At 60.2% G+C, this 84,775-nt stretch carries 68 protein-coding genes, 1 tRNA gene and 1 pseudogene; 42 read left to right on the top strand and 28 right to left on the bottom strand.

Features of this window, described 5'->3' with window-relative positions:
* Window positions 1-132: 132 nt before the first annotated feature.
* From EV688_RS13835 to EV688_RS13820, 3 genes are read left to right on the top strand one after another with little or no spacing between them, the layout of a single operon-like run.
* Window positions 133-390, top strand: a complete 258-nt coding sequence (locus tag EV688_RS13835) for a type II toxin-antitoxin system Phd/YefM family antitoxin (RefSeq protein WP_117319109.1) — start codon at window positions 133-135, stop codon at window positions 388-390.
* Window positions 380-706 (top strand): type II toxin-antitoxin system RelE/ParE family toxin, encoded by a 327-nt coding sequence (locus EV688_RS13830; RefSeq protein ID WP_205686699.1) that lies wholly within the window; start codon window positions 380-382, stop codon window positions 704-706. The genes EV688_RS13835 and EV688_RS13830 overlap by 11 nt, the downstream gene beginning before the upstream one ends.
* A 26-nt stretch (window positions 707-732) precedes the next feature.
* Window positions 733-1,002, top strand: coding sequence for a HigA family addiction module antitoxin (locus EV688_RS13820; RefSeq protein WP_117319110.1), 270 nt, complete (start codon window positions 733-735; stop codon window positions 1,000-1,002).
* A 123-nt stretch (window positions 1,003-1,125) separates the two neighbouring features.
* On the opposite strand, the gene EV688_RS13815 is transcribed toward EV688_RS13820, so the two are convergent.
* From EV688_RS13815 to EV688_RS13785, 7 genes are all read right to left on the bottom strand, one after another.
* Complete coding sequence (locus EV688_RS13815) at window positions 1,126-1,437, bottom strand: type II toxin-antitoxin system RelE/ParE family toxin (protein WP_117319036.1); 312 nt, start codon at window positions 1,435-1,437, stop codon at window positions 1,126-1,128.
* Between the two features lie 4 nt (window positions 1,438-1,441).
* Window positions 1,442-1,726, bottom strand: coding sequence for a CopG family ribbon-helix-helix protein (locus EV688_RS13810; protein WP_117319038.1), 285 nt, complete (start codon window positions 1,724-1,726; stop codon window positions 1,442-1,444).
* 246 nt (window positions 1,727-1,972) lie between these two features.
* A tRNA-Met gene (locus EV688_RS13805) sits at window positions 1,973-2,049 on the bottom strand.
* An 88-nt stretch (window positions 2,050-2,137) separates the two neighbouring features.
* A complete protein-coding gene (locus EV688_RS13800) occupies window positions 2,138-2,407 on the bottom strand; it encodes a hypothetical protein (protein WP_131917673.1) in 270 nt (89 codons plus the stop codon).
* Window positions 2,408-2,614: 207 nt separating this feature from the next.
* On the bottom strand, window positions 2,615-4,039 hold the full coding sequence (locus EV688_RS13795; RefSeq protein ID WP_240624414.1) for a TIGR03013 family XrtA/PEP-CTERM system glycosyltransferase: 1,425 nt from the start codon (window positions 4,037-4,039) through the stop codon (window positions 2,615-2,617).
* A gap of 372 nt (window positions 4,040-4,411) precedes the next feature.
* On the bottom strand, window positions 4,412-5,650 hold the full coding sequence (locus EV688_RS13790) for a pyridoxal-dependent decarboxylase, exosortase A system-associated (RefSeq protein ID WP_205686700.1): 1,239 nt from the start codon (window positions 5,648-5,650) through the stop codon (window positions 4,412-4,414).
* A complete protein-coding gene (locus EV688_RS13785) occupies window positions 5,647-7,242 on the bottom strand; it encodes an acyl-CoA ligase (AMP-forming), exosortase A system-associated (RefSeq protein ID WP_117319042.1) in 1,596 nt (531 codons plus the stop codon). The genes EV688_RS13790 and EV688_RS13785 overlap by 4 nt, the downstream gene beginning before the upstream one ends.
* 165 nt (window positions 7,243-7,407) lie before the next feature.
* Between EV688_RS13785 and EV688_RS13780 the strand changes: the two genes are divergently transcribed.
* The 7 genes from EV688_RS13780 (at window position 7,408) to EV688_RS13745 (ending at window position 16,027) form a co-directional block, all read left to right on the top strand.
* Complete coding sequence (locus tag EV688_RS13780; RefSeq protein WP_117319043.1) at window positions 7,408-8,187, top strand: S1C family serine protease; 780 nt, start codon at window positions 7,408-7,410, stop codon at window positions 8,185-8,187.
* 1 nt (window position 8,188) lies between these two features.
* Window positions 8,189-8,707, top strand: a complete 519-nt coding sequence (locus EV688_RS13775; protein WP_117319044.1) for a hypothetical protein — start codon at window positions 8,189-8,191, stop codon at window positions 8,705-8,707.
* Window positions 8,707-10,998, top strand: a complete 2,292-nt coding sequence (locus tag EV688_RS13770) for a hypothetical protein (protein WP_117319045.1) — start codon at window positions 8,707-8,709, stop codon at window positions 10,996-10,998. The genes EV688_RS13775 and EV688_RS13770 overlap by 1 nt, the downstream gene beginning before the upstream one ends.
* Window positions 10,998-11,495, top strand: a complete 498-nt coding sequence (locus EV688_RS13765; protein WP_117319047.1) for a low molecular weight protein-tyrosine-phosphatase — start codon at window positions 10,998-11,000, stop codon at window positions 11,493-11,495. The genes EV688_RS13770 and EV688_RS13765 overlap by 1 nt, the downstream gene beginning before the upstream one ends.
* An 84-nt stretch (window positions 11,496-11,579) precedes the next feature.
* Window positions 11,580-11,804, top strand: a complete 225-nt coding sequence (locus EV688_RS13760) for an addiction module protein (protein ID WP_117319049.1) — start codon at window positions 11,580-11,582, stop codon at window positions 11,802-11,804.
* Between the two features lie 447 nt (window positions 11,805-12,251).
* Window positions 12,252-15,002 (top strand): XrtA/PEP-CTERM system TPR-repeat protein PrsT, encoded by a 2,751-nt coding sequence (prsT, locus tag EV688_RS13750; protein WP_117319052.1) that lies wholly within the window; start codon window positions 12,252-12,254, stop codon window positions 15,000-15,002.
* Between the two features lie 128 nt (window positions 15,003-15,130).
* Window positions 15,131-16,027 carry a ThiF family adenylyltransferase gene (locus tag EV688_RS13745; RefSeq protein ID WP_117319053.1) on the top strand — a complete coding sequence of 299 codons (897 nt, stop codon included), beginning with the start codon at window positions 15,131-15,133 and terminating at the stop codon, window positions 16,025-16,027.
* Window positions 16,028-16,060: 33 nt separating this feature from the next.
* Here the strand turns inward: EV688_RS13745 and EV688_RS13740 are convergent, their stop codons facing one another.
* The 4 genes from EV688_RS13740 to EV688_RS13725 all read right to left on the bottom strand — a co-directional run bounded on the left by EV688_RS13740 (window position 16,061) and on the right by EV688_RS13725 (window position 21,962).
* The gene (locus EV688_RS13740) at window positions 16,061-18,331 is read right to left on the bottom strand and encodes an efflux RND transporter permease subunit (RefSeq protein WP_240624415.1); all 2,271 of its coding nucleotides are present in this window, start codon (window positions 18,329-18,331) and stop codon (window positions 16,061-16,063) included.
* 8 nt (window positions 18,332-18,339) lie between these two features.
* Window positions 18,340-20,247: an AMIN domain-containing protein gene (locus EV688_RS13735; RefSeq protein ID WP_162883964.1), complete on the bottom strand. Its 1,908-nt coding sequence runs from the start codon at window positions 20,245-20,247 to the stop codon at window positions 18,340-18,342.
* A 7-nt stretch (window positions 20,248-20,254) separates the two neighbouring features.
* Complete coding sequence (locus EV688_RS13730) at window positions 20,255-21,085, bottom strand: outer membrane lipoprotein-sorting protein (protein WP_117319056.1); 831 nt, start codon at window positions 21,083-21,085, stop codon at window positions 20,255-20,257.
* Window positions 21,086-21,206: 121 nt separating this feature from the next.
* On the bottom strand, window positions 21,207-21,962 hold the full coding sequence (locus EV688_RS13725; RefSeq protein WP_162883965.1) for a PEP-CTERM/exosortase system-associated acyltransferase: 756 nt from the start codon (window positions 21,960-21,962) through the stop codon (window positions 21,207-21,209).
* Between the two features lie 294 nt (window positions 21,963-22,256).
* Between EV688_RS13725 and EV688_RS13720 the strand changes: the two genes are divergently transcribed.
* Window positions 22,257-23,090 (top strand): PEP-CTERM/exosortase system-associated acyltransferase, encoded by an 834-nt coding sequence (locus tag EV688_RS13720; RefSeq protein ID WP_117319059.1) that lies wholly within the window; start codon window positions 22,257-22,259, stop codon window positions 23,088-23,090.
* A 98-nt stretch (window positions 23,091-23,188) separates the two neighbouring features.
* On the top strand, window positions 23,189-25,957 hold the full coding sequence (prsT, locus tag EV688_RS13715) for an XrtA/PEP-CTERM system TPR-repeat protein PrsT (RefSeq protein ID WP_117319060.1): 2,769 nt from the start codon (window positions 23,189-23,191) through the stop codon (window positions 25,955-25,957).
* A 66-nt stretch (window positions 25,958-26,023) separates the two neighbouring features.
* Here the strand turns inward: prsT (EV688_RS13715) and prsR are convergent, their stop codons facing one another.
* Window positions 26,024-27,403: a PEP-CTERM-box response regulator transcription factor gene (prsR, locus tag EV688_RS13710; RefSeq protein ID WP_117319062.1), complete on the bottom strand. Its 1,380-nt coding sequence runs from the start codon at window positions 27,401-27,403 to the stop codon at window positions 26,024-26,026.
* Window positions 27,403-29,490, bottom strand: a complete 2,088-nt coding sequence (gene prsK, locus EV688_RS13705) for an XrtA/PEP-CTERM system histidine kinase PrsK (RefSeq protein WP_240624416.1) — start codon at window positions 29,488-29,490, stop codon at window positions 27,403-27,405. The genes prsR and prsK overlap by 1 nt, the downstream gene beginning before the upstream one ends.
* Before the next feature lie 343 nt (window positions 29,491-29,833).
* On the opposite strand from prsK, the gene EV688_RS13700 reads away from it, so the two are divergent.
* From EV688_RS13700 to EV688_RS13595, 22 genes are all read left to right on the top strand, one after another.
* On the top strand, window positions 29,834-30,922 hold the full coding sequence (locus EV688_RS13700) for an NAD-dependent epimerase/dehydratase family protein (RefSeq protein WP_117319064.1): 1,089 nt from the start codon (window positions 29,834-29,836) through the stop codon (window positions 30,920-30,922).
* Window positions 30,919-32,229, top strand: a complete 1,311-nt coding sequence (locus EV688_RS13695) for a nucleotide sugar dehydrogenase (RefSeq protein ID WP_117319066.1) — start codon at window positions 30,919-30,921, stop codon at window positions 32,227-32,229. The genes EV688_RS13700 and EV688_RS13695 overlap by 4 nt, the downstream gene beginning before the upstream one ends.
* A 127-nt stretch (window positions 32,230-32,356) precedes the next feature.
* On the top strand, window positions 32,357-33,520 hold the full coding sequence (locus tag EV688_RS13690; RefSeq protein ID WP_117319067.1) for an AAA family ATPase: 1,164 nt from the start codon (window positions 32,357-32,359) through the stop codon (window positions 33,518-33,520).
* A 40-nt stretch (window positions 33,521-33,560) separates the two neighbouring features.
* A complete protein-coding gene (locus EV688_RS13685) occupies window positions 33,561-34,223 on the top strand; it encodes an XrtA/PEP-CTERM system exopolysaccharide export protein (protein WP_117319068.1) in 663 nt (220 codons plus the stop codon).
* A gap of 27 nt (window positions 34,224-34,250) precedes the next feature.
* Window positions 34,251-35,792 carry an XrtA system polysaccharide chain length determinant gene (locus tag EV688_RS13680; RefSeq protein ID WP_117319069.1) on the top strand — a complete coding sequence of 514 codons (1,542 nt, stop codon included), beginning with the start codon at window positions 34,251-34,253 and terminating at the stop codon, window positions 35,790-35,792.
* A 49-nt stretch (window positions 35,793-35,841) separates the two neighbouring features.
* On the top strand, window positions 35,842-36,903 hold the full coding sequence (locus EV688_RS13675; RefSeq protein ID WP_117319070.1) for an XrtA-associated tyrosine autokinase: 1,062 nt from the start codon (window positions 35,842-35,844) through the stop codon (window positions 36,901-36,903).
* Window positions 36,900-38,390: a TIGR03016 family PEP-CTERM system-associated outer membrane protein gene (locus EV688_RS13670; RefSeq protein ID WP_117319072.1), complete on the top strand. Its 1,491-nt coding sequence runs from the start codon at window positions 36,900-36,902 to the stop codon at window positions 38,388-38,390. Before EV688_RS13675 ends, EV688_RS13670 begins: the two co-directional genes overlap by 4 nt.
* A gap of 9 nt (window positions 38,391-38,399) precedes the next feature.
* A complete protein-coding gene (gene wecB, locus EV688_RS13665; protein WP_117319073.1) occupies window positions 38,400-39,515 on the top strand; it encodes a non-hydrolyzing UDP-N-acetylglucosamine 2-epimerase in 1,116 nt (371 codons plus the stop codon).
* A 26-nt stretch (window positions 39,516-39,541) separates the two neighbouring features.
* Complete coding sequence (locus EV688_RS13660) at window positions 39,542-40,447, top strand: XrtA system polysaccharide deacetylase (RefSeq protein WP_117319113.1); 906 nt, start codon at window positions 39,542-39,544, stop codon at window positions 40,445-40,447.
* A complete protein-coding gene (locus EV688_RS17595; RefSeq protein WP_117319075.1) occupies window positions 40,444-41,550 on the top strand; it encodes a GNAT family N-acetyltransferase in 1,107 nt (368 codons plus the stop codon). Before EV688_RS13660 ends, EV688_RS17595 begins: the two co-directional genes overlap by 4 nt.
* On the top strand, window positions 41,502-42,872 hold the full coding sequence (locus EV688_RS13650; protein WP_207895409.1) for a TIGR03087 family PEP-CTERM/XrtA system glycosyltransferase: 1,371 nt from the start codon (window positions 41,502-41,504) through the stop codon (window positions 42,870-42,872). The genes EV688_RS17595 and EV688_RS13650 overlap by 49 nt, the downstream gene beginning before the upstream one ends.
* Entirely contained in the window at window positions 42,869-44,470 is a 1,602-nt protein-coding gene (xrtA, locus tag EV688_RS13645; protein ID WP_117319076.1) for an exosortase A, read from the top strand. The genes EV688_RS13650 and xrtA overlap by 4 nt, the downstream gene beginning before the upstream one ends.
* The gene (locus tag EV688_RS13640; RefSeq protein WP_117319077.1) at window positions 44,467-45,669 is read left to right on the top strand and encodes a TIGR03088 family PEP-CTERM/XrtA system glycosyltransferase; all 1,203 of its coding nucleotides are present in this window, start codon (window positions 44,467-44,469) and stop codon (window positions 45,667-45,669) included. Before xrtA ends, EV688_RS13640 begins: the two co-directional genes overlap by 4 nt.
* Before the next feature lie 10 nt (window positions 45,670-45,679).
* Window positions 45,680-47,581, top strand: coding sequence for an XrtA/PEP-CTERM system amidotransferase (locus EV688_RS13635; protein WP_117319078.1), 1,902 nt, complete (start codon window positions 45,680-45,682; stop codon window positions 47,579-47,581).
* A 12-nt stretch (window positions 47,582-47,593) separates the two neighbouring features.
* On the top strand, window positions 47,594-48,493 hold the full coding sequence (locus EV688_RS13630) for a hypothetical protein (protein WP_131917671.1): 900 nt from the start codon (window positions 47,594-47,596) through the stop codon (window positions 48,491-48,493).
* Window positions 48,490-49,524, top strand: a complete 1,035-nt coding sequence (locus EV688_RS13625) for a polysaccharide deacetylase family protein (RefSeq protein WP_117319081.1) — start codon at window positions 48,490-48,492, stop codon at window positions 49,522-49,524. The genes EV688_RS13630 and EV688_RS13625 overlap by 4 nt, the downstream gene beginning before the upstream one ends.
* Before the next feature lie 3 nt (window positions 49,525-49,527).
* Window positions 49,528-50,754, top strand: a complete 1,227-nt coding sequence (locus tag EV688_RS13620; RefSeq protein ID WP_341539183.1) for a TIGR04063 family PEP-CTERM/XrtA system glycosyltransferase — start codon at window positions 49,528-49,530, stop codon at window positions 50,752-50,754.
* Window positions 50,751-51,878 (top strand): glycosyltransferase family 4 protein, encoded by a 1,128-nt coding sequence (locus EV688_RS13615; RefSeq protein ID WP_117319083.1) that lies wholly within the window; start codon window positions 50,751-50,753, stop codon window positions 51,876-51,878. The genes EV688_RS13620 and EV688_RS13615 overlap by 4 nt, the downstream gene beginning before the upstream one ends.
* Window positions 51,869-53,224 carry a phenylacetate--CoA ligase family protein gene (locus tag EV688_RS13610; RefSeq protein WP_117319084.1) on the top strand — a complete coding sequence of 452 codons (1,356 nt, stop codon included), beginning with the start codon at window positions 51,869-51,871 and terminating at the stop codon, window positions 53,222-53,224. The genes EV688_RS13615 and EV688_RS13610 overlap by 10 nt, the downstream gene beginning before the upstream one ends.
* Before the next feature lie 79 nt (window positions 53,225-53,303).
* Window positions 53,304-54,638, top strand: coding sequence for a putative O-glycosylation ligase, exosortase A system-associated (locus EV688_RS13605; protein ID WP_117319085.1), 1,335 nt, complete (start codon window positions 53,304-53,306; stop codon window positions 54,636-54,638).
* Window positions 54,631-55,611 carry a polysaccharide deacetylase family protein gene (locus EV688_RS13600; RefSeq protein WP_117319086.1) on the top strand — a complete coding sequence of 327 codons (981 nt, stop codon included), beginning with the start codon at window positions 54,631-54,633 and terminating at the stop codon, window positions 55,609-55,611. The genes EV688_RS13605 and EV688_RS13600 overlap by 8 nt, the downstream gene beginning before the upstream one ends.
* 53 nt (window positions 55,612-55,664) lie before the next feature.
* Window positions 55,665-56,300 (top strand): tetratricopeptide repeat protein, encoded by a 636-nt coding sequence (locus EV688_RS13595; protein WP_162883967.1) that lies wholly within the window; start codon window positions 55,665-55,667, stop codon window positions 56,298-56,300.
* A gap of 41 nt (window positions 56,301-56,341) precedes the next feature.
* On the opposite strand, the gene EV688_RS13590 is transcribed toward EV688_RS13595, so the two are convergent.
* The 7 genes from EV688_RS13590 to EV688_RS13560 form a co-directional block, all read right to left on the bottom strand.
* Entirely contained in the window at window positions 56,342-57,106 is a 765-nt protein-coding gene (locus tag EV688_RS13590) for a class I SAM-dependent methyltransferase (RefSeq protein WP_131917669.1), read from the bottom strand.
* A gap of 11 nt (window positions 57,107-57,117) precedes the next feature.
* Entirely contained in the window at window positions 57,118-58,578 is a 1,461-nt protein-coding gene (locus EV688_RS13585; protein WP_117319089.1) for a lipopolysaccharide biosynthesis protein, read from the bottom strand.
* Between the two features lie 22 nt (window positions 58,579-58,600).
* Window positions 58,601-59,566 (bottom strand): glycosyltransferase family 2 protein, encoded by a 966-nt coding sequence (locus EV688_RS13580; RefSeq protein ID WP_162883968.1) that lies wholly within the window; start codon window positions 59,564-59,566, stop codon window positions 58,601-58,603.
* Between the two features lies 1 nt (window position 59,567).
* A complete protein-coding gene (locus EV688_RS13575; RefSeq protein WP_162883969.1) occupies window positions 59,568-60,515 on the bottom strand; it encodes a glycosyltransferase family 2 protein in 948 nt (315 codons plus the stop codon).
* A 406-nt stretch (window positions 60,516-60,921) separates the two neighbouring features.
* Window positions 60,922-61,998, bottom strand: a complete 1,077-nt coding sequence (locus EV688_RS13570; RefSeq protein WP_117319092.1) for a glycosyltransferase — start codon at window positions 61,996-61,998, stop codon at window positions 60,922-60,924.
* 168 nt (window positions 61,999-62,166) lie between these two features.
* A complete protein-coding gene (locus EV688_RS13565) occupies window positions 62,167-63,402 on the bottom strand; it encodes a glycosyltransferase (protein ID WP_162883970.1) in 1,236 nt (411 codons plus the stop codon).
* A gap of 41 nt (window positions 63,403-63,443) precedes the next feature.
* Window positions 63,444-63,716 (bottom strand): hypothetical protein, encoded by a 273-nt coding sequence (locus EV688_RS13560; protein WP_131917667.1) that lies wholly within the window; start codon window positions 63,714-63,716, stop codon window positions 63,444-63,446.
* Window positions 63,717-64,322: 606 nt separating this feature from the next.
* On the opposite strand from EV688_RS13560, the gene EV688_RS13555 reads away from it, so the two are divergent.
* Window positions 64,323-64,997 carry a GNAT family N-acetyltransferase gene (locus EV688_RS13555; protein ID WP_117319095.1) on the top strand — a complete coding sequence of 225 codons (675 nt, stop codon included), beginning with the start codon at window positions 64,323-64,325 and terminating at the stop codon, window positions 64,995-64,997.
* 189 nt (window positions 64,998-65,186) lie between these two features.
* On the opposite strand, the gene EV688_RS13550 is transcribed toward EV688_RS13555, so the two are convergent.
* From EV688_RS13550 to EV688_RS13540, 3 genes are all read right to left on the bottom strand, one after another.
* Window positions 65,187-66,962, bottom strand: a complete 1,776-nt coding sequence (locus EV688_RS13550) for an asparagine synthetase B family protein (protein ID WP_205686702.1) — start codon at window positions 66,960-66,962, stop codon at window positions 65,187-65,189.
* 244 nt (window positions 66,963-67,206) lie between these two features.
* Window positions 67,207-67,527 carry a hypothetical protein gene (locus EV688_RS13545; RefSeq protein ID WP_117319096.1) on the bottom strand — a complete coding sequence of 107 codons (321 nt, stop codon included), beginning with the start codon at window positions 67,525-67,527 and terminating at the stop codon, window positions 67,207-67,209.
* Between the two features lie 33 nt (window positions 67,528-67,560).
* Window positions 67,561-68,205, bottom strand: a complete 645-nt coding sequence (locus EV688_RS13540; RefSeq protein WP_117319097.1) for a sulfotransferase — start codon at window positions 68,203-68,205, stop codon at window positions 67,561-67,563.
* 200 nt (window positions 68,206-68,405) lie between these two features.
* On the opposite strand from EV688_RS13540, the gene EV688_RS13535 reads away from it, so the two are divergent.
* The 4 genes from EV688_RS13535 to EV688_RS13520 all read left to right on the top strand — a co-directional run bounded on the left by EV688_RS13535 (window position 68,406) and on the right by EV688_RS13520 (window position 73,325).
* A complete protein-coding gene (locus tag EV688_RS13535; RefSeq protein ID WP_117319098.1) occupies window positions 68,406-68,651 on the top strand; it encodes an acyl carrier protein in 246 nt (81 codons plus the stop codon).
* On the top strand, window positions 68,581-70,428 hold the full coding sequence (locus EV688_RS13530; RefSeq protein WP_117319099.1) for a hydrolase 1, exosortase A system-associated: 1,848 nt from the start codon (window positions 68,581-68,583) through the stop codon (window positions 70,426-70,428). Before EV688_RS13535 ends, EV688_RS13530 begins: the two co-directional genes overlap by 71 nt.
* Before the next feature lie 110 nt (window positions 70,429-70,538).
* Entirely contained in the window at window positions 70,539-72,104 is a 1,566-nt protein-coding gene (locus EV688_RS13525; RefSeq protein WP_117319100.1) for an MBOAT family O-acyltransferase, read from the top strand.
* 9 nt (window positions 72,105-72,113) lie between these two features.
* On the top strand, window positions 72,114-73,325 hold the full coding sequence (locus tag EV688_RS13520; RefSeq protein ID WP_117319101.1) for a hypothetical protein: 1,212 nt from the start codon (window positions 72,114-72,116) through the stop codon (window positions 73,323-73,325).
* Between the two features lie 150 nt (window positions 73,326-73,475).
* Here the strand turns inward: EV688_RS13520 and EV688_RS13515 are convergent, their stop codons facing one another.
* Complete coding sequence (locus EV688_RS13515; protein ID WP_205686703.1) at window positions 73,476-74,633, bottom strand: ISNCY family transposase; 1,158 nt, start codon at window positions 74,631-74,633, stop codon at window positions 73,476-73,478.
* A 389-nt stretch (window positions 74,634-75,022) separates the two neighbouring features.
* Between EV688_RS13515 and EV688_RS13510 the strand changes: the two genes are divergently transcribed.
* Window positions 75,023-77,425 carry a VanZ family protein gene (locus EV688_RS13510; protein ID WP_117319102.1) on the top strand — a complete coding sequence of 801 codons (2,403 nt, stop codon included), beginning with the start codon at window positions 75,023-75,025 and terminating at the stop codon, window positions 77,423-77,425.
* Between the two features lie 69 nt (window positions 77,426-77,494).
* Here EV688_RS13510 and EV688_RS13505 read toward each other — a convergent pair whose 3' ends face one another.
* From EV688_RS13505 to istA, 4 genes and pseudogenes are all read right to left on the bottom strand, one after another.
* Window positions 77,495-79,258, bottom strand: a complete 1,764-nt coding sequence (locus EV688_RS13505; protein WP_131917665.1) for a polysaccharide lyase domain-containing protein — start codon at window positions 79,256-79,258, stop codon at window positions 77,495-77,497.
* 153 nt (window positions 79,259-79,411) lie between these two features.
* Window positions 79,412-80,341: a hypothetical protein gene (locus EV688_RS13500; protein ID WP_117319104.1), complete on the bottom strand. Its 930-nt coding sequence runs from the start codon at window positions 80,339-80,341 to the stop codon at window positions 79,412-79,414.
* A gap of 643 nt (window positions 80,342-80,984) precedes the next feature.
* Window positions 80,985-81,738: pseudogene (istB, locus tag EV688_RS13490) on the bottom strand (IS21-like element helper ATPase IstB).
* Window positions 81,739-81,750: 12 nt separating this feature from the next.
* On the bottom strand, window positions 81,751-83,292 hold the full coding sequence (gene istA, locus EV688_RS13485) for an IS21 family transposase (RefSeq protein ID WP_117319106.1): 1,542 nt from the start codon (window positions 83,290-83,292) through the stop codon (window positions 81,751-81,753).
* A gap of 104 nt (window positions 83,293-83,396) precedes the next feature.
* Between istA and EV688_RS13475 the strand changes: the two genes are divergently transcribed.
* Both EV688_RS13475 and EV688_RS17910 read left to right on the top strand, forming a co-directional pair.
* The gene (locus EV688_RS13475) at window positions 83,397-84,332 is read left to right on the top strand and encodes a hypothetical protein (protein ID WP_162883972.1); all 936 of its coding nucleotides are present in this window, start codon (window positions 83,397-83,399) and stop codon (window positions 84,330-84,332) included.
* Between the two features lie 169 nt (window positions 84,333-84,501).
* Entirely contained in the window at window positions 84,502-84,735 is a 234-nt protein-coding gene (locus EV688_RS17910; RefSeq protein ID WP_117319108.1) for a pilus assembly FimT family protein, read from the top strand.
* Window positions 84,736-84,775: the final 40 nt, after the last annotated feature.

Genomic DNA, 84,775 nt, shown 5'->3' with positions numbered 1-84,775 from the left:
GACCGGTCAGTGTAAAACTACGGTCGCCAGCGAGCACTGGTGTGCAAGTCGGTCACGATGCCCGGAACGGGCGGTCACGTTCGCCGGAATACGCAGCGTACGTTAAATAGAGCGTTTAACAGGGTGATACTCATGCATGCACTCACTGCCAATGACCTGAAAACCCGCGGGGTCACCGCCGTCGAAGAAGGCATGGAGCAAAATGAAGAGGTGCTGATCTCCGTGCGCGGCAGGGATCGCTATGTGGTCATGGTGATTGAAACCTACAACCGCTTGCGCGAGCTGGAGCTGGCTGCTGCCGTTACCGAAGCCAAAGCCGATTACGCAGCGGGGCGTTACAGCAGGGACAGCGTGGAAGACCACATCCAGCGAATCAGCGATGATCTATAGGCTGGTTTACACTGACAGCTATGTCCGCCGCGCGAAGAAATTCCCCAGGCGTCACCCGCGGATATTGGGGCAATACGAAAAAACGCTGCAGTTGCTGGAACTGAATCCCCGTCGTCCTTCCCCGCGGCTGCGTAGCCTGGAAGGCGCTCTCAGCGGCTTGTCGTCGGTGTCGATCAACCTGAGCTATCGCATTGTGCTGGAATTATTGATTCAGGATCGCGACATTATTCTGGGCGGTTTCACTCGATTCGGATCAACGACCAATGGCGGCTGGTTTTCCGCTGGAGCGGTGGACAGTCACATGATGTACAGATAGTGGACTAACACAGATAGGTGAAGGCCTTGGACAGGCAACCAAAGAATCCATTCCATCCCGGCGAAATATTGCTTGAGGAGTTTCTCGAACCCCAGGGCATGAGCCAGGCTGCGTTCGCCCGGAAGATTGGCTGGACCAAGGCGCGACTCAACGAATTGATTTGCGGAAAGCGCGGCGTCACGGCAGAGGCTGCATTGGACCTCGCGGATGCGCTGGGGACGTCGCCAAAACTCTGGATGAACCTTCAGGCGACCTATGATCTCTATCGGGCGGCTGCGGCCAGAAAGGTAGCGTAGCAGGATATGGGTATAGGACAGATAAAGGTCCTATCGGGATTAAGCGCCCTCGCTAATTGAGTCGACTGGACCTGTAGGCCTGTCAAACATTTCCATCCAAAAGCCACGGATCTGAACGATTCTTCAGGAATCCACGTCGTCACGATTACCATAGCCGGCCTCACGCTGGCTTCGTACCGCCAGCACGAACGCGGTGTCGATTTCCGGAACGTATTTGTAGAGGATGACGTAGCCTTCTGCGGCGCGCCCGATGATCAGCTCCCGCAGACCGTGACGCACTGGGCGCCCCATCAGGGGGCTGTGCGTCAAAACGTCAATGGCGTCGATCAGTCCGGCGATTCGCTCATCGATGCGCGACGCATCGTGCTGAGTCAAGTGATCGACGATCCGGTCTAGATCGTAAGCGACCTCGGACGCGAACTCGATCTTCGCCAAAGTCTCACTCCGCTAGTGGACGGGCCGCCGGTGGATCGATGGCCTCGCCGGCGACCCGGCGATCGAGGTAACGGCGCATCTCTGACCAGGGAACGGTCTGCCCCGTTTCGGCGATCGCAGCGTAGCGCCGATCTGCCTCGTCGAGTAGGCGGTTATGTGCCTCATCGGCCTCAACGCGGTCCGAAATTGCCTGGAGGATCAACGCGTGAGAAGTCATTCCCACCCGCTCGGCGACATCGGCAAGGCGTTTTTTCAGGTCGCTGGGCAGGCGAACGGTCGTCGTGGACATGGTGGTGCACTCCGCATTCAAGTCTATGCGCCAATGTAGCACAATTGTGCTATGTCGCTGAAATCGGGGAACTGATCGACGCGGTGGAAAAAGTGAGCTGGTCCGGTAGCTCTGCGCCACCCCTGACCTTGATCAACAATGAACACTCCCGCAAATCTCCCGCTATCGGAAGGAGGGAGAACCGGTGCATCCCCCGTTAAGTGGGTAGAGCCAGTTTTTGTAAGCTGCTGAATTAAAAAGGGAAGGTGGTAGCTACGGCTGGACTTGAACCAGCGACCCCAGCATTATGAATGCTGTGCTCTAACCAGCTGAGCTACGTAGCCACGGAACTGCGGTTCGCCTTGCGACGAGAGGCGCGAATTTTGTCCATTTCCTGACGGCAAGTCAAGCGTGCAGCGGCATTTCAGCGCCTCATGCGGCCCGCCGATCTCCCTTGCGACGGTCGTGCAGCACCAGCTCACCATTCACCCGCAGCGGGAACTGCACCTTGGCGCGGTTCTGGCGACGATCCTCTCGATTTCGCGGAATCCAGCTGTCATTGCTGGCACTGGCAGCGCTGAAGGGTGGCGTTTTCCTTTCATCGTCCGAGACAAACTTGCGCGCGGCGACGGCGAACACATAGATCGAGATGAGCAGTGCGCCCAACCCCAATATACCCACTAAGGTAAGAATGGCTTCCATTATCTGTGTGTTCTCCCGGCCATCGTTGCCCCGATGTTGTGCGTTTCCCAGATATGCACAGCAATAAACAGGCCAGCGAAATTTCTACTTGTGGCTCAGAAGGTTACAGAACTGTGACAAACGCCACAATCCGAACGGCGGGGGGGGGTGTAAAAAAACCTGACAGGAAAAACCCGCCCCTGAAGGGCGGGAAGCGAGAGGCTAGCGCTAGCGAGCTCCCTTACCGAAAAGGATGACTTCCACGGTTTGCAGCAGAATCGTGAGGTCGAGAAACAGGCTCTGGTTCTTGACGTAATACAGGTCAAACTCCAGCTTGGCCTTCGCGTCTTTTTCACTCGCCCCGTAAGGATAGTTAAGCTGGGCCCAGCCGGTAATACCCGGCTTCACGCAATGGCGCTTTTCGAAGTGAGGAATCTTTTCCGCCAGGTCGCGCACGAACTCCGGTCGCTCCGGGCGTGGCCCCACAAAGGCCATGTCACCTTTCAGGACATTGAGGATTTGCGGCAGCTCGTCAATGCGCAGCTTGCGGATAATCTTGCCGACCCGGGTAACGCGCTGATCATCCGGCGTCGCCCAGCGCGCCTTGCCGTCGCCCTCGGCATCCACCGTCATGCTGCGAAACTTCATCACGTCGAATATCTGGCCCTGCAGTCCCACCCGGCGCTGCCGAAAAATCACCGGCGCACCGATGCCGTCCTCGAGCCAGATAGCCAGAACCGCCAGCAGCATGAAAGGCCAGGTGACGGTGAGCAGCGCGAAGGACGCCGCAATATCGAACAGGCGTCGCAGGCCGAAGGTTGACGAGTCGCACTTGAAGCCGTTGGAAAAAATGAACCACTCGGGATGCGCTTCGTCGGTCAGCACCTTGCTGGCCTCGCTCTCGAAGAAATCGAGAATATCGACCACGGCGACACCCTGCATGCGGCAGCGCATCAGTTCGTCTGCCTGCATGTACTTCTCGCGGTCGTCCACGGCGACAACAATTTTTTCAATGCCGTGGCTGCGCACGTATTCCGAGAGCGGGATATCCAGGGTGATCACGTTGCCGGTATCGAGCTGCGTGTCTTCCCCCTGCTGGCGCACATAGCCGTAAATGCGGAATCCGCGACGGTCGGACTTGCGACGCATCTTGCTGGCGATGTTGGCGGCGGTGCGGCCGGAGCCGAGCACGAGCACCCGACGCTTGAGCTGCTCCAGCTCCACGGTTCGCGAGAAAATCAGTCGAGTCGTCAGGCTGCCGACAAAGGCCAGTAGGGCAGCGTACACGAAGATCCCGCGCCACAGGTGCAGCGAGGGCAGGAAGTAGAAGATGGCCGTCATGCCCAGGGTCATGATGGCGATGGCGCCCGCCACACGCAGCAGGACGCCGTTCGGCCCCTCACGCAGGCGCGGCTGGTAGAGCCCGAGACTGAACATGGCGAGCACCGTGATGGCCGAAAAGACCATCGCTCTCGCGGGTAGCTGGGCCAGGTGCACTTCCAGGCCAGCGGGCTGGTTCAGGAAATACAGCCAGGTGGCGGCGTAGCAGGCCCCGAAAAACAGCAGGGCGTCCACCAGTGCCAGCCAGTAATAGGCCACGTGAACGTGGTGATTGAAAATGCGTGTGGTACCCAAAAGACTGCCCGCCATCATGCCCATAACTCCCGCACTGCGCCCGTGCATTGGCTCGCCGGGCGTGTGACTTCCGGTTGATCGAATCGGATTACGAGTCTGGAGAATAGCAGGGGAATGTGACATGTCATGTTGCGGGTAAGATTCTGTGACAGAGGTCGCAGGGGCCGTCAGTGCAGCATTTTTCGTGGGCAAAGGTACGGCGGAAAGTCGTGGTGAGCTGTCCACCTCCGGGTCTTTTGCGGTTGACAATTCGGGGGCCAGGGCCGGGTCAGGCGTGTCTGGCGGGCTTGTGGGTAGTGTTATTAGCGTTTTCACAACGCAAGACTGTGGTAAAGCGCCGACTCCTGTCTGTTAGCTAGCACACATAGGGGGCGATTTCGCCCGGCGGCGTCAGAGCAGGAGCTCTTCGGGCGCCGGGTGGCTCAGGAACAGATGCGGGCTGGCAGTAAAGCCGTAGGCGCCGGACTGGAACACCACGATCAGGTCGTCGATGCCGGCGACCGGCAGCGACATGCGCTGCCCGAGGATGTCCAGCGGCGTGCACAGCGGCCCCACAATGTTGACCACTTCCTCTGTGTCGCCGTGCACGCGGTTGCCGATGCACACCGGGTAGTTCTTGCGGATCACCTGGCCGAAATTGCCCGACAGGGCGAGGTGGTGGTGCAGGCCGCCATTCGTGATCAGGTACACCTGGCCACGCGAGGTCTTGCGGTCGCTCACGCGACAGACATACACGCCCGCTTCCGCTACCAGGTAGCGGCCGAGTTCCATGACCACCGTACAGTCCGGGTGGGCCGCCTGCCAGGCAGAAAACCGCTGGCGCAGATTGTCGCAGACGGGTTCCAGCGCCAGAGGCTGGTCGCCGGGAAAATAGGGAATGCCCAGCCCGCCGCCGATGTTCAGCCACTGGATGGGCATCGGGCTTTCCGCCGCCAGGCGCTGCGCCAGTGCAAAGGTCTGGTCGTGGGCTTCGATAAGCGCCTCGTGGCGCAGATTCTGCGATCCCGTGAAAATATGCAGACCCATGAAACGCAACGGCTCCCTGGCAATCCGCTGAAGGAGTTCCGGTACGTCTTCCGCATCCACGCCGAAGGGCCTCGGGCCGCCGCCCATCTTCATGCCGGAGCTCTTGAGTTCGAAATCCGGGTTCACGCGCACCGCCACTGGCGGCTGGCAATGGTGCTTCGCCGCCAGTGCGGCAACCCGCTCCATCTCGTTGAAGGACTCAAGAATGATGATCACACCGGCTGACACCGCGTCTTCAAGATCCCGCGCAGACTTGCCCGGCCCCGCGAAGCTGATGTCCAGGGGATCGACCCCCGTGCTCAGTGCCACGCCGAGCTCTGCCGCCGACGCCACATCCAGACCTTCCGTGAGGCCGGACATGTGCTGCACCACGGCCGGCATGGGGTTGGCCTTGATGGCGTAGTGCAGATCAATCTCTGCCGGCAGGTGTGTTCTGAGAAAGCGCACGCGCTCGCTCATCAGCGCGCTGTCGTAGGCATAGAAGGGGCGATCGCCGACCCGAGCCGCGAGCTCGCTCACGGGCGTCCCCGCCACGCACAACTCGTTGCCTCGGATGTCGAAGCCGGGCGGCATGCCGGCGGGCAGGGGGGCTTCATGACTCATGCGCTCTCCTCGAAGTGATCCTTGTGCTGGTCCGACAGGCTGCGGCGGTCGAACTTGCCGTTCTGGTTCTGGGGCAGGCTCTCGACCAGAAGAATCGCCTGCGGCTGCATGAAGTTCGGCAGCTCGCGCCGGAAGTGCGTCTGCAGCGCGAGCACAGGGTCATCCTCCGCCAGCGTCGCTGCCCGGGTGACGAGCAGCAGAATGGCCTGGCCCAGCATGGCATGGGCAACGCCGAGCGCCACCGCGCCTGCTACAAGGCCGCTGGCATAGGCCACTTCCTCAACTTCAGAAGGACTTACGCGGTAGCCTGACGTCTTGATCATATCGTCCTGCCGCGCCACGAAATAAAGAAATCCGTCCTCGTCGCGCACCACCTGGTCGCCGGACCACACGGCCATCTCTGGCAGGGGCAGGGCGGGGTCCTGGCCGGGGCAGGGGCGGAAGCGCTCGGCGGTTTTTTCCGGGTCGTTCCAGTAGCCGCGGGCGACCAGGGCGCCGCGATGCACCAGTTCGCCGGGTTCGCCGGGCGCGCAGAGCTCGCCGTCGCCGTTCACCACCAGTATCTCGGCGTTGGGTATGGCCTTGCCGATGGACTCGGGACGGTGCTCCAGCTCGGCCGGGTCGAGATAGGTGGAGCGAAAGGCCTCGGTGAGTCCGTACATGAGAAAGATGCGGGTGTCGGGCAGCAGTCGTTGCAGCGTGCGGGTGGTCGCCACCGGCATCTTGCCCCCGGTGTTGGTGATGTAGCGCAGGCTGCGCGTGGCCTCCTCGGGCCACTCGCACTGCACCAGCTGGTTCCACAGCGGCGGCACGCCGGCCAGCCCGGTCACGCCGTAGCGGGCAACGGCGCGAATCACATCCCGCGGCAGCAGATAGTCGAGCAGCACGCAGGAGGCGCCGCGGCTGAAGGCAGTCGTCAGCTGACTCAGCCCGGCATCGAAGCTAAGCGGTAGCACCGCCAGAATGCGGTCCGCGGCCGTGTTCTCAAGATAGGTTGCCACGCTGTCGGCCCCGACCAGCATATTGCGATGGCTGAGGACTACCCCCTTGGGGTTGCCGGTACTGCCCGAGGTGTAAAGAATAGCGGCCATGTCCTGGTCGATGCGGCGGTGGCCCTGCGGCTCGCTGCGATCGGCCAAGAAGTCCTGCCAGTGCATGAGCCCGCCACCGGCCTCGTCCGCTGTCAATGCGGCGGACCCATCCAGCAGCACCGTCAGCTGCACGCCGGAGAGATCGGCATCGGCATCGCGCAGCTGCTGCCAGCGCTGCGCGGAGGTAATCAGCGTCCGCACCTGGCAGTGATTGGCGATGTAGGCAACCTGTCGCGGCTTCAGCACCGGGTTGATCGGCACGAAGGTGGCGCCGGCGTGGGCGCTGCCAAAAATGGCGGCCACCGCCTCGGGCTGCTTGGGCAGGTAAATGCCTACCCGCTCGCCGGCCTTGATGCCATGCTGTAAAAGGCCATTGGCGACGCCGCGGGTCAGGGCGTGCAGCTCGCCGTAGGTCAGGGTGTCGTTTTTGTGAAGCAGGGCAGGCGCGTCCGCTTGCTGTTCTGCCTGCGCCCTGATTAACTCGTGCAGTTGGTCGGCCATGTGTCCTGCGTGCTCGTGTACTGTCACCGTGGAAAGGGATTGAGTGTGTCTGCTGCCAGCGTCAGCGGCAAGCGTGCCGTGAGAATCTGTGACAGATATCCCGCCGCTGTCCCGCCACTACCCTGCTGCGAGGGCCGTTCTGTCGATAAATCCCGGAGTAATCCCATGCAAGCTGTCCTGAAAATTGTGTGCCTGCTGCTGTTGGCGGCAGGCGTCGCGTCGGCGCGGGAGCTGCCCGACGTGATCGATGAGGTGCGTCCGGCCATCGTTGGCGTGGGTACGGCCTATCCGCCGCGCCAGCCGATTGCCGGCCAGCGTCCCAATCAACTGATGGGCACCGGGTTCTCGGTAGGCGATGGGCAGCTCATTGTGACCAACGACCACGTACTGCCAGAGGAGCTCGACTACGAAAACCGCCAGTCGCTCGCCGTATTTGCCGGCCGCGGTCGCGATGCCAGAGTGCACGTGGCGCGGGTTGTCGCGCGTGACAAGGAGCATGATCTGGCAATCCTTCGCATTGAGGGCACGCGCCTGCCCACGCTCTCCCTGGGCGACTCAGGCACGGTACGTGAAGGGGAGACCATGGCCTTTACCGGTTTTCCCATCGGCGCGGTGCTCGGTCTGTACCCGGTCACGCATCTGGGGATTGTCTCGTCGATCACGCCGGTTGTGCGCACGGCGGGTGACTCCAGCGAACTCACGGCGCTGCAGCTGCAGCGAATGCGCAACCGCTATGATGTCTTTCAGCTCGACGCCATCGCCTATCCCGGCAACAGCGGCAGCCCCGTGTTCCGGCCAGAATCTGGCGAGGTGATCGGTGTGGTCAACAGCGTGTTCGTGAAGGAAACCCGTGAGGCGGTGCTCGAGCGACCGTCTGGCATCAGCTATGCCATCCCCGTCGAGTATGTGCATGCCCTGATGGAGAGTATTGGCGGCGGCGACTGATATGTCGGCAACCCAGTACACCTCTGGCGGCATGATTGGCGGGCTGCGGTTTCTGCGCCTGCTGGCGGTGGTACCCGCAGCGGGCGCAGGCGTGCTGCTGGCTACCCTGCCGGTCTTTGCGCTGCCCGTGGCGACTCTGGGCGCGTGTTATGCCGTGCTGCTTTTCTGGCAGCCGCTCGCCTGGCTCTGGGTGCTGCCGGCGCTGACCGTGCTCCTCGACCTGACCTCCTGGACCGGAAGGCCGCTGGTCAACGAGTTTGATGCCCTGTTCCTGGTGACCTTTGCCGTTGCGCTGGCGCGGGGGGAATTTCGGGGTGCCGGCGGTCTGCAGCTTTTTCAGCTGCTGTCTGCCTGGCGGGCGCCAGAGGCGGATCCGGCACCCGCCCTCGGCATTGCGCTGCTGGGGCTTGCCTTGCTGGGTCTGTTCGGCACGCCGCTGGATTCACCGCGGGTGGCCTGGCTGTTCTATTTCTTTCTGTTTGCCCTGGTGCTGCGTCCGCGGGCGGGTGGCCTGTCCTGATGCGGGCAACGCGTATCGCGAGTCGCGCTGTGCCTGCACTGGCAGGGGCGGTCCTCCTTGCGCTGACGGTGCCAGTGGTGGCCGGCGTGCCTATCTGGGGGACTGGGCTGCTGCTTGCCGGCATCGCCTATCTGGCGCTGCTGTGGTGGTTGCCCTGGCTGTGGCTGTGGGTCCTGCCACTGGTTACCGTCGCGCTGGACCTGACCCCCTGGACGGGCTGGTTCCTGTTCAGCGAGCTGGACTGGTTTTTCCTGCTGACACTCTGCGGCAGCGCCATGTTCGGGCGCTATGCCAAAATCCGCGAGAGCGCCGTGTGGATGACGCCGGATCGCTGGCTGCTGCTCGCCTACCTGCTACTGCTGTTCGTTGCCGGCCCCGCATTGCCTTCACTCTGGCAGGCGCCGGCCGTGCCTGCCGAGGATCCCTACCTCACGGCAGGCTATGGCTACAAGGTACTGCGCGGTGTTGCCTGGGGCGTGCTGCTGGCGCCGCTGTGGCTGTCGCTGGCAAGCGCCGGGCACGAGACTGCGCGTCGGCATCTTCTGGGCGGCCTCTGCACTGCCGGGCTGGTGCTGCTGCTGATTGTGCTGTGGGAGCGGGGTGTGCTGCTGCAGCTGTCGCAGGCAAAGCCCGGGCTGGCCGGGACCGCGCTGCTCGACTTCAGCAGCAGTTACCGGGTGACCGGTCTGTTCTCGGACATGCACACTGGTGGCGAGGTGATCGATGCGGTGATCGTGCTGTTGCTGGCGGCTGCGCTGCACGCGGTTATCACGGTGCGTAGCCCCTTGATGCGGACCGCTGGCATCGCCGCCACCGCCGGACTACTGTACGTCACGCTGGTGGGCTTCACGCGCAGCACCTACGCCAGCGTCGCCCTGTTGCTGGCTGCGTACCCGGCCTGGCTGTTGCTCGCGCAGCGACAGCGGCTGGGCCTGTCTCTCGCCTCGGTGATGCTGGCGTCAGCCGCGGTGCCCTGCGCCCTGCTGGCGGCGTACCGTCTGCTCGGCTTTCTCGACGCTCCGGGCGGTCTCGACGCTCCCAGCGTTCTCGGTGCTCCGGGCTTGTGGGTATTTCTGGTCTTGCCGGTGCTCGCTCTGCTCGCGGGGCCGGTGCGCAGCTGGCCTGCCGGTCCGTGGGTACTGGCGCTATTGGTGCTGCTCGTGATGCCGGCGCTGCTGCAGGTGGCGGGTGTCATTGATGACGTTGGCACCGCGGGTACGCTGGCGGCGATTGCTGCCGCCGTCGCCGCATTGCTGTCCATGCAGCGCCTGTTCGTTGCCGCTGCCGGCGCTCCCTTCGTTGATCGTGCGCTGGTGCTGCTGGCCTTGCTGCTGGTCCCTGCGAGCATGGCGACCGCGCTGGTAGCCTCGCAGATGGATGCACGCATGGCGTCCGTGGACCGCGATTACGGCACGCGCCTGCAGCACTGGCGCGATGTGGTGTCTGCCTCGGATGCCCCGCTTGGCAACATCGCGGGTAATGGTGTTGGCCGCTTTCCCCTGCATTACGCCGAGGCATGGCCGCTGCGACGCGCAAAGCTGGCAACCTTTACTGTCGTTGCAGCGGAAGATCGCCACGTCCTGCGGCTGCAGGGTGGACGCGATCTCACCGTCGGGCAGCGCATTGCCGTTGACAGCGACGCGCTGGTCCTCGGCCTGACCCTGCGTGGTGAGCCGGGATCACGGTTGCTGGTGTCCCTGTGCCAGCGCAACATTCTGGACACCGGTCGCCGCGACCGCGCCTGCAGTTTTGCCGCGGTGCGGCCATCCACAGGCGAGGGCAACTCGCGCCGTGTTCTGCGGCTACCGGTGCCCGAGGGACGACTGGATGCTGCGGGCAGGCCCCTGCTGCTGGGCCTGCGCAACATGGGCGCAGGGTCGGAGCTCGATGTGTGGGGCCTGCAGGCACTCTCCGGCAGCGGTGCCAGCGTACGCAATGGCAATTTCGCGCAGGGCATGCAGCACTGGTTTTTCTACACGGATCTTGCGCACCTGCCGTATCACGTCAAGAACCTCTGGCTGCAGGCCTGGTTCGACACCGGCTGGCTCGGCCTGCTGTTGCTGACGGGCCTGGTCGGCGTCGGGCTGTGGCGGGCCCATGGCGCCGCCAGCCGGCGTCCCGAAGAGCAGTTCTTCATGCTCGGCGTGCTCGTGGTGGGCATACTCGGTCTGTTCGGCTCGCCGCTGGATTCCGCCCGGGTGAGCTGGCTGTTCTACTTCTTTCTGGCCGCGGTGCTGCTCGCGCCGCCAGCGGCGGGGAAGGACATTCAGACGGCGGGAGACCGGGAGTGATGTTCGCCAGACCATCCCGCCGCGTGCTTTTCCTGTGCACCGCCAACGTCTGTCGTTCACCCCTGGCAGAGGCGCTGCTGCGCCATCGGCTGCGCGAATGCGGCATGCACCGTCACGTTGCCGTCGCCTCGGCAGGGACACGGGTCGGGCAGCCCGGACGGCGACCGGATCCGCGCACGCTGCAGCTGTGCGCGCAGGCCGGCGTCTCCCTGCGCGGTATTCGTGCGCGGGCCGTCAACCTGAAGCTGCTGGAGCGCAGCGATACCATTCTGGTCATGGAGCAGCAGCACCTGGACGATCTTGCCGGGCAGAAGGTGCCCGACCGGCTCCTCGACCGGGTTCAGCTGCTGGGAGGCTATTTGCCGCCGGCCTATCCCGCGGAGGCGGGCAATGCCATCCCCGATCCCTACTTTGCCGACGGCGAGGGCTTCCGCGCGGTGTATGCACGCATCGATGCGGCGGTGCTGGGGCTGCTGCAGGACATTGCCGGTTTTTGACGTTTACCCGCTTGAAGGCCCTGATACAATCAAACAGTTGAGAAATCTATCGGGTTTTGCGGTACCTCTTCGGGAGTTTTTACGATGGATCTGGAAAATCTGCAGGATGCGGCGTTGAATCTTTCTAAAGCTGATCGGTTGAGACTGCTGCAGGGTCTGATCTTGAGCCTTGACTCACCCTCCCCGGAGGAGCTGAGGACCGAATGGCTTGATGAGGCCGAGCGCAGGATGAGACAGCTGGATAGCGGAGCAGTAAAAGCTATTCCGGGCGAGGATGTGCTGGAAAGGGCCAGAGCCCTTGTCCGTTGACCTATGAGTTCCATCCGTGGGCAGAGGCCGAATTCCTTGAGGCGGTCGCCTATTACGAGTCAAGGGTGTCCGAACTCGGCACTCAGCTCATTCAGGAATTCGAAGCACTCTCCAGCTTGATCAGCGAGGAGCCCACCGGCTGGCGCATTGTCCGGCAACCCGATATTCGCAGGGCGCCTCTCCGTCGCTTTCCATTCTGTATCATTTACCGAGCGAAGCCCGGGCTCCTGGATATCCTTGCTTTTGCCCATAATAGCCGCAGGCCCCAGTACTGGATCGACAGACGCTGATGGCCTTATGCTTCTGCGGTAGTTTTATCGGCTCGTATTTCGATGGATTGCGACCCACGTACCGTTTCTGGCGTTCTCTCACCGACGGATTTTGTACGATCTTGCCGCCTCGGGTTAATCTCCCCAGCAAATTCGAGACGTTCCCGGAGCAGTAGGTATGGCAGTCAGAACCTGGATAACCGGTTTGGCAGTGGCACTCACCCTGGCGGCGTGTTCCGCGCAGGAGTCCCCGGAAGAACTGCTGGAGCGGGCGCGGGGAGCACTGGCCGAGGGCAATACCAATGCTGCGGTCATCGATATCAAGACAGCCCTGCAGCAGGCATCAGACAACCCGGAGGCGCGACTGCTGTTCGGTCGCGCCTACATGATGCAGAACGATCCCGCCTCGGCGGTGGATGAGTTCCGCCGCGCCGCCGACAGTGGCAATGCCGAAGCGCAGGCGCTCTTCGCCCGCGCCCTGGTGGCCGCCGGGCGGGCGGATGAACTGGTTGAATTCCACGAGCAGTCTGAGCCCGCGCCCGCCGGTGATGCGGTTTACCTGGCGGCACTGGCGCGCGCCTACAGCGATCTCGGCAGTGTCGATGCCGCCGCCGAGGCACTGCAGAAGGCCCGGGAGGCGGGTTCCGAGGATGCCTACCTGCTGGTGACGCAGGCGCTGGTGTCGCTGCGCAATACCCGGGAAGTGGAGGCGGCAGCGGCGCTGCTTGAACGTGCGACAGACGAATACCCGGAGGACGCGGAGGCCTGGAGTGCTCGCGCCGACGTCGCCCGTCTCGGCCGCGATCTCGCCGCGGCGGCGGATTACTATGCCCGCGCGGCAAAGCTGAACCCGGCGCGGCTGGCCGACCGGCTGAGCCTGGTCGATGTGTCGCTGCAGCTCGGTCGCAGTGCCGAGGCCGAGGCTGAGCTCGCCCGACTGGAAAAGGTCATCCCCGATCATCCCGGCGTGAACTTTGCCCGCGGGCGCATGCTGGTGGAATCCGGCGATTACGCCGCGGGCCTGCAGGAGCTGTCGCGGGTGCTCGGCAGTATGCCCCAGCATGCCGGCAGCCTGTACCTCGCCGGCGCCGCGAATGCCCGGGAGGGGAATCTGGCCACCGCGCAGAGCCAGCTCACGCAGTTTCTGGAGGCGCAGCCCGGACATCTGCCGGCAGGGCTTGAGCTGGCCAATGTCTTCCTGCAGAGGGAAGAGCCCGCCGCGGCGGAAAGGGTCGTCAAGCGGGTGCTGGACGCGGATCCCGAAAATACCCTGGCGATGCGGCTGCTGGCCACGGCCCTCGGCGCTCAGGGGCTGTTTGCGGAGAGTGCCGAGGTTTACGCGGACCTCGCCGACATCGAGCCCGACGCCGTGGACGCCAGGGTGGGGCTTGGCACTACGCGGCTGCTCGCGGGCGACAGCGCCGGTGGGTTGTCTGAACTGCGCGCCGCACTGGCGGCCGACCCGGACAACAGCGAGCTGCGCGAGCGATTGATTGCCACGGGAATGGCGCTGGGCAACGTCGATGAGGCCATGGCAGACATACAGGCCTACCGTGAGCGCAGCGGTGACAGCCCGCGCGCGCTGATTTTCGCCGGGCGCGCTGCCCTGCAGTCCGGCGATGGCGAGGAAGCCCGCGAGCTTTTCGAGCAGGTGCTGGCAGAAGAGCCGCACAGCCGTGACGCCAACGGCGGTCTTGCCGCCCTGGCGCTGATGAATAGCGATATTGCCGCCGCACGGACCTATTTCCAGGATTCGCTGGAGGGCCATCCGGGCGATCTGTCGACCCTGATGAACCTTGCCGTCCTGGCGGAGCGTTCCGGGGACACGGACGCCATGGAGCAGTCGCTGCTGGCGGCGATCGAGGCGAATGACGATGCCCTGCGGCCCCGGGTGGCGCTGGCGCGCTACCGCACGGGGCAGGGCGATCCCGAGGCAGCCATCCGCCTGCTCTCGCCGCTTGAGCGCGACAACGCCGGATCCTTCTCCCTGCAGCACGCCCTGGCGACGGCGCACCTGGCGAACGCGTCGCCGGCGTTTGCCCTGGACAACGCCCGGCGGGCGCTGGAGCTGCAGCCCCGGCAGCCGGCGGCCCTGGTTCTCGCGGCGCGGGCAGAGCAGGCGAATGGTCGCTTCGAGCCTGCCCAGGCGCATATCGAGCAAGCTTTGGCGCTGCGCGACGATGTTCAGGTGCGCAAGCTGCTGGTGGAGAACCTGCTGCAGCAGAACAAACTGGATGCCGCCCGCGAGCAGATCGAGGCGCTCCCCGACGATGAGCGCAGGGCCCCCGCCGCACAGCTGCTGCTCGGCCGTATTGCCATGGCGCAGGAGCGTTATCGCGAGGCCGAGGCGTTGTTTCAGGCACTGTTCGACTCGCAGGCCGACAGCGTCAGTCTTAACTACCTCACCGGGGCGCTCTGGGCCCAGGGGCAGCAGGATGCGGTGATTGCACATCTGGAGTCCTGGCTGGCGGACAACCCGGAGGATATGGAGTTGCGCAACCAGCTGGCGACCTATCACCTGTCCATGAATAACGAGGACGCCGCCCGCGCGGAGTATCGGCGCCTGGTGGAGGCCGCCCCGAACAGTCCGCTGGTGCTCAACAACCTGGCCTGGCTGGAGCGCGACAGCAACCCGGAGCTGGCTCTCGAGTACGTCCAGCGCGCGCTGGAGCTGGCGCCGGAAAGCATCAACATCATCGACACCTACGCCATGGTCGAGCGGGCCCGCGGCAATCACGAGGCGGCGCTCGAGTTGAGCGCACAGGCACTGGCGGCAGCGCCAGAGGCACCGGCGCTTCTGCTCAACCGGGCCCGGGTGCTGCTCAGCGCCGGTCGTGCTGATGAGGCGCGCAGCGTGCTTGAAAGCCTGCTCGACGGCCCCGCGTCCCCATTGCAGGAGGAGGCCCGCGCGCTGCTGGCGACGCTGTAAGCCTGGCGATGGCGTCAGTGTCGCCCTGGCGCTGACGCCATCGGACCCCGCTTCCGTTCCCAGCGGTGCAACGCCCGTGGCTTCTGTGGTCAAATGGCGCAGGCGTGTCGCCACGGTGGGGAGTCGGTATGGATACAGCATTTGATTACTTCGAGGCCTTTTCCAGGAACATCGGCTGGGTAAGCCGGGAAGAGCAGGCGCTGCTGCGCACAAAGCGCGTTGCCGTTGCGGGCATGGGCGGCGTTGGCGGCCCGCACCTCATGACGCTGGCGCGGGCTGGCGTCGGCAATTTCACCATTGCCGATCTCGACAGCTTTGAGCTGGCCAACTTCAACCGGCAGTATGGCGCCAACATGGGCACTATTGGCCTGGAAAAAGTCGATGTCATGCGGGACTACTGCCAGGCCATCAATCCCGAGGCCGACGTCCGCATCTTCGGGCAGGGCGTCTCGGCGGAGAATCTGGATGACTTTCTCGACGGCGTCGACCTGTACATGGACAGCCTCGACTTCTTTGCACTGGATATCCGGCGCAAGGTGTTTGCGCGCTGCTATGAGCTGGGCATTCCGGCGATTACCGCGGCGCCCATGGGCATGGGGACCGCCATGCTGGTGTTCATGCCCGGCGAGATGAGCTTTGAGGACTACTTCTGCTTCGAGGATGTGAGCAGCGAAGAGGACAAGCTGATCAAGTTCATGATCGGTGTCTCACCCTCCATGCAGCAGCGGCACTACCTCACGCCGGATTCTGCAGTGGACTTCAACAGCAGAAAGGTGCCCTCCATCGTCATGGGCATTGAGCTCGCCGCCGGGGTGGCCTGCGCCAATGCCCTGAAGGTTATGCTGGGTCGGGGGGATGTGGTAACCGCGCCGCATGGCCTGCACTTTGATGCCTACCGCAATCGCCTCATCAGGACCTGGCGCCCCATGGGCAACCGCAATCCCCTGCAGTGGGTGATGTTCCGGATAGTGAGGATGATGCTGCGCAAGCAGAAGCGCGAGGCGGAGGCCCGCAAAGCGACCTGACGGCGGGCGGGCGCCCGTCGTGATCACGCCAGGTCAGCCCACCGCCGCTTTCCCGGCGACTGGCCGCGCGGGCAGATAGTTGCGGGCTGCCATCAGAATTGCCGGCAGCACGAGCAGATCGAACACCAGCGCGACCAGCAGGCCGAAGGCGGTCAGCCAGCCGAAAACGCTGGTGGGCTGAAAGCCCGACGCCGCCAGCAGCATGAACTGCGCGACCAGGATCATCGTGGTGCCGATAACCGCGCGCCCGCGCTGTCGCAGGGTGCGCGCAATGGCCCAGGTGTTGGATGCGCCTACGCGCCGCCGCTCCACGTAGCCGTGAAGAATATGAATGGTGTCGTCAAGGGCGATACCCACGGCCACGCTTGCCACCATCGCCGTTGCCATGTCGAGCCAGATGCCGAAGGTCGCCATCAGGGCAAAGATAAGAACCACCGGCGCGAGGTTGGGGATCATGCTCACCACCGCGAGGCTGACGGAACGCCACATCACCAGCATGAGAATCAGCACCAGCACCCCAACCACCTTGACGCTGTCGATCTGGCCCTGAATCAGCAGGCGTTCCTGGTCGGCAAACAGCCGGCCCATGCCGGCGTAGTTCCAGGTCATGTCCACCGGGGGGTTGGCCGCAAGCTCGGCATTGAGATCCCGCATGAGCGCGTTGAGTTCGCCGGCACCGTGGGCGTTCAGGTTCAGCACCAGCCGCGTCCGGGTGAAGTCCCGGTTCACCAGCTCATACAGGTCGTGGCCGTCGTAGATCAGCAGGTATTGGGCGATCAGGTTGGCGTTGTCCGGCACCGTGCGGAAGGCCGGCTCCTCGCCATTGAAGGCCCAGTGCATTTCACCGATCAGGTCTGGCAGCGACAGGCTGTAATCCACCTCCGGGCGTTCATCCAGCCAGGTCTGTACCCGCTCCAGTGCCCGTAAGCGCTCGGGATCCATCAGGCTGTCAAAGTCGGGTCCGTCAAACACCACTTCCAGCGCCATCACGCCGGACAGACTGTCCTCCACCATGCGCGTGGCGCGGGTAATGTCGTGATCTTCCGAAAAGAAGCTGTAGAGGTCGGTTTCCACCTGCAGTTTCGGAATCTGCGGGATGGCCACTGCCATCAGCAATACGGCAGCAGCGATCACCCCCAGTGGATGGCGCAGCGCGAGGCGCGTGGAGCCTGTGGTGAAGCGGTCCAGCCAGCGCATGCCGTGCTGGCGCGTGGTCCAGGGCTTGTTGTCCCAGCGCAGGATGATGGCGGGCAGCAGCAAGACAACAATCACGGCGCCAAGCAGTACCCCGAGGGCCGCTACCAGGCCAAAGGTCTCGATGGGCCGGATGGGGCTCACCATCAGTGACGCGAGTCCCGCAGCGGTGGTGAGGGCAGTAAACAGAATCGGATAGGCGACGGCAGCCAGGGCGATCCGCATTCGCTCCGGGCCATCCAGGCCGCGGTAGGCGGCGTGCAGAATGGCATTGAACAGATGCATCAGCATGGCCACGGTGAGGGCCGTCAGCAGGGGCGGAATAATGGCGGAAATCAGGGTGAAGGGCTTGCCCATCAGAATCAGCAGGCCCATGGCAAGGCCGGTCACCGCACTGATAGTGGCGGTGGCCACCACCAGCACCAGCACGCGCCGGAACAGCCACCAGAGCAGCAGCAGGCTGACCCCCAGCGTGCCGGGAATCAGCGTTGCCAGGTCTTTTATCATCGCTCGCAGCTGCGCCACGTCCAGCGCAATATGCCCGGCCACCGCCACCAGCTGCGGTGTGAGTCCTTCCTGTGCAACGCTGTCGCGCAACAAGCCTTCCAGCTGCAGGCGCTGCAGGCTGGTCTCCATGGGGTGGGGCCGAATGATCAGCGCCACTGTGTCGCCGCTGTCAGACACCAGCAAGCCCGGTGCGAAGCGATCCCCGAGCACGCGGTCGCGAAGGGTATCGGCGGCGGGCAGGGGCTGCTCTTGCAGGTCGATCAGCGGTTCAACGCGAAAGCCATCGGCGGTGCCGCGTATCTGGTCGACGGTGGTGACCGCGAGAACCCGGTCGATGGCGGTGTTGGCCTCCAGGCCCTGCACCAGGCGGTCGAGTGGTTCAAGGAACGCCGCGCTGTATAGATTTTCGCCCCGGAACAGGGCCACCAGCACCTGATCCTGTGGAAACTCCTCCCGCAGCTCCCTATCGAGGAGCACAGCGGGGGCATCTTCGGGAAAATAGGCCTCGGGTGCATTGTCCAGCTTTACCTGTAAAAGCAGCGGTCCGGGCAGCAGAATGAGCAGGGCGAGAAGGGCGAGTGCGAGCCGGGGTCTGTGCAGCATCCAGCCCATCAGAAGCGACCGCGCCAGCCGAGAACAATCATGTCGCGCGCCTCGTAAAAGCCGCCGATGGTTCGGCTCTTGCCGTCAAAGAGGTGCATGCCCAGGTAGAATTCATGTGGCTCCATGGCGGTCCAGACAAGTTCGGGGTTGAGGTAGGTCTCCTTCTGCTCAACGCCAATCCAGTAGCGCAGGTTGGCGCGCCAGCGGTTGGCGGCGAAGGGCGCGGTGACCTCACCCAGCAGGGTGAGTGTGGAATCCTGGTCCAGAATGGCGCCGGCATCCTGCATCTGCATGCCGGCGATCTGTACCGTGAGTCGAAGGTCGCCATCGCCGGGAAAGGTCTCGGCGCCCAACAGCCAGTGCCAGGCAGACACCGTATCGAAGGCCAGGTTTTCCCGCGTGACCGGCATGTCGCTGGACCAGGACGCCTCGACGCGGAAGGTCCAGGCATCCAGCGCAAAGCCGGCATCGCCGCCGACCACCCAGGAGCGCGGATATACTGCATCGAAGGCCAGGGGCGGCGAGGCCGCACCCGGCATCGGGCCGGTACCCGCCAGCAGCGCCTGGCGCAGGGACTCGTCGAGGCGGAAATAGGGCTGGGAGTTGCGCACCCGCTGCAGGGAAAACGCGTAGTCGACGCCGCGCCCGAAGCGGTTCATGCGAATGCCACCACCGCCGTCTCCGGATGCGCCCTCGTTAAACGTGGCGTTGCCGACCAGCGCCGAGAGCTGCGGGGCATCGGGCAGGCCGAGAATGCTGCCGGAGTCGGCATCCACCGGGTACCACAGGCTGTCGCGCTGTGGCAGCTCGCCTTCACGAAAAATAGGCAGCCAGACAAAATCGGCATTCCAGCCCTCCCCGAACCACTCCAGGCGTACCGCCGGATTCGCGCGACGCCGGTCTGCGCGCTGGTCGAGAAGAAGCCGGGTAAAGTCCTGGGTGCTGAGACGATCTGTTGGCGCAATCTCGTCGCTGCGGCCCCAGATGATTTTCTGCGTGCCCACGGTAAATCGCCAATCGTCGGCGCGATAGCGCAGCCAGCTTTCATCGTATTCCACTTCCAGGTGCTGCAGGCTGTCGCTGCCGCCGGTTTCGTACTGCCCGTCGATGCGGGCACCGAGGCGGATTTCGAGACCGTTCTGCAGCGTCCGGGTGGCGCTGGTAATGAACTGGAGGTTGGCGACGGCATCTGCCGGCCGCGCGTCGTCGTACAGAAATCCGCTTTCCACCAGGCCGCGATGCAGCTGCAGATCCCATTCGCCCGGGGAGGCGGCGCCGGCGGCCGGGCCGGCGGGGCTAGTTTCAGGGGTGCCGCCGAAGACAAAGGTGGTTGCCGGGGCCGTCCCGGACGCGTCGTCGTCAATGACATCGGTACTCAGGGTACCGCTATCAGCGGGTCCGGCCCTGCCATCGCCATCGCCATTATCTGCAACCGGCTCATTCTTGTCCTGCGTGGCGGCAGCAGGTGCCGTTTTCTCGGGTGCAGCCCGCGCAGCCACATCCAGTGTGGCGTCTGTGGCAAGAATCTGGAAAGACAGCCTCTGCGCATTGTCGGCGAGCGGCTGATCGGCCAGTCTCTTCATCACGACAGGTTCGCTCAGGTCCAGAACCAGCCGCAGGCGGCCATCGGCCTGGCGGCCATGCCGGAATCCCTGCACCGGTCCCTGGTTTGCCGCGGGGTAGAACACGTCCGAGGCGCTGAGTGAGGCATCCGACAGGTCAATTACTGCGCGCAGCGGTTCGGACAGCATGAAAGTGCGGACGGGCGTTTCCGCGGAGACGGTAAAGCGGAAAACGGCTTCGTTTCCGGTTCCCGATATAGCCACCTGGCTTACCGTGGTACTGGCGGCCATCGCAGCGGACGTGAACAGGAAGGCCAGAGGCGCAAACAGTGCCGTGTTGCGCAGAAGGGTCATGGCGCTGCTACTCCCGGAACTCGCGCTCGTAGAACACGTCCGAGAGGGCACGAATGCTGAACAGATCCTCCGGCAGGGCCTGATCGTAGGTGATGGCATCCACCTGCATGAGCGTCTGGTGGCCCGATCGCAGCGTGGTCATCCTGCTCGCCATCACTGTCCAGTAGCCCTGTATGTTCTCGATGCGCAGCACCTCGAAGCGCTTGATGGGAGTCTCGCTGCCCTTGAAAAAATCGATGCGCACCGGAACCAGGGTCTGGGGATGTATCCAGCTGATGCGGCGGGTGTAGGCTGAACTCGAGGCGTCAACGGGGATGCTTTCCAGCTTGTGGACCTGCGAGCCAGCCATCTCCTCCGTGCCCAGGTAAATGTGGGTGTCCTCTTCCGGCCTGCGGTCCTGCAGATCCTCGAAGTACAGGTCGGACTGCACGAAGCTGCCACCGAGATTGTCGCTGCTGATCCGCCGCACCCGTTTCGCCGCCGGCAGATAGAGCCACTGATCGCTGTCGCCATCCGCGTGGTTGTGGACCAGCAGCCCCGTCTCGGCAATATTGCCGGGCTCGGTAAAGCGAATCAGGGCCCTGTTATTGCCGTTTTCACCCTCAAGCTGATAGGTGTAGGTCCGGCGTACCCGCATCCGGCTGTTTTCGCCCTGCAGCGTCATACTGCCGGCGATAACGGCATCCTGCCCATCCGCCCGCTCGTAGACATTGCGTGCGAGCTCGTCTCCCGTGAGGTCGCTGCCCGTCACTGGCAGGCAAAAAAGACAGACCGATAAAAACAGCCACGTGCTGCGGCACGCGGTGTCATGGGACGGGCGGCTTTCCGCTCTGGTCATGCTGTCATCGCCTTTTTCCGTGTATCGCCGAGTATACGGAGGTCAAGGCGCATTGCGAACACCGCCGCTTACCCGTCTGCGGTATGTTCACTCGCGCTGAGCGCTGACGCCCGGGCCATCGTCAGGCGACGGCGGCGGTGCCGGAGACGACCGGGTTTGCGGATACCGCATCGTGGATGCGCTCATATAGCTGTCGCACCTCTGGGCGCATCCCGGAAACGGCCTCCTCCACGGTGACAAAATGTGGCGCGCGACGCCCGTGGTAGTCCATGAAGTCCCCTGCGGGTTGCACAGCGATCCCTGCGCGGCGCAGGAGGCGGGGCAGGGACGCCTCCATCATCCCGAAAACGTTCGAGCGGCCAACGGTATCAGCAGTGGCAAACGCGGCGAGAAAGGTGGCCGTGGTGACCAGTGGGTAACAGGCGCGTTCGTCGTCGAGGCACTCCGCGGGAACCCCGGTCTGTACCGCGCTGTCGCCCAGGCGTCTGCGGATGCGGAAACCGGGCGCCACGGCAAGTCGGGAGAATTCGCACAGTGCGTGCCTGCGCTCACTGAGGGCGCTCATGTGATCCAGGTGCATCGCAGGCAGGCAGTAATCCTCCAGCGCGAGAGTGTGCTCTTCGGAGGCGCATATCAACCTCACGCAGCCCGCAGGCGTGCCGCTGCGGTTATGCCTCACCAGGCAGTGCAGTGAGTGTCCATCATGCTGGTCAGCCTCGATACCGCTGGGTCGTGGCGGCTCATAAGCGAATTCCTCACAGTAAACGTGGTGGCGAAGGCGGCCAACCTCGCGCATTTGCGCGCGCGATACGACCGGCTCCACGGTGAATTGATGAAAAAAGTCATCGAAAATATCGTTGGATAAGGACACTGTCACTGGCAGGCACTCCGGGGTTGGGTGCAGAATGTGAAGTACACGCATGGGTTGCGCTGAAATTGTGTGATGTGCGTCACAGTTTATGCGATTTAAAACTCAGTGCAATGCATGATTGGCACAAAAAATCCACGAACTTGCTGCTAAACCTGTAGTAGTTGGGGGCATGTCGCTAGCTGGCACTTGCGCTGAGACTATGGCGCCAAACCACCGCTGTCCCTGGTTTACTCACCGGGAGCGCCGGAGTAAGCTCTACATTGAAGGTTAAAATGCCGTAATCCGGCGTAGGGGCAAAGCATGGGCAGCGAAACAGAGTCGGCGGGAACGTCCTCATTGTTCATGGAGTTTGCGCGGTATTTTGAGCTGTCCCTGGCACTCACGCCGGCTGAGAAAGAGGCAGTCTATGCGGTGCGCTACCGCGTCTACTGCGAGGAATTCGGCTACGAGCCAATAGAAGCGTTTCTAGACCGGCAGGAAACGGATGAGTTCGATAACCAGTCGGCCCATTGCCTTGTCACGCACAAGGAGACAGGCCGCCCGGCGGGTTGTGTGCGGCTGGTGTTCGTGGAAGGCGATAACCGCCTGCCGATGGAACTGCATAGCGGGGGGGCGATCGATGCGGACTTCATGCGCCGTTTCGACCAGACGCGCGGCGAAATCTGCGAGATATCGCGGCTCGCGGTCGACGGGGCATTTCGGCGTCGTCGCGGGGAAGACGCAAGCCAGTTCGGTGCCCACGACTCTTTTCTGTTCAACGACGAAGAGCGCCGCACCTTCCCGCTGATCGCCGTCGCGCTGTTCCTGGCCTCGGCGGCAGTGGCCGACATTCAGTCTCGGCCCAACCTGTTTGCCATTATGGAGCCGTTTCTGCCAAAAATTCTCGGGCGTATCGGCGTTCAGTTTCAACGTGTCGGTGAGGATTTCCAGTTTCGGGGCGTGCGGGCACCTTACTACGCAAATATCAATGACCTGGTTCGGGATATCCCTGATGACCTCCGGCTTTGCTACGATGCCGTGAAGGCGCAGTTCATTGATGTTCTCTATCCTGGTGAGTCCATGACCCGTCAGACGGCGGAAGCGGGTTCGCGGGGCGTTAGCGCCACACAGGGCGCCGTCTCACGCGTCGCGTGACCGCCCTCACGTCCTGGCAGATGGGGCGAGTATTGCGTTGGAACGCTATGTCGGATGATTTAGTCTCATGATAACAGCCTCTCCGTAAAGGAAGTCCTATGCGTCCGCGCATCACCGCCGTTCTGCTCGCCTGCCTCACGGTCGCATTTCTAGGTGCCTGCTCTTCACCCGAGACAGAACAGGAGCTACTTGCCCGTGCCAGCACCGCCCTGGAAGCTGGCAACATCAATGCGGCCACGGTGGATATCAAAACCGCGCTGCAGAAAAATCCGGACAGTGGCGCGGCACGGCTGCTGCTCGGAGAAGCCTACATGCGCCAGCGCGATCCGGCAGCCGCCGTCACTGAGTTCCGTCGTGCTGTCGAAAATCAGGGGGGTATTGAAAGCCACGTGCGTTACGCACAGGCCCGTGCGGAACTGGGCGAAACCGGATCGCTGCTTGCGGCACAGGCCGGCGAAAGTCCTCCGGGATCAGAAGATGCACGCTACCAGGCAGCGGTGGCCCGTGCCCACTCTTTGAATGGGGATTTCGACGCCGCGCGCGAGGCCCTGGATCGGGCGCTCAGCATAGACGGCGATAATCCCTACGTGCAGGTCACTGAGGCATTGCTTCTGCTGCGTGAGGGATCGGGCACCTTCGACGGTGCTGAAATTCTGGCGCGCGTGACGGAAGCGTTTCCGGAGAATGATGAAGCCTGGAGCCTTCGGGCCGATGTCGCGCGTTTCGAGAAAGACTTTGCCAGCGCTGCGCAGTGGTATGCAAAAGCCGCTGACATTAACCCATTCCGCATGACGGAGCGGCTTCGTTTAGTCCTTTCTCTCATCGAGCTCGGCGATACTGATGCAGCGAGTAAAAGGCTTGCCGAGCTTGAGAAGGTGATGCCGGACCATCCGGGCGTAAACTTTTCCCGAGGTCGTATGCTTGTCGAGGCGGGTAGGTACGAGGAGGGACTGCAGGCCTTGTCTCAGGTGCTGAGCGTTCTGCCAAATCACGCCGCTACGCTTTACATTGCGGCCACCGCTAATATTCAACAAGGTAATCTTGCAACAGGCCAGCGTCAGCTGACGAAGCTTGTGAGAGATCAGCCAGGCAACGTGCCTGCGCGCCTGCAACTCGCCAGCCTCACCCTGCGTCAGGATGACCCGCGCTCTGCTGAGCGAATGGCGCGCGAAGTGCTCAAGGAGAATAGTATGAATATAGCGGCAATGCGTATTTTAGCGATGGCGCTGGCCTCTCAGGGCCAGTATGCGGAAAGTGCACAGGTATATCAGGAGGTTGCAGCCTTGTTGCCAGACTCCGCACAGGATCGTGCGGGGCTCGGTGCGGCCCAGCTGATGTCGGGTGAAGCTGAAGTCGGAACCCAGGGCCTGAAGCAGGCGGTGGCAATGGATCCCGGGAATATGTCGCTTCGGGAGCGGCTTATCGAACTGTATCTCGCTCAGGGCGACGGGAGGTCTGCGCGCGATGCAGTCGCTGAATATCTCACTGTTGCCAAAGATCAAGATCGATCACGAGCTTTCGCTGCAGGCGTGGCGTTACAGCTGGGCGATGAGGCGAAGGCGAAAAAGCTTTTTGAAGCGGTCACCGCCAATGATTCTGGAAATATTGCCGCAAATAGCGGGCTCGCGATCCTTGCATTACGTGCCGGCCGGTTCGATGAGGGCCGGGCGTATTTTAACGCGGCGCTCAAGGCCCATCCTGGAGACGCGAGAACCCTGATGAATCTTGCGGTGCTTGAGGAGCAGGCGGGAGATATGGCCGCAATGGTTGCCGCGCTGGAACAGGCAGTGACAGCGGATGGCTCAGCTCTGGAACCACGTCTCGCACTGGCTCGCTATCGGTTGGGCCAGGAACGGCCGCAGGAAGCAACGCGGCTGCTGGAAGCCGTTCGCGCGGAGTACCCCGACGAGTTTGATCTGCACCAGCTGCTGGCCAGAAGCTATCTGGCACAGGAGGAAACCAGCTCCGCCGCATCCAGTGGCAGGCAGATGCTCAGGTTACGTCCAGAAGACCCTGCTACGCTGGCGCAGGTCGCGCGCATCGAGCAACTCGATGGTCGTCCGCAGAAGGCAGCGGAACTGGTCGAAAAAGCCCTGGTGTCAGCGCCCGATAACGTGGCGCTGCGTAAGCTTTTCGTGGAGATTCTGCTGGCCGAAGAAGAACTCGATAGAGCACTCAGCGAACTTCAGAAGCTCCCCTCGGCCGTTCGTGAAGAGCCCATGGTAATGGCCATCGAGGGGCGGCTCGCGCTCGCGCAGGGACGACCGGCTGATGCAGAGCGCTTATTTCAGCGATTGTTCGACACCAATCCGGGGAGAGCGAGTTTGCTTCTCCTGTCATCGGCCAAGTGGGCGAAGGGTGAGCCGAGGGAGGGGAAGGCAGTTCTGGAAAACTGGTTGCAGGACAACCCGGATGACAATGTCATACGAAACGAATTGGCTGCCAGAGAACTCGTGCTTGGCAATAACGACGCGGCTCGCAAGCACTATGAGATTCTTCTTGCTGCCGCACCGGAAAACCCCACGGTGCTGAATAACCTTGCGTGGTTGAGCAGGGAAACAGCGCCGGAAAAAGCCCTTGATTATGCGCAGAAAGCCGTCGAACATTCATCGGGCGATATCCAGATGCTGGACACTCTTGCCATGGTTCAGCGCTCGCTCGGGAACGTTGAAGAGGCGCTTATGCTGAGTGACCGGATATTGGGTAGCGGTGAGCGGATGGGGCCCGAGCTTGAATACCATCGTGCGTTGATCTTGCTTGACGCAGGTCTAACCCCAGATGCGGTACGTGTCCTCGAAAGCCTGGCCGGGGGAGCGGCCTTTCCCCAGCAAGCAGAGGCGCGTGAATTGCTGGACAGTCTGCGCTAGTTGCGACGCTTGAGTTTATTGGTTTCGGGGGGCACGCGCGAATACCGCGCCCCTGATTCCATTACCTTAGTTGCCATTGCGGCCCTTCATGCCATATTTATCCAGCATTGAGTAAAGCGTTGGCCGCGTGATTCCCAGTAAATTGGCCGCGTCCGACACGTTGTCATCGGCATGGGTCATGGCGCGCTGAATGGTTTCCCGCTCGACGGTCTCGCGTACCTGACGCAGGTTCAGAGGCAGATCTTTTGCGCTGTTTATCGCAACATCTTCCAGCTCCAGGTCCTCGGCACACACCTGGCTGCCGTCGGCCATGATCACCGCACGCTTGATGCGGCTCTCCAACTCGCGCACGTTGCCCGGCCAGGCGTAGGCCTCAATGGCTGCAGTGGCGGATGCATCAAAGCCTTTCACACCGGTGCCGTGCTCGGCCGCAAAGCGCGACAGGAAGGACTTCGCCAGCACGAGGGCGTCACCGGTGCGATCCTTCAGCGCCGGGATCTTGATGGTCATTTCGCTCACGCGGTAATACAGATCCTCGCGGAAGCGGCCATCGGTAATGTGCTCCTCCAGATTCTGGTGCGTGGCGCAGATAATGCGCACGTCCACCGGAATTTCCTTGCGTCCGCCGACGCGCTCCACCACTCGCTCCTGCAGGAAGCGTAGCAGCTTGGACTGCAGTTCCTGGGGCAGGTCGCCGATTTCGTCCAGGAATAGGGTGCCGCCATCGGCATACTCAATCTTGCCGGGGGTGGTCTGACTGGCACCGGTGAATGCACCCTTCTCGTAACCGAAGAGCTCGCTCTCCAGCAGGTTTTCCGGGATGGCAGCGCAGTTGATGGCGATCATTTTCTTGCCGGCGCGGGGGCTCAGCTCGTGCAGGGCGCGGGCAAATCGCTCCTTACCCGTGCCTGAGGCACCGAGGAGGAGGGTGGTAATGTCGGTGGGCGCGATCTTCTCCACCGTGCGGCAGACCTTGAGCATTTCCGGGCTGGTGGCGATGATGCCCGACAGGGGCTCTTTCTGGTCGGCCTTCTGCAGGCGCCGGTTCTCGATTTCGAGCTCGTAGACGTGCTGGGCGCGATTTACCAGCATGGCCAGCAGTTCGGCATCGGCAGGCTTCTGGTGAAAGTCATAGGCGCCGCCGGCAATGGCCTTGACGGCATTCTTGCGGTCATTGTCGCCCGTTACCACGATGACTTTGGTTTCCGGCGCCAGGGACAGTATCTCGCCGAGGGTGGCGAGGCCTTCAGTCACGCCGCCCGGGTCCGGTGGCAGGCCGAGGTCGAGCAGGACGACGCCGGGCTCGTGGCGGCGCAGCAGGGCAATAGCTTCACTGCGGTCGCCGGCGGCGACGACGTCGTAGCCGTCGAAAGCCCATCGGAGCTGGCTTTGCAGGCCTTTATCGTCTTCCACAACCAGTAGTGGCTTGTTGCTGTCTTTTCCCATTATGTGTCCTTTAGCGCGTTTGGTTGGCCAACCGGGAGCTGCACGGTAAAACAGGTGCCTTTGCCGGGTGTACTTTCAACGTCTATGTCGCCGCCGAGTTGCCGGATATATTCGCGGCTCTCGAAGACGCCGATACCCATGCCGGTGAGGCCTTTGGTGGATTCAAAGGGGCGGAACAATCGGGTGCGAAGAAAGTCTTCATCCATGCCCCGGCCGGTGTCGATGATGTCGATGCTGACACGTTGCTCGTCGCAGTCGTCGAGTCGCACGCGTACCTCACCCTCGGAGTCGGTCGCTTCCTGGGCATTCTGCACCAGGTGGGTGAAAACGGTCGCCAGGCGCTCGCGGTCGGCTTCCACAATGCAGCTGGCAGCTGGATTCAGCTCGGCGATGGGGGCGGGTTGTGTGCTGGCGCGCTGTGCTATCACCTCTGCAAGTAGCGGTGCCACGCTGACCAGTTCGGCACTACCGCTGCGCACACCGGAACGCATCTGTTCCATCAGTCGCTGCATGCGGGTGACGGAGTTCTCCACAGTCGCAATCATGTCATCAATGAAGGCGGGGTTGTCGCGGTGTCTGGCGGCATTGGACACGATCAGTGACTGCTGGGCGAGAATATTTTTCAGGTCGTGCACCACATAGGCGGAGAGTCGATTGAAGGCATCGAACTGCCTGGCTTCCACCAGGGCCTGGCTGGCGAGGTGCTGGGCGAGGTGGCTGGCGGCCTGGCGCCCGGCAGTTTTGAGAAGGTCGCGGTCTTCCCAGTTCAGGCTGTGCTTAAAGTCGGACCCCTTGAGCATCAACAGGCCCTCCAGACGTTCACCGAACACCAGCGGAATAATCAGCCAGAGATCGCCAGTTCTTTCGAGCCACTCGGGTAGCACGAGTCCCTCGTAGAGGTCGGGGCTCTGACGTCGCTCGCGCAGGTCCACCACCCAGTCGCTTTTTGCCACCCAGGCAGGCAGGTTGCCCAGACCCTCGCGGCAGCCTTGCGGGGGCGGCATTTGCCAGTGTGCGAGCAGTCGCGGTGTGTCGCCGGGCGGGGTGCTGAACAGCAGACCGGCGCGGCCGCTCACCAGCGGCGCCATGGTGCGGATAATGCCCTCCGCCACATCGCCAGACAGGCTGGCCAGGGCGCGGGTGAACTTGAGCCATTCGTCGCGGTAATCGTAGCGGTAGCTGAAAAAATGTTTGGACAGAAACACGCGCAGGCGTGCGCGCAGCTTGCCGGAAAACAGCAGGCTGACCAGCAGCGCGCCGCTGGCAGCGAGAAAGCCCACCTGCAGCACGCCGCTCCAGGTGCCCCCGAGATACTTGATAAAATAGCCTATTACGGCCATGCCCAGCAGATAGAGGCCCGTGCCCATGAGCGTCACCGTGTGGAACACCACGTGGCGGGACACGTGCAGATCCATGCGCCACTGGGTATTGCGCGCGATACCGATGGCCAGCCAGGGCGTCACCAGGGCCGCGACCAGCCCCCGGGCCTGCCAAAGCTGGGCGTCCAGCTGGCGGAACAGCAGCGCCTCGGCATACATGAAAAAATCGTAGGTATACAGCGCGCCAAGACCCAGACAGAGAAACTTCAGGGACCAGCGCTCGCCGCTGGCCGCGTTGCGGTACAGCTGCTCGATCAGCACCAGTCCGGCAATGGCCAGCACCAGCCAGACCGAGAGCATGAGGTCGTGGTGCTGTGCCAGTAGTGCACGGGAAAGCAGTCCCGGAGGCAGGGTGGGCGCCAGCTGCAGCGCCAGCACGAGCAGCATCAAGGGCAGAAAAGGCCGCAGCCATTGGCGGCCATGCCAGCGCCAGGAACTGTCACCATGCTGCAGGCTTAGCAGCTGCAGCAAAAAGAACAGCCAGGCGCCGTTGCGCAACAGTTCCATCACGCGAATCAGGCGTAGCGGCGGGTAATCGGGGAGCGTGCCAAGGGCAATGCTCAGCGCCCAGGCCGCGGTAGTGCCGCAGGCAAGCGTGAGGCTGGGGCCCAGCGGCTTGATCCGCCAACGGAACAGCAGCAGCACGCTGATCAGTGCGAAGGCGAGTCCGGCAAGGCCGTAAGTCAGCAGACTGATGTTGCTAGGCACTGGGTGGCTGTCCCGATGTCGGTTGTCGCACGATAAATGAAGTGATGCCGGATTGTACCGCCATCGGGGGCTGGCAGTGCCGGGTATGGGGGGCGGTAGGGTGAAGTTGTGGGGGATGTCACGGTTTCGGGTCAGAGACTTCGAAGCCGGTCCCGCGCCGGCGGCGGGGCTCGGTTGTAGGGCCGACAGCGGAGTCCCCAATAACGCGCTGACCCGACAAAAACATGATCCCGTTCCCATCCTCGCCAAAACGCCCCTATGACTCGCTACCGGGCCTGTCTATACTCCCTGCGCAACAGAAACAACTGCTCCGGCAGCAAGTCCACCCAGCCCTGGATGACAGATGACCCGCTACAGCGATGTACAACAGGCCCTGAGGGACAGCCCGAAAACCTGGTTGGTGACCGGTGTCGCCGGCTTTATCGGGTCGCACCTTGCCATTGCCCTGCTGCAGCTGGGGCAGCGGGTGGTGGGCCTGGACAATTACGCCACCGGTCATCGGTACAACGTTGATGCGGTGCGCGATGTTGCCGCCGCCACCAACACGCGCTTTTCCTTTATCAAGGGCGATATCCGCGATCTGGTGGACTGCAAGCGCGCGGCGGAGGGCGTCGATTACGTGCTGCACGAGGCGGCCCTGGGCAGCGTGCCGCGCTCGCTGGCGGACCCTATCACCACCAACGCCGCGAATATCGATGGTTTTGTCAACATGCTGGTGGCGGCGCGCGATGCCGGCGTCAGCCGTTTCGTCTACGCCGCCTCCTCATCCACCTACGGCGATCACGAGGCGCTGCCCAAGGTGGAAGAAACGATTGGCCGGCCGCTGTCACCTTATGCGGTAACCAAGTACGTGAATGAGCTGTATGCCGACGTCTTTGCCCGGTCGTACGGCATGCAGTGCATCGGTCTGCGCTATTTCAACGTGTTCGGGCCGCGGCAGGACCCCCAGGGGGCGTACGCGGCGGTCATTCCGCGCTGGTTCCATGCCCTGCTGGCGGGTGAGGCCTGCGCCATTAACGGCGATGGCAGCACGTCGCGGGATTTCTGCTTCATCGATAACGTGGTGCAGGCCAACCTGCTCGCCGCGGCAGCAGAGCGCGCCGATGCCGTGAACGAGGTGTATAACGTCGCGGTCGGCGATCGCACCACGCTGAAAGAACTGTATGTGCTCATGCGCGACAACCTGGTTAGCGAGTACCCGGACATCGCCGGCCGTGAACCGGAGTACCGCGATTTTCGCGACGGCGATGTGCGCCATTCCCAGGCCAGTATCGACAAGGCGCGCAAGCAGTTGGGCTATGAGCCTGCCGTGAAGATTGCCCAGGGACTCAAGAAAACCGCGGACTGGTTCCTCGCGCAGCACGCCGCCGCCGGCGGACCGCGCAGCGCAAACAGGTCACCTTCCACCTCAGCGAAAACGGAAACGCCATGAACACTACCGTCGCCATTGTCGGCCTGGGCTATGTCGGCCTGCCCTTGGCTATTGCCTTCGGGCGCACGCGCCCGACCATCGGCTTCGACCTCAACGAGCGCAAGCTGGCGCACTATCGCCAGCACCACGACCCCAGCGGCGAGGTGCCGGGGGAGGACTTTGACAGGGCCACACAGCTGGAGCTGACTAGCGACCCGGCGCGGCTGGCAGAGGCCGCTACCATCATCGTGGTGGTCCCTACGCCCATTGACGACGCCCACCGGCCCGACCTGTCGCCGCTCACCGGCGCCTCGCGCACCGTGGGCCAGCACATGCGCGCCGGCACCACGGTCATCTTCGAGTCCACCGTGTACCCGGGCTGCAGCGAGGAAGTCTGTGTGCCCATTCTGGAAAAGGCGTCCGGCCTGCCCTGGGCGGGTCGCGATGGCAGCGACAGCGGCGCCCAAGGCTTTTACATTGGCTATTCCCCGGAGCGCATCAATCCGGGTGACAAGGTGCACCGGCTGGAAACCATCACCAAGGTGGTGTCGGGCGATACGCCACAAACCCTGGACCGGGTGGCGGATCTTTACGGCAGCATTATCGAGGCCGGCGTGCACCGCGCGGCCAGCGTCAAGGTGGCCGAGGCGGCGAAAGTCATCGAGAACACCCAGCGCGATCTCAACATTGCCCTCATGAACGAGCTGGCGCTGATCTTCAACAAGCTGGGCATCGATACCCTGGATGTGCTTGAGGCGGCCGGCACCAAGTGGAATTTTTTGCCTTTCCGCCCCGGACTGGTCGGCGGCCATTGCATCGGCGTTGATCCCTACTATCTTACCTATAAGGCCGAGAGCGTCGGCTATCATCCGCAGGTGGTTCTGGGGGGGCGCCAGACCAACGATGGCATGGGCAAGTTCATCGCCGAGCAGACCGTCAAGCAGCTGGTCAGCCGCGGTCACCCGGTGGCCGGCGCCAAGGTCACGGTGCTGGGCCTGACCTTCAAGGAAAACTGCCCCGACCTGCGCAATTCCCGGGTGCCGGACATTATTCGCGAACTGCAGGATTACTGCTGTGATGTCAGCGTGCACGATCCGCTGGCGGATTCGGAGGAGGCCGTGGAGGAGTACGGCCTGCCGCTGGTGGACTGGGACGCACTGCCCGCTGCCCATGCTGTTGTGCTGGCGGTGGCGCATGACAGCTACCGCAGCGAGGGTTTTGCCACTATCGCCTCACGCCTTGCGCCTGAGGGCGTTGTCATGGACATCAAGGGCATGATTGATCGCGACGAGGCCGCCGCGGCAGGAGTGTGTCTGTGGCGCCTGTGAGCACAGTCACAAATGCAGTCCACGCGGCAAGGGAAAGCTTGTGATTGACGCCAGACAGACGCAGCATGGTCGGAAATGCTATAAGCGTTGGAAGATATATACGGCATGACAGTGGACACCACATCCCATGTATGACCTGTACTACCGGTTCACGGCAGAACCGTTCCGGCTAAGCCCGGATCACCATTTTGCCTTCCAGCATCGCGGCTACAAGAAAGCGCGGGCCTACATGGCCTACGCCTTCATGCGCGCCGAGGGCTTCGTGATGGTGACCGGTCGCCCGGGTACCGGCAAGACGACCCTGGTTGGGGCGCTGGTCGACGACCTGTCCAACGAAAAGGTCACCACCGCGAACATTGTCTGCTCCCAGCTTGAGGCCAATGACCTGCTGCAGATGGTGGCCTACGAGTTCGGGGTCGATCTGGCCATCCGCGACAAGGGCGCGCTCGTGCAGCACCTGTCGCGAATGCTCCTGAAGTGGCACAGGGAGGGCCGCCGTGCACTGCTGATCGTGGATGAGGCCCAGGACCTGTCCGTGTCCGCCATGGAAGAGCTGCGCCTTCTCACCAACATACAGGCGGCGGGCAAGCCGCTGCTGCAGATTTTCCTGCTCGGACAGCCCGAACTGCGTGAGCTGATTCTCTCGCCGCAGATGGAGCAGGTACACCAGCGCATTGTGGCCGCAAGCCACCTCGAAGCGCTGGAACTGGACGAGACCGAAGCCTACGTTCGCCATCGACTGAGCCTGGTGGGCTGGCGAGGCGATCCCGACATCAGCCGCTCGGTATACCCGCTAATCTACAAGTTCAGCGAAGGCGTGCCGCGGCGCATCAACCTCATCTGCAGTCGCCTGCTGCTGCACGGCAGCGTGGAGCAGCTGCACCGGCTGGGCGTCAGCGACATGAAGGAAGTGCTGGGCGAGCTGCAGGGCGAGAGCCTGGCGGCGGGCAACCAGCTGGTGGACAATGACTTTCAGGTCGACGACGTGTTTGAGCCGATGGCTGCCAGGTCGCCGGCGCAGGGCGGTGATTCGGAAACCACCACGTTCTCGCCCGCACGCCATTTGCGCGATGTTGCTACCGCCCGCACGGTCAATGACGGCACTGAAGATTCCACGGAGCCCGCCGACGATCCCGAGCCTGGCCTGCCGGCAGAGGCGCCGCGTGCCACGGGCACGAGCGATGCGACGCCTCCGGCGCCGGCCCCTGAAGGGAGCCGTGATAACAAAGGCCCAGACGACAGCGGCAGCGCCTGGCGCCGCCGCATGCGCCGCAATAACCGGATTTTCTGATCGCCGACAGGCACCAACAAAAAACCACAGGGGAGCGGTCATGCTTCACAACACCCGACATACAGCAACATTCCCAGCGTCCAGTACTGTCCTCTGGCAGTGGTGCCAGCGAGCCCTTCTGCTCGGCGCGCTTGGCCTTCTCGCCGCCTGCGGTGGCAACCCGACGGTGCCCTACGACGAGCGTGGCAGTGGCCCGGATTACAACTACGTGATTGGCCCAGGCGATACCATGGAGATTTTTGTCTGGGGCAACGAGGAGCTGAGCACCACCGGCATTGTACGGCCCGACGGCAAGTTCACCACGCGCCTGGTCGAGGACCTGCCGGCCAGCGGCAAGACCTCCACCGAGCTGGCGCGGGATATCGAGAAGGCCTACGCGGAGTATGTCCGCCAGCCAGTCGTGAGCGTTATCGTCAATGGCTTTGTCGGGGTGCCCGAGCAGCAGGTGCGCGTGGTGGGCGAGGCAACCACGCCTTCCAGCGTGCCCTATAGCCAGCACATGACGCTGCTGGATCTCATGATCGCCGTTGGCGGCATGACCGAGTTTGCCGCAGGCAACAAGTCCGTTCTGGTAAGAACCTTCGGCGGCGAGCAGCGCTCGTACAGCCTGCGTCTGGATGACCTTCTCAAGGACGGTGATATCTCGGCCAATATGGCCATGATGCCCGGCGATATCGTCATCATTTCGGAATCCTGGTTCTAGGCCGGCACGGGCGGGCGAGCGCACATCATGCAAGAAGCACTGTCGCAAATTCTGAGTTACGTCTGGGGTGTCTGGCGTTTCCGCTGGCTGGCACTCATTGTGGCGTGGGTGATCGCGCTTGCTGGCTGGGCGTACGTCTGGCAGATGCCCGAGTCCTATGTGGCGACCGCCCGTGTCTACGTCGATACGAACTCGGTACTGCGACCGCTGCTGCGCGGCCTCGCGATTACCCCGAACATCGATCAGCGCATCTCCATGCTCAGCCGCACCCTGCTGAGCCGCCCTAACCTGGAAAAGCTCTCGCGCATGACCGATCTCGACCTCATCGCGACGACCGAGTCACAGAAAGCCGCGCTGATCGAGCGTCTGCGCAGCTCCATCAGCCTGAGCGGCAGCCGGGCCAATGCGTCGCTGTACGAGATTGCCGTGCGCGACCGCGATCGCGACGTGGCGCGACGCGTGACACAATCGCTGATAACGGTGTTTATCGAATCCTCGCTGAACGAAAAGCGTGCGGATAGCACCGGCGCCCAGGCGTTCCTGGACGAGCAGATTGCCGAGTACGAAGCCCGCCTGATTGAGGCCGAAAGTCGGCTGGCGCGCTTCAAGCAGAAGAATGCGGACGTGGTGCCGGGCTCCAGCGGCGATTATTACAGCCGACTTCAGGCGGCGCGCTCCAATCTCGCCACCGCCCGCCTGGAGCTGGACGAGCTGCAGAACCGCCGCTCCGAGCTGCAGCGCCAGCTGGATGGGGAAGAGCCGGTTTTCCTCGGCGGCGGATCCGGCAACGCGATGCAGAACTCGCCGCTGGACCAGCGCATTCAGACATTGAACGTGCGCCGCGACGAGCTGCTGGCCCGCTACACCGATCAGCATCCCCAGGTGCGACAGATCAGTGGGCTGATCGATGAGCTCCAGGCAAAAAAGCAGGAAGAGATGGCGGCAATGTCGCCGGGCATGGGCAGCGGTTTCGGTAACTTGAACGCGAGTCCAGTGTACCAGGGCATGCGTGCCATGCTGGCAGAAACCGAGGCGCGGGTGGCGGAACTGCGCGTGCGCGTTGAGGAGTACCAGCGCCGCGTGGATGACCTGAACGGCAAGGTGGTGCAGATTCCCGAGGTCGAGGCGCAGCTGCAGCAGCTGAATCGCGATTACGAGGTGGTCTCGCGCCAGCATCAGGAGCTGCTGCAGCGCCGGGAATCGGCGCGATTGGGGCAGGACGTGGAGAGCAACGCCTCCGACGTCACCTTCCGCGTGATTGATCCCCCCTATGTCCCGTTGGTGCCCAACGAACCGAACAAGCTGCTGCTGAATGTCGGTGTTGTTGTCGTTGCCCTCGGTGCCGGCGTGGCGCTGGCGCTCCTGCTGGCCCTGCTCAAGCCACTGATTGCCGATGCGCGCATGCTTGCCAATACCACCGGGCTGCCGCTGCTGGGTACGGTCACTCTGAACAGCAAGGTTCACGAACGCCGCAGCGAGAACTGGCGCCTGGCGGGCTTTGCGGCCTGCACGCTGCTATTGCTGGTGACCGCGGCCGGCGTGGCTGTCGGCCCGGCCCTGCTCGCATGAAGCGCCACCGCTGGCATTGTGACGGCGCACGCGCCATAGGGATTTCGCAATGAGTATTATCGAAAAGGCCCTGGGCAGACTCGGCCCGGAGGAAAAGGAAAAACAGGCGCAGGCACGTGCGAGGGAAGGGGAAGTGCCGCGCAGTGTGCAGGCGACGCCGGCGGCGGCACCGAAGGGGCCTGAGCCCAGGGTCCAGGCCTCCGTGGGAGGTCAGGTCCACAACGCGGACCTGACCCCGAAAGACCGTATCGTGCACATTCCCTTCGATGAACTGCACGAGCGCGGCTACCTCACCCCGGCAGTGCCGCGCAGCACCATCGCGGAGGAGTTCCGGGTGGTCAAGCGGCCACTGCTGCGCAACATTGCCGGTCGTTCACCGACGCCGATAGAAACGCCCAACCTGGTCATGGTGACCAGCGCCCTGCAGGGGGACGGCAAGACTTTCTGCTCCGTCAACCTGGCCATGAGCATTGCCATGGAGCAGGACAAGACCGTGTTGTTTGTGGACGCCGACGTGGTCAAGGGCACCGCCGGCCGATTGCTCGGCGTGCCCGAGGGTGCGCCGGGGCTGATCGACCTGCTTATGGATACCGAGCATGTGCAGCCGCGTGACGTGATCCTGCACACCAATGTGCCAAAGCTGCGCATTCTGCCCGCCGGCAACAGCAGCGAGCACGCCACCGAGCTGCTGGCCGGTGAAACCATGCATCAGTTCATGCTCGAGCTGGCCAACCGCTATCCGGATCGGGTGATCGTGTTCGATTCACCGCCGCTGCTGCTGACTACCGAGGCGGCGGTGCTGGCCAGTTTCATGGGGCAGATTGTCTTTGTCGCTGCAGCGGATATCACGCCCCAGCAGGCGGTGAAAGAGGCGCTCGAGCGCCTCGGTGATGACAAATTTGTTGGCGTCATGCTTAACCGCATGTCCCGGCGCCGGGCGCGGCTGTTCGGCCTTGGTTATAGCTATGGCTATGGGTATGGCTACGGTTACGGCTACGGGGCTGACGAACAGAAGGTGGGTGCCGCCCGCGCGGCAGCCAAGGGCGCTCGCGATACCCAGGATGCCGAGGATGAACGCGAGGCCACAAAGACAGAGAGACCACCTGCGTGAAGCGGCTCGCACTGGCAACCGCGCTGGCGGCGACTCTGCCAGCGATATTGTCCGGAATGCCGGCACAGGCGGGGGAGTGGACCCGGGAAGCCGGGCTCGCCGTCGGCACCTACTACACCGACAACATCTGCCTGTCGGACCTCGACAAGAAAGGGCAGTGGGTAGGTACCGCTCGCCCGGACGTTGCCGTGAACGGCAGCGGTGGCCGCTTCAACATGAATCTTCGTGCCGGGGTGGAGCTCAACAGCATCGGCGAGAGCAATATCGACTGTGCTGCCGGTCAGGGCCAGTTCCTGACCAACCGGGAATCGGTGGTGCCCAGCATTAACCTCAACAGCGACCTGGAGCTGATACGCGACTGGCTGACGGTGGAGGCCACGGGCTTTGCCGGACAGAACCCCATCAATCCCTTCGCCGGGGGCGGCGAAAACGCCATCAACGCCCGCGAGAATACCAACATCACCTATCGCTATGGCGTTGGCGCGCGCAGCCAGAGGCGCATTGGAGACAGCGGTCGCTTCAGTGCCCGCTACAACTACAACGAGCAGTACAACGCGATTGGGCAGATCGGTGACAGCACGCAGAACAGCGCCCAGGCCAGCCTGGGTACCGACCCCGCCGCAGCGCGTCTGGCGCTGGGAGTGGACGGCAGCTACAGCAAGGTCGAGTTTGACGATAGTAATCTGCAGCCGGGCTTTGACGTCGAGTTCGCCACGGTTGCCGCCACCGCCACGCTGCGCATCAACAGCGTGCTCTCCCTCGACGCCCGCGGCGGCGAGGAATTCAACGAGTTTGTCAGTCTTGATGACGATATCGACGGCACCTTCTGGGACGCCGGCTTCACCTGGACACCGAATGCCCGGGTAAGCGTGGCCGCCGGCTATGGTGAGCGTTTTTTCGGCACCACGCCGCGGGTGAATATCAGCTATCGGCACAAACGCTCGGAGTTCAGCGCGAGCTATCTTCGCGCTATTAATCTGCCGCGAGATCTTCGCGGCCAGGCCGTCGACCGCGGTGATCGTCTTTCGGATATCGAGGATCTGCCCGGTCAGCCCCTCGGCAGAGCCGGCCGCAATACCTTTATCGGCCAGGGCCCAATAGAGAACGAAACCCTGGCCCTGAACTGGGGATTCCAGGCGCGGCGCACCGGCATTGGCCTTGACGTGAGAGAGTCGAGGCAGACCCAGTTCGAGACTGGCGCCGGCCTGACCTTCCGCAGTGCGGCCATCACGTTGACCCGCCAGCTCGGCCCGCAGACGTCGACCGATCTGCGGGTTGGCTGGCGGGAAAACGAGGGCGATGACCAGAGCATCGGCCTGTTCGGCCAGGAGCTGACGGCCTGGACCGGAAGCCTGGGCCTGTCCCGCACCCTGGGCAATGACACCACCCTGACCCTGCGTTACCAGTACACCAACCAGGATGCGAACACCGATGTCTTTACCTTTACTGAAAATCGCATCGATCTGAACCTGCGCTACCGCTTTTAAGGATTCTGGATGACGTTGAAAGCAACACAGCGGCACATTGTGTGTGTGGTCGGTGCCCGGCCCAATTTCATGAAGATTGCCCCCATCATGCGTGCAGTCGCAGCCACCGAGGGCCTGCGTGCCACGCTGGTTCACACGGGCCAGCATTATGATGCGGCCATGAAGGCCTCGTTTTTCGAGCAGCTGCACATTCCCGAGCCGGACGTGGACCTGGGCGTGGGCTCCGGCAGCCATACCGAGCAGACGGCCAACATCATGCTGCGCTTTGAGTCGGTGCTGAACGCGCATCAGCCGGACGCCGTACTGGTGGTGGGCGACGTCAATTCCACCATTGCCTGCGCGCTGGTGGCGGTGAAGAAGGGCATTCCCATTGTGCATGTGGAGGCGGGCCTGCGCAGCGGCGATCGCGCCATGCCGGAAGAGATCAACCGCATTCTCACCGACCAGATTTCCGACCTGCTGTTTACCACCGAACGTACAGCGCTTACCAACCTCACCGGCGAGGGCATCGCCGCGGAGAAGGTGGTTTTCGCGGGCAATGTGATGATTGATACGTTGATGTACAACCTGTCCGAGGCCGTGCCTGCAGCCAGCACCCGTGCGGCGGCGGGGAATAACGCGACGGGCGATTATGGCCTACTCACCCTGCATCGCCCGTCCAATGTCGATGAGCCTGAGACTCTCGCGCGCCTGGTGCAGGTGCTGATCGAGATCAGCACCGAACTGCCGCTGGTGTTCCCGGTGCATCCACGCACCCGATCGCGTCTGGCGGATGCAGGGTTGGAGGCGCGGCTTGTCGACGCCGGGATCACGCTGCTGCCACCCCAGGGCTATCGCGAAATGCTCGGTTTGATGCGCGAGGCGCGGGTGGTGTTCACGGACTCTGGCGGCATTCAGGAAGAGACCACGGCCCTGGGCGTGCCCTGCATCACCCTGCGTGAGAGCACGGAGCGACCGATTACTGTGGAATGCGGCACCAACAGCGTGGTGGGCACGGACCCGGCGGCGATTCGCGAGGCCTGGGCGGCGGTGCGCGACGGTCATGACAAGGCCGGACGCCAGCCCGAGGGCTGGGATGGTCACGCCGCCGAGCGCATTGTGCGGGCGCTGCTGGAGCGGCTGTGAAACGTATGAACCCCATGGACCACCCCATGAAGACAAGCGCGCCGCGCCTGAACGCCATGACCGTGGACGTGGAGGATTACTTCCAGGTCTCGGCCTTCGAGCAGCACGTGGGCCGCGCCGAGTGGGACACGCGCCCGCGGCGGGTGGCGGCGAACATGGATCGTATTCTGGAACTGTTTGACCAGCATGGCGTCAATGCGACCTTTTTTACCCTGGGCTGGGTGGCGGAGCGCGAGCCGACCATGGTGCGGCGCATCGTTGATGCCGGTCACGAACTGGCCAGCCACGGCTGGCAGCATACCCGGGCCAACACCCAATCACCGCAGGACTTTGCCGACGACATTCGCCGTACCCGCACGCTGCTGGAGGACCTCGGGGGTTGCGCGGTGCTGGGCTACCGAGCTGCCAGCTACTCCATTGGCGCCGACAACCTCTGGGCCCACGATGCCCTGGCCGACGCCGGCTATCACTACAGTTCGAGCATCGTCCCCATCAGTCACGATCTTTACGGCATGCCCGAGGCGCCGCGCTTTGCCTTCTCCGCGGCTGATGGGCGACTCACCGAAATTCCCGTGACCACGCTGGCCCTGCCGGGTCGCAACATCAACTGCGGCGGTGGCGGCTGGTTCCGGCTCTACCCCTATGTCGTCTCGCGCTGGGCGCTGCGCCATATCAACAACGTCGAAGGACAGAGTGGGCTGTTCTATTTCCACCCCTGGGAAATCGATCCGGAGCAGCCGCGGCCGCAGGGACTGCCGCTGAAAACCCGCTTCCGCCATTACCTCAACCTGTCGCGCATGCATTCGCGTATCGAATCCCTGTTGACCGATTTCGCGTGGGACAGGATGGATCGGGTGTTCGCCACCCAGATCAGGGGTTCCCAACGGGGTCAGGTCCCACTGGGACCTGACCCCACAGGGGCGAACCCGTGAGCCTCACCGTCCGCGAAGCCCAACCCGAGGACGAAGCTGCCTGGGACGCCTTCGTGCACAGCTGCCCGCAGACCACCTTCTTCCACCGCTTCGCCTGGCAGCGCGTGCTGCGTCGGGGTTTTGGCCACACGGCCTATTTCCTCATCGCCGAAAGTGATGCCGGCATCGAGGGCATACTTCCCCTGGCGGCCGTGCGCAGTGTGCTCACCGGCAATCGCCTGTGCAGCCTGCCGTTCTGTGTGTACGGGGGCATCGCCGCCAACTCTGACCAGGCCGCCCAGGCGCTGCGCGACAGGGCCATGGCGCTGGCCGAAGCGCAGAAAGTGGACGCCCTGGAACTGCGCTGCCGCGAACCCTCGGGCAGCGACTGGCCGACAAAAGAGCTCTACTACACCTTCCGCAAGTCCCTGGAAGCAGACAACGCTGCCAACCTCAAGGCAATCCCCAATCGGCAGCGCGCCATGCTGCGCAAGGCCCTGGGCGAGGGACTGTACAGCGAGGAGGACGCCACTGGCGTTGACCGTCTGTACCGCGTCTACGCCGAGAGCGTGCGTAACCTGGGTACCCCGGTGTTCTCACGCCGCTACCTGCAGATACTGCGCGAGGAGTTCGCCGGTGACTGCCGGGTGCTGATGATCCGCCAGGCCGCTGACGGCGCGCCCAAAGGCAAGCCGGACGATGCCATGCTGCTGGACCCGCCGAATCGCTCAGGAGAGGCGGGCGAAGACGTCGCTGCGGTGATGAGCTTCTACTTCAAGGGCGAAGTACTGCCCTACTACGGCGGCAGCATCACCCGGGCCCGGGATATCCGTGGCTGCAATCACTTCCTGTACTGGGAACTGATGCGCGAGAGCGCCAGCGAGGGGCTCACCGGCTTCGACTTCGGGCGCAGCAAGGCCGACACCGGTCCCTTCGCCTTCAAGAAGAATATGGGCTTCACCCCCGAGCCGCTTCCCTACGAATACCACCTGGTGTCCGCCGAGTCGCCGCCGGACCTCAACCCCAACAGCCCGCGCTACCGCCTGTTGGTGAACACCTGGCAGAAGCTGCCCCTGTGGCTGGCCAACCTGATGGGGCCGCCGCTGGCGCGGCACCTCGGCTGAGCGGGCATCCGGTGAAGCCGCCGCTGCTGTTCCTGTGCCATCGGATCCCCTATCCGCCGAACAAGGGCGACAAGATCCGCGCCTGGCACCTGCTGCGCCACCTGGCGGCGGAGTTCGACGTGCACCTGGCGACCTTCGTCGATGATCCGGCGGACTGGCAGCATATCGAGACGCTAAGAGAGCTGTGCGCGACCACTTTTTTTGCCCCCCTGATTCCCTGGCGCGCCACGGTGGCCAGCGTGACCGGATTCGCCACCGGCGAGGCCCTGAGCCTGCCCTACTACCGCAGCGCCGGCGCCGGCCTGGCAGACTGGGTGGCGCGCTGCGCGGAGCGCGAGAACGTACGCCACGCCATGGTCTATTCCTCGGCCATGGCCCAGTTCCTGCCCAGTACCGGTGGCAAGCCGGGCGATGCCATTGCACGCAAGGTGATTGACTTCGTGGACGTGGATTCCGACAAGTGGCTGCAGTACTCGGTGCACAAGCCCTGGCCCCTGAGCTGGGTGTATCGACGCGAGGGCCAGCGCCTGCTTGACTGCGAGCGTGCCCTGGCGGTCCAGTTCGATTACGGTCTGTTCGTGTCCTCCGCCGAGGCCGCGCTGTTTCGCCGCCTGGCGCCGGAGAGCGCGCACAAGGTAGGTCACTATAACAACGGCGTGGATACCGACTATTTCCGGCCTGACCCAACCCTGGCCGATCCCTTCGATGGTGCGCCGACTCTGGTGTTCACCGGCGCCATGGACTACTGGCCCAATGTCGACGCGGTGGTGGATTTCGCCGAGAAGATTCTGCCCACCCTGCAGAAGGCGCAGCCGCTGCGCCTGTGCATCGTCGGCGGCAACCCCTCGGACAGGGTACAGGCCCTGGGAAAAAGCCCCGGCATCTGCGTGACCGGCAGGGTGCCCGACGTACGCCCCTACCTGCAGCACGCCCTCGCGGCGATAGCGCCCATGCGCGTCGCCCGCGGGGTGCAGAACAAGGTGCTGGAAGGCATGGCGATGGCGAAACCGATACTAGTCAGCGCGCTCGGGCTGGAAGGCATCGACGCGACCGATGGCGAGCACCTGTTACTGGCGGAGACCGCGGACGACTACGCCCGCCACCTGGATGCCCTGCAGCGCGGCGAGCACGCCGGCCTCGGCGAGCGGGCGCGGGCGTATGTCAGCTGCGCGTTCAATTGGGACGACAACTTGCCAGAGGTGGCCTTATTGCTGCGAGGTGAGCAAGCGGCGTCTCAGAAGAACAGTACGTGTGCATTCGCCGCATCTGGCTTAACAAGCAACCCGCCCGCCGCTGCAACGTCGCTCAGGGGCCTGTCATGACCCTCGCCACCGCTGCACCGCAGGAGGTGCCTGGCACCCGTGGCTTGACTGTTCCCGTACTCGCTGCGGGACTGTGCCTGGCGGTGCTGGCAATCTACCTGCCGACCTTTGCCTCCATGGTCGCCATCTGGATGGCATCGGAAACCTTTACCCACGGTTTCCTGATTGCCCCTATAAGTCTGTGGTTGGTGTGGCGGGATCGTGCTCGGCTGGCGCAGATTCCGGTTGCGCCGTGCTATCCCGCGCTGGTGATGGTGCTGGGTGCCGCTGCGCTCTGGCTGATTGCGCACCTGGTGAGCGTACAGGTGGTTCAGCAGATTGCCGTGGTATCGGTGCTGATAGCCGCGCTCTGGACGCTTCTGGGGACTGCGATGGTGCGGGCGCTGATGTTCCCGCTGGGCTTCCTGTTCCTCGCCGTGCCCATGGGCAAGGGGCTGGAACCGCCGATGATGGACCTGACCGCGGAGTACACCGTCTGGCTGATCCGCCTGAGTAACGTTCCGGTGTACCGCGAGAACCTGTTCTTCATGCTGCCTTCGGGCAACTGGTCGGTAGTGGAAGCCTGCAGCGGCGTTCGCTACCTGATTGCGTCTTTCACGCTGGGCCTGTTGTACGCCTATCTCAGCTATCGGAGTCCCTGGCGGCGCCTGCTGTTCGTGCTGGCGTCCATCATTGTCCCGATTGTGGCGAACGTCCTTCGGGCCTACGGCATTGTCATGATCGGTCATCTCAGTGACATGCAGCTGGCGACCGGGGTGGACCACCTCATTTATGGCTGGGTGTTTTTCGGCATAGTGATGCTGCTGCTGTTCTGGATCGGGGGGTTCTGGCAGGAATCCGATCAGGATACAGGTCTGTCGGGTGCGCCCGCTGCGGACCAGGAAGGGCATGGTCCACAGCGGGCGCACCCGACAGACGCCGGGCCGTCAGTTGCCGCCGGGAAACTCGCAATCGCTGCAGTGCTGGCGATGCTTGCCGCCGCTTCCGGTCCGCTTGCGGCATCCTGGAGTGCGGCGGGGGCGAAGGCAGCGGTGGCGCCCCTGGCGGCGCCGGCGCCGCCGCCAGGGTGGACAGTGACAGAGACGGCGGATATGCCGTGGGAACCGCTGGCTACCGGGGCGCAGAGAGAAAGCCATGTGAGCTACGTTCGGGATGACGTAACGGTGTCCCTGTGGCTGCAGCAGTTTCTGCAGCAGGCGCAGGGGACGGAGCTCGTGGACTCGAAGGATCGCTGGGCGGCGGCGGAGGGCGAATGGCGTGTGCTTTCGCGGCAGCGTCTGGGAAATCCGTCACCAGAGCTCGCCCAGGTAGAGCAGGTGACGCTGCGGCACCTGGCGTCAGGAAGAGAGTTTCTCGGCTGGTTCTGGTATCGGGTGAATGAGCGCGAGAGTGCCGATCCGTATGTCACGAAGATTTACGAGGCACTCGAACAACTCACGCCGGGTGGCGTTTTCGGTGCTCGTATTAACCTGCTGACGCCAATCGCGCAAGGGGATGTCGCGGCAGCCGCCTCGCGTCTGCGCGACTTCGCCGCCGCCCAGCGCGAGGGTATCGACAGGGTATTGGCGGATGGGCTGGCAGCAGCGGAGCGGCAGTGACAAACGCTCAGCCACTGATTGTCCATATCATCTATTCACTGGGTACGGGTGGCCTTGAAAACGGGCTAGTGAACATTATCAACCGCTGCCCGCCGGAGCGCTATCGGCACGCCATTGTCTGTCTCACGGAATCCGGTCCCTTCGCCGGTCGTATTACGGCGCCGGATGTAAGCATCCATGAATTGCGTAAGCGGCCGGGGCACGACTGGGGCATGTACTGGCGGCTGTGGCGACTGCTGCGGCGGCTGCGCCCGGCGGTGGTGCACACCCGCAACCTGGCGGCGCTGGAGACACACATCCTCGGGCTGGTGATGCCCGGGGTGAAGCGGGTGCACGGTGAGCACGGTCGGGATGTGAACGATATCGACGGTACCAATCGCACCTACCGACGCTTGCGCCGGGGGCTGAGCCCGCTGATACACCGCTTCATTACGGTGAGTCAGGATCTGCGGGGGTGGCTGATCGGCGACGTGAGGATTCCCGAACGCAAGGTGGTGCAGATTTATAACGGGGTGGATTTGGCGCGATTTGATCTTAGGGGTCAGGCCCGCATGGGACCTGACCCCTCAATTGGAGTCAGGTCCCATTCGGACCTGACCGCACCATCAACGCCATTAGTCATAGGCACCGTAGGCCGCCTCGCCACCGTCAAGAATCAGCACCAGATAATCCGTGCGCTCGCGCACATTATTTCCGTCCGCCCTCGGCTACGCTCGCAGCTTCGCTGTATAGTCGTCGGCGACGGGCCGGAACGCGCCGCGCTGGAGGCCGAGGCCTTCTCCCGCGGCGTTGCCGAGCAGATCGAATTTACCGGGGATCGCGGCGACATCCCGGACCAGCTGGCACGGATGGACGTGTTTCTGTTGCCCTCTCTGAACGAGGGCATCTCGAACACGGTGCTGGAGGCCATGGCCAGCGGACTGCCGGTGATAGCGACCGACATCGGCGGCAACCCGGAGCTGGTGCAGCCCGGGGTCAGCGGCACCCTCGTACCGGTAGGCGACGCGGAGGCGCTGGGCGAGGCTATACTGGAATTACTGGACCACCCGGCAAGACGCCAGCAATACGGCGCGGCGGCAAAAGACCGGATTCAACGCGAATTCGACTGGAGCACGACGGTTCGGGCCTACCTTGGCGTCTACGACGCCGTGCTGGGCCGGAGAACGGCAGAACAAGGGGCAGCCCCCCACAAGGAGTGACAGCGGGCACATGTGCGGCATAGCGGGCATCTTCGATTTCAGCGCCGAGCGCGACATCCCGAGCGACGTGCTGCACGCCATGAACCAGGCGCAGTTCCACCGCGGGCCGGACGAGGGCGACCTGTTCCTCGAGCCGGGCATCGGCCTGGGCCACCGCCGGCTGTCCATCATTGATCTGGCCAGCGGCCAGCAGCCCATGCACAGCGCCGATGGCAACCTGTGCGTGGTGTACAACGGAGAGATCTACAACTTCCGCGAATTGGCGGCAGAATTGCGCGAGCTGGGACATCAGTTTCGCACTCACTGTGATACCGAGGTGATTCTCTACGCGTGGCAGGAATGGGGCGAGCGCTGCGTGGAGCGCTTCCGCGGCATGTTCGCCTTTGCCCTGTACGACCGCCGTGCCCGCAGCCTGTTCCTGGCCCGGGACCGCTTCGGTATCAAGCCCCTGTTCTACAGTGTCCTGCCCGACGGTCAGCTGCTCTTCGGCTCCGAGCTCAAGGTGCTCAAGGCGCACCCGGCTCTGCCGCGCAAGCTGGAGCCGCAGGCTGTGGAGGATTACTTTGCCCTGGGCTACGTGCCCGAGCCCAAGACCATTTACCAGGGCGTGCACAAGCTGTGTCCCGGATACACGCTGACCTTCACCCGCGGGGCCCCGGTGCCGGCGCAGCGCCAGTACTGGGACATCCCGTTCAGCCCGATTGCGGTGGCGAGTGAGGCGGACCTGCAGGACGAACTGGTCGCGCGGCTGCGCGAGGCGGTAAAAGTGCGGCTGGTGAGCGAGGTGCCCCTGGGGGCCTTCCTCTCCGGCGGGGTGGATTCCAGCGCGGTGGTGGCGATGATGGCCCAGGCTCAGAGCGAGCCCGTAAATACCTGCGCCATCGGCTTTGACGTACCGCAGTTCAACGAGACCGATTTCGCCAGAAGCGTCGCCGAGCGCTATCACACCAACCACTTCGAGCAGACCGTCAGCAGCGAGGATTTCGACCTGCTGGACGGCCTCGCAGCCCTGTACGACGAGCCCTACGCCGACAGCTCGGCCATTCCCACCTACCGCGTCTGCCAGCTTGCCCGGCAGCGGGTGACCGTGGCGCTCTCCGGCGACGGCGGCGACGAGCACTTCGCCGGCTACCGTCGCTACCGGCTGCACCGCAACGAGGACCGGCTGCGCCGGGCCATGCCGCTGGGCCTTCGTCGGCCGCTGTTCGGTGCCCTGGGGCGGCTGTACCCCAAGGCCGACTGGGCGCCGCGGGTGTTTCGCGCCAAGACCACCTTCCAGGCCCTGGCCCGCACCAGCGTGGAGGCCTACCTGCACTCGGTATCCATCTGCCGCCGGGAACAGCGCGCCCAGCTGTTTTCGCCGGCCCTGAAAAGCCGGTTGCAGGGCTATACGGTGGACAGCGTGTTCAACGCGCACGCGGCCAAGAGCCCCACGGACGACCCGCTGTCCCTGATTCAGTACCTCGACATGAAAACCTACCTGGTGGGCGACATCCTGACCAAGGTGGACCGGGCCAGCATGGCGCACTCACTGGAAGTGCGCGTGCCGCTGCTGGACCATCCGCTCACCGAGTGGGTAAGTGGCCTGCCCGTAGGCATCAAGCTGCGCGGCAGCGAGGGCAAGTACCTGCTGAAAAAGTCCCTGGAGCCGCATCTGCCTCACGATGTGCTCTATCGCCCCAAGATGGGCTTTGGCGTACCCCTGGCGGACTGGTTCCGCGGACCGCTGAAGCAGCGCCTGCGCGACGACCTGCTGGGCGGCGGCCTGGCGGATACCGGGCTGTTCAACGCGGCCTATCTGGAAAAACTGGTGGATGAACACCAGCGCGGGTTGCGCGACCACAGTGCGCCGCTGTGGACGCTGCTGATGTTCCAGGGTGCCACCCGTGATGACGACCTGGCGCTGGGTTGAGTGGCCTGTTTCTTGAAAGTCTTACGCGATGTAAAGGAGGAAGCGGGGGCCAAAGTCGCCGCGACAGCGAATGTGGTCGCGAGATATGTAGATGGGGGCTGGCTGTCCCGTATTGAGGATGAACTTCAGCCTCGCTTTGATTTCGGTCATTATCATGCGGTACCGGGCGTCGATGTTGTCCTGCGATCGGTGCGCAAGCGCTATGACGCAAAAGCTATGCAACTCGTGATGCATCATTTGTTATGTCGACTTGTTGCGAGCTTTGACGTGGATCGACTGCCTTTTTCGCTGGTGGACGAGGTTGTCCACGGCTACGCTAGGAGTTTTTCCAGAATCTTGCAGCTTGAGCCACAGCAGCTGCAGTTGAACGATCGCTTTATGAAGGATTTGGCGTTGGCGAGTGGGCGACTTTACCCGGCGGCTGAGCGTGTCGTTGAGCCTTTTTCGGTTATACAGCGGTCGCTATTGTATTCAGGCGGGTGGCGTCAGGCGTGCCGGTTCGCCCGGGCTCTGGTAGAAGCTGGCGGTAACAAGCCGGTATTTCGTCTGCACGTGCATCTGTCGGAGGTATCTCGCTTTAGTCAGCAGAGCTGGTACCAAACTTGTGTTATCACTGCGAAAATGGCGGAAGCGAATCCTGCTATCCGGGGCGTCGTCGGCGGTAGCTGGTTCTATGATCCAGACATTTCCGCCGTGAGCCCGCGTCTCGCGTTCATAGCGAATACGATTGCAGACGGCGGTGCAGGTTTTTATTTTTCTCATGCTGAGGATTACCAAAGCGGAGCACTCTCTATGTCAAAGAGGCGTCGCGAAGCCTTTGAGAATGGTCTTTATATACCGAGAAATTTTGCGCTTTTCTGGCCTCGCAGATCATTAATTAATTGGTCAAGGCGTCAGCCGGAGTACAGTTGAAGAAGGTATTCCTCAAAATCTGCAAAGCTTTGGGGCTGTTTGCTATCGCCCGTCTGCTGACGGCACACCGACCGCGGATTCTGTGCTATCACGGTATATCACTCGATGATGAGTGGCGTTTTCGTCCTGGTCTTTTTATGCGTGCCCATGTATTTCGCCGAAGAATGACTATCCTTCGCCGCAGCGGATTCGAATGTGTCGATCTTGATGAGATCGCGCGTCAATATAACGTCGGCAGATTCAAGAAAGATCAGGTGGTGGTAACTGTCGATGATGGATGGGCTGGAGTCCGCTCAGGCATGTTTTCTGTGACACAGGCACATGGATTTCCCGCTACGTTATATTTGTCAACATATTACGTGGAGGATCAACGTCCCGTATTTAACGTCGCGCTGGACTATCTATTCTGGAAATATGGTGGCCTGTATCAGGTATTACCCTCGAGCTGTCTGTATGCGCGTGCAGGGGACGAAAAGGTGACCGCGGAGCGAATAAAAGAAATCGTGTCTGACCTGGGGACCGAGCTAGAATCAATTGTTATTCGTGAGCTCTGTCAATATTTCGGTGAGTCGTATGAAGAATGGCTGGCACGCGGAAAGCTGATGTTCCTCTCGGAAAGCGATGTGAAAAAACTCGGCCAACAGGGCGTTAACCTGGAACTACATACACATCGGCATAGATTCGCTGGTATTGAAAACGGAGGTGCAGAGCGCGAGGTGAATGAAAATCTTGCTGCAATTCACCGAATCTGCGGCGGGCGACCCAGGCACTTCTGCTACCCCAGCGGTGAGTATCACCACGAGCAGGTGCGACTGCTCAAAGACGCTGGCGTGAGTACGGCAACAACGACTCGCAATGAACTGGTTTCGTTATCCGATCCACTCCTGGAACTGCCTCGAATTATGGATAGTGAACACGTAAGCGAAGTTGAGTTTGAGGCAGAACTCAGTGGCTTTATGAGTCTACTGCGCCAGATCAGACCTTCGCGGTCAGGCGCTGGCCGCGCTCCCGTCCCGTCTGTCGAGCGTTGAGGTGTGACTGTGCGCATATTACACATCCTTGACCACTCCATTCCGTTACAAAGTGGTTATACGTTTCGCACACGCAATATCATCGCCGAGCAGCGCGCATTGGGTTGGCACACAGCGCACGTCACCGGTTCCAAGCAGGGCCCGGCTGACGTCGAGGAGGAGATAGACGGACTTACGTTTTATCGGACTACCCCGAATGGAGGCCCGCTGACTCGTCTGCCCTTGTTGGATCAGTGGGACGTTGTTAGCACTCTGTCAAGGCGCATTGTCGAGGTTGCCGCGCAAGAGTGCCCCGATATCCTTCACGCTCACTCCCCGGCCCTTAACGGCCTGGCTGCGCTAAAGGCAGGCCGCCAGCTGGGACTGCCGGTGGTCTACGAATGCCGCGCCTTCTGGGAGGACGCGGCGGTGGATCATGGCACCAGCCGCGAGGGCGGCCCGCGCTACCGCGCCACCCGGGCTCTGGAAAGTTATGTATTTCGCCACGCGGATGCGGTGACGACGATCTGCGAAGGGCTGCGTGAGGACATTGTCGGCCGCGGACTATCGGCGGATAACATCACGGTAATTCCGAATGCGGTGAACGTGGATTCCTTCAACTACGGGGCTGCACCGGATGCAGCTCTGCAACGCGAGCTGGGCCTTGAGGGTAAGACCGTCCTCGGCTTTATCGGCTCCTTCTACGCCTACGAGGGCCTGCCCCTGCTGCTGGAGTCGATGCCGGCCCTGGTGGCGGCGAATCCGGACACGCGGCTGCTATTGGTGGGTGGAGGTCCGCAGGAGGCGACTGTCAAGGCGCGCATCCAGGCCCTGGGACTGACAGATGCGGTCATCCTCACCGGGCGCGTTCCGCATAGCGACGTGCAGGCCTACTATAATCTGGTGGATGTGCTCGTGTATCCGCGTTTGCCCATGCGCCTCACTGAACTGGTTACACCCCTGAAGCCTCTGGAAGCCATGGCCCAGGGGCGGCTGGTGGTGGCGTCCGACGTGGGCGGTCACCGCGAGCTCATTCGTGACGGTGAAACCGGCTGCCTGTTCAGGGCCGGCGATGCGTCTGCACTGGCCAATGCTGTGAGTGATCTCTTGCAGCGCCCTGACGACTGGCAGGCGATGCGCGAGGCAGGCCGGCAGTTCGTCGAGAGTGAACGCACCTGGGCGGCGAGCGTGGGACGCTACCGGGCGCTGTATGATGGCTTGCTGCGCCCACGGCAGGCGCAATCGGCATGACGGCGGCCAGTAAGCACGACCGCCTGCATATCGGGGTTATCGGGCCTGTGCCGCCACCCAATGGCGGCATGGCGATGCAGACGCGCCAGCTGGTGCGCCTGCTGCGCGAGTCCGGTGAGCAGGTCACGCTGTTGCCGACCAATCCGCCCTATCGACCCGCCTGGGCGGGTAGGGTACCGGGCCTGCGTGCACTGGTTCGCCTGCTGCCTTACAGCGTGGCAGTGTGGCGCCTCGCGGGGCGGGTGGATGTGATTCACCTCATGGCCAATTCCGGGTGGTCCTGGCACCTGTTTGCCGCACCGGTGCTGTGGCTGGCGCGGCTGCGCGGCACGCCGGTGCTGGTGAACTATCGCGGTGGCGAGGCGAGCACCTTTCTCTCGCGTTCCGCGCGGTGGGTGAACCTGAGCCTGCGGCATGCCCAGGCCCTGGTAGTGCCCTCGGGCTATCTGCGGGCCGTGTTTGCGGATTACGGTTATAACTGCGACGTTGTACCCAACATTATAGATACGGCGCTGTTCTCGCCGGCCAGTGCAGCAGAAGCGCCGGGCAAGGTATTCACTTTTGCCATTACGCGTAACCTGGAGAAGATTTACGACGTGGGTACAGCCCTGCAGGCGTTTGCCAGGGTACAGGCAGCGGCGGCAACCGGCACGCCCGCCCCGGCACTTCGGCTGGTGGTGGCCGGTAGCGGTCCGGAAGAAGCTGCGTTGCGAGCGCAGGCGCAATCCCTGGGGATTACGAACATGGTGCACTTTGCTGGTCGTCTTGATCGAGACCAAGTGGCCGCGCTCTATCGTAAGGCGGATGTTTTGCTTAACCCCACCACTGTAGACAATATGCCCAACTCGGTTATTGAGGCCCTGGCTAGTGGGGTCCCGGTGATCAGCACTGATGTTGGCGGCGTGCCGTACATCGTGACGCATGAGAAGACGGCATTACTGGTGCCGGCGCAGAATGCCGATGCCATGGCCGCGGCCATGGAGCTGCTGATGGCAGATGCCAACCTGTGTTCCCGCCTGGCCCATGCTGGCCTTGCCAGCGTAGCGGATTACACCTGGTCCAGGGTGCATGGCCAGTGGCTGGCCCAGTACCGCCAGGCATTGGGAGAGCCGGTATGCGCCTAGCCCAGCAGTTTGTTGCCAATGTACTTTTCCCGCTGCAGGAACGGTTTAAGGGCCACACAACTCAGGCGGCGTTCCGCGCCATGGAGCGCAACCAGTGGCTGTCACCCGAGGAAATGCAGGCGCTGCAGTTAAGGGAGTTGCGTGACTTTCTGGTGCGCATCGGGCGCACCGTGCCATATTATCGGGCGCTGTTTGCCGAGCGAGGCTTTGATCCGGCTGACGTTACCAGCGTTGCTGACCTCGCCTTACTGCCGCGTCTGGACAAACCCACCATTCGCGCCAACATGGAAAGCCTTAAGGCCGAAGGCAGCGAGGCTCGGCTGAAGCGCTTCAATACCGGCGGCTCCAGCGGTGAGCCGCTGATCTTTTACCTGAGCAATGAGCGGGTGAGCCACGACGTGGCAGCCAAGCGCCGGGCGACCCGATGGTGGGGCGTGGATATCGGCGACCGGGAAATGGTGGTCTGGGGCTCGCCGATTGAGCTGGGCGCCCAGGATCGGCTGCGCTTACTGCGCGACCGGCTGATGCGCACGGAGCTGCTATCCGCCTTCGAGATGTCCGAGGAGAATCTGCACCGCTTTGTGGCTTGCATTCGTGAGGCCCGCCCGGCGATGCTGTTTGGCTATCCTTCGTCACTGGCAAAGATAGCCGAGTTTGCCGAGGGGCAGGGTGTCGCCCTTGATAGCCTGGGCATTAGCGTGGCCTTTGTGACCTCAGAGCGGCTGTATGATCATCAGCAGCAGGCGATTTCCCGTGTGTTCGGGTGTCCGGTGGCCAACGGCTACGGCGGTCGGGATGCGGGCTTCATTGCGCATGCCTGTCCTGCGGGCAGCCTGCACATTACCGCAGAGGACATCGTGGTAGAGATACTGAACGCCGATGGCGAGGCTGTGCCTGCGGGTGAAGCCGGGGAGATTGTGGTGACCCACCTGCGAACGGGGGACTTTCCCTTCGTGCGTTACCGAACAGGCGATGTGGGTGTGCTGGGCGAGGGAGCCTGTGCCTGCGGTCGCGGCCTTCCGGTGATGGCCAGTGTGGAGGGGCGCAGCACGGATTTCGTGGTGGCCGCCGATGGCACGGTGCTGCATGGCCTCGCACTGATCTACGTGCTGCGGGATATTCCGGAGGTGGCTAACTTCAGGATTGTGCAGGAGTCACTGGCCAAAACGCGTGTGCAGGTAGTGCCCCGGAGCGCGCTGCAGCCGTCGGTGGTCGCTGCCATCCGGCAGGGCCTGCGGGCCAGGCTGGGTGAGAGCGTCAGTATTGAGATTGAGGCGGTGGCAGAGCTGTTGCCGGAAGCGTCGGGCAAGTTTCGCTACGTGAGTAGCAAGGTGAGTGCAGCATGATCGACAGTCTGTACCTGCTGATTGTGGTGGTCTCCATGTGCTATCTGCTTTATTGGTCCAGCAAGCAGGATGAGGACTGATGCGCGACCTCCTGCTCGTTGGCTTTTTGTTTGTGGCGATTTTTTACGCGTTCAAGCGCCCCTACCTTGGCCTGGCGGCCTGGGTGTGGATTGCCCTTGCGGCACCCACCAACTGGGCTTTTGGGTTTTCACAGAGCTTCCGGTTGAATTTCACAATCGTGATATTCACGGCGCTTTCCTACCTGTTTGTGATGAAGAACAAGTCATTCCGGCCGGGGAAAATCGGGTTCTGGGTGTTGGCGTTTGGCTTCTGGACCATGGTAAGTACGGCCTTCACGCTGCAATCGGACCCGGGTTGGGTGTGGGGCTACTGGGCGCAGTTCATGAAAATTATCACCTTGTTTCTTTTCATTGTGCTGGTGCTTCGAAGCAAAATGCACATCGACACTTTTGTCTGGGCCATCGTGCTCTCTATTTCATCCTATGCCGCGATGGAAGGGGTCAAGTTTATTCTCTCCGCAGGCGGGCATCGGATTGTGGGTCGCGCCGGCATTATTGCAGACCGTAATGATCTGGCGGTGGCCATCAACATGTGTATACCGTTAATTATCTATCTCATTCACGTAACCAGGCACTATTGGCTTCGCCTGGGTCTCTGGGGCCTTTTAGGATTGAACGTAGTCGCCGTCGTAGGAACTTATTCCCGCGGGGGCTTTATCGGCCTGAGCATTCTCGCTATCGCCATGTGGATGAATTCCCGGTACAAACTCGGGTTGGCGGTTCTTGCGCTGCTGATGCTTCCCGTAGTGTATCAGGCAGCGCCGGACGGATGGAAAGAGCGGCAGAACACGATTTTGACAGCGGCAGAGGCAGATGGATCGTTTATCGGGCGGCTATGGGCATGGAAGATATCCACGCTGATTGCGTTGGATAATCCGCTGACTGGTGGTGGTTTCGGCGCGGTAACTGATCCTGTTTTATGGAATGACTATGCGCCAGAAACACCGGATTTCGGTCCCCTTTATACGGTGCCGATACCTACCGGCCTGGCACCCAAGGCAGCGCATAACGTGTACTTTCAGGTCCTGGGAGATCACGGCTTTCTGGGACTAGGGATGTTTCTTGCTATTCTTGGATATGCCTACCTCAATAATCGAAGAAATATGAAGTTCGGCTATCGAGAAGGACACGTTTGGTACGCTAAAGTCTCGAGCGCGTTGAACCTTAGCCTGATTGGTTTTGGCATCACTGCTGCCAACGTGAGTCTCGCATATTTTGATTTGTTATACGCAGTGTTTGGACTGGTATCGGTAATGTGGATGTACCGAGCTGAACTTGTAGGTCGCAAACCACCTGAAGCACTCTTGGCGGAAGCAAGGGTGCAGTATGCTTAGGGGCTCCTCACTGTCGAAAGCGCCGCTGTTATTCACTGATATGCTTAATCCAAAGCCAGGATCGTCGCATTTAAGCATCTTGATTTATCATCGGGTATTGCACCGATTTGACCCACTGAGGCCTGGTGTGGTTTTGAGTAATCAATTTGATCGTCAGATGGCTCTTCTAAGGAGGTACTTCAACCCGATTAGTCTTCGAGAAGGGGTAGAGCGACTCAAAGACGGAACGGTAGCGCCACGGTCGATCTGTGTGACCTTTGATGATGGCTATGCCGACAACATGACTGTAGCCGCGCCTGTTCTCGCTCGGCACGGTATTCCAGCAACCGTTTTCGTGGCAACAGGCTTTCTTGACGGTGGTTTGATGTGGAATGACAGGGTTATCGAAACTATAAGGCAAACGAAAAGCGATGCTGTTGATGGTTCGTTATTTGCCGGCGAGACAATCTCACTCGACACAATTGAAGCCAGGAAACAGGCAATAGGCCGAATATTGGCTCACGTAAAGCACAAACCACTAAACGAGCGAGGATGTTTGATGCACGAACTGGAACGTCTCCTGGGGGTGCGACCTGCAGACACACCCATGCTTGACACGTGTCAACTCAGAGCCTTGTCCCGGAGTGGATTTGATATTGGTGCGCATACCGTTAATCATCCGATTCTTTCATGTGAAGACGACAACTCAGTGAAAAAAGAGATAGTTGATAGTAAGGCGTGTCTTGAAGACTTATTGCAAAGGCCCGTAAATCTGTTTGCTTACCCTAACGGACGTCGCGGACTGGATTACGATAATCGTCATCGAAAAATAGTACAGGATGTAGGCTTTGACGCCGCTGTCAGCACTGATAATGGGTTTAATTCCCCCGACACTGACAAATTACAGCTACATCGGTTCACACCATGGGATACTTCACGCGTTAAGTTTGGTTTACGCTTGATGTTCAATGAATGGGCTGTGAAAAGAGAATGAGATTTTTGAGTCTACGGTCGCTGAAGCGCCGGTGGTTTATGCAGAGTTGGCTTGTGCTAATTCTTTCAGCGTTGCTATCTGCGCAGAGTATGGCGCAACGATCTGCTCCTTGGGTGGGCGACACATTCGATGGAGGCAGCTGTCGAGGACAGGGTCAGGGATTTGGCCCGTTTGACTACCTTGGTCGAGGCGCATTAGCGGACAAACTGGAACTGGTAGAACGCTATCATTTTACTACGGATATGGAGCAACTTCGCGGTAGGTCGAGAGATTTGCTCGCTAACCTTGACTATACCTTAAGGGCTTGGCCGAATCATCATCGGGCATTGAATGCGATGATTCGGCATCAGTTGTCGCTCGACAGCAATCAGCGATTCATGCTCCGAGATTTGGACATACCCCCAGTTGAATGCTATTTGCAGCGCGCGACTAACTTCAGTCCGAATGACGATATGGCATATATGCTCATGGGTCTACTCTCTCACCGGCAAGGTTACAATGAAAGAGCCGATGCAGCGTACAAAAGAGCAGTGGATTTGGCGCCTCATAATTTGCAGGCCAAATACAACTACGGTTTGTTTCTCCTTGATATGGGTAAAAATAATGAAGCCAAGAAATACGCTGATGCAGTCTACGCGGCAGGGTTTCCTTTGCAAGGCTTGAAAAAACGACTAGCTGAGGAAGAGTAGATACGCTAGGTTCGAGCAGTAATCAGCGTTAAAAGGCTCAGCTATCTTGACAATATGACACAACCTTTTTCATGGTGTAGGTGATTAACGTGAAACGTTGGCTCCATTTGCAGCCAACGTTTTACAGTCTCCCGCTCCGCTTCACGATCAGCATCATCAAGTATGATTGTCGCGTTCGCGTTCATGCGTGGAAGTAATCTTGGTACGGCGGGCAGTCGTGCGAGAGGGGCTGTGCTCTCTGGTGGGCCATCTACAATCAAAATATCGATGGGTGCTATGTGATCCGACAATACTGATTCGTCATACCAGGCACTGTCATTGCCTTTAACTACCAAAGGTGCATATAAAATCGTTGCATAGTCATTCAAGTTAAAGCTGGTCAGCATATCCTCAGTTTTCTTTGCGTATGTTTGATCATGCTCAAGACTGTACGCATGCCCATGGCCATTCAATTGAAGACAGCGCGCTATGACTAGTGTCGAAACACCTGAGCTGCATTCGACCACGATGGTGGGTTTCTTTGCGAGCACCTGATCCGCCAATGTCAGCAGAAAGTCAGGTGATCCAGCCCAGCCACGCGTTGCGGGTAACGGCTGATCAAGATGTAGCTTGCTTTCCAGAATTCGCAGTGCCTGACATTGCGCAAAAAGCGCCTGCGTCTCTTTGCGAACGATAGCAGCGTCATCGATTAGCCGGTAAGACGCTTTGTGAATCTTGCTGGCTTTGCGGAATATCCAGAGAGAAATTGCCAGGATAGCCGTTAAAAGCATAATGTTGAGTAACTGTAGACTAATCGGCTGTTCCACGATTCGACCCCCTACTTGTGTATATGGAATGACGCGAGAGTCCTGCGAACTATCGGGTCGAATTTCAGCGGATGATTGAACGTCAAAAGCGCAAACAACCAGGACAGGCCTGCCAGTGCGCCGCCAGCGCACACCAACAACGCTGTTTCTGTAAGCTCCCGCTGCTCAGGCACTTGAGAGATAAGTAACGCAGGTAAAGCCATGCTCGTCAGAGTAAGGCTGGCGCTGGCCACGAGTCCGGATCGCAACGACGTATAGTTTGTTGGTATGCACTTGCCTTTTACCCAATACAAAAATGGAGTGCTCATTGCATACACCAAAAAGAATGCAATCGCGCATGCGGTCAAAGATTCAAAAACAACTGCAACTACCACCATAAGTGTCGCACGCAGTGGTTGAATTACAAGCTCTGCTTTCGTATATAAATCTATTCGGCCTACTGCCATTACCGCATTCAGTATCAGGTTCCAGGTTGAGGCGAAGGCACCGGCCAGGCAAAACCAGGGAACAAGATGCGCCGCCTCGTTCCATTGGGTGCCAAACATAAGCCTGATTATTTCATCGGCATACAGCGCTGCGAAAGCGTAAAAAGGCCATGCGAATGCGGTGATATTGGTCACACTTTTTATGTATTCCGCATCGACAGATGACTCTTCACGGTGTGATTTCGCGAAAGAAGGAAACATCACCCCACGAATCGCAGCCATGATATCCCGGTGAAACAGATTCATAATGCCCTGGGCTCGACTCAACATCGCCACGGGCGCGAAACCGAGAATCCTGCCAAGTGCCAGATCGTTGATGTCCATAGAAACGCTGGATACCAGTCCTGCTAGAGAGCTTTGCGAGCCAAACTTGAGTATCTCTCGCCATTCAGAGAGTCCGGGCATCAGCAGCTTGCGATCGGTTCTTGCTAGCCAGGCGAGAATGCCAGTAGTGGTATTGCTGGCCACAGCACCGAGTGCCATACTGTTTGGGCCGAATCCCTTGAGCGCCAACGACACGCCTACGATAAAACCGATAAGGGATGAAATGACTGCTACCAATGCGAGGCGTTTGAAGAGCATATTGCGGCGTAGTAGTGAAATAGATATAGAGCAGAAGGGCAATATCAGGAAGTTGATCGAACTTATCCGCATCGTATGAACAATGCGGTCGTCATCATAGAAAACCCCTGCGATAGGTGCCAGTGAGAATATGGTGAGGAATAACGTTGCCCCCAACAAAAGAGAGAAACCAAAAGCGGTGCGTATGTGCCGCTCGGAGAGGTGCTGAGCCTGAATGATGAAGCTGCCGATACCAAAGTCGCGCAGTACTTGGGCGACTCCTATCACAGCTAAACTGACGGAGTAGATTCCAATTTCTTCGGGAGTAAGCAGCCTGGCTAGGATCATCCCGCTGGCGAGCTGTATAGCAATAAGGAGATAGCGCTCGCTTAGGGAGAAAAAAAGGCCGCCTCGGGTGGAGTTCATTGTGTGGAAGAATTCCGCAATGCTATTGCAGGCGCGACTTTGTTGAGACAAATGCGCGAGGCACCAGTTTCATAATCTCAACTACCGATCGCATATTGGGCCTGTATAAAAACGCATGAAAATAGGAGTTCGCAGCGGCCAGAAACTGGTGCTTAAGAACAAAATACCAGGCGTTCTCTGTATAGAATTGAGATATTCTTTGCTTTAACAGCCAGTTGATCTGTGAAAAATAGGGGTCACTTTCGAGTTCTTGGAACGCCTGAATGGTCCATTTTCTCGGTGGACTGTCCGTTGCCATTGTGCTGCCATCGTGCTGCCTGTAAAGGAGCAGGCTCCTTGGTATGAAAGCGAAATCTGCAACATTGGCAAGCTTAAGCCAGAGTTGGTAGTCTTCCGCCTGCCAGAGATTCTCATTGAAACCGCCCACTTCCTCAATAAGTCTGCGGCTAATCAAGCTCGCACCGACCTGAGTGAGGCATGCTTTAGCGAACATTTCTACCGGCCGCACAAATATGGTTGCATGCTGGCTTGACCAGGCAGGCTGCAGTACCTGTCTGGTACGTGGTCGCGAGCTGAAAAAGCCCTCTCGTTCCTTTGTCCCCGCTTCATCCATCAGTGTTATGTCTCCACCGATCCATTCAATTGCAGGGTGGCTTTTGAGGACGTCGATCCTGGCCTGAATACTGCCGGGCTGTAATATGTCATCGCCGTCTAGAAAAATAATCCATTCGGATCGACTCTCACGAAGTCCTGTGTTCCTCGCAGACGCCGCACCTTTTTTTCCGTCGTTTTCAAGAATACGAACTTGGCCTTTAAGTTTGAGCTGATATAGCAAGTCAATGGTGCGTTGGTCGGCAGATCGATCGTTTACGATGAATATGTCGCATATACTGAACTCACCAGCTTGCGCATGGATCGATTCCAAAGTGGTTTCTAGAAATTGACCACAGTTATAGCATGGTATTATAACGTCAATGTGGTGTGGCATTTCATTTACCATCAGCCTTCAATGATTGCTCGCCGCGAAGCTTTACCTTAAGTGATTCATTTATGTATCCGTGCAAAAAAGAAATTTCCCAGCGCGCGGCAAATCTGGCATCTGTGTCACCCGTTAATAGATGGAAAGCACTAAGATAGTATGACCGTAGAAGTACTCTAATGCGCCATCTAGGAATTCCAATGAAGCTGGGAACCGCAAACTCGTCGTCTTTGGCTCTGACTCTCTCTCCTCGACCGGAGCGAAACGCCCGATCAATCACCCAGCTCTGAGTCATTTGATTTTCCCTGATTATGTGCTTCACGACAGCAGCGTCACAGAACCAGCATTTATATCCAGCAACGTGTAATCTTTCTGTGAATTCAGTCTCACTCCCCATGATATATCTACCCTTATCAGGGCCAACATGCTCATTAAATGTATGTCCCGCGTCAAAGACTCTTCGTCGAATCGCCATATTTGGACCCCAAACGTTGCCGGGATTGATCGGTCCCTCATTTAAAGTTGTCGGGCTGATCGCATAAGTCGTGCCCAAGGGGACATTTCTGATGATCACGGGATCTGGCTGGCAGGGCCATAAAGGACCAATTCTACCGGCAAAAATATCAAACTTAGGATTCGCCTCCGCACAATCAACTAAGCGAACAATCCAGTCTTCATTGGGAACCACATCGTCGTCAGTTAAAACTATTAGATCTCCCGTTGCTTCCTTAAGCCCTAAATTGAGAGAACGATTTTTTCCACGCTTGGGTTGGTTCAAGATCCTTATCGGCAGTTCACCAATATAGGACTGGAGTATTGCTTCGGTCTCGTCGGAGCTCTCGTTGTTTACTGCAAGCAGTTCCCACTCGTATGGGCAGTTAATCTCACTCAGCGATTCAAGCATGTAAGGTAACGTCTTTGCGCCGTTATGAGTCGCAAAAAGTATTGATATTTTCATCTTCATACCTTGGGAATAAAAAAAATGCGACGATTTAAAAGATCCCTACACCTCCAGAGTTTTCCGCCTTAGGGATGATCTAGTAATCACCATTCTGGAAACGGCCGCCTCCTGGCAAGCTCACTATTACTCAGTCTTGAGTCTCATATTCGCATGCTCTTAATTTATGCAATGCGGCTGAAGTTTCCTCCAGAAAGACCTCCTCCCACTTGTGCAACATGTGAGCAGACTGAGACCTGTCGCGCGGCTGCCCTCCTCCAGAAACTCACACTTCAAGAGTGCTGAGGCTACCGCAGTCTTGCGCTTTCTGGCCCACCGCTTTACTCCACTTATGAACACCTACTTCTGTGGTCATTCTACCGACCAACGTGTTGTACAGCATATTTGAGGGGCGACCCACTTTCACCTAATCTTGGATAGCTTGTGGTGATTTTTCAGGCCCTTCCGTGACTTGACCGCCAAGATTCAAGTATATGTTTTGGATTTTGTACGCCGCTTTTTTCCAAGTCAGTGTTGAAACCTGAGTTGATATTTCATGCGACTCAATGTTCATTGATAAAAACGTGCTCGCGGCATTCGAGATAGCTTGAACGTCAGTGGGAGAAGTCTCTTTAAGCATTTCTTGCCCTGCGAGCATGTCCAGACTGTGATTATTCGTGATGATCACCGGACAATTGGCAGCGAGTGCTTCCAGAGCGGAGATGGGTTGTACCTCTGAGAGACTAGGTAAAATGAAGAGCGATGCGCCCGCATAGGCTGATGGCAAAGCTGGGTCGTCATTATCCAGAACGCCCAGGTAACGAAACCATTCCCCACCAAAATCCTGCATTTCCTTTAAATAGGCGTGATTCTCTTTTGCGCAAGGGCCAATAACGACCAGGGGCACCTTCCCTTTCAGTGCTTGGAGCGCCGTCATCTGATTCTTGTAAGGGCTTACTGACGCAACGTTCAATGCGTATTTGCCTGTGATACCGAAGTGTTGTCGAAATATTTCCTCGTTTGCGCTAAAAAACGCCTCCTTGATTCCATTCGGGACAATGTGCAGTTTAGGCCTTGGTGTTCGGTAACCGGACATAAGCATGTCCCTCTCTGCAACTCCGAGTGCGATAACAGCATCTGATAAGGTGAGGGCACTGTGAATGTGTTGATGGGTGCTACTCTGGGACCAACCTGATAAGCGTTCTGCTAGCCGGGAAGAAAAGTCGGCACGTTTGTTCTGAAATCGTGACCATGGTGGGTGCAGAACCGTCGACAAGACAACCTTAAGGCCATCATTCTTTGCCTGCTCTACAATTCGGTGGTTGCCGTTAATGGGTGAAAAAACATGCGCGATATTGAAGTCGGTTAGTTTATGTTTGCCATAATCAAATAGTTCGGCGTTTACGCCGATAGCCTGCAGGGCTTTAGTTGTCTCGCGTACCTGCACCTGAAGACCGCCGGTCCGCTGGAACAGCATAGGGTAGTAAAGTATCGCAACACGCATCAGCAGGCTCCGAGGATAAATGGTGCCGCAGAAGAGACAGAGGCGAAGCAGTTAAATTTGAGTTCTGTGAGCAAGACAGTCTTGTCGAGATGCGATTTACTCATGCTTCCCGCCTTACCATAGTGATCCAGTCCAATTAGGTTGCCATTAATGCCGATAATGTTCTTTTTATTTGCACCCTATAATTCGCCATGCCAATCTGCCAAGTTGAAGAACGCCAGCTTTTCGAGAGTAGCGCGACACTTGGTCCCGCGTTGGCGTGAGGTCTGGATTATCTGGCCCAGCAAGAAAGTGCTCGAGCAGCCCTTGAATAGAACCTTTGCACTCAAGTGAAGCCGTCACGCGAATGCCCGCTTCGTTAGCGGTTCTTGCCGTATCTCCATCTGAGTTTGCCAGTACGAGTATTGGCTTTCCTGCCCGAAAGTATTCGTACAGTTTTGCGGGTATCTGGTGATCGCAGCTTTTTCCCTGCAAAATGAGAAGTGCATCGGACGCAAACGCCTCCTCAACTGCTTTTCTGAAGGGGAGGGGTGGTAGTAGTGTGACGATATCTGTGAGGTTTCTCATTTCCAGCATCGGCCGTATCACGCTGTCATGACCTGAGGCCCTGAGCTTTACCTGAAAAGTCTCGGCGGTAATTTTTTCCGCATCACGCAGTGATTTCAAAGCATCAAAAAAAGCTGTTGGGTCTCTTTCGCTTGGATAAATAACACCACCGTGAAGGATGGTCAGCGGATTGCCCGCTGTCGGTTGTGTTTTGATTGCTGTTTCAATTTCTTCGAATATCGTTTCATCATAACCATTCGGAATAACCTGCCACTTTGCACTGGGTTCTTCGGGGTACCTGGCTGCGTACATGGCTGCGGCGCTTTCCGTTGTGAATATCGCGAACCTGCAGTGGCGAATAGTCTTTTCTTCAATCCACCGGTAGACGCTCCATTTACGCTTATCAGTGGGATAGTCGTCTTCAGTCATACTGTCCCTGAAATCGGCTATCCAGGGCAGGCGGGTTATCTTGGTCACGATAAGCGCAATAAGGTGGGCGCTTGCTATGGGGAATGTAGACCACACTATATCGATCTTCTTCGTCTTTACCTCCCAAAGTGATCTCATCACCGCAAAAGGCACCCAACTGGACCAGGGGTCCGGGAGAGCCATCCAGCTAATGTACCTGCCTCCGACCGCCAGATGACGGGATGTATCCAGTGCAGCGCATCTGTGAACAGCGGTTCCTCGCGGAATATCCTTGAGTTGGCCGCTATCAACATCCCTGTAGGCTCGTGGGTTCGCCGTTATCACAACAGGGGTCCAGCCTGCATCAGGCAGGTAACGGGTATTTGCAAGGGTCCGTTGCAAACCGCTGCTGACGCGTACGGGGGGAAAGTGATACGCAATCAAGAGCATACGACGATTCCTGGGTGGCGTACTTTTGTCTGGGTGGTGACTCATTTGCGCGCCTGCAACCACGACGCCAGTAGAGCGAAGATCCAATTCATCTCATCGTAATACCTTGCGTGTCCTTCTGTATGATCGCGCTTTTCTTTGTTATCGAACGCGGGATAGAACGTATCCCGACGCGTCGAGCCACTAAAGTCGTTATTCCAATTCTGGGTTGTCGGTGGAGACTGACGCAGAACAGATTCGGGAATCGGGTAATAAGCATCAGTATCGCCCTGGCAACATAATCTATTCTCATTGCTCAGGTCGTTGTCGTCCAAGGTGAATTTCCAATTCAGAGCGATAACCCTACCCTGGAATACTCTCTCTCGGATCTGATTCACGGCTCTTTGCTTGCAAGGCCGCTGTCGGCGTCTAGGCGGCTTGAAACCTGGTAGCCAGTGAGGTTGATTCGTCATTCCGCCGTCTTTCCAGCTCGCTCGGCGGTTTGTCGCCAGCTTTTGTTGGCCGGTATACATGCTGCACAGGGTATGTCCATTGCACAGTGCTGGAATTATATGACTCCATTCCCGTTGCCGAATCGTTAGCCCTGCTGTTGCTTCATTTGGTTCGGATTGAAACATGTGACGGCTTCGAAACTGCTACGATGGTCGCAGTCTAGCAGTTACTATTACGCTTACGAAGCGCTCGTAACTTCTGGCGCCGATTTTTGAGGATCATGTCACTAAGAGAGTAATTTAGTCTGCGCCTCTCGAGGGGATTCGCTTTCGCTCATTCCATAACCAGCAACATATCGGTACCTTGTGGATAGGTTCCATAGATACGACTTGTGGGGTTTATTATTTTTATGCCTGGAAGGCTAGTGATCATGTGCGGCCCGATAATAACTGTGCGCAGAGCGGCGCGTCTTTTGGAGAGCAGAGCAAGTGCAATGGTTGAAGCGTTTGAAGCAACATATCAACGAATATGGCATGGCGGTGACGCTTGGGTTTGCACTTCATCGCATGCTGTCTCGTGTGCATCCGACTTGTGGGCTGTACTGGTACCTGTTCTACAGGCAACCAATACAATCGGAGCAACTGCTCCGGGAAGGTGGAAATCTCACCTTCCGCTGGGTCCATTCCTTTAGGCCTGTTCTTGGGCAGCTTCCGAGGCCCATCGAGAATATAGAGGCTCGCTTCAATCAAAATGTGGCTTGTATTATCGCCATGAAGCAGGACGAGTTGGTGGCTTGCGCATGGTTTGCCTTCGGTCGGTATGTCGAAGACGAGGTGCAGTGCACCTACCGTGTACCTACTCATGCCGTCTGGGATTTCGATGTTTATGTGTCTCCGAGATTTCGTATGGGCCGCACATTTGCGAGAACGTGGCAGGCTGCGAATGAGGGGCTGAGTGAGCGCGGCTATAAGTATTCGCTGAGTCGGATATCTGCTTACAATCTTCCCTCTCGTTCGGCACATATGAGACTGGGTGCCGAGCATATTGGATCGGCAGTGTTTTTAAAGCTGGGAAGGCTTCAGGTGATGTGCTCTTCGCTGAAGCCACACCTGCACGCGAAACTCATCAGGGAGGAGCCGCCTGAACTGAAATTCAAGCTGTGACAGCAGTCCTTTAGTCCTTTAGATCTCTAACGAGTTAGAACGTCACACTCAATCAGCTATTGCAGGACGAGATAGTTTGGACAAAAGGCGCATTTCCCGCTGGCTTGGTCGTGCTGAATTTGGCCGGAGTGTGAGCCCGACTGTCTGCGAATGGCTACGAGAATTGAATATCTTTCGGGTCAATGGCAGTCATTGGTCGTGATGCTGCAGCCATAACTCCAGCATGGTCAGCACCCAGACCAATTCGCCGTAGTAGGCCGCATGGCCTCTCTGTTGCAGCTCCAGCGCGTTATTCAGGAACTCAGGGCGCAGTATGTCTCGTCCCCGCAGCGCCTCGATAGCCTCTCTAGCTATTTCGGCCAGAGGGGGGTGCTCACGTAACCAGACACCGAAGGGTAAACCAAAGCCCTGCTTCTTCTTGCTGATGGTTTCATCCGGTAGCCAACCCGTCAGCGCTTGCTTATAGAAGTGGCGCAGATCGCCCCGTCGCAGCTTTTCGCCATCCGCAATGCCGCAGGAAAACATCCGCAGGTCTGCATCGAGCATCGGGTAGCGCACATCCATCCCCGCCATCGCACACATTTGGCTGACCTTCCGCAGGTCGTTATCCGCCAGGGTGAACTGCCAGTCGAGGTAGAGCATCCGGTCCAGCGCCGTGCCTGCGGGCGCCTGATAGACAGACCGCTGATTGGCCATCGGTGCATCCTGATTGATGCGCGCTAGCATTTTTGGGGTGAACAGCTCCTCCGCCCGGAACTGGTTGAGGAAGTTGTAGGTATGCAGTCGCTCCGGTAAGGGCGTGGCGGCCTGCTCAAGAAAGCTGCGCGCTTTGCTGCCCAGGCCGGTGCCCGCCGGCAACAGCTGGGTGAGGGGCTCCACCAGCCCCTTGCGCAGTGCCGTAGGCAGCTCCAGATAGCGCTCGAACAGGAGCTGTTTGGCGTAACGTTCATTCCCCGCAAACAGCTCGTCTCCCCCATCCCCGGCAAGCAAGGCGTCCATACCCTGCTCGCGCGCAAAGCGGGCACAGAAGTAGGCGGGCAGAGCCGAAGAGTTGCCAAAGGGCTCGTCATAGCTAGCCGCGATCAGCGGCAGAGCCTCAACCACGTCGTTCGGGGTAACGTAATATTCATGCAGCGTTGCGCCAAAGTGCGCTGCCGTGATGCGTGCAAAGGGCATCTCATCATAGCCCTTGGCATCAAAGCCGATGGCGAAAGCGTGTGTGCTCTTTCCGCCCACGCATTCTGCCAACATGCCCACTACACTTGAGCTGTCCAGTCCGCCGCTCAGAAAGGCGCCGGTGCGACGCCTGTCGTGCTCTGGCCGCTGCTCCAGGCAGCGCCCCACCGCGGCTTTCAAATGACGTCGCAGGTCCTCTTGATCCTGTTTGCCAGGTTTTCGCCGGCGCCCTGGAGGGTTGAAGTCTGGTAGCCAATAGCGCTGGATGCTGAGCTGGCCTTCTGACCAGCTCAGCCGGTGGGCGGCCGGCAACTTCTGCAGGCCAATGTAAACGCTACCCGGGGCTGGAATCATATGGAAGAACACGTAATCGTACAGCGCCTGCGACGCTAGGCTGGCGTTGATTTCAGGGTGCGCCAACACTGTGCGGGCATCTGTTCCCCACACAACCCCGTCTGCAAGCTGCGCGACATATAAAGGATAGATGCCGAGCCGGTCGATGCCGGCATGCAGGCAGGCATTCCTGGCATCCACAACGGCATAGCTGAAGTGACCGTCCACTTGCGACGCCAGCGCCTCGCCGTGAGACTGGTAAAGCACTGCCATGGCGGCGGCTGGTCCTTCCAATTGAGCTTGTGACTGAAGGGCGGGGTCACTGAATATTGGGTGCCCTATAATGGCCACGTGGCCGCCGGCCGGCAGCAAGGCCATATCGCCGGTGCTGCCAACCGCATAGCCTTCGCCAGTTGCCTTGGCGCACTCCAGTGCGCTGGCATGTGCTTTACTCATGGCACTTAGCAGAGAGCCGCTGTCTTGTCCCAGTGCGCCGTTGCTCGTACCCAAGACGCCATAAAAGCCGTGAGCGCGCAGTGCACTGACGGCGCCCGGTGTTTTTTGTGCGCTCACAGGCGGCATTCGGGATTCCTTAACGCTTCAAGCCAACGATGCTACCACTGCTGGGAGGGGGGACGAAGAGAGTCTGCGCATCCACACGGTGTTTTGTGCGCTGATTCACTGTGCAGTCCTGGCCACGCTACCCGGTGCCCGCAGTTGATTCTGCACAATCCTGAAAAAGTGAATCAGGTGATGGCGATTGATCCACAATCCGCCAGGAGGCAAACCGACGTGCAACAGCGGTAATGTCCTCAATCGTCTTGCTGTCGAGTTCCTGTCGCCAACGATTGGCGGCAAGCAGAGGGTCTTCCTGCGTCGAGTAGTACCCCCCTTTGGTTCCCGTCGTCGATGTTTCGAGGAATTCATTGGTCGCTTCGGTCAAGGGTAAGTCACAGAAGGCAAACAAGGCCTTGGTGGTCTCGACGGGGGACTTGCAAAGTTCCTCGTAGCACAGGGCCATGTATCGCGTCTCGTTTTCCAGCCGGTTCAAGGCTTAGTCGTTCATCAGGCCCCAGCGAACTGCCAGTCGCTCCGTCGGTGTGATGGCAAGAATGTCCTGAATATCCCATGTCGTAGTGCCTGATTGCGCGATGAGCTTCTCGAACAAAGCCGTGTCATTCCATATGCTGGCGCTGTCATCAAACCTGCCGGTAGCGCTACCGCGCAATTTGGAAGCGGCCTGCCCGCAGGGGTGCCTGACGATATGAATCGCCCTGCTCACAGGTAGGGCGTCGAGAATTGCGGGTAGGCGTCCCACTGACTCAATGGACTTCCACACCGTGGCGGCCGGCTGGGTACCTCTCGAGAGTGGGGTTAGCGAAACGCGACGGCTTACGGATTTTGCTGCCTTCGCAAGGTAGGCCGACAGCTCGAATATGCGTTGTTGCATCGGGCTGCGGTAGCTTTTGCGAAAGTAGGGTCGGGAGCCGATCACTTTCTCATCCCGTACCTGCAGCCAGCCTTCTATTCGCTCGTGAAGTTGTGTGGATGAACTGTCGAGCAGAAGAGGCAGAGTATTGTCTGGCCGAACCGAATCCGGCTCATGCAGGTAGAAGGTGTCCGGGCTGCTGTCAAAAATCTTGCCGATCCACGTGGTCCCGGACCGCGGCATACCAAAAATGAGGATATGGTCAGGCATCAAAAACGATCTCCATCAACTTTTGGGCCGTCTGTAGCGCGCGGATTTTTTAAACGTATCACAGAATGGCTGCTGGGAAGACGCGATTTGGCGACTTGTCTGTGTTTCAGATTAACGCCCGGATGGCTCAATGCTATTATCATCCGCGAACTGGAGCTTTGGCCAACAGTGGCGAATAGCCGTAAATCTAGGGAGTCTACATGGTATCGGAACAAGAGGTGATTCGCGTGGTAGCCGATGTACTGCAAATCGGTGACCGCTCCACGGGTATGACGGTCGAAACGCCCCTGCTGGGTGCCATGCCCGAGTTCGACTCCATGGCCGTGGTCTCCATTATTACCGCCATGGAAGAGGAGTTTGGCCTGGTGGTGGACGATGACGATATCACTGGCGAAGTGTTCGAAACCATCGGTACGTTGCACGATTTTGTCAACCAGCACGCCTGAACTGCAGCTCGGTGCCTTGCCGGACTCGCCCAATAAGACGCCTCTGGCCGTGTGGCGGCCCCCGGCAAGCGTGATGGGTTCGCACTGGGTCATTCACGCCCCGGCCTTCGCCGAGGAGATGAACAAGAGCCGCCACATGGTGGCTCGCCAGGCCCGACGATTGGCCGCCAATGGCCACACGGTGGTGGTGCCGGATCTGTGTGGCACCGGCGACAGCCCGGACAGCCTTGAAGTGGCCACTTGGCAGGGCTGGGTGGAAGAACTGTGTGCAGTGGTGCACTGGGCCCGTGATCAGGGCACTCAGTCCATAACGCTGTGGGGCCTGCGCCTGGGTTGCCTGCTGGCGCTGGAGGCCGCCGTCCGCCTTGAGGCGCGCGCCGCGCCACCGGACCACCTGCTGCTCTGGCAGCCGCTGCTGGCCGGCAAGTTGCAGATGGCGCAGTTCCTGCGCCTTGTCACCGCGGCTGCTGTCACCCGTGGTCAAGAAGGGCAGACCGCCGCTTCGGTCAAGGCGGCGTTGGCCGAAGGCGAGACCGTGGAAGTGGCGGGTTATCCGCTCAGCAGTATCCTTTACTCTGGGTTACAGGATGCGGATGCGGCAGCACTCACGCTGCCAGCGAACACATCAGTGACGGTTATCGAGGTCGCTTCCCAGGCCGACAAACCACTGCTACCTGTTACAGCCAAACATCTCGCCAGCTGGCAGGAGGCCGGTATGGCCTGCACTGCGCGCACCGTGGTCGGGGACGCCTTCTGGGCGACCCAGGAGCTGGGCTTTGCCGATGCGTTGCTCAACGCGAGTGATGAGGCGCTTGGCGCTTTTGGGGCAGAAGGGCCTTCGACGCAGAAAATGGATAGCAGGCGTCCCGTCTCCCTCACAATAGATGCCGAGCGCCGGGGAGTAGCAAGCTCCGTGGTGTTCCGGTGTCAGAGCGCCCAGCTTGCCGGGCGTCTGCATGTTCCGGAAAGTTTTGCACCTAAGAGCACAGGTGTAGTGATTGTCGTGGGAGGACCCCAGTACCGGGTCGGCAGTCACCGGCAGTTTGTATCCTTGGCGGAATCACTGGCCGACGCCGGTTACCCGGTGTTGAGGTTCGATTACCGCGGCATGGGCGACAGCGATGGCGAACTGGCAGGGTTTACCGCCATTCATGATGATATTGCAGCGGGCATTGATGCACTGCAGGCCGCCGTACCAGTGGTGGAGCGCGTTGCGCTGTGGGGGCTGTGCGATGCTGCCACGGCAGCGATTGCCTATGCCGGTGGTGACCCGCGAGTGGTTAGGGCGGCGCTTGCCAACCCCTGGGTATATAGCGAGCAGGGCGCGGCCAATGTCAAAATCAAGCATTATTATGCTGCGCGAATCTTCTCACTGGCATTCTGGCAACGACTTTTCGGTGGGCGCGTAGCGCTGCTTCAGTCTATAGAGGATTTCGCAAAAGTGGTTGTGCGTGCAATCGTCCCTCGCGGTGCACACAACGGCACGAAATCTGACAACGAAGATATGTCGTGGATGATTGATGCAGGTGATCTGGGTGGTACTTTCCTCCGTGGGCTGCGGGCTTTCCCTAAACCGGTTCTTTTGCTGTTAAGCGGTGATGATTTTACAGCGATGGAATTTCAGCGTGAGGTGGATAGAAACGCGGAGCTTCGTGCCGCTCTTGAGCCCGCCAACATACAAATCCATAGACTTGCGGACGCGGATCACACGTTTTCCAGAAGAGACTGGCAAGCCGATGTGGAAACCAGAACGACAGCTTTTTTGCGCGAGGCCTGAACCGCGCTTGAACAGGGGACGCACTGGTCGGCGCACGGGATTTACAGGGTTATGCGATACAGCTGAAAATTCTTATGACACCCCAGCGAGTGATTTGAAGGCAACCATGAATGCTCTTTAATTCCTTCGAGTTCATTTTTTTCTTCCTGCCGATCACTTTGGCTGTCTTTTATGCTGCCAGTCTTTTGCGAGGCAATGAGCTGGCAATAGCCTGCCTGGTAGCCTGCTCGCTTTTCTTCTATTCTTGGTGGAATCCGCTGTATTTGACCCTCCTGTTGTTTTCGATGGGCGTGAATTTCGTCATCGGTCGCAGGCTCTCAACCCGCCCTGGCAGGTCCTTGCTGACAGTGGGCGTCGTACTCAACCTCGGTTTGCTAGGTTATTTCAAATATACCGGATTCATTCTTTCCAACATCGACAGCCTGTTCGGGGAAGACTGGTCCAGCGTGAACATCATTCTTCCGCTGGCCATCTCGTTTTTTACCTTTCAGCAGATCGCTTACCTGGTCGACTCGTACCGCGGCATCACCCGCGAGTACAGTTTCCTGCATTACGCGCTGTTCGTTTCATTCTTCCCGCAACTGATAGCCGGGCCGATTGTGCATCACAAGGATGTTCTGCCCCAGTTTGCGCAGTCGCAGCGCTTTCAGCCACTGGCCTCCAATATTGCAATTGGCCTGACCATTTTTGCGATCGGCTTTTTCAAGAAGACGGTACTGGCAGACGGTGTGGCCGATTACGCCGATCCCGTGTTTGCTGCTGCTGACGCGGGCGGCCAGCCTGCCATGTTACAGGCCTGGGGCGGTGCCTTGGCTTATACCTTCCAGCTTTATTTTGATTTTTCCGGCTATTCCGATATGGCTATTGGCCTGGCGCGTCTTTTTGGCATCGTCCTTCCCCTGAATTTCTTCTCGCCCTACAAGGCCTGCAGTATCGATGAATTCTGGCGGCGCTGGCACATCACGCTCTCAAACTTTCTCAGGGATTATGTGTATATACCTCTCGGGGGTAACCGCAAGGGCCGGTTCCGGCGTTATAACAATCTGTTCATCACCATGGTTCTGGGTGGCATCTGGCACGGTGCGGGCTGGAATTTCCTGATCTGGGGCGCACTGCATGGTGGGTACCTTGTGACCAATCAGCTGTGGCGCCGCATGTCGAAGAACCTGGGATGGGACGCCACAGCTGGCCGTATCCGCACGGGTCTCGCGTGGGCGATGACCATGCTCTGCGTGGTCATCGGTTGGGTGTTTTTCCGGGCCACGACGACCGATGGCGCATTTAACATCCTATACGGAATGGTAGGTGCCAATGGCGTAGAGCTTCCGAACGGCATCCTGATGCGCTTGGGCGAGCTCGGTGCTCACTTACAGGCGGCAGGTGTTGCTCCGGTGCATGGTGGCGGCTCGGTGATGGTCAGTACCTGGCTGTGGATTCTGCCTCTGTCTGCCGTGGCTTTCTTGCTACCCAATGTGCAGCAATTGTTTGCGGGAGTGGAGGGGGCAATGGTGAAACGCGCCCCCGAACCGGGCAGCGGTATTACCCTACTGCCAGGTCTGTGCGAGCGCTGGCGCTGGACGCCGTCAGTCTGGTGGGCGTGCGTTTCTGGCGTGCTCTTTGCTCTCGGCGTACTAACGCTGTTTCAGGTCTCCGAGTTTCTGTACTTCCAGTTCTGAGTCGCGACTATGCATTACATCAGGGCGTTCTTTCTGACTTTTCTCGCGGTACTGGCGGCGGCCTGCGCTGTTAACTGGTTCGTCGATCCCTACGGGATGTACTGGTCGCCGGTGATAGACGGGGTGAATGCAGAAAAGCCGGCCTCGGTCAGCCGGGTTCGTGTGATAAAGGCGTACCGTGCGCCTCAGGTCAGCCCCGAGATTCTGCTGGTGGGTAACTCGCGCGTGGAGATGGGCCTGTCGCCCTTGCATCCCGCATTTACCGGTAAGTCGGTCTATAACCTAGGGCTGCCCGGTGCCAGTGTCGCGATGCAGCTCGATTACGCGCTGAACACAGTGAGGCAGGCAGGAACAGTCAACCGGGTTATCATCGGTGTAGATTTTCTGGACTTTCTTTACAGCCCGGCCTCGTTGGAAAACTGGGATCATACCGGGTCTCAACCGGGTTATACGGAGCGCCTGGCGGCGTTTACACCTGGGTGGCAGGCGCGCTGGTTTCGATTGCAGGAAAAGGCTGCTCTGGTGTTTTCACTCGACAGCCTGTTTGCCAGTGTGGAGTCGCTCTTTAGCCAGGATGGCCTGAACAATAGTATCAGCCCTCGCGGGCAGAATGCCGCAGGTACCTATCAGGCGATTATTGCCACCGAGGGCATCAAACCGCTGTTTGTCCAGAAAATCCGTGAATTAGAAGCCCGGCTCGGCGGAAAAACGCATGTCTTGCGGAAAGATGCCGATGCGCTTTCCCCGGCATTTTCTGCACTTGCGGAATTTCTGGACGCCATGCACGAACGGGACATCAAAGTTGACCTGTTTATCAATCCGTATCACTTCAGCTATGTGATGTTACTGGATAACCTGGGCCTTGCTGACCTGTTTCTTGAATGGAAAGCCCTGCTGGTGGACCAGAATAATGATGCTCACAAGGAGCCGGTTCCGCTGTGGGATTTTAGCGGCTTCGGTCAGGAAGTGATGGAGCCCTTGCCGCGACAAGAGGTAGGTCAGGCGATGACCTGGTTCTGGGAGCCGGCACATTATCGTGAGCAACTTGGTGATAAGGTCATTGAGCGGATAATGGCGGGTGATAGTGACGGGTTTGGTGTGCGCATGACTGAAGACGGCGTATCTTTATTGCTCAAAAAGAATAGTCGAGAACTGGAAGTCGCAGCGAATGATTGGGCGAATTTGAAGAAGCGTCTGAAGTTATCCAACCCTCAAAAGTAGCTATCCCGGTCCGGGTGGCTGGTGCCGAGTGTTCGTAGCAAGTAGAACTGTCCGGTTTCTGTAGCACGCTAACTGTCCGCTTTGGGTTTCAGTGGAGGCCGCTGGTGGCATTGCTCACCGTGGCGCTCCCCGGAGGTTGACGAAGCGGATTTACGCCACCTTCCGGGTCTTGCTCCTGGGCTTGTCGACGTTCACCCGGGAACCATCGGCGGTGTAGTCAGCCAGCTTCCTGGGGCCATGGAACACCGCCAGGCTGCCGTCGGGGTACTCATGGACCCGCACCTTGCTCCTGATGTAATGACCACTGCAGGGATCCGGTGGCAGCTGCAACTGCATGCCCTGATAAGCGACGCAGCTGTCCTTGCCGACCTGGCGCTCCGTCTGAAGGCAGAGGATGTCCTTTACGCGGGAGTCCAGTAGCGGGACAAAGGCCGTACCCGGCTCCCTGGCCTCAGCCTGGAACCGCTGGTTGAAGTCCGGCAGAAACGCCGCCTGCAGGAACTCATTGGCCCTTGCCATATCGACGATGCCCTGCAAGGCCAGTTCCTGCGGCAGTCGTCCTTGCAGGGTCTTGAACAGCCGTTCGCTGCGGCCCCGGGCCTGCGGCGAATACGAGGGGATCATCTGGATGCCCAACTGCTGCATGGCCCGGCCAAACTGCGTGAGACGGGTTTTATCCACCTTGCCGCCCGCCTCGGGGGTATGCCAGTAGTGGCTGCCCCGGTCGGAGTAAAAACTGCTGAACAGCCCGTGACGGGTAATGGTCTCGCTCACACCGCGGAAGCTGCTCAAGGTCCCTTCCTCCTCGACGAAGAAGCCGGAATACACGCGGCCATTGGCGTCATCCATGGTGATGATCAGATCCCAGTACACCCCCGGGACCCACTGGTGCGTAGAGCCGTCCTGATGGATCAACATGCCCGGCATCGGGGCCCGTTCACGCCGCTTGCGGTAGGTCCCCTTGCGCTTGCCCTTTTTGACCACACCCTTGCCCTGCAGGGCGTTCTTGACCCAGGTATACGACCGGGTGCCCTCGTGAGCCCGCTGATAGCGCTCGTGGAAGTGTTTGAGGTTCCAGCCCTCATAGCGCTCGCGGTACAGCGCCTCGAGGCGCAGCACCTCATCCACGGGTGCCTTATGGCTCGATACCTGCGCCATCCGCTTATCCAGCAGTCCCTCCAGACCGTCCTCCTCGAAGCGGTTGATATACCGCCTGAAACTGCGTTCACACACGCCCAGCAAACTGGCCGCTTCCTCCTGTGTTAATCGCTTCTCCTGCCAACTCGTGTAGGCCTCTTCAAATCTCATCAGCTTGGTTTCCTGTAGCCATGCTGTCCGGCCCATGAAGCACCTCGAAAACGTGCATCATAAAACCGGACAGATGTCGTGCTACGAAACCGGACAGATCATGAACTACCTACAGGGTGGCTGGTGCCGAGGTGCTCAACTCCGCGCAAGCCAGTTATGATAGTTCACGATAGTTGAGTCTCTCCGACGTTCGCCACATTTTCTCGAATCTCCAATCCTTAACAGATCATATTGTAAGTTTTAGCGGTCATAGAACTCGCTTCACCATGCTGGGCCAGTGATTCATAATGTATGCTGGCCTGGGTAGAGTCACTTACATCGCGGCCGTTGACCCATTGAATAGGGGAAGATGTTTAGTGCGTCGCATCCCGGACCCGTTGCAGAGCTGAATGAGACCAGGAAGGCAAACCAGGTGGGCTTTACTGGCGCTGGCGGTTGGCTACACGCTCTTCGTCATCTACGGCAGCCTGGTCCCTTTGGAATATCGCCCCATGCCCTGGGCCGAGGCCGTGGAGCAATTCCGCGAATTGCCCTTTCTGCAGCTGAGCCTCGCGAAGCGGGCAGACTGGGTGGCGAACGGCATTCTGTTCTTCCCGCTGGCGCTGTTCTGGCTTCTCGCGGGCAGCTCGCTCTCCCCGGGGCACCCTGTGTGGCGGTTTGTTACTGCCGTGCTTGTTGTCGCGGCGCTATGCATCCTTTCCATTTCTATTGAGTTCACGCAGCTATTCTTCCCGCAGCGCACCGTCTCCCAGAACGACATCATGGCGGAAACGGTCGGTGCGGCACTCGGTGCCATGCTGTGGTTCGCCCGCGGCCACCGCATCCTTGCTGCTCTGGACCGGTATCTGACGCAGCGAGTTGCGGGCGATGGCTGGACGGTGGCGCTGGTTCTCTACGGGCTCGGTTTTCTCCTGTACGCGGTGATGCCGCTGGACCTGTTCCTGAGCCCTGCGGAGTTGTACGCCAAGTGGCAGGACGGGCGCATCAACCTGCTGCCCTTCGCCATCCTGCCCGACGGCTTCCTGCCTGCCGCCTACGCCGTGTTGACGGACATAGCGATCTGGATACCCGTGCCCCTCCTGCTATTACGCAGTGGCTTTTGCCGTGGCGGCGGGGTGGTGCCGGTGACGGTGCTGCTGGCCTTTGCGCTGGAGTGCGCGCAGTTGCTGGTATTCAGCCGCTTCAGTGATATCACGGACCTGTTCACGGCGGGCATCGGGGCGGTTCTCGGGGCCTCGCTGGTGCGTCGTTTCGGGCTGGCCGCTCACGCGAAGACGGTCACCGCAGTCGATCTTCCTGACCGTTTGCTGCTTATCACCGCCGCTTTTCTCGGTTGGCTACTCCTGCTGCTGCTGGCGTTCTGGTACCCGTTTGATTTTGTTATCGATCGATCTTCACTCAAGCTGGCGGAATCCCGGTTCCTGGATGTTCCATTTGCCTCCTATTATTACACCACGGAGTTTCACGCGCTCACGGAGGTGTTGCGCAAGGTGCTCTTTATGGCCCCGCTGGGGGCGCTGGCCTCGGCGGCGGTGGGCAGTGCCGCGGCGCCGGGCGTCAGGCGCTGGTTGCGCCTCGGGCTCTGGCCCGCCGTAGTGCTGCTCGCGCTGGGCCTGGAGATCGGCCAGCTCTTTCTGCCGGAGAAAACCGGCAAGCTCACCGATTTTCTGCTTGGGTGTGTGGGTTTGGCGCTGGGCCGTTGGCTCTGGCTGCAGCTGACTGCGGCGGCGGGTGGAACTGTGAGCGACGCTTCGCATGCCCGCGCCGCGTCGAGGTCATTGCGAAGCGAGCACCCTGTCAGCGTGACCGAAACGTCTATTCAGGAAGTGGCCCTCGCCCTGGGGATCATGGTGCTAGCGCTGGTGGTCGCCGTGCTCTTTGTCACGGCGCTCCCCGGCCTTCCCTATAACTTGCGGGAACTGGTGGCTGGCCCCTGGCGTCTGGCGCGCGGTATTGGCCTCGTGCTGGTCCTCATCTGGTTATTCAGCCTGCCGGGCATTTTTCTGGAGTTTCGGGCCTCTGTAGCGTGGAACGCCGTTAGCCGAGCCTCGCGTCGACACTTATTGGGGCCGGGCCGGCTGGTATTGCTGCACGCGATGGGTCTCTGGCTGCTGGTCGCGCTGGTGTTCCCGCGAGAGAGTATTCACGACATCGTGGGCTCGCCAACCTGGGGCTTTCTGCCGCTGCTCGAGCTGAGCTGGCGCTTCTCTGGTTTGGCCTGCCTGTTCTCTGCCATTCTCTGGTTCACCGCGGCCGTGGCGCGCCCGGTGCGCAAAGGAACTGGGTTGCGCGCTCGCGCCTTCCTGCCGGCGCTGGTGCTGTCACTCGCCTGGGCCTACATCGTCGTGGTGGGCCTCGCCGGCACTGACAATATCGTCGAACTGCTCAGGCGTGGAGGCGCGAGCTGGCGGTTCGTGCTGCCATCGCTGTATCTGGTTCTGCTTTGTGGGTGTGGCATGTCCCTCGCAGACCTGCGCGGCGCGTCAACGCGCAGGATTGCCGTCGTGCTCGCACTCACGCTTGTTTCCGGGCCGCTCGGCTACCAGCTGCTCGATGGCGGGCTGGAGAACATTATTTTCAAGTACGATGCCGTGTTCACGGCGATGCAGTTTCTGCTGAGTGCGGATCGCGATAACTATGTCCCAGTCGAGGCGCTGTACGGTCGCTTTCTTTTCGCGCATTATTTCATGCTGCTGGCGATAAGCGCTCTGCAGGTTTCGCCTTGGTTATGGCTGGCGCGTATTTTTCGGTCGCTCGGTCAAGTATCGCGGGAAAGTGCTTCGCGGGGCTGATGTCAGGCGAATCCATTAGTAAAAAGAGGCAGCCACGATCGTGCACGTCGTGTGACTTTGAGCGCGCGTTTATTGAAACGCGAGGGCCTGTAATGCGGGGAATGGCGGCACCTGCGCGGCGTCCCGATCTACGTAAGCGCTGGCAAGCTCCCCCACATTGCGCAAACCGACAGCGACGTTGTCCCGCGCCACCACATCACTTGCATTCGCTGCGTTAAGCAAGTTAACGCCTTGGGGCCGGTCGGAATAGAACGTATTCCCGACGAGCCGCACCACATTCTCGGCATGTGGCGGTGTCTTGTCTCGAATCTCCAGCCCATAGCCGATCATGTCCCAGTTCTCGCTGCGCGGTCCCTCACCCAGCACAGAGCCGCTAATCTCCAGCGCGCCGCCATCCGGCACATCCACCAATCGGCTGTCGCGGGCATTGACCGAGGCTATCAGGCTGTCCTGGATCAGGGTGTGTGCCGCCCGTGACTTGAGCTCATGCCCGGCGTTGCGCGCCATCAGGCTCCAGGAGCGGATGAAGGCCAGCCGGCCGCTGTTGACATACACGTTGTGGCCAAGATTGCCTCGCCCGCCCGCGCCGCTGTCGTGGAGGTAGCTGTCGTAGATGCTGATGTTGCCGCCCTCGTGGCCGGTGAGCACGCCCATCTGGGAGTGATGAAAGTGCACGCCCATCAGTGTGACGTCCCCGCGGTTTTGGCGCAGACAGGCACCGTTGCCGCTGCTCACTGTAATGCCGCTGCACTCCAGGCCCTCTACCGTGATGTCGGCGCTTACCACAATCGCACCCTTGCCGCCGGTGGCCGTGTCCACCAGGCGCGCGCCGGGCTCGGCCAGCAGGTGTACGCCCGGGGTCTGGAAGTGCGCGGCCTGTCGGTAGTTGCCCTGACGTAGCAGAATAAGGCCGCCCGGGGCGACTTGTTTAGCCGCGTCCTGCAGGCTGGTGGTGTCGCAATCCGTGGCTGTCGTTGCCGTGGGGCACAATGTGATGAGCTGGCGGTCAGCGCGGGCGCGGCTGATCCTGCGTATCGCGACTTCTCTTGGGCTCACACTCTTCGCGGATAACTCGCCATTGAGTAGGGTGATGCCCTCGGCAAGTGACGTGGTGGCGGGGCCGCCATCTTTTGCCGGCTCGAGCAGCGCTGAAGCCCCGGTGACGAACAGATTGCGTGCGGTGAAGTGGTTGGCGCGTTGGCTCAGCTCAACCGGGGCGGGGCAGGGTGCATCGCCGCAGTCCCTACGCATTACGATGTCTGATACCGTCCAATTCGATCCGTTTACCCGCAGCGAACCGCCGTCCTTGAAAGTCAGAATCGCCTCGCCCAGGCGTGCAGCGGTAAGCTGCAGCGGCTGCTGAGCGCTGCCCGTGCCTCCCAGTGTCAGCGGGGATCGTATCGCATAGTGACCGGGTGCCAGGATAATCCGGTCCCCGGGTGCGGCACTGGCCAGAGCACGCGTCAGGCTGTCTGTGGATTCCACAGGGACCTCCCGGGTCGGTCCCTGGGCTTCGTGTAGTATCCACAGGTTGGTATCCGCCAGGGGAATGGGTTCACCTGTTGTGCGGTAGCGCGGATGCACGGTTTCACGCAATGCGTTGGCACCCTTGCCGCGCCAGGTGGGCAGGGGCATCTGCAGGTCGGGTGGGTCGGCATCTAATGGGTCCTTGATCAGACCGCTGCCGAGGGTAAAGCGCCTGACGACGTCGGCTAACCGTTGACGTATTGGAGAGGCATCGGTGTTGATGGTGTTGATAACGAGGGTTGTGTAGCGATAGGGGGTGAGGCCGGTGTGACGGTAGTGCAAGTATGCCGTGAGGACGCTTAACACGGCCAGCGCCGTAAAGAGTTTGAGGAATAGGAGTCGCACTAATCAGTCTCGCAATAGCTGCATTCCTGGCGAACTAAAACGCAAAAAAAGAGGGCCGAAGCCCTCTTTTTAACGCCTACTTGATTTTTACCCAAGCTGGAGGCTGACGCGGTGCTAGGCCGCCTTTCGCTTCTTGCCGAAACGGCTTACGCCGGCAGCGAACAGACCCACACCGATCAACGCGAGCGGACCGGGTGACGGGACTTCAATTCCGACCGATCCATCCAGGGTCGCCTGACGCCACGCTACGTCTCGATCGTTGAAGGTTCCAACTGTAAGGGCGCTTTCTTCAATATCACCAAACGAGGGAATGGCAGGGTTAACGTTCGTGTCGAGTACGGCAGAAGGGAAACTTGGATCGTTGATTGCGGTGGAGATGTCAACGAAATTGCCCGAACCATCGTCAATAAACAGGAAGTTGGAAGCAGCCTGCGTTACGTTCATGAAAAGATTGAGATCTGCCGCTTGAATGGACGATCCTATTACGGTGAATGTCAGCACAGTCTGGGTGGCTATGTCGTTCCCAAAAGCCTCAAGTCTGATGGTGCCGCCCGTATATTGAGGACCACCAGTCGTTAGTACACCCTCAATGTCGGTGAAAACCCTGACGAACCAGTCATTATTGAAATCTTCAAGGTTACTACTGGAGTTACTGAGTGGTGAGAGGCTAGTAAGTTCATTCTGACTGCCGGTTGGAGTGGGCGCTTCGAGTGCATCTAGCTTAGCTGCATCGTTGGTATCGAAAAACTCTCCCAACAAGCGAAAATCATCACCGGCTGTAGGAGTGAAAGGATCAGGCAGGGCTCCTTCACCCGCTTCCGCAATGTAGTAAACAGAGGTGGCGAGTAGCTGATTGAATCCGAACTGCGTAAATATATCAGTTACTGTATTCCCATCACCATTATCATAATCAATTCCGGTGGTGTCAATTTTCATGTCCGACCCAAAGGTCAGGTTGGCGCTTGCTTGAGTAGGTAGGAGCAGGGCTGCTGCGATCGCTGCTGCTCCAACCGTCCTGCCGACTGTTGAATTGAATATTCTCATGAGTGCTTTCCTCTCAAGTGCATTGTTACTTGCCGATTCGCGGCGATAGTTTCTGTGTGTTGCCGGATTTTTCACTTGAGATAAAGCAGTAATCGTGCCACCTGACCCCAGAAGTAGCTTAAAACGTTGATTATTAAGCTAAAAAAAATAAAATACCTGCTTGAAACTAGAGCCGCTGACCTGATAGTGAAAAGTATTGTAAAAAATCCTGACACAGTTTCCGGTAGATTCGCCACCAGATCTGTTGGCCTTGGAGTCGGCTCTCGCGATGCGGAAGTGTACTGATTTGGTAGCCGAGGCATCTCCGAACTGCGCTTTATTTTTCTTCACCATAGCGCAGTGAGCCGAGGTGCTGCCGTAGCCCCTGATGTAGTGGCTCTAACGCCTCAGTGCGCCTGCCGGGGCGGGCAGCGTAAAACCCTACCAGATCGTCGACAAAGTAATCTATGGCAGCGATGATAATTGTCGTCGCCTCAGGGAGTGTAACCAACTGCGCCCCTTGAGGCCGGACTGCCTTTCCTTCAGGAATTCGTCCTGTCTGCGTAAACCGCTGAAGTCTGCCACCCATTCCACGTGAAGCCTGCCACCCGGACCTGCGCAAAGCTGCCACCCACCGGAGCGTAGCGACGCGGGGTTTGCATTGTTACTCGGAAGCGGTGGCGCTCGTCAACTTGGCTTGGCGTTTTCGCATTGATTCACCCCTGAGATTGATCTTGTAGGCGTTGAACCAGGCGGTCCAGGATGGCGTCAGCCAGCGTCGGATCGCCGATCACCGCATGCCACTCATCGATGGGCAACTGGCTGGTCGCGATGGTCGAGCGTCTGCCGTGACGGTCCTCCAGCACCTCCAGCAGATCACGTCGATTCTCCGCGCTCAGCTTCATCAGCCCCCAGTCATCCAGCAGCAGGACGTCCACCTTGGCGAGGTTGGCCAGCAGCTTGGGATAGCGGCCGTCCCCCTTGGCGATCATCAGGTCCCGCAGCAGCCGGGTCAGGCGCAGGTACTGGACCGTATAGCCCTCGCGGCAGGTCTTGTGTGCCAGGGCGCAGGCCAGCCAGGTCTTGCCGACCCCGGTGGGGCCGGTGATCAGGATGTTGAGGTGCTCCTTTGCCCACTGGCAGCTCGCCAATGACTGGATCAGCCCCTTGTCCAGCCCGCGGGGATTGCGATAGTCAATGTCTTCCAGGGCGGCGGCGTGCCGCAGTCGGGCTCGACGCAGACGGCTGGTCAGGCGCCGGTTCTCCCGCTCGGTGATCTCTCGATCCACCAGCAGGCCGAGGCGCTCCTCGAAGGCCAGTTCATCGATCTCCGGGGTGGCCATCTGATCGGTCAGTGCCGCTGCCATGCCGGTGAGTTTGAGGGTCTGGAGTCCATCCAGGGTGGGATGCTTCAACATGGTGTTCTCCTGTCAGTGGTAGTACGCGGGACCGCGGATGTTGTCGTGGGTGTCTGGCAGGGCCAGCTCCTGTTGCTCCTCCAGTGGCTGCTCGTCCAGGCGGTGCTTGAGGATCGATTCGATGCTCTTGTAGCGGCAGCTACCCAGCATCAATGCCCGCCGGCACGCCGCTTCAAGGCGCGCCTCCCCATAGGCCTTGCCCAGGCGCAAGATACCCAGACAGGACCGGTAGGCCTGCTGTGGGTGCTTGCGGGACGCCATCACGGTCCGGATGAGCTTCTCCGTTGCCGGCCCGGTTTGGGCGGCCCACTTCAGCAAGCGCTCGGGAGACCACTCCCCCGCCTGGCGGTGCGACTCCGGCATGTGGGCGGACACCGTGGTGTGGCGCCCCTTCAGGTTGGACCGCTGATGGCTGGCAACACGCTCGCCCCGGTAGAAGCACTCGAGGGTGTTGACGGTCATGCGCACCTCGACCTCGCGCTTGATCAGGGCATGGGGTACCGAGTAGTAATGGCCGTCGACGGCCACGTGGTAGTCGATATGCACCCGGGCCTTCTTCCACTCGGCATACACGTAGGGCTCCGCCGGCAGGGGTTGCAGTGCCGGTCGGTCCCACTGCTCGAAGTGCTCTTGGCGGCAACCGGGGACTTTGCGGAAGGGCCGGGCATTGAGCTTCACCAACAACTTGCCGATGGCGTCGTTGAGTTCCAGCAGGGAGAAGAACTGGCGGTGGCGCAGCGCCGCCAGGATCCAGCGCTCCACCACCAGCACCCCGCCTTCCACCTTGGCCTTGTCGCGCGGCTTGCGGACCCGCGCCGGGAGCACGGCGACGCCGTAGTGCGAGGCCATGTCCTGGTAGGTGGGATTGGTGTCGGGCTCGTAGCGGTGGGCCTTGCTGACGCCGGCGCGCAGGTTGTCCGGTACCACCAGTTCCGGCACGCCGCCCAGGAAGCGGAAGGCGCGGACGTGGGAACCGATCCAGTCCGGCAGGCCCTGTGTCCAGGTGGCCTCGGCAAAGGTGTAGTTGGACGCCCCGAGCACCGCGACGAAGATCTGTGCGCCACGGACCTCGCCGGTGACGCGGTCGATTACCGGCACGGTCTGGCCAGCATAGTCTACAAACAGCTTCTCACCGGCACGGTGGTCCTGGCGCATAACCACATCCAGCTTGCCTTGCCAGGCGCGATAGTGCTCGCAGAACCAGCTGTACTGGTAGCCATCAGGGTTCGCCTCCCGGTACTCCTGCCAGAGCAGGAACAGGGTCACGTGTTTGTGCTTGAGCTCCTGGTGGATAACCAGCCAGTCGGGAATACCTCGATCCTGAGCTGGCAGGTCGGGTGGGGGCGGGAACAGCAGCCGCTCCAGCCGGGTATCGTCCAGGCCGACTGGCAGGGGCCAGCTCACGCCGGCCTCCTGGGCCCGGCGCAGGTATTCCCCGACGGTGGGACGGCCGATGCCGCAACTGGTCGCAATCTGGCGATTGCTCATGCCCGCGCCCCACTTGAGGCGAAGGACTTCCTTGATTTTACGCATGGATAACCTCTTTGCAGGCATCTGATCCCCTCCGGTTGGAAGGGGCCAGAATACCGGTTAGTTATCCCGCGTCGGGTCGCTCCTGGTAGGGCCTTCAGGCACGCTGCCAGTGTGGCAGCTTTGCCGTGGAATCAGTGGCAGCATTCGCGTGGAATGGGTGGCAGGCTTCGTCTGGAATCAGTGGCAGGCTTGGTCTGGAATACGCAAGTGCGCAGCCTTGTGAAACCGACTCGGTGAAAATTACTGGGATATACGAAAACAATGGGTCTATCAACATTAATAACCCTATCGGTTTCCGTAGTGGTGCTGCGCTCAGCAGCTACCCAATATCGTCGACCAGCTGTCTGGGTTTCATCACAGACCCAAACAATGCCTGGGGCAAAAGCCCCTCACCCAATGTGGGCGACCTGTATGACGGTCTCCTCAATGGTCAGATCGGGGGCACCGGAAATACGGATTACTATATCGACCCCAATCAGTTCCTCACCAATGATAACGATGCTTGGGTAGACGCAACCACGCCCGGCTGGATAATGCTGGCGCAGTCAGAGGTCACGTCCAACGGAGAGTGGATCAACGACAGCAGCTACAAGGACGTAAACGAATATAACCTGAATCAGTTCATTGATCTTTCCTTCAATAATAATGGCGAATGGTCGCTTCTGGTCGACCCCGGTGCAATTGACGGCGCCACCCAGGCTCTCGGTCGCCCCGCAGTTTTTGATCACCTTACCTTTGTGCTGAAAGGCTCCAATAGTGCTGAGGCCCCGTGGGCCATCTTTGACTTCAACTTCTGGGATTTGCTGGACGCTGGTCTGGACATTAGCCTGGGTGACACCGCCTATTATTTCACCGGATCCTGGCAGCCTAACGTTGTGAATGGGCAGGAATTGTCTAACGTGGGTATCTGGGCGCACGATCCCTTGTTCTCGATCACTCAGGTATCCGCACCTGGCACTCTTTGGCTGATTGGATTGGTGATGGTCTTTGCAGGCGGCACTTTGCGTGGTCGTAGCAGCAAGATTTCGGATGGCGGCTGGAGAAAATCCAGCTATCAATGACACCTGTGTGGGGTCTCATCTCTGCCACTGGCGGCCTGAAGTTGGGTAATCAGCGGCAAACCCGGGTTCAAGAATACGGCAAGACTTGGTTGACCGATGCCAGTGGCAGTGCTTAAGTAAAGCGTCACTATTGCCGAGTGGAACCCTGGGTAACGAATACCCAAACACCATGAATACACACCCCTATCGTCGTAATCACGGTTTTACCATGATCGAGCTGATGGTCATAGTGGCCGTGGACGGCATTCTCGTGGCCGTGGGCGTCCCTTCCTTCAATAACTTTCTGGTGAGCAGTCGCACGTCTGCCCTTGCCAATGACATCACCAGCGCGGTGAACCTGGCCCGATCCGGTAGATGTCAAGATAGTTGCCGCGTAAATCATCCGGTTTCTCGTAACTGGTGACTATCGACGCTCTGGCCACAAAGACCTTCTCGCTCGGGGT

This window comes from Chromatocurvus halotolerans (genome assembly GCF_004340525.1).
In the GTDB taxonomy this organism is placed as follows: Bacteria; Pseudomonadota; Gammaproteobacteria; order Pseudomonadales; family Halieaceae; genus Chromatocurvus; species Chromatocurvus halotolerans.
The sequence above is the reverse complement of the archived record's forward strand: the minus strand, read 5'-3'. Positions and strand labels throughout refer to the sequence as shown.

Excerpts from the sequence above, each read along its gene's own strand:
- EV688_RS13835 (WP_117319109.1), top strand. The coding sequence starts at position 133 with ATGCATGCACTCACTGCCAATGACCTGAAAACCCGCGGGGTCACCGCC.
- EV688_RS13830 (WP_205686699.1), top strand. The coding sequence starts at position 380 with ATGATCTATAGGCTGGTTTACACTGACAGCTATGTCCGCCGCGCGAAG.
- EV688_RS13810 (WP_117319038.1), bottom strand. The coding sequence starts at position 1,726 with ATGTCCACGACGACCGTTCGCCTGCCCAGCGACCTGAAAAAACGCCTT.
- EV688_RS13800 (WP_131917673.1), bottom strand. The coding sequence starts at position 2,407 with ATGGAAGCCATTCTTACCTTAGTGGGTATATTGGGGTTGGGCGCACTG.
- EV688_RS13795 (WP_240624414.1), bottom strand. The coding sequence starts at position 4,039 with ATGATGGCGGGCAGTCTTTTGGGTACCACACGCATTTTCAATCACCAC.
- EV688_RS13790 (WP_205686700.1), bottom strand. The coding sequence starts at position 5,650 with ATGAGTCATGAAGCCCCCCTGCCCGCCGGCATGCCGCCCGGCTTCGAC.
- EV688_RS13785 (WP_117319042.1), bottom strand. The coding sequence starts at position 7,242 with ATGGCCGACCAACTGCACGAGTTAATCAGGGCGCAGGCAGAACAGCAA.
- EV688_RS13780 (WP_117319043.1), top strand. The coding sequence starts at position 7,408 with ATGCAAGCTGTCCTGAAAATTGTGTGCCTGCTGCTGTTGGCGGCAGGC.
- EV688_RS13775 (WP_117319044.1), top strand. The coding sequence starts at position 8,189 with ATGTCGGCAACCCAGTACACCTCTGGCGGCATGATTGGCGGGCTGCGG.
- EV688_RS13770 (WP_117319045.1), top strand. The coding sequence starts at position 8,707 with ATGCGGGCAACGCGTATCGCGAGTCGCGCTGTGCCTGCACTGGCAGGG.
- EV688_RS13765 (WP_117319047.1), top strand. The coding sequence starts at position 10,998 with ATGTTCGCCAGACCATCCCGCCGCGTGCTTTTCCTGTGCACCGCCAAC.
- EV688_RS13760 (WP_117319049.1), top strand. The coding sequence starts at position 11,580 with ATGGATCTGGAAAATCTGCAGGATGCGGCGTTGAATCTTTCTAAAGCT.
- prsT (WP_117319052.1), top strand. The coding sequence starts at position 12,252 with ATGGCAGTCAGAACCTGGATAACCGGTTTGGCAGTGGCACTCACCCTG.
- EV688_RS13745 (WP_117319053.1), top strand. The coding sequence starts at position 15,131 with ATGGATACAGCATTTGATTACTTCGAGGCCTTTTCCAGGAACATCGGC.
- EV688_RS13740 (WP_240624415.1), bottom strand. The coding sequence starts at position 18,331 with ATGCTGCACAGACCCCGGCTCGCACTCGCCCTTCTCGCCCTGCTCATT.
- EV688_RS13735 (WP_162883964.1), bottom strand. The coding sequence starts at position 20,247 with ATGACCCTTCTGCGCAACACGGCACTGTTTGCGCCTCTGGCCTTCCTG.
- EV688_RS13730 (WP_117319056.1), bottom strand. The coding sequence starts at position 21,085 with ATGACCAGAGCGGAAAGCCGCCCGTCCCATGACACCGCGTGCCGCAGC.
- EV688_RS13720 (WP_117319059.1), top strand. The coding sequence starts at position 22,257 with ATGGGCAGCGAAACAGAGTCGGCGGGAACGTCCTCATTGTTCATGGAG.
- prsT (WP_117319060.1), top strand. The coding sequence starts at position 23,189 with ATGCGTCCGCGCATCACCGCCGTTCTGCTCGCCTGCCTCACGGTCGCA.
- prsR (WP_117319062.1), bottom strand. The coding sequence starts at position 27,403 with ATGGGAAAAGACAGCAACAAGCCACTACTGGTTGTGGAAGACGATAAA.
- EV688_RS13700 (WP_117319064.1), top strand. The coding sequence starts at position 29,834 with ATGACCCGCTACAGCGATGTACAACAGGCCCTGAGGGACAGCCCGAAA.
- EV688_RS13695 (WP_117319066.1), top strand. The coding sequence starts at position 30,919 with ATGAACACTACCGTCGCCATTGTCGGCCTGGGCTATGTCGGCCTGCCC.
- EV688_RS13690 (WP_117319067.1), top strand. The coding sequence starts at position 32,357 with ATGTATGACCTGTACTACCGGTTCACGGCAGAACCGTTCCGGCTAAGC.
- EV688_RS13685 (WP_117319068.1), top strand. The coding sequence starts at position 33,561 with ATGCTTCACAACACCCGACATACAGCAACATTCCCAGCGTCCAGTACT.
- EV688_RS13680 (WP_117319069.1), top strand. The coding sequence starts at position 34,251 with ATGCAAGAAGCACTGTCGCAAATTCTGAGTTACGTCTGGGGTGTCTGG.
- EV688_RS13675 (WP_117319070.1), top strand. The coding sequence starts at position 35,842 with ATGAGTATTATCGAAAAGGCCCTGGGCAGACTCGGCCCGGAGGAAAAG.
- wecB (WP_117319073.1), top strand. The coding sequence starts at position 38,400 with ATGACGTTGAAAGCAACACAGCGGCACATTGTGTGTGTGGTCGGTGCC.
- EV688_RS13660 (WP_117319113.1), top strand. The coding sequence starts at position 39,542 with ATGAAGACAAGCGCGCCGCGCCTGAACGCCATGACCGTGGACGTGGAG.
- xrtA (WP_117319076.1), top strand. The coding sequence starts at position 42,869 with ATGACCCTCGCCACCGCTGCACCGCAGGAGGTGCCTGGCACCCGTGGC.
- EV688_RS13635 (WP_117319078.1), top strand. The coding sequence starts at position 45,680 with ATGTGCGGCATAGCGGGCATCTTCGATTTCAGCGCCGAGCGCGACATC.
- EV688_RS13615 (WP_117319083.1), top strand. The coding sequence starts at position 50,751 with ATGACGGCGGCCAGTAAGCACGACCGCCTGCATATCGGGGTTATCGGG.
- EV688_RS13610 (WP_117319084.1), top strand. The coding sequence starts at position 51,869 with ATGCGCCTAGCCCAGCAGTTTGTTGCCAATGTACTTTTCCCGCTGCAG.
- EV688_RS13605 (WP_117319085.1), top strand. The coding sequence starts at position 53,304 with ATGCGCGACCTCCTGCTCGTTGGCTTTTTGTTTGTGGCGATTTTTTAC.
- EV688_RS13600 (WP_117319086.1), top strand. The coding sequence starts at position 54,631 with ATGCTTAGGGGCTCCTCACTGTCGAAAGCGCCGCTGTTATTCACTGAT.
- EV688_RS13585 (WP_117319089.1), bottom strand. The coding sequence starts at position 58,578 with ATGAACTCCACCCGAGGCGGCCTTTTTTTCTCCCTAAGCGAGCGCTAT.
- EV688_RS13580 (WP_162883968.1), bottom strand. The coding sequence starts at position 59,566 with ATGCCACACCACATTGACGTTATAATACCATGCTATAACTGTGGTCAA.
- EV688_RS13575 (WP_162883969.1), bottom strand. The coding sequence starts at position 60,515 with ATGAAAATATCAATACTTTTTGCGACTCATAACGGCGCAAAGACGTTA.
- EV688_RS13570 (WP_117319092.1), bottom strand. The coding sequence starts at position 61,998 with ATGCGTGTTGCGATACTTTACTACCCTATGCTGTTCCAGCGGACCGGC.
- EV688_RS13565 (WP_162883970.1), bottom strand. The coding sequence starts at position 63,402 with ATGCTCTTGATTGCGTATCACTTTCCCCCCGTACGCGTCAGCAGCGGT.
- EV688_RS13550 (WP_205686702.1), bottom strand. The coding sequence starts at position 66,962 with ATGAGTAAAGCACATGCCAGCGCACTGGAGTGCGCCAAGGCAACTGGC.
- EV688_RS13545 (WP_117319096.1), bottom strand. The coding sequence starts at position 67,527 with ATGGCCCTGTGCTACGAGGAACTTTGCAAGTCCCCCGTCGAGACCACC.
- EV688_RS13540 (WP_117319097.1), bottom strand. The coding sequence starts at position 68,205 with ATGCCTGACCATATCCTCATTTTTGGTATGCCGCGGTCCGGGACCACG.
- EV688_RS13535 (WP_117319098.1), top strand. The coding sequence starts at position 68,406 with ATGGTATCGGAACAAGAGGTGATTCGCGTGGTAGCCGATGTACTGCAA.
- EV688_RS13530 (WP_117319099.1), top strand. The coding sequence starts at position 68,581 with ATGACGATATCACTGGCGAAGTGTTCGAAACCATCGGTACGTTGCACG.
- EV688_RS13525 (WP_117319100.1), top strand. The coding sequence starts at position 70,539 with ATGCTCTTTAATTCCTTCGAGTTCATTTTTTTCTTCCTGCCGATCACT.
- EV688_RS13520 (WP_117319101.1), top strand. The coding sequence starts at position 72,114 with ATGCATTACATCAGGGCGTTCTTTCTGACTTTTCTCGCGGTACTGGCG.
- EV688_RS13515 (WP_205686703.1), bottom strand. The coding sequence starts at position 74,633 with ATGAGATTTGAAGAGGCCTACACGAGTTGGCAGGAGAAGCGATTAACA.
- EV688_RS13510 (WP_117319102.1), top strand. The coding sequence starts at position 75,023 with ATGAGACCAGGAAGGCAAACCAGGTGGGCTTTACTGGCGCTGGCGGTT.
- EV688_RS13500 (WP_117319104.1), bottom strand. The coding sequence starts at position 80,341 with ATGAGAATATTCAATTCAACAGTCGGCAGGACGGTTGGAGCAGCAGCG.
- istA (WP_117319106.1), bottom strand. The coding sequence starts at position 83,292 with ATGCCTGCAAAGAGGTTATCCATGCGTAAAATCAAGGAAGTCCTTCGC.
- EV688_RS17910 (WP_117319108.1), top strand. The coding sequence starts at position 84,502 with ATGAATACACACCCCTATCGTCGTAATCACGGTTTTACCATGATCGAG.